Origin of the sequence: Candidatus Marimicrobium litorale, from assembly GCF_026262645.1 — a bacterium.
GTDB classification, from domain to species: Bacteria; Pseudomonadota; Gammaproteobacteria; order Pseudomonadales; family Halieaceae; genus Marimicrobium; species Marimicrobium litorale.
The window spans coordinates 1,266,071-1,381,413 of record NZ_SHNO01000001.1; the positions used below are offsets into that span (position 1 = coordinate 1,266,071).

The 115,343-nt window shown below is 54.4% G+C and carries 104 protein-coding genes and 1 tRNA gene (2 of these 105 running past the window's edge); 52 read left to right on the top strand and 53 right to left on the bottom strand.

What is annotated here, in order from left to right; genetic code table 11:
- The 14 genes from EYC82_RS05750 to gyrA all read right to left on the bottom strand — a co-directional run.
- A protein-coding gene (locus EYC82_RS05750; protein ID WP_279248590.1) for a polysaccharide biosynthesis protein crosses the window boundary here: on the bottom strand, positions 1 to 1,838 show its 5' portion. Its footprint begins 202 nt before the window's first position; only the first 1,838 of its 2,040 coding nucleotides appear in the window; its start codon is at positions 1,836 to 1,838; its stop codon lies beyond the left edge, outside the window.
- Between the two features lie 73 nt (positions 1,839 to 1,911).
- Entirely contained in the window at positions 1,912 to 2,892 is a 981-nt protein-coding gene (locus EYC82_RS05755) for an MraY family glycosyltransferase (protein ID WP_279248591.1), read from the bottom strand.
- Between the two features lie 2 nt (positions 2,893 to 2,894).
- Positions 2,895 to 3,830, bottom strand: a complete 936-nt coding sequence (locus EYC82_RS05760) for an NAD-dependent epimerase/dehydratase family protein (RefSeq protein WP_279248592.1) — start codon at positions 3,828 to 3,830, stop codon at positions 2,895 to 2,897.
- Between the two features lie 64 nt (positions 3,831 to 3,894).
- The gene (locus tag EYC82_RS05765) at positions 3,895 to 4,290 is read right to left on the bottom strand and encodes a ComEA family DNA-binding protein (RefSeq protein ID WP_279248593.1); all 396 of its coding nucleotides are present in this window, start codon (positions 4,288 to 4,290) and stop codon (positions 3,895 to 3,897) included.
- 102 nt (positions 4,291 to 4,392) lie between these two features.
- Entirely contained in the window at positions 4,393 to 5,091 is a 699-nt protein-coding gene (pyrF, locus tag EYC82_RS05770; protein WP_279248594.1) for an orotidine-5'-phosphate decarboxylase, read from the bottom strand.
- Positions 5,088 to 5,396: a lipopolysaccharide assembly protein LapA domain-containing protein gene (locus EYC82_RS05775; RefSeq protein ID WP_279248595.1), complete on the bottom strand. Its 309-nt coding sequence runs from the start codon at positions 5,394 to 5,396 to the stop codon at positions 5,088 to 5,090. The genes pyrF and EYC82_RS05775 overlap by 4 nt, the downstream gene beginning before the upstream one ends.
- Positions 5,397 to 5,451: 55 nt before the next feature.
- A complete protein-coding gene (ihfB, locus tag EYC82_RS05780) occupies positions 5,452 to 5,748 on the bottom strand; it encodes an integration host factor subunit beta (RefSeq protein WP_279248596.1) in 297 nt (98 codons plus the stop codon).
- A 195-nt stretch (positions 5,749 to 5,943) separates the two neighbouring features.
- On the bottom strand, positions 5,944 to 7,620 hold the full coding sequence (gene rpsA / locus EYC82_RS05785; protein ID WP_279248597.1) for a 30S ribosomal protein S1: 1,677 nt from the start codon (positions 7,618 to 7,620) through the stop codon (positions 5,944 to 5,946).
- Positions 7,621 to 7,797: 177 nt separating this feature from the next.
- Complete coding sequence (cmk, locus tag EYC82_RS05790) at positions 7,798 to 8,481, bottom strand: (d)CMP kinase (RefSeq protein WP_279248598.1); 684 nt, start codon at positions 8,479 to 8,481, stop codon at positions 7,798 to 7,800.
- Positions 8,478 to 9,785: a 3-phosphoshikimate 1-carboxyvinyltransferase gene (aroA, locus tag EYC82_RS05795; RefSeq protein ID WP_279248599.1), complete on the bottom strand. Its 1,308-nt coding sequence runs from the start codon at positions 9,783 to 9,785 to the stop codon at positions 8,478 to 8,480. The genes cmk and aroA overlap by 4 nt, the downstream gene beginning before the upstream one ends.
- A 12-nt stretch (positions 9,786 to 9,797) precedes the next feature.
- On the bottom strand, positions 9,798 to 10,694 hold the full coding sequence (locus EYC82_RS05800) for a prephenate dehydrogenase/arogenate dehydrogenase family protein (RefSeq protein WP_279248600.1): 897 nt from the start codon (positions 10,692 to 10,694) through the stop codon (positions 9,798 to 9,800).
- 7 nt (positions 10,695 to 10,701) lie between these two features.
- Positions 10,702 to 11,820, bottom strand: coding sequence for a prephenate dehydratase (gene pheA / locus EYC82_RS05805; RefSeq protein ID WP_279248601.1), 1,119 nt, complete (start codon positions 11,818 to 11,820; stop codon positions 10,702 to 10,704).
- 256 nt (positions 11,821 to 12,076) lie between these two features.
- The gene (serC, locus tag EYC82_RS05810; protein WP_279248602.1) at positions 12,077 to 13,156 is read right to left on the bottom strand and encodes a 3-phosphoserine/phosphohydroxythreonine transaminase; all 1,080 of its coding nucleotides are present in this window, start codon (positions 13,154 to 13,156) and stop codon (positions 12,077 to 12,079) included.
- Positions 13,157 to 13,197: 41 nt separating this feature from the next.
- On the bottom strand, positions 13,198 to 15,792 hold the full coding sequence (gene gyrA / locus EYC82_RS05815; protein ID WP_279248603.1) for a DNA gyrase subunit A: 2,595 nt from the start codon (positions 15,790 to 15,792) through the stop codon (positions 13,198 to 13,200).
- A gap of 297 nt (positions 15,793 to 16,089) precedes the next feature.
- On the opposite strand from gyrA, the gene EYC82_RS05820 reads away from it, so the two are divergent.
- The 4 genes from EYC82_RS05820 to EYC82_RS05835 are packed head-to-tail and all read left to right on the top strand — an operon-like array spanning position 16,090 to position 19,596.
- Positions 16,090 to 17,424: a TRZ/ATZ family hydrolase gene (locus EYC82_RS05820; protein ID WP_279248604.1), complete on the top strand. Its 1,335-nt coding sequence runs from the start codon at positions 16,090 to 16,092 to the stop codon at positions 17,422 to 17,424.
- Between the two features lie 2 nt (positions 17,425 to 17,426).
- Entirely contained in the window at positions 17,427 to 18,140 is a 714-nt protein-coding gene (ubiG, locus tag EYC82_RS05825; RefSeq protein WP_279248605.1) for a bifunctional 2-polyprenyl-6-hydroxyphenol methylase/3-demethylubiquinol 3-O-methyltransferase UbiG, read from the top strand.
- Positions 18,137 to 18,826 (top strand): HAD family hydrolase, encoded by a 690-nt coding sequence (locus EYC82_RS05830; RefSeq protein WP_279248606.1) that lies wholly within the window; start codon positions 18,137 to 18,139, stop codon positions 18,824 to 18,826. Before ubiG ends, EYC82_RS05830 begins: the two co-directional genes overlap by 4 nt.
- A gap of 11 nt (positions 18,827 to 18,837) precedes the next feature.
- Positions 18,838 to 19,596: a YciK family oxidoreductase gene (locus EYC82_RS05835; RefSeq protein WP_279248607.1), complete on the top strand. Its 759-nt coding sequence runs from the start codon at positions 18,838 to 18,840 to the stop codon at positions 19,594 to 19,596.
- Here EYC82_RS05835 and rluB read toward each other — a convergent pair.
- The 3 genes from rluB to EYC82_RS05850 are packed head-to-tail and all read right to left on the bottom strand — an operon-like array spanning position 19,593 to position 22,202.
- On the bottom strand, positions 19,593 to 20,498 hold the full coding sequence (gene rluB / locus EYC82_RS05840; protein WP_279248608.1) for a 23S rRNA pseudouridine(2605) synthase RluB: 906 nt from the start codon (positions 20,496 to 20,498) through the stop codon (positions 19,593 to 19,595). The two genes, EYC82_RS05835 and rluB, sit on opposite strands and share 4 nt — an antisense overlap.
- A gap of 5 nt (positions 20,499 to 20,503) precedes the next feature.
- Positions 20,504 to 21,295: an SMC-Scp complex subunit ScpB gene (gene scpB, locus EYC82_RS05845; RefSeq protein ID WP_279248609.1), complete on the bottom strand. Its 792-nt coding sequence runs from the start codon at positions 21,293 to 21,295 to the stop codon at positions 20,504 to 20,506.
- Position 21,296: 1 nt separating this feature from the next.
- Entirely contained in the window at positions 21,297 to 22,202 is a 906-nt protein-coding gene (locus EYC82_RS05850) for a segregation and condensation protein A (protein ID WP_423243915.1), read from the bottom strand.
- A gap of 213 nt (positions 22,203 to 22,415) precedes the next feature.
- On the opposite strand from EYC82_RS05850, the gene EYC82_RS05855 reads away from it, so the two are divergent.
- The 4 genes from EYC82_RS05855 (at position 22,416) to EYC82_RS05870 (ending at position 25,277) form a co-directional block, all read left to right on the top strand.
- Positions 22,416 to 22,492: transfer RNA gene (locus EYC82_RS05855), tRNA-Arg, on the top strand.
- Positions 22,493 to 22,862: 370 nt separating this feature from the next.
- On the top strand, positions 22,863 to 24,713 hold the full coding sequence (locus tag EYC82_RS05860; protein ID WP_279248611.1) for a carbamoyltransferase family protein: 1,851 nt from the start codon (positions 22,863 to 22,865) through the stop codon (positions 24,711 to 24,713).
- A gap of 16 nt (positions 24,714 to 24,729) precedes the next feature.
- Complete coding sequence (locus EYC82_RS05865) at positions 24,730 to 25,125, top strand: SxtJ family membrane protein (protein WP_279248612.1); 396 nt, start codon at positions 24,730 to 24,732, stop codon at positions 25,123 to 25,125.
- The gene (locus tag EYC82_RS05870; protein WP_279248613.1) at positions 25,125 to 25,277 is read left to right on the top strand and encodes a DUF5989 family protein; all 153 of its coding nucleotides are present in this window, start codon (positions 25,125 to 25,127) and stop codon (positions 25,275 to 25,277) included. The genes EYC82_RS05865 and EYC82_RS05870 overlap by 1 nt, the downstream gene beginning before the upstream one ends.
- A 152-nt stretch (positions 25,278 to 25,429) precedes the next feature.
- On the opposite strand, the gene EYC82_RS05875 is transcribed toward EYC82_RS05870, so the two are convergent.
- Positions 25,430 to 26,053 carry an L-threonylcarbamoyladenylate synthase gene (locus tag EYC82_RS05875; protein ID WP_279248614.1) on the bottom strand — a complete coding sequence of 208 codons (624 nt, stop codon included), beginning with the start codon at positions 26,051 to 26,053 and terminating at the stop codon, positions 25,430 to 25,432.
- 19 nt (positions 26,054 to 26,072) lie between these two features.
- A complete protein-coding gene (locus EYC82_RS05880) occupies positions 26,073 to 26,918 on the bottom strand; it encodes a PHP domain-containing protein (RefSeq protein WP_279248615.1) in 846 nt (281 codons plus the stop codon).
- 86 nt (positions 26,919 to 27,004) lie between these two features.
- Here EYC82_RS05880 and EYC82_RS05885 point away from each other — a divergent pair, with 86 nt between their 5' ends.
- The 7 genes from EYC82_RS05885 (at position 27,005) to EYC82_RS05915 (ending at position 32,268) form a co-directional block, all read left to right on the top strand.
- Positions 27,005 to 27,610, top strand: coding sequence for a septation protein A (locus EYC82_RS05885; protein WP_279248616.1), 606 nt, complete (start codon positions 27,005 to 27,007; stop codon positions 27,608 to 27,610).
- Between the two features lie 16 nt (positions 27,611 to 27,626).
- The gene (locus EYC82_RS05890) at positions 27,627 to 27,926 is read left to right on the top strand and encodes a YciI family protein (RefSeq protein WP_279248617.1); all 300 of its coding nucleotides are present in this window, start codon (positions 27,627 to 27,629) and stop codon (positions 27,924 to 27,926) included.
- 102 nt (positions 27,927 to 28,028) lie between these two features.
- The gene (locus EYC82_RS05895) at positions 28,029 to 28,700 is read left to right on the top strand and encodes a TIGR04211 family SH3 domain-containing protein (RefSeq protein WP_279248618.1); all 672 of its coding nucleotides are present in this window, start codon (positions 28,029 to 28,031) and stop codon (positions 28,698 to 28,700) included.
- 11 nt (positions 28,701 to 28,711) lie between these two features.
- Positions 28,712 to 29,296 carry a peptidylprolyl isomerase gene (locus EYC82_RS05900; RefSeq protein WP_341475051.1) on the top strand — a complete coding sequence of 195 codons (585 nt, stop codon included), beginning with the start codon at positions 28,712 to 28,714 and terminating at the stop codon, positions 29,294 to 29,296.
- Positions 29,296 to 30,060, top strand: a complete 765-nt coding sequence (locus tag EYC82_RS05905) for a pyridoxine 5'-phosphate synthase (protein WP_279248619.1) — start codon at positions 29,296 to 29,298, stop codon at positions 30,058 to 30,060. The genes EYC82_RS05900 and EYC82_RS05905 overlap by 1 nt, the downstream gene beginning before the upstream one ends.
- Positions 30,060 to 30,593 (top strand): nuclear transport factor 2 family protein, encoded by a 534-nt coding sequence (locus EYC82_RS05910; protein WP_279248620.1) that lies wholly within the window; start codon positions 30,060 to 30,062, stop codon positions 30,591 to 30,593. The genes EYC82_RS05905 and EYC82_RS05910 overlap by 1 nt, the downstream gene beginning before the upstream one ends.
- Positions 30,594 to 30,687: 94 nt before the next feature.
- On the top strand, positions 30,688 to 32,268 hold the full coding sequence (locus tag EYC82_RS05915) for an alpha-isopropylmalate synthase regulatory domain-containing protein (RefSeq protein ID WP_279248621.1): 1,581 nt from the start codon (positions 30,688 to 30,690) through the stop codon (positions 32,266 to 32,268).
- Between the two features lie 19 nt (positions 32,269 to 32,287).
- On the opposite strand, the gene leuB is transcribed toward EYC82_RS05915, so the two are convergent.
- The 5 genes from leuB to EYC82_RS05940 all read right to left on the bottom strand — a co-directional run bounded on the left by leuB (position 32,288) and on the right by EYC82_RS05940 (position 39,604).
- Entirely contained in the window at positions 32,288 to 33,397 is a 1,110-nt protein-coding gene (gene leuB, locus EYC82_RS05920) for a 3-isopropylmalate dehydrogenase (RefSeq protein ID WP_279248622.1), read from the bottom strand.
- A 140-nt stretch (positions 33,398 to 33,537) separates the two neighbouring features.
- On the bottom strand, positions 33,538 to 35,127 hold the full coding sequence (locus EYC82_RS05925; protein ID WP_279248623.1) for an ABC transporter ATP-binding protein: 1,590 nt from the start codon (positions 35,125 to 35,127) through the stop codon (positions 33,538 to 33,540).
- A complete protein-coding gene (locus EYC82_RS05930) occupies positions 35,124 to 36,491 on the bottom strand; it encodes an ABC transporter permease (protein WP_279248624.1) in 1,368 nt (455 codons plus the stop codon). Before EYC82_RS05930 ends, EYC82_RS05925 begins: the two co-directional genes overlap by 4 nt.
- A 3-nt stretch (positions 36,492 to 36,494) precedes the next feature.
- Complete coding sequence (locus tag EYC82_RS05935) at positions 36,495 to 37,472, bottom strand: ABC transporter permease (RefSeq protein ID WP_279248625.1); 978 nt, start codon at positions 37,470 to 37,472, stop codon at positions 36,495 to 36,497.
- 11 nt (positions 37,473 to 37,483) lie between these two features.
- The gene (locus EYC82_RS05940) at positions 37,484 to 39,604 is read right to left on the bottom strand and encodes an ABC transporter substrate-binding protein (protein ID WP_279248626.1); all 2,121 of its coding nucleotides are present in this window, start codon (positions 39,602 to 39,604) and stop codon (positions 37,484 to 37,486) included.
- A gap of 212 nt (positions 39,605 to 39,816) precedes the next feature.
- Here EYC82_RS05940 and EYC82_RS05945 point away from each other — a divergent pair, with 212 nt between their 5' ends.
- The 6 genes from EYC82_RS05945 to EYC82_RS05970 all read left to right on the top strand — a co-directional run bounded on the left by EYC82_RS05945 (position 39,817) and on the right by EYC82_RS05970 (position 48,760).
- Entirely contained in the window at positions 39,817 to 41,373 is a 1,557-nt protein-coding gene (locus EYC82_RS05945; RefSeq protein WP_279248627.1) for a peptide MFS transporter, read from the top strand.
- A gap of 9 nt (positions 41,374 to 41,382) precedes the next feature.
- A complete protein-coding gene (locus EYC82_RS05950) occupies positions 41,383 to 42,624 on the top strand; it encodes a saccharopine dehydrogenase family protein (protein ID WP_279248628.1) in 1,242 nt (413 codons plus the stop codon).
- A gap of 121 nt (positions 42,625 to 42,745) precedes the next feature.
- The gene (locus EYC82_RS05955; protein WP_279248629.1) at positions 42,746 to 45,745 is read left to right on the top strand and encodes an NHL repeat-containing protein; all 3,000 of its coding nucleotides are present in this window, start codon (positions 42,746 to 42,748) and stop codon (positions 45,743 to 45,745) included.
- Positions 45,746 to 45,849: 104 nt separating this feature from the next.
- A complete protein-coding gene (locus EYC82_RS05960) occupies positions 45,850 to 46,641 on the top strand; it encodes a (Fe-S)-binding protein (RefSeq protein ID WP_279248630.1) in 792 nt (263 codons plus the stop codon).
- 3 nt (positions 46,642 to 46,644) lie between these two features.
- Positions 46,645 to 48,069: a lactate utilization protein B gene (locus EYC82_RS05965; RefSeq protein WP_279248631.1), complete on the top strand. Its 1,425-nt coding sequence runs from the start codon at positions 46,645 to 46,647 to the stop codon at positions 48,067 to 48,069.
- Positions 48,059 to 48,760: a LutC/YkgG family protein gene (locus tag EYC82_RS05970; RefSeq protein ID WP_279248632.1), complete on the top strand. Its 702-nt coding sequence runs from the start codon at positions 48,059 to 48,061 to the stop codon at positions 48,758 to 48,760. Before EYC82_RS05965 ends, EYC82_RS05970 begins: the two co-directional genes overlap by 11 nt.
- Before the next feature lie 22 nt (positions 48,761 to 48,782).
- On the opposite strand, the gene EYC82_RS05975 is transcribed toward EYC82_RS05970, so the two are convergent.
- From EYC82_RS05975 to EYC82_RS05990, 4 genes are all read right to left on the bottom strand, one after another.
- On the bottom strand, positions 48,783 to 49,358 hold the full coding sequence (locus EYC82_RS05975) for a lipid-binding SYLF domain-containing protein (protein ID WP_279248633.1): 576 nt from the start codon (positions 49,356 to 49,358) through the stop codon (positions 48,783 to 48,785).
- An 81-nt stretch (positions 49,359 to 49,439) separates the two neighbouring features.
- Positions 49,440 to 50,441 carry a type I glyceraldehyde-3-phosphate dehydrogenase gene (gene gap / locus EYC82_RS05980; protein WP_279248634.1) on the bottom strand — a complete coding sequence of 334 codons (1,002 nt, stop codon included), beginning with the start codon at positions 50,439 to 50,441 and terminating at the stop codon, positions 49,440 to 49,442.
- Positions 50,438 to 51,460, bottom strand: coding sequence for a glyceraldehyde 3-phosphate dehydrogenase NAD-binding domain-containing protein (locus EYC82_RS05985; protein WP_279248635.1), 1,023 nt, complete (start codon positions 51,458 to 51,460; stop codon positions 50,438 to 50,440). Before EYC82_RS05985 ends, gap begins: the two co-directional genes overlap by 4 nt.
- A 181-nt stretch (positions 51,461 to 51,641) precedes the next feature.
- Entirely contained in the window at positions 51,642 to 52,253 is a 612-nt protein-coding gene (locus tag EYC82_RS05990) for a DUF3391 domain-containing protein (protein ID WP_279248636.1), read from the bottom strand.
- A gap of 331 nt (positions 52,254 to 52,584) precedes the next feature.
- Between EYC82_RS05990 and EYC82_RS05995 the strand changes: the two genes are divergently transcribed.
- The 4 genes from EYC82_RS05995 (at position 52,585) to EYC82_RS06010 (ending at position 57,419) form a co-directional block, all read left to right on the top strand.
- The gene (locus EYC82_RS05995; protein ID WP_279248637.1) at positions 52,585 to 54,093 is read left to right on the top strand and encodes a PQQ-dependent sugar dehydrogenase; all 1,509 of its coding nucleotides are present in this window, start codon (positions 52,585 to 52,587) and stop codon (positions 54,091 to 54,093) included.
- On the top strand, positions 54,069 to 54,656 hold the full coding sequence (locus EYC82_RS06000) for a CDP-alcohol phosphatidyltransferase family protein (protein WP_279248638.1): 588 nt from the start codon (positions 54,069 to 54,071) through the stop codon (positions 54,654 to 54,656). The genes EYC82_RS05995 and EYC82_RS06000 overlap by 25 nt, the downstream gene beginning before the upstream one ends.
- A 34-nt stretch (positions 54,657 to 54,690) precedes the next feature.
- Positions 54,691 to 55,452, top strand: coding sequence for an endonuclease/exonuclease/phosphatase family protein (locus EYC82_RS06005; protein WP_279248639.1), 762 nt, complete (start codon positions 54,691 to 54,693; stop codon positions 55,450 to 55,452).
- 164 nt (positions 55,453 to 55,616) lie between these two features.
- Positions 55,617 to 57,419, top strand: coding sequence for a long-chain-acyl-CoA synthetase (locus EYC82_RS06010; RefSeq protein WP_279248640.1), 1,803 nt, complete (start codon positions 55,617 to 55,619; stop codon positions 57,417 to 57,419).
- 30 nt (positions 57,420 to 57,449) lie between these two features.
- Here the strand turns inward: EYC82_RS06010 and EYC82_RS06015 are convergent, their stop codons facing one another.
- Both EYC82_RS06015 and EYC82_RS06020 read right to left on the bottom strand, forming a co-directional pair.
- Complete coding sequence (locus EYC82_RS06015) at positions 57,450 to 57,974, bottom strand: DUF4136 domain-containing protein (RefSeq protein ID WP_279248641.1); 525 nt, start codon at positions 57,972 to 57,974, stop codon at positions 57,450 to 57,452.
- A gap of 84 nt (positions 57,975 to 58,058) precedes the next feature.
- A complete protein-coding gene (locus tag EYC82_RS06020; protein WP_279248642.1) occupies positions 58,059 to 58,832 on the bottom strand; it encodes a ferredoxin--NADP reductase in 774 nt (257 codons plus the stop codon).
- Positions 58,833 to 58,940: 108 nt separating this feature from the next.
- On the opposite strand from EYC82_RS06020, the gene EYC82_RS06025 reads away from it, so the two are divergent.
- The 5 genes from EYC82_RS06025 to tauD all read left to right on the top strand — a co-directional run bounded on the left by EYC82_RS06025 (position 58,941) and on the right by tauD (position 63,119).
- Positions 58,941 to 59,846: a LysR family transcriptional regulator gene (locus EYC82_RS06025; protein ID WP_279248643.1), complete on the top strand. Its 906-nt coding sequence runs from the start codon at positions 58,941 to 58,943 to the stop codon at positions 59,844 to 59,846.
- A 61-nt stretch (positions 59,847 to 59,907) separates the two neighbouring features.
- Complete coding sequence (locus EYC82_RS06030) at positions 59,908 to 61,014, top strand: S-(hydroxymethyl)glutathione dehydrogenase/class III alcohol dehydrogenase (protein ID WP_279248644.1); 1,107 nt, start codon at positions 59,908 to 59,910, stop codon at positions 61,012 to 61,014.
- Between the two features lie 14 nt (positions 61,015 to 61,028).
- On the top strand, positions 61,029 to 61,862 hold the full coding sequence (gene fghA, locus EYC82_RS06035; protein ID WP_279248645.1) for an S-formylglutathione hydrolase: 834 nt from the start codon (positions 61,029 to 61,031) through the stop codon (positions 61,860 to 61,862).
- Between the two features lie 59 nt (positions 61,863 to 61,921).
- Positions 61,922 to 62,188, top strand: a complete 267-nt coding sequence (locus EYC82_RS06040) for a hypothetical protein (RefSeq protein WP_279248646.1) — start codon at positions 61,922 to 61,924, stop codon at positions 62,186 to 62,188.
- Between the two features lie 106 nt (positions 62,189 to 62,294).
- Complete coding sequence (gene tauD, locus EYC82_RS06045; RefSeq protein ID WP_279248647.1) at positions 62,295 to 63,119, top strand: taurine dioxygenase; 825 nt, start codon at positions 62,295 to 62,297, stop codon at positions 63,117 to 63,119.
- A 25-nt stretch (positions 63,120 to 63,144) separates the two neighbouring features.
- Here the strand turns inward: tauD and EYC82_RS06050 are convergent, their stop codons facing one another.
- Positions 63,145 to 64,671 carry an alanine/glycine:cation symporter family protein gene (locus tag EYC82_RS06050; protein WP_279248648.1) on the bottom strand — a complete coding sequence of 509 codons (1,527 nt, stop codon included), beginning with the start codon at positions 64,669 to 64,671 and terminating at the stop codon, positions 63,145 to 63,147.
- Between the two features lie 292 nt (positions 64,672 to 64,963).
- Here EYC82_RS06050 and EYC82_RS06055 point away from each other — a divergent pair, with 292 nt between their 5' ends.
- The 3 genes from EYC82_RS06055 to EYC82_RS06065 all read left to right on the top strand — a co-directional run bounded on the left by EYC82_RS06055 (position 64,964) and on the right by EYC82_RS06065 (position 66,587).
- The gene (locus EYC82_RS06055) at positions 64,964 to 65,755 is read left to right on the top strand and encodes a class II aldolase/adducin family protein (protein WP_279248649.1); all 792 of its coding nucleotides are present in this window, start codon (positions 64,964 to 64,966) and stop codon (positions 65,753 to 65,755) included.
- Between the two features lie 80 nt (positions 65,756 to 65,835).
- A complete protein-coding gene (locus EYC82_RS06060) occupies positions 65,836 to 66,312 on the top strand; it encodes an SDR family NAD(P)-dependent oxidoreductase (protein ID WP_279248650.1) in 477 nt (158 codons plus the stop codon).
- The gene (locus tag EYC82_RS06065) at positions 66,309 to 66,587 is read left to right on the top strand and encodes a Rossmann-fold NAD(P)-binding domain-containing protein (RefSeq protein WP_279248651.1); all 279 of its coding nucleotides are present in this window, start codon (positions 66,309 to 66,311) and stop codon (positions 66,585 to 66,587) included. The genes EYC82_RS06060 and EYC82_RS06065 overlap by 4 nt, the downstream gene beginning before the upstream one ends.
- A gap of 13 nt (positions 66,588 to 66,600) precedes the next feature.
- Here the strand turns inward: EYC82_RS06065 and EYC82_RS06070 are convergent, their stop codons facing one another.
- Together EYC82_RS06070 and EYC82_RS06075 are read right to left on the bottom strand one after the other, a co-directional pair.
- The gene (locus EYC82_RS06070) at positions 66,601 to 67,863 is read right to left on the bottom strand and encodes an alkyl sulfatase dimerization domain-containing protein (RefSeq protein ID WP_279248652.1); all 1,263 of its coding nucleotides are present in this window, start codon (positions 67,861 to 67,863) and stop codon (positions 66,601 to 66,603) included.
- 16 nt (positions 67,864 to 67,879) lie between these two features.
- Positions 67,880 to 69,148 carry a sulfotransferase family protein gene (locus tag EYC82_RS06075; protein WP_279248653.1) on the bottom strand — a complete coding sequence of 423 codons (1,269 nt, stop codon included), beginning with the start codon at positions 69,146 to 69,148 and terminating at the stop codon, positions 67,880 to 67,882.
- A 382-nt stretch (positions 69,149 to 69,530) separates the two neighbouring features.
- Between EYC82_RS06075 and EYC82_RS06080 the strand changes: the two genes are divergently transcribed.
- The 5 genes from EYC82_RS06080 (at position 69,531) to EYC82_RS06100 (ending at position 72,591) form a co-directional block, all read left to right on the top strand.
- Positions 69,531 to 69,926: a bactofilin family protein gene (locus EYC82_RS06080; RefSeq protein WP_279248654.1), complete on the top strand. Its 396-nt coding sequence runs from the start codon at positions 69,531 to 69,533 to the stop codon at positions 69,924 to 69,926.
- A gap of 49 nt (positions 69,927 to 69,975) precedes the next feature.
- Positions 69,976 to 70,566: a class I SAM-dependent methyltransferase gene (locus tag EYC82_RS06085; RefSeq protein WP_279248655.1), complete on the top strand. Its 591-nt coding sequence runs from the start codon at positions 69,976 to 69,978 to the stop codon at positions 70,564 to 70,566.
- Positions 70,567 to 70,628: 62 nt separating this feature from the next.
- Positions 70,629 to 71,153: a DUF4124 domain-containing protein gene (locus tag EYC82_RS06090; RefSeq protein ID WP_279248656.1), complete on the top strand. Its 525-nt coding sequence runs from the start codon at positions 70,629 to 70,631 to the stop codon at positions 71,151 to 71,153.
- A gap of 95 nt (positions 71,154 to 71,248) precedes the next feature.
- Positions 71,249 to 72,112 carry an alpha/beta fold hydrolase gene (locus EYC82_RS06095; RefSeq protein ID WP_279248657.1) on the top strand — a complete coding sequence of 288 codons (864 nt, stop codon included), beginning with the start codon at positions 71,249 to 71,251 and terminating at the stop codon, positions 72,110 to 72,112.
- Positions 72,113 to 72,195: 83 nt separating this feature from the next.
- Positions 72,196 to 72,591 carry an MAPEG family protein gene (locus tag EYC82_RS06100; RefSeq protein WP_279248658.1) on the top strand — a complete coding sequence of 132 codons (396 nt, stop codon included), beginning with the start codon at positions 72,196 to 72,198 and terminating at the stop codon, positions 72,589 to 72,591.
- A 17-nt stretch (positions 72,592 to 72,608) separates the two neighbouring features.
- Here the strand turns inward: EYC82_RS06100 and EYC82_RS06105 are convergent, their stop codons facing one another.
- Positions 72,609 to 74,204 carry an alpha/beta hydrolase domain-containing protein gene (locus EYC82_RS06105; protein WP_279248659.1) on the bottom strand — a complete coding sequence of 532 codons (1,596 nt, stop codon included), beginning with the start codon at positions 74,202 to 74,204 and terminating at the stop codon, positions 72,609 to 72,611.
- 181 nt (positions 74,205 to 74,385) lie between these two features.
- Between EYC82_RS06105 and EYC82_RS06110 the strand changes: the two genes are divergently transcribed.
- The 4 genes from EYC82_RS06110 (at position 74,386) to EYC82_RS06125 (ending at position 78,713) form a co-directional block, all read left to right on the top strand.
- Positions 74,386 to 74,820 carry a nuclear transport factor 2 family protein gene (locus EYC82_RS06110; RefSeq protein WP_279248660.1) on the top strand — a complete coding sequence of 145 codons (435 nt, stop codon included), beginning with the start codon at positions 74,386 to 74,388 and terminating at the stop codon, positions 74,818 to 74,820.
- A 178-nt stretch (positions 74,821 to 74,998) separates the two neighbouring features.
- Positions 74,999 to 76,378, top strand: coding sequence for an aromatic ring-hydroxylating oxygenase subunit alpha (locus EYC82_RS06115; protein ID WP_279248661.1), 1,380 nt, complete (start codon positions 74,999 to 75,001; stop codon positions 76,376 to 76,378).
- Positions 76,379 to 76,433: 55 nt separating this feature from the next.
- Positions 76,434 to 77,363 carry a TIGR03564 family F420-dependent LLM class oxidoreductase gene (locus EYC82_RS06120; protein WP_279248662.1) on the top strand — a complete coding sequence of 310 codons (930 nt, stop codon included), beginning with the start codon at positions 76,434 to 76,436 and terminating at the stop codon, positions 77,361 to 77,363.
- A gap of 18 nt (positions 77,364 to 77,381) precedes the next feature.
- Complete coding sequence (locus tag EYC82_RS06125; protein ID WP_279248663.1) at positions 77,382 to 78,713, top strand: aromatic ring-hydroxylating oxygenase subunit alpha; 1,332 nt, start codon at positions 77,382 to 77,384, stop codon at positions 78,711 to 78,713.
- Between the two features lie 124 nt (positions 78,714 to 78,837).
- Here the strand turns inward: EYC82_RS06125 and EYC82_RS06130 are convergent, their stop codons facing one another.
- From EYC82_RS06130 to EYC82_RS06180, 11 genes are all read right to left on the bottom strand, one after another.
- Positions 78,838 to 80,409 carry an acyl-CoA carboxylase subunit beta gene (locus tag EYC82_RS06130; protein ID WP_279248664.1) on the bottom strand — a complete coding sequence of 524 codons (1,572 nt, stop codon included), beginning with the start codon at positions 80,407 to 80,409 and terminating at the stop codon, positions 78,838 to 78,840.
- 13 nt (positions 80,410 to 80,422) lie between these two features.
- Positions 80,423 to 82,024 (bottom strand): AMP-binding protein, encoded by a 1,602-nt coding sequence (locus EYC82_RS06135; protein WP_279248665.1) that lies wholly within the window; start codon positions 82,022 to 82,024, stop codon positions 80,423 to 80,425.
- A gap of 21 nt (positions 82,025 to 82,045) precedes the next feature.
- Positions 82,046 to 82,828, bottom strand: a complete 783-nt coding sequence (locus tag EYC82_RS06140) for an SDR family NAD(P)-dependent oxidoreductase (RefSeq protein WP_279248666.1) — start codon at positions 82,826 to 82,828, stop codon at positions 82,046 to 82,048.
- Between the two features lie 18 nt (positions 82,829 to 82,846).
- The gene (locus EYC82_RS06145) at positions 82,847 to 84,469 is read right to left on the bottom strand and encodes an acyl-CoA carboxylase subunit beta (protein WP_279248667.1); all 1,623 of its coding nucleotides are present in this window, start codon (positions 84,467 to 84,469) and stop codon (positions 82,847 to 82,849) included.
- A gap of 1 nt (position 84,470) precedes the next feature.
- On the bottom strand, positions 84,471 to 84,698 hold the full coding sequence (locus EYC82_RS06150; RefSeq protein ID WP_279248668.1) for an acyl-CoA carboxylase biotin carboxyl carrier protein subunit: 228 nt from the start codon (positions 84,696 to 84,698) through the stop codon (positions 84,471 to 84,473).
- A complete protein-coding gene (locus EYC82_RS06155) occupies positions 84,698 to 85,525 on the bottom strand; it encodes an enoyl-CoA hydratase (protein ID WP_279248669.1) in 828 nt (275 codons plus the stop codon). Before EYC82_RS06155 ends, EYC82_RS06150 begins: the two co-directional genes overlap by 1 nt.
- A complete protein-coding gene (locus EYC82_RS06160) occupies positions 85,515 to 87,062 on the bottom strand; it encodes a class I adenylate-forming enzyme family protein (protein WP_279248670.1) in 1,548 nt (515 codons plus the stop codon). Before EYC82_RS06160 ends, EYC82_RS06155 begins: the two co-directional genes overlap by 11 nt.
- A gap of 4 nt (positions 87,063 to 87,066) precedes the next feature.
- The gene (locus EYC82_RS06165; RefSeq protein WP_279248671.1) at positions 87,067 to 87,804 is read right to left on the bottom strand and encodes an acetoacetate decarboxylase family protein; all 738 of its coding nucleotides are present in this window, start codon (positions 87,802 to 87,804) and stop codon (positions 87,067 to 87,069) included.
- A gap of 39 nt (positions 87,805 to 87,843) precedes the next feature.
- Positions 87,844 to 89,409: a fatty acid--CoA ligase gene (locus tag EYC82_RS06170; protein ID WP_279248672.1), complete on the bottom strand. Its 1,566-nt coding sequence runs from the start codon at positions 89,407 to 89,409 to the stop codon at positions 87,844 to 87,846.
- A 67-nt stretch (positions 89,410 to 89,476) separates the two neighbouring features.
- A complete protein-coding gene (locus EYC82_RS06175; protein ID WP_279248673.1) occupies positions 89,477 to 90,235 on the bottom strand; it encodes an SDR family NAD(P)-dependent oxidoreductase in 759 nt (252 codons plus the stop codon).
- Positions 90,235 to 90,852: a TetR/AcrR family transcriptional regulator gene (locus EYC82_RS06180; protein WP_279248674.1), complete on the bottom strand. Its 618-nt coding sequence runs from the start codon at positions 90,850 to 90,852 to the stop codon at positions 90,235 to 90,237. Before EYC82_RS06180 ends, EYC82_RS06175 begins: the two co-directional genes overlap by 1 nt.
- Before the next feature lie 185 nt (positions 90,853 to 91,037).
- Here EYC82_RS06180 and EYC82_RS06185 point away from each other — a divergent pair, with 185 nt between their 5' ends.
- A complete protein-coding gene (locus EYC82_RS06185) occupies positions 91,038 to 92,201 on the top strand; it encodes an acyl-CoA dehydrogenase family protein (protein ID WP_279248675.1) in 1,164 nt (387 codons plus the stop codon).
- A 168-nt stretch (positions 92,202 to 92,369) separates the two neighbouring features.
- Here EYC82_RS06185 and EYC82_RS06190 read toward each other — a convergent pair whose 3' ends face one another.
- Both EYC82_RS06190 and EYC82_RS06195 read right to left on the bottom strand, forming a co-directional pair.
- Complete coding sequence (locus EYC82_RS06190; protein WP_279248676.1) at positions 92,370 to 93,617, bottom strand: cytochrome P450; 1,248 nt, start codon at positions 93,615 to 93,617, stop codon at positions 92,370 to 92,372.
- Between the two features lie 77 nt (positions 93,618 to 93,694).
- Positions 93,695 to 93,835: a hypothetical protein gene (locus EYC82_RS06195; protein ID WP_279248677.1), complete on the bottom strand. Its 141-nt coding sequence runs from the start codon at positions 93,833 to 93,835 to the stop codon at positions 93,695 to 93,697.
- A 237-nt stretch (positions 93,836 to 94,072) separates the two neighbouring features.
- On the opposite strand from EYC82_RS06195, the gene EYC82_RS06200 reads away from it, so the two are divergent.
- Both EYC82_RS06200 and EYC82_RS06205 read left to right on the top strand, forming a co-directional pair.
- Positions 94,073 to 94,999, top strand: a complete 927-nt coding sequence (locus EYC82_RS06200; RefSeq protein ID WP_279248678.1) for a sterol desaturase family protein — start codon at positions 94,073 to 94,075, stop codon at positions 94,997 to 94,999.
- Positions 95,000 to 95,134: 135 nt separating this feature from the next.
- On the top strand, positions 95,135 to 96,064 hold the full coding sequence (locus EYC82_RS06205) for a sterol desaturase family protein (RefSeq protein ID WP_279248679.1): 930 nt from the start codon (positions 95,135 to 95,137) through the stop codon (positions 96,062 to 96,064).
- Positions 96,065 to 96,079: 15 nt separating this feature from the next.
- Here EYC82_RS06205 and EYC82_RS06210 read toward each other — a convergent pair whose 3' ends face one another.
- A complete protein-coding gene (locus EYC82_RS06210) occupies positions 96,080 to 96,787 on the bottom strand; it encodes a polysaccharide deacetylase family protein (RefSeq protein WP_279248680.1) in 708 nt (235 codons plus the stop codon).
- 146 nt (positions 96,788 to 96,933) lie between these two features.
- Here EYC82_RS06210 and EYC82_RS06215 point away from each other — a divergent pair, with 146 nt between their 5' ends.
- The 3 genes from EYC82_RS06215 to EYC82_RS06225 all read left to right on the top strand — a co-directional run bounded on the left by EYC82_RS06215 (position 96,934) and on the right by EYC82_RS06225 (position 103,150).
- Positions 96,934 to 97,962 (top strand): Coq4 family protein, encoded by a 1,029-nt coding sequence (locus EYC82_RS06215; RefSeq protein WP_279248681.1) that lies wholly within the window; start codon positions 96,934 to 96,936, stop codon positions 97,960 to 97,962.
- A 132-nt stretch (positions 97,963 to 98,094) separates the two neighbouring features.
- Entirely contained in the window at positions 98,095 to 100,338 is a 2,244-nt protein-coding gene (locus EYC82_RS06220; RefSeq protein ID WP_279248682.1) for a TonB-dependent receptor, read from the top strand.
- 241 nt (positions 100,339 to 100,579) lie between these two features.
- A complete protein-coding gene (locus tag EYC82_RS06225; protein WP_279248683.1) occupies positions 100,580 to 103,150 on the top strand; it encodes a TonB-dependent receptor in 2,571 nt (856 codons plus the stop codon).
- A 19-nt stretch (positions 103,151 to 103,169) separates the two neighbouring features.
- Here EYC82_RS06225 and EYC82_RS06230 read toward each other — a convergent pair whose 3' ends face one another.
- Positions 103,170 to 105,041 (bottom strand): hypothetical protein, encoded by a 1,872-nt coding sequence (locus EYC82_RS06230; protein ID WP_279248684.1) that lies wholly within the window; start codon positions 105,039 to 105,041, stop codon positions 103,170 to 103,172.
- 103 nt (positions 105,042 to 105,144) lie between these two features.
- Entirely contained in the window at positions 105,145 to 106,584 is a 1,440-nt protein-coding gene (gene cls, locus EYC82_RS06235) for a cardiolipin synthase (RefSeq protein WP_279248685.1), read from the bottom strand.
- Positions 106,585 to 106,731: 147 nt separating this feature from the next.
- On the opposite strand from cls, the gene EYC82_RS06240 reads away from it, so the two are divergent.
- The 4 genes from EYC82_RS06240 to EYC82_RS06255 all read left to right on the top strand — a co-directional run bounded on the left by EYC82_RS06240 (position 106,732) and on the right by EYC82_RS06255 (position 112,996).
- Entirely contained in the window at positions 106,732 to 107,550 is an 819-nt protein-coding gene (locus EYC82_RS06240; RefSeq protein WP_279248686.1) for a hypothetical protein, read from the top strand.
- A gap of 84 nt (positions 107,551 to 107,634) precedes the next feature.
- The gene (locus EYC82_RS06245; protein WP_279248687.1) at positions 107,635 to 109,893 is read left to right on the top strand and encodes a DUF3604 domain-containing protein; all 2,259 of its coding nucleotides are present in this window, start codon (positions 107,635 to 107,637) and stop codon (positions 109,891 to 109,893) included.
- Positions 109,890 to 111,347 carry an MBL fold metallo-hydrolase gene (locus tag EYC82_RS06250; protein WP_279248688.1) on the top strand — a complete coding sequence of 486 codons (1,458 nt, stop codon included), beginning with the start codon at positions 109,890 to 109,892 and terminating at the stop codon, positions 111,345 to 111,347. Before EYC82_RS06245 ends, EYC82_RS06250 begins: the two co-directional genes overlap by 4 nt.
- On the top strand, positions 111,344 to 112,996 hold the full coding sequence (locus tag EYC82_RS06255) for an arylsulfatase B (protein ID WP_279248689.1): 1,653 nt from the start codon (positions 111,344 to 111,346) through the stop codon (positions 112,994 to 112,996). Before EYC82_RS06250 ends, EYC82_RS06255 begins: the two co-directional genes overlap by 4 nt.
- 92 nt (positions 112,997 to 113,088) lie before the next feature.
- On the opposite strand, the gene EYC82_RS06260 is transcribed toward EYC82_RS06255, so the two are convergent.
- The 3 genes in view from EYC82_RS06260 to EYC82_RS06270 are tightly spaced (at most 1 nt apart) and all read right to left on the bottom strand, a layout consistent with a single transcriptional unit that may run on beyond the window.
- Positions 113,089 to 113,904, bottom strand: a complete 816-nt coding sequence (locus tag EYC82_RS06260) for a crotonase/enoyl-CoA hydratase family protein (protein WP_279248690.1) — start codon at positions 113,902 to 113,904, stop codon at positions 113,089 to 113,091.
- The gene (locus EYC82_RS06265; RefSeq protein ID WP_279248691.1) at positions 113,904 to 114,917 is read right to left on the bottom strand and encodes a TIGR03617 family F420-dependent LLM class oxidoreductase; all 1,014 of its coding nucleotides are present in this window, start codon (positions 114,915 to 114,917) and stop codon (positions 113,904 to 113,906) included. The genes EYC82_RS06260 and EYC82_RS06265 overlap by 1 nt, the downstream gene beginning before the upstream one ends.
- A 1-nt stretch (position 114,918) precedes the next feature.
- Positions 114,919 to 115,343, bottom strand: the 3' portion of a protein-coding gene (locus EYC82_RS06270) for an enoyl-CoA hydratase/isomerase family protein (protein ID WP_279248692.1). 391 nt of this gene lie beyond the right edge of the window; only the last 425 of its 816 coding nucleotides appear in the window; its start codon lies off the right edge, out of view — the gene reads right to left on this strand; its stop codon occupies positions 114,919 to 114,921.

Genomic DNA, 115,343 nt, shown 5'->3' on the forward strand with positions numbered 1-115,343 from the left:
ATCTGGCTGAAGGACAAGCACTCCTCCTCGGCACGCATAATCATTGGATGGCCCGTACCGGCAACCCTGGTGCCAAGCAAAAGCTCTTCATGCAACTTCTCACCCGGGCGCAAACCGATGTAATCAATGCCAATATGTGACCCCACGTGATTGTCATGCGTAGTTTCATAACCGCTGAGCTTGATCATTCGCTTGGCGAGATCGACGATCCGCACCGGCTCACCCATTTCCAGTACAAATACATCACCACCCGTACCCAATGCTCCAGCCTGCAACACTAACTGCGCGGCTTCCGGGATACTCATAAAGTAGCGCGATACATCGGGGTGAGTCACTGTGACTGGCCCGCCTTTCTCGATCTGCTCTCTGAACAGCGGCACAACCGACCCCGAAGAGCCCAGGACATTACCAAAGCGCACCATACAGAACCGGGTATCGGTGTTCTCTTGCGCCAGCCCTTGCAAAATCATTTCGGCGAATCGCTTGGATGCGCCCATCACATTCGTCGGACGGACAGCCTTATCAGTGGACACCAATACAAACGTTTCCACGCCCGCTTTTCTCGCGGCATCCGCTGCGTACCAGGTGCCAAAGACATTATTCGCCACGCCCTCGGCGATATTGTATTCCACCAGGGGTACGTGTTTGTAAGCCGCGGCGTGATACACCGTCTCCACGCTGAAGGTCCGGTAAATACTCTCCAACCGTTTTCGATCCTGAACAGAGCCCAGTAACGCCACCAGATCCACGTGCACACCCAGCTGACTCATGGTGTCGCGCAACTCGCACTCTATTCTGTACAAGGCGTATTCAGAACTATCCAGCAGAATCACTTCTCGGGGACCGGAGCGAACGATCTGCCTGCACAACTCGGAACCGATCGAACCACCCGCACCGGTCACCATAACAACCTTGTCGGTAATGCACCGCTCTATCAGCTCGGGATGCGGCGGAACAGGCTCCCTGCCCAATAATTCATCCAGATTGACATCGCGAATCTGGTTCACACTGGCCTCACCTGCCACCAACTCATTGATAGTGGGCACTGTGCGCACATAGACCGGAAACCCGACCAAGGAATTAATGATCTCCTTGCGCCTGTCAAGGGATGCCGACGGAATGGCTAGCAACACCTGGGTGATGTTGTGCTGTGCAATTAGCTGCTCGATCGCCTCTGGCTTCACTACCTGCAGTCCGTTAATAATTGATCGCTGCAAATGGCGGTCGTCATCCACAAAAACGACGGGATTGTAGTGCTCCCCGTGATCGAGGGCTTGGAGCAGCTGTCGCCCTGACTGACCTGCGCCGTATATGATGACGTTTTCAGACAGAGCCCGCGACTTGGCCTGATAGTACGCTCTGGCCAGAAGCCGCGTGCCTCCGACGCCCAGCAGGAGAAGCACCCAATAAATAAACGGTGTGGCCCGAGGCACCTCTGCGCGGGTAAAAAAGATGGCGGCGCCCAGAATTAACGTTGAGTAGCTCGCCGCAGTGATGATCGCCCAGATCGCCTGTTGGCCCATGAATCTCACCACAGCCCGGTAAAGTCCCAGCCGCAGGAATACCACCGCACTAAAGATAATCGTCACCGCTGCACAGGCGTACTCGATCGGGCCAAACTGGAAACCCGTGTGGCCATAGCGCAATGCCACGGCTGCCCACATGGCGCCGGTCACATAAAGCATATCCAGCGTTAGCAGGCACGCCTGTTTGATATTGCGCGGGAGTTCCAAAACCTTGTGCAATACTTCCTTTATCACACCAAAGAAGCCAATGAACCAGCGCAGAAGGAAACCAACCAGTGAGAGCGTCAGTAAGCTGGTACGTAAATTCAGCAATTGCACTCCCGGTAGAAGGCTGAGACAGGGCGGCGCGTGGTTCAGGTCAATTGCGCCGATAGAGCAGGAAATACTACGCCAACTTGCCCGCCTTCGCCATGCCAAGGAGCAACGGAAGATATGCCAAAATTACCATAAAAAGTGTCGTGTGCGGCCAACACTGCACTGCATAGGCAATTGGAAACAGCCAGAACGCGTTAACCGCCACTAAGAGCATGTCCACGCGCAGATGGGAATGCCAGCGACGACTCAAACGCTGATAGCCATGTAAACGATGGGCCTCGGTAAACGGTTGGCCTGTGACTATGCGCCACACAAGCGTCCAGGTCGCATCGGTGATAAAAACCGCCATAAGTATCAACCAACTCGCCGGGTGAATCACATCCTCAACGCTTGCAATAATGGCGAGCCCTCCCAAAAGGAAACCCGTGGGCACGCTCCCCGAATCGCCGAGAAACAGCCGTGCCGGCGGAAAATTCCACACCAAAAAACCCGCATAACAGCTTGCCAACAATAGGCAAAACAAGACATACCTGGCGCCATCAACGGAACTCGATGCCAGAACAGCGGCCATGGTGCACACCATGATTGTCTGCACGGCGGCAATGCCATCAATACCGTCCATGAAGTTGAACAGATTGAGCGCCCAGAGCAGGGTCAGCGCGGCGAGGACTGCCCCGAGGGTGCCGAGAACAAACCCTGAACTGAAAGGCAACAGCACAAAGGCCACGAGCGCGCACGTCACGCTGTAAGCGACGAACCGCAATCGCATCGGCAACCCGATCACATCATCCATAAAGCCAATCACACTCAACGACAGCGCCGCCAAAACCAAAGTGACATAAGCCGGGCTCCAGCTACCGTAAAAGTAACCTACCAACAGTAACCCAAGAGAAAATGACAGCATCAGGCCTATACCGCCGCCCCTGGGCGTCGCGAGGGAGTGGGAGCTGCGCTCGTTCGGGATATCGAAAATATTCTGTGCTCTGGCGATTTGCAGATACGCGCCACACACCAGGATGGATAGACAGACACTGGCGAAAAGGAGCAGCAAGGTCAGGTCTCCCCGTCTGACACAATGCGTCTGGCCAACTGTTCAAGACTACGGGAAGGCGCCCAGTCCATCGCTGCTTTGGCCGCTCCGTTAGTGTAACGCTCTGCGCAGAACAACTGCGCTCGAGTAGTGCCCAGGGGGCGCCTGGCAAAAATATCCGTAACCACCGTACCCACCTGCCAAGCCCAGCCCGGCAGCCAGCCGCGACCCTGCCCAAGCCCCTGCGCCTCTCGCATCAGGTCATAAACGGCTTGCGTGCTGTAATCCTTGTCCCCACAGGCAATCCAGGTATGCAAACCATCGGGTGCATGGGCAACAACCTGTTGCAGCAACTCGGCCAGATCATCAAGAGCGATCATAGAGCGCTCGCCCCCACCAGGAGGCCGCGGCAGACCTCTTCGGATAGACCTGAGCAACACCTGAAGATTGCCCTTTACACCGGGGCCGTAAACGAGAGTGGGGCGGATAATAATGACTGAAAGGCCTCGGTCCGCGAACACTTCATGCAGGCCCTGCTCAGCTCGCCACTTGGACAAACCGTAGGGCTCTGTTGGAGGCGTACCATTACTTTCAGAGCGTCTTGTGTCATCGATGGGCTCTCCCATTGCCTTGACGCTGCTAAGATAGACGAATCGTTTCACGCCCTCATCGGCAGCGAGTCTAGCCAGGCGAACCGCTGCTTCGTGGTTGAGGGCCTCGTAGGTTTCGGTGTCCGCTTTACGATGAGCAACTCCGGCCAGGTGGATAATCGTATCGACGCCATCCAGAAGCTTTCTATCGGGCAATTCTGTTTTCAAATCGACAGGCAAAGACGCAATATCACTGCTCACCGGCATACCACTCCGACTAAGCGCGGTCAGCGAGCTTCCCTCTGCAACTAGGCGCCTGCACAGAGCGCGACCTATAAAACCGGTAGCGCCGGTTACAAGGAGTTTCACAATACAGGCCCGCCGCAAAAAAAAATGGGGGTAGAAACCCCCATATCATACGGATGCGGTTAGCTTATTCCAGTGTAATTACGTCGCGGTTACGGTCGACGGTTGACTGACCAATACCTTTCACCTCCGCCAACTCATCTGCAGAGACGAATGATCCATAGGTTTCGCGGTAGCGCACGATGTCACCCGCACGAGCTTCACCTATGCCCACAAGCTTTTCCTCCAGTGTTTGTGCGCTGGCGGTGTTGATATTGACCTTGTCCAGTGTTGCCCCTGTCATAGCAGAGACAGGCTCAGCCGGCGCTTCGGCATAGGCTGGCGCAACAGCCAGCGCCACGCCAATCGCAAGCATCATGACCACGTATAAGGCGCGCATCATACATCTCATACTGGCAGCAGAGCAGAATTGGGCCAGTGCTGCGGCCCACTGTTTCATTGAAAAGAGGTATGTCTCGTTCATCGCTCGATCTCCCTATCGATTAACTGCATCCTTGCAGGCATCCGTGAGGAAAAAGTGTAGCAATGATCAAGTGCCACGCAAAAGAATCAACCGCAATTGATGTTATAGAGACAGATTTAGTTCCTGTCTTACTCGTTGCAGAGCATGTAAAGGATCCGCTGCGCCGGTAATAGAACGTCCAATCACGAGGTAATCCGAACCCGATGACACCGCCATCGCCGGCGTCACTACTCGCCGCTGATCACCCGCACTGTCACCCGCTAACCGAATTCCCGGTGTCACCAGGCGAAAGTCGTCGTCGAGATTAGCACGCAAGGTCGGGGCCTCCAGGGCTGAACAAACGACACCATCAAGACCACTTTCAGCGGCCATGCTAGCAAGGCGCATCACGCGCTGTTCGACCGACTCTTCGTAACCGAGGTCTATCAAATCCTGCTCTGACATACTGGTCAGTACCGTTACACCAATCAGGAGTGGGCGGTGGGAAAATGCTTCGAGAGCCTCGCGCGCGGCACTCATCATACGGCGGCCGCCACTCGCGTGGACATTGATCATCCAGACACCCAGGTTTGCTACCGCTCGAACGGCACCCGCGACAGTATTGGGAATATCGTGAAACTTGAGATCCAGAAATACGTCGAAGCCGAGCTTTTGTAATTCTTCTACCAGCTCAGGACCGCTGCTGGCGAAAAGCTCCTTACCCACTTTTAAGCGACAACTTTCAGGTGACAGGCGCTGTGCCAGTGACAGTGCCTCTGGCGCACGGGCATAATCCAATGCGACGATAACGGGGTTACTCATGACGCGTCTGCTGATGCGCCGTCATCCTGACTTTTGCCCAGTTCATCGCGGGCTTTCTCCAACTGGCGCCTGCTTGACACCAATGCCGCCCGCGTGCGCAGCAGAATTAAAGTGGAAACCGCCATCCCTACGACACCGCCGAGCGTGAACGCTAGCAATATCCAAACCGCCAAGCTCTGAGGTTCAAACCGATACACAAGCATATCCAGCGGGACAGCCAGTTTGTTTTGTAAAGCAAACAACACACTGGCCACCAGCGCGCCCAGCATCACAACCACGGTGAACACTTTGTGCACGAACTTCATAGGACCCCCGCACTCATTTAAATAACACCGCAGGCCGATTTATCGGGCAACCTGCTCAAGATTCCGGCTGCATGCCCAAATTGACGCGCTCTCGCAGTTCCTTGCCGGGCTTGAAATGGGGCACATACTTGCCAGCCAGCTCAACAGCGTCTCCCGTCTTTGGATTCCTGCCACGACGGGGGGCCCGAAAATGCAGGGAGAAACTGCCGAAGCCTCGAATCTCAATACGCTCTCCACTGGCCAGCGCTTGCGACATGTGCTCGATAACAGTCTTTACCGCCAACTCGACATCTTTCGCGGATAACTGGCTCTGCCGGGACAAAATCGTCTCGATCAGTTCACTCTTGGTCATATGACTCTCCAGCCAAGGTATTCTTATACGTCTCATTCAGGAGCATCGATATTGTGAACCCAGCGACATAATTTCACAAGTCCTTATTTTATAACGGAAAAGTTTCACAAAACAGGCGAACCGCAAAACCCGGACATAAAAAAGGCCCGACGATGCGGGCCTGTTGCGATCGGCGCCAAGGCGCCGGTTGTAGGGTCAGGAATCTCCCATCTGCGCCTTGATCAGATCGCCGATGGTACCGGGCGATGCGTTCTCCTGCTCCGCGTCCTTCAGCGATTCCACCGCTTCTTTTTCGTCGGCCATGTCTTTGGCCTTGACCGACAGTGACAGCCCGCGATTCTTGCGATCTACAGAGGTAATTTTGGCCTCAACCGTATCTCCCAGCTTGTAGGAGTTACGCGCGTCTTCAACCTTTTCCTGACTGATATCAGAAGCCTTGAGGACCCCCTCTACCTCTTCCGCCAGCTTGATCGTCACCGATTTGGCATCAATAGCAACCACTTCGCCCGAAACAATGGCGCCGCGATCGTGCTCCGCAACATAGTTACCAAACGGATCGTCTTCCAATTGTTTGACGCCGAGAGAAATACGTTCGCGTTCCGGATCGATAGAAAGAATAACGGTTTCGATCTCGTCACCTTTCTTGTAATTTCGAACCGCCTCTTCGCCCGTTTCGTTCCAGCTGATATCCGACAGGTGCACCAGTCCATCGATATTGCCTTCCAGGCCAATAAATATACCGAAGTCGGTGATCGACTTGATACTGCCAGCGATCTTGTCGCCCTTGCTGTACTGCGATGCAAAAGCATCCCATGGATTTTGCTGGCACTGCTTGATGCCCAAAGAAATACGACGGCGCTCTTCATCGATATCCAGTACCATTACCTCAACTTCATCACCCAAGTTGACGATTTTGGAGGGGTGGACATTCTTGTTAGTCCAGTCCATTTCAGACACATGAACCAGACCTTCTACGCCCTCCTCCAACTCAGCAAAACAGCCATAATCGGTGAGGTTGGTAATGCGCGCATTGACACGACTGCCCTCGGGGTAACGACCGGTAATCTCAAGCCATGGGTCTTCGCCGAGCTGTTTAAGGCCGAGCGAAACACGGTTGCGCTCTCGATCAAACTTAAGAATCTTGACGTCAATTTCCTGCCCTACCTCAACAATCTCCGAGGGGTGCTTGATGCGCTTCCAGGCCATGTCGGTAATGTGCAACAGACCATCAACACCGCCCAGGTCGACGAACGCGCCGTAGTCGGTAAGGTTCTTAACAATACCCTTGACAGACATGCCTTCCTGCAGCGACTCAAGCAGAGCATCACGCTCTACGCTGTTGGCCTCTTCCATCACGGCGCGGCGTGATACCACCACGTTGTTGCGCTTCTGATCCAGCTTGATGACCTTGAATTCGAGTTCCTTTCCTTCCAGATGCACGGTTTCGCGTACCGGACGCACATCGACCAGTGAGCCAGGAAGGAACGCGCGAATCGTATTAATATCGACAGTAAAGCCGCCCTTGACCTTACCATTGATAATGCCGGTCACTACCTCGCCAGCTTCGTAAGCGGCCTCAAGGTCTTTCCACGCTTCTGCACGTTTCGCTTTCTCGCGGGATAGCTTGGTTTCACCAAAGCCATCTTCAACCGCCTCTAACGCAACCTGTACCTCATCTCCGACCGTCAGGGTGCAGTCACCATTGGCATCGATAAATTGTTCGCGGGGAATAACGCCCTCGGATTTCAGTCCCGCATGGACCGTGACCCACTCGTTATCGATATCGATTACCACTCCGGTAACAATAGCACCGGGCTTCATATCGACTGTTTTTAGACTCTCTTCAAATAAATCGGCGAAGGATTCGCTCATTACAAGGTACCTGTTATGTGATCGAGACGGCTTACCATCTCTCCGTGTCACCAGCCGACACGGGTCGTGTTGTATTGACTGTTTTCCCGACCATGGCTGGAGTCAGTCCGGAAACAGCGTCGTTGATTAAAAGCCAGAGTAAAAGCGATAATCGAGCAGAAAATCATTGCCTTGCGCCTAGGCAAGGCCTCTTTTCTCTACCTCGAGCAGTACCTGCGCGAACACTTCGGTAACGGGCATGGCACTACTATCAATAACAATGGCATCTTCTGCCGGCACCAAGGGCGAAAATTCGCGATTGCTGTCGCGGGCATCGCGCTCCTCGATATCCTCCAGAAGGCGCGGCAGACTAACACTTTCCCCCTTTGCAATCAACTGCTTATAACGCCTCTCCGCTCGCTCGGAGGCACTGGCTGTGAGGAATATTTTGAGGGGTGCTGCGCAAAACACGACCGTGCCCATATCTCGCCCGTCAGCTACCAGCCCGGGCGGACGCAGGAACTCCCGCTGCCTTTGCAACAGGGCTTCCCTTACTGTCGGAATGGCCGCCACTGTCGAGGCTCCGCGCCCACCCTCTTCAGTACGGATTTGCGCACTTACATCTATCCCCTTGCAGCTAACCAACACCTCGCCTGCGTCAGACACCCGGAATGCCACATCCAGATGACGAGCGACCTCCGTAACGGCACTGGCGTTATTCCAGCTTATGCCCTCCATTAAACAGGCCTGGCCCACTACGCGATATAACGCACCACTGTCCAACAGATGCCAGCCAAGGTGCTCCGCGAGCATATGGCTAACGGTTCCCTTACCCGAGCCGGAGGGGCCATCCACAGCGATCACGGGCGAGGCAAACGTCACGCCTGGCCACCGGTTTCCAGACGGAGGCCCAACTGCCTGGCCAGCTTATCGAAACCGGGAAAGGAGGTCGCCACATGGTCGCAGTCAAGCACGGTAATCATGTCCTTCGCGCGCAGAGCAGCCACCGCAAATGACATAGCGATGCGGTGGTCATGATAGGTGTGAATAACGCCGCCACCTAATTCACCTCCCTCGATAATGATGCCGTCATCCAACACCTTGTTGAAAACGCCGAGGGTAGTGAGGCCCTCTGCCATTGCGGCGATACGATCGCTCTCTTTGACACGGAGCTCTTCTGCCCCACGCAAGACGGTACGCCCACGGGCACACGCTGCGGCGATAAACAAAGCAGGGAACTCGTCAATGGCCAGCGGCACCTGCTGCGGTGGGATCTCAATACCGTGCAGTTGCGCATAACGTACACGGACATCTGCCACCGGCTCCCCGCCCACTTCACGCTTATTCAGCAGGCTAATATCTGCCCCCATCAAGGTAAGAATATTAAGCACACCCACACGGGTCGGGTTAATACCGACATGAGTCAACAACAGATCTGATCCAGGTACCAGGCTGGCAGCTACCAGGAAGAAAGCCGCGGATGAAATATCCGCAGGGATGTCGATATCGCACGCGCGCAGCTGTCCACCCCCGCGCAACGCAATGGCGCCGTTTTCAGTGTCCACCGGGTATCCGAAACCACGCAGCATGCGTTCCGTATGATCGCGGGTGGCCGCGGGCTCAGTCACCTCGGTGCAGCCCTGCGCGTAAAGACCGGCCAGCAGCAGACAGGATTTCACCTGCGCACTCGCCATAGGCAAGTCGTAGTGAATGCCCTGCAAGCGGGCGCCACCTGACACCTTAAGCGGAGGCCTGCCCTCGTCAGCAGCGGCAATCACGGCGCCCATTTTGGTGAGAGGGTCAATCACTCGTCCCATCGGCCGGCTGCGCAAAGACGCATCACCGGTCAGTTCCGCATCGAATGCCTGACCCGCTAACAACCCACACATAAGGCGCATGCCAGTGCCGGCATTACCAAGATCCAACGGCACTGCAGGTGCTTTAAGACCGTGCAGGCCCACACCATGCACCACAACCTGACCGTCTTCAGGACCCTCCACACTGACACCCATGGCCCGAAAAGCGCCCAGTGTTGCCAGCGCATCCTCGCCCTCTAGAAACCCGCTTATGCGCGTTGTACCCTCAGCGAGGGCGCCCAGCATAATGGCCCTGTGTGAAATAGATTTATCCCCTGGGACACGGGCTTTGCCTTGAATGATGCCCCCGGGTTTTACCTTGAAATGCATGAGGCCTCCGACCTACTTGGTCCGCTCCGCCAACACCGCGGCGAAAGCATCTCGGGCCTTCTTGGCTCGACTGAAAGTGGCAAACAGCTCGTCCCCGTCTTTCCTCTCTACGGCGACACGCAATTGTTCCAGATGTTGACCGAACTGGTCTATGGCCTCCAGAAGAGCGGACCGGTTAGCCAGCGCAATATCGCGCCACATGGTGGGGTCGCTGGAGGCTATTCGGGTAAAATCCCTGAAACCACCGGCGGCGCAGCGAAAGACCTCGTCACTATCCGGCAGGGACGACAGGGCATCGACCAGCGTATAGGCGAGGGCATGAGGTAAGTGGCTAGTGGCCGCCAACACAGCATCATGGCGCTCCACGCTCATCTCCACCACCTCCGCTCCGGTACTCTCCCACAGCCTTCGGATCAGTGCCACCGCGGCAGGCGCGTTGCCATCCTCCGGGGTCAGAATCACCCGGTGGTCGACGAACAAACGGGCATCTGACGCTTCTACACCACTGTGCTCGGACCCCGCAATAGGATGCCCCAGAACAAATTGCTGAGGCATCTCTCCGCAAATTTTCACAGCCGCATCCCGCAAGCTGCCCTTCACGCTGGCGACGTCCGTTACAACAGGGCCACCACCGTCGCGCGGCAACCTAGGGAGAATATCCTTTAGCAGGTCTGCTGCGGTGAGGGTCGGTGTGCAGATGACAAGAATATCGGCCGCGTCGATCGCCTCTTCGATATCAAGGGTAAAGTCATCAATCACACCGAGTTCGATGCCACGCTGCAACGATGCAGCGCGGTAGCCATAACCGGTAATTCGCTGACAAAAGCCACTGGCTCGGGCAGCACGAGCGAGAGAGCCCCCGATCAAGCCAAGCCCCATAATAACTAGATTGGCGCTAGCGTAGCTCACGACACACCTACAACACTGCCTGAGGGTAAGACCCAAGCGGTTTCAGCATAATGGACTGCTCTTCCAGCTCCAGCATGATCGCAGCGATATTCTCATCATGCAGGTGCCCTTCAAACTCGATGAAAAATACGTAGGCCCACTTCTCCGTTCGCGAAGGCCGGGTATCGATTCGAGTCAGGCTGACATCTCCTCGGCGAAAAGGCTCCAAAAGATGGAACAAAGCACCGGGCTTGTTGCGGCTCGAAACAATAATAGACGTCTTGTCACGACCGCTGGGCGGCACGATATCACGTCCGATAATCAGGAAACGCGTGGTGTTGTCTGAATAGTCCTCTATGTGGGTTGCCAGTTTTTCCAAACCGTAAAGCTCTGCCGCCATTTCCCCTGCCACCGCCGCAATACCGGCATGCTCTGATGCGAGGCGCGCCGCCTCGCCATTGCTACTCACCGCCTCGCGCTCCACGGCAGGCCAGTGTTTATCCAACCAATTACGGCACTGGGCAAGAGCCTGCTGGTGGGCGCAGATGCGCTCCACACCCTGCTCTACCGTCGCGGCACTAGCGAGCAGGTGTAGATCAATAGACAACTCAACCTCTCCCGCAATTTTCAGCGAGGAATCTATAAAGTTGTCCAAGGTATGACTCACCATTCCCTCTGTAGAATTTTCAACCGGGACTACACCGTAGTTACACTCCCCGGATTCCACCTGTGCAAAGACCGCGTCGATGGTAGCCTGGGGGACACAGACGGCAGCATGTCCGAAATGTTTGATCGTAGCGGCCTGCGTGAAAGTACCCTCAGGGCCGAGGAAAGCGGTATGCAGGGGCCTTTCAAGGGCCAGGCAGGCGGACATAATCTCGCGAAAGATGTGCGCCACACTGCCGCCGTCTAATGGCCCGGTATTGCGGCTAATAATATTCGCCAGAACCTGAGCTTCCCGCTCTGGGCGGTAGAATACTGGCGTTGTATTCCTGTCGCCCGGGGCCAACGCAGCAGCGGACTCTGCCATCTTGATCTCCGCCACCTGCTGGGCACACTCGGCCCGGCGATTGATCAGCGCCTGAATTTCGCGGTCAATAGCATCAATGTCTGCCCTGACCTGTTCTAAAGCCTTATCTTTTTCCATCTTGCCTGATCATCGCGTCTCTATGTGCTGTCCTGGGCCCGGGACCTCCGTAAAAAAACGATTTACGGCGTGCAAGGGCACGGTAAGCCAGACCGGTATTCTCACTAATTTAGTCCCGAAACGGAAGTGCACAATTCCCTCCGTTGCAACGGATTCGCGCGCAATGCTTGGATACAGCGTACTCATATCCCCCACCGGCGGAGATCAGATCGCTTGCCTGACGGCGTCAGCACCCGGTCAAAACCCACGATTGGGCCTAACCGTGACGGGCTTCGAAACCCTGCATAAACGCAATAAGGGCATCAACGGCGGCTTCCGGTACCGCGTTATAAACGCTGGCACGCATCCCACCCACCGAGCGATGCCCCTTGAGATTTAAAAGTCCGGCGGCCTCGGATTCGCTAAGAAAAGCCTTATCGAGATTGGCATCCGCCAGAGTAAACGGGATGTTCATCAGGGAGCGACTGGCCAGTTCCACCGGATTGGCATAAAAGTCACTGCTATCAATCGCCGTATACAGCTTTTCTGCCTTGCGTCGGTTGAGCACTTCCATGGCCGTCAATCCACCCTGCTCTTCCAGCCAGTCGAAAACCAAGGCAGCAAGGTAGAGGGAGAAGGTAGGCGGTGTATTGTACATAGAGTCATTTTCGTCAGCCGTTTGCCAGTTGAGCATCGCCGGGCAAAGGGCATGCGCTTTGCCCAGTAGGTCGCGACGCACAATTACCAGCGTCAGACCGGCAGGGCCTATGTTTTTCTGCGCGCCCGCGTAGATAGCGCCGTATTCCTCCACCGCCACAGGACGAGACAGGATTGTTGAGGACATGTCGCCCACCAGTGGCACATTTACCTGGGGTACCCACGAGAATTCGACGCCACCGATCGTTTCATTTGGCGTGAAGTGCAAGTAAGCCGCGTCGCTGTCCAACTGCCACAATTGCGGATCCGGTATGGTAGAAAATTGAGTTTCCTCGGAGCTTGCGACAACGTTCACGGCGCCGAAGCGCTTGGCCTCGGCAATCGCTTTCTTGGACCACTGCCCGGTATTGACGTAATCGGCGCCAAGGCTGTCCCCCAACAAGTTTAAGGGTACCGCTGAAAACTGCGTGCTGGCACCGCCCTGCAGAAACAGCACGGCGTAATCATCGGTAATGGACAACAGCTTCCGCAGCGTGCGCTCCGCGTGCTCGGCGACACCCACTACCTCAGGACTGCGATGGCTCATCTCCATGAAAGAAAGCCCACAGCCGTGCCAATTCAGCATATCTTCCCGGGCAATTTCCAAAACGGGCTCCGGCAATGCAGCCGGACCCGCGCAAAAATTAAAACTACGCGACATCGTCTATTCCTCAGGGACTATTTTTTAGCGAAAAAGGTATCTCAATCGACAGGATTGTCAGGGGCCGGCTCGCCGGCACTATCATCTGATTCTGGCTCGAGTTCGGGTTCGGGCTCCTCGATACGCTGTATACCGACCAGTTGCTCGCCGCCCTTGGTACGCACAATGCGAACGCCCTGAGTATTGCGTCCCTGAATTGACACCTCATCGACACGGGTGCGAACCAGGGTGCCCTGGTTTGAAATCAGCATCAACTCGTCTCCGGCAAAGACCTGTACAGCTCCCACCATCATGCCATTTCGCTCACTGGTAGACATCGCTATCAAGCCCTTTCCACCGCGGCCCTTGGTGGGAAAATCGGACACCTCAGTACGCTTGCCGTATCCGGTTTCACTTACCGTGAGCACCAGGCCGCTCTCCCGGGGAATAATCAGGGAGATCATCTTGTGCTCTGATGCAAGCCGGATACCCCGAATGCCGCGAGCCGTGCGGCCCATAGACCGCACATCTGTTTCGCGGAAGCGCACGGCCTTGCCTTCTGTGCTAAACAACATCACGTCACTGTCTCCCTGCGTGATCGCGGTGCCAACCAGTACATCGCCCTCCTCCAACTGGAGGGCGCGAAGCCCCACGCTGCGCTGTCGGGCAAAGTCGGTGAGTGGTGTCTTCTTGACTGTGCCGTTGGCGGTCGCCATAAAAATAAAGTGGCCCTCGGTATACTCTTCTACGGGAAGAATAGATGTGACTCGCTCGCCCTCTTCCAGAGGCAGCAGATTTACCATTGGACGCCCACGAGAGTTACGTCCGGCAAGCGGAATATGAAAAACCTTCAACCAATAGACCTTGCCGAGATTGGAGAAGCAAAGAATGGTGGCATGAGTGCTGGCGATCAGGAGGTGCTCGACAAAATCCTCGTCCTTTACCTGCGTCGCCGATTTACCCATCCCACCGCGACGCTGAGCCTGGTAATCGCTCAGGGGTTGTGTCTTGGCATATCCCGCGTGGGAAATCGTCACGACACGATCCTCTTTCGTAATCAGGTCTTCCACGGTGAGGTCATGCTTAGAGGCGGTAATCTCAGTGCGGCGCTCATCCCCATACTCGGTGACGATTTCTTCTAACTCCTCTCTGATCACCAGCTTGAGACGCTCCGGATCAGACAGAATATCGAGATAATCAGCAATTTCCTGCAGTTTTTCCTGATACTCGTTGAGCAGTTTTTCATGCTCCAAACCCGTCAAGCGGTGCAGACGCAGATCCAGAATTGCCTGAGCCTGGGCCGGCGACAGGTGGTATTGGCCATCACGCAGTCCGTATTGGGCCTCCAGCTCATCAGGTCGACAGGCATCGTCGCCGGCGCGCTCCAACATGCCCAGCACGTCCCCGGGCGCCCAGGCCTGCGCGAGCAGCTTCTCCCGCGCTTCCTGAGAGGTTGGCGAAGCCTTGATCAACTCAATGATAGGGTCGATGTTACTCAAAGCGATTGCGAGACCTTCGAGGATGTGGCCGCGCTCACGCGCTTTGCGCAACAGGTAAATGGTGCGGCGAGTCACCACCTCACGGCGATGGCGGACAAAGGCTTCGAGCACCTCTTTGAGATTCAGGACCTTGGGCTGGCCATCAACCAACGCCACCATATTGATGCCAAATACCGACTGCATGGCGGTCTGGGCATACAGATTATTAAGCACCACGTCGCCGATTTCGCCACGGCGAAGCTCTATCACCACGCGCATGCCATCTTTATCCGATTCATCACGCAGCTCTGTAATGCCCTCGATAGATTTATCTTTAACGAGCTCGGCGATGCGCTCAATCAAACGCGCCTTGTTCAACTGATAGGGCAGCTCGTGGATAATAATGGTATCCCGGCTGCGCTTCTCATCAGGAATCACCTCGGCCTTGGCTCTCACATAGATACGACCGCGACCGGTTCGGTACGCCTGTATGATCCCGGCGCGGCCATTAATAATTCCCGCGGTGGGGAAATCAGGCCCCGGAATATGTTCCATCAGCTCGTCCACGGTGAGATCGGGATCCCTGATGAGCGCGAGACAACCACTGACCACCTCTGTCAGATTATGAGGCGGTATATTGGTCGCCATACCCACCGCAATGCCCGATGATCCGTTGATCAGCAGGTTGGGTACCCGGGTAGGCATGACCGCGGGTATAAGCTCAGTGCCATCATAGTTCTCAACGAAATCGACAGTCTCCTTGTCGAGGTCCGCAAGTATTGCGTGCGCGATCTTGCGCATACGGATCTCTGTGTACCGCATCGCGGCCGCAGAATCGCCGTCGACGGATCCAAAGTTGCCCTGTCCGTCTACCAGCATGTAGCGCAGGGAAAACGGCTGAGCCATACGCACAATCGTGTCATAAACCGCCGAATCACCATGGGGATGATATTTACCAATCACATCACCTACCACGCGAGCCGACTTTTTATAGGATTTGTTCCAGTCATTATTCAACTCGTTCATCGCAAACAGGACACGCCTGTGCACTGGCTTCAGGCCGTCGCGCACGTCAGGAAGTGCCCGACCGACGATAACGCTCATGGCGTAATCGAGGTAAGACTTCTTCATCTCGTCCTCGATGTTGACGGGCAGTATTTCTTTGGCTATTTCACCCATGTGCTAAGACTTCCTTGAGGGACTGCGAACGCATTTTATCTGGCGCGACCGGGTCTCTTAAACGGACCATTTCCGGCGCGTATTCACATGCTCTGCGAACCTTGAATCGAAGGCCGAATTATACGTGAATTTACGCCCTCCCCGCTACGCTTTATGACTAAAAAACGCGCCCCGGGAGGACCGTGCGGAGGCATTTGCGGTTATACTCTGCCGCAGGCCGCTCCCGCCGCCTGGGCTGCACTGCCCCGGAGCACTCAATCAAGGGAACACGCGCGCCAGACAACGGGAAAATTTCTCATGGCCCCATCAGTCACAACTGTGGACATTCTGCTCAGGCCACGCTGGATCGTGCCTGTTATACCCCGAGGTGTGGTGCTTGAAGACCACTGCCTGGCCATTACGGGCGACAGTATTTCCGCTCTGCTGCCAAGGCAGGAGGCTGACAGACTGGACGCTCGGGAGATTATTGATCTGCCCGGGCATGCGCTTACACCGGGGTTGATCAACTGCCACGGGCATGCCGGAATGAGTCTGTTGCGAGGTTTTGCTGACGATTTACCGTTGATGCCCTGGTTGCAGGACCACATCTGGCCCGCCGAAAAAGCACACGTCAGCGCACAATTCGCCGCCGATGGCATGGAACTGGCTGTTGCAGAGATGGCCCGCAGCGGCACCACCACCTTTTCTGACCAGTTCCTGTTTCCCGATACCGGGGCTTCGACAGCGCAAAGACTTGGCATGCGCAGCCAGATCGCGTTTCCCATCTGGAATTTCGCCACACAGTGGGCCAACAATACGGATGAATACATCAGTAAAGGTCTCGCTGTGCGCGACCAGTTCAAACATAGCCCGTTAGTGCACATCGCGTTTGGGCCTCACGCGCCTTACACGGTCGACGAAAAAGACCTCGCCCGGGTCGCCATCCTCGCGTCCGAACTGGATGCCGTGGTTCATATTCATCTGCATGAAACCCGCGAAGAGGTGTTACAGGCGGTGGAACAGAACGGCGAGCGTCCACTGGATACGCTGCACCGGATTGGACTACTGGGGCCCCGAGCACAGTGCGTGCATATGACAGACCTTGGAAGCCAGGATATCGAACTACTGGCGGCTACGGGCAGTCACGTGGTGCACTGCCCCCAATCCAATATGAAATTGGCCTCTGGAATCTGCCGGGTCACCGAACTGATGGCTCAGGGTATTAACGTCGCACTGGGCACGGACAGTGCAGCCAGCAATAACGACCTCAACATGTTTGGCGAAATGCAGGCAGCCGCCCTGCTGGCCAAAGTAGCCACACGGGATGCAACCACCCTGCCTGCGGCGGACACGCTGGCTATGGCAACCATTAACGGCGCCAGGGCAATGGGGCTTGAGGATCAAATCGGCAGTCTCGAACCGGGCAAGCAGGCCGATGTGATCGCCGTCGACCTCACGGGCCCCGAAACACAGCCCGTTTACAATCCCCTGTCACAGTTGGTCTACTCCTGTAATGGCAGCCAAGTGACGCAAAGCTGGGTGGCAGGACAGGCTATCATGCGCGATCGCGAGCTACTGCAGATTGATCTGGACGCATTAGCCACCCGTGTTGACGACTGGCAACAGCGCATTAACGCCACACCGAGAGGGTGACAATGAACAATCCGGCTAATGTCGACCTGCAGGAAATTGCTAAATTTGAGGCACTTGCCTCCCGCTGGTGGGATCACAATGGCGAATTTCGACCCCTGCACGAAATCAACCCCCTGCGGGCCAACTTTATCGATCAACACTCCCCGGTGGCGGGAAACCGCCTGGTGGACGTCGGATGCGGCGGCGGCATTCTAGCTGAGTCTATGGCCCAGCGGGGTGCCGCAGTGACAGGCATAGACATGGGAGAGGCGCCCCTGTCCGTCGCCAGAATGCACGGACTGGAATCAGGGGTCGAGGTGAACTATCGGCAAAGTACCGCAGAAAATCTGGCTGCGGAGGAAGCAGGCACCTACGATATCGCCTGCTGTCTCGAAATGCTGGAGCACGTGCCAGACCCCGGCGCAGTCATTGCCGCCTGCGCCGCACTCACGCGCCCCGGGGGCTCGTTGTATTTCTCCACGATCAATCGCAACCCAAAGGCCTTTGCCTTTGCGATTGTCGGCGCCGAGCATATCTTGAAACTATTACCCGCAGGCACTCACGAGTACGCTAAATTCATTAAGCCATCAGAACTTGCAGGCTGGTTGCGTGAGGCCGGGCTGGTACTGGAGGGCATGACCGGGCTGACCTACAACCCCCTGACCAGTCGCTACCGACTCAATGACAGGGATGTGAGTGTGAATTACATGGTCCGTGCGAGCAAACCCGATCAATGAATCATGACAACAAGCGTTTCACAGGCACACTGAAGGCAGTCCTGTTCGATCTCGATGGCACGCTGGTTGATACCGCCGATGAATTCGTACCCGTTGTACAAACCCTGCGCGCAGAACATGGCCAGGGGCCCATGGAGCCCGGTCGAATTCGCTCCTCGGTATCCAACGGTGCTCGGGCATTGGTCAGTCTCGGGCTAGGCATCACTGAAGACACGCCCGGTTTCGAGGAAAAGCGCCTGCGATTACTCGAGCTTTACAGCGAGGTAGTAGGCACTCTTGCCTCACCCTACCCCGGCATAGACGCCTTACTACACGCACTGCAAGCCCGCGGCATAGGCTGGGGAATATCCACTAACAAGCCGCGCCCCTACACCGAGCCTCTACTTGAGAAACTGAATATTCAACCTGCACCCGGGAGTGTTGTCTGCCCGGAGGACGTTACGCACCGTAAACCCCATCCGGAATCACTGTACAAAAATTGCAAAGACCTGCAATGCGCACCGCACGAGGCGATATATATCGGCGATCACCGTCGTGATATCGAGGCAGGCAAGCGTGCCGGCATGTTTACTATTGCCGCCGCTTACGGATACATAGAACCCGGCGATAATGCCGCAGACTGGGGCGCCGATGCGCAGGCAAACAGCAGCGCCGCGCTGGCTGAAATGATTCTTGGAAAACAATAACAGGACGTACCATGGACGTTTCGATAATACCCACCGATTACCAACCTCGCGCAGACCTGATGAAAGGAAAGAACATTCTAGTTACCGGCGCGGGTGATGGTATCGGCCGCGCAGCTGCCATGGCCTATGCCGCACATGGTGCCACCGTGCTACTACTGGGTCGCACCGCAAGCAAGCTTGAGGCCGTATACGATGCAATCGAAGCTTCCGGCGCTCCCAAGCCAGCCATGATCGAAATAGATTTCGCCACCGCTCCGGAACAGAGCTACATCGACCTCGCGACTGAACTCGGGGGTGAGTTCAAGCATCTCGACGGACTACTGCACAACGCGGCATTGCTCGGCGACCGCCGCTCTATACAAAGTGCGGGGTACGCCGACTGGCAGGACGTCATGCAGGTCAATGTGAATGCCCAGTTCATTCTTACGCGCACCTTGCTACCGCTGTTAAACCTTGCAGAAAGCGCATCGTTGATTTTCACTTCATCCTCAGTGGGGCGGGTTGGCAAGGCGTACTGGGGTTCCTATGCCGTCTCTAAATTTGCCACTGAGGGCTTAATGCAAGTACTGGCCGGGGAACTTGAAAATACGTCCAACATCAGGGTGAACAGCCTCAATCCTAGGGCGACCAACACGGCAATGCGCCGGGCCGCGTTCCCAGCGGAAACACCCACCGACAACCCGTCACCGGAAGATATCATGCAGGGTTACCTGTTTCTCATGGGCGACGACAGCGCTGGCATTACCGGCAGGACGTTTGACGTCCGTTAGCGTCCGCCTTTCCGCGCAGCGCCACGACCAGTGCGCTTACCAAACTGACGCTCCATAACGTCACGCTCTCTCGCCGTGGCCCGCTTGATTTTTTTCGTTGGTAAATCGACCAGGCGATACAGTGACTTGATATCGGCTTCGTCCATTTCCTGCCACTGTCCCTGCTTGACTCTTGAAGGTATAAATACATTCCCGTAGCGCACGCGCTTGAGGCGCGACACGGTCAGTCCCTGGGATTCCCATAGACGTCTGACCTCGCGATTACGGCCCTCCATCAACACCACGTAATACCAGCGGTTTATCCCGTCACCTTCACCTTCCTGGATATCGGTAAAACGCGCTACCCCATCGTCCAGCCTCACACCTTCGAGCATACTTTGCAGCATCTCGGGCTTCACATCGCCCATGACACGCACCATGTACTCTCTCTCAACCTGAGAAGAAGGATGCATCAGACCGTTAGCCAGCTCTCCATCGGTGGTAAAGATCAACAAGCCGGACGTATTAAAGTCGAGGCGGCCAACTGAAATCCAACGACCTGGTTTGAGCGGCGGCAGGCGCCGGAACACCGTGGGGCGTCCTTCCGGATCGTCCCGAGAACAGATTTCACCGGTGGGTTTATGGTAGAGAATGCAGCGCACTTCCTCAGCAGCGCCGGTTGCCAAAGGGCGGCCATCGACACTGATACGGTCACGATCTCCGACCCGGTCACCCAATGTGGCCGCCTTGCCGTTCACCGTTATCCTGCGCGCCTCGATCCACCGCTCCATCTCGCGCCGAGAGCCAAAGCCCGCGCGTGCCAGTACTTTCTGCAGTTTTTCACCCGCAACAGGCAACGCCGCTTCGGTCTTCGAAGATCGTGGCGGACTGCCGGACGCATGTCTGGTGGTCTTGTCGGGCATGCCAATCAGGTCTGCGGGCTGGGGTCTAGCGGAACCGCGTCACGGGGCTCTTCGGATTCAGGGCCGGCTGACTCACTGCGCTCGGCTTCGCCATCGCCGCCCTGAACCGCGCGCTGCTCGAGGTCCTCAGCAGCCTCGGCCAGCGTAAGCGATTCGGCCTCCTGGTCTGTTCCTGGATGCTCAGTGCCCCCCACGACGGTCAGACTGGGGCGATCTTCATCACCCTCAGGCGCCTGCAGTTCGCCAAAACCGAGCTCCGCATTCAGTGTGTCCAGATCACGGATTTCGGCGAGGGCGGGCAACTGGTCCAGGCTTTTCAGGTTGAAATAATCCAGGAACTGCTTGGTCGTAGCGTACATAGCGGGGCGACCGGGGACATCCCGGTGACCCACAACGCGTATCCACTCACGCTCATGGAGCGTTTTAATGATATTGGTACTGACCGCTACCCCTCGAATTTCCTCGATTTCACCCCGGGTAATCGGTTGTCGATAGGCCATAAGCGCCAGGGTTTCTAACAGGGCACGGGTATAACGCTGGGGTCGCTCGTGCCAGAGCCGCTGGACCCAGGGTGCAAGAGGCTGACGCACCTGAAAACGAAAACCGCTAGCCACCTCCAGTAATTCAAATCCACGGCCGTCACAACGCTCCGCCACTTCCTTGAGCGCCTCACGAATCTCCGCTTTCTCCGGCTGTTCATGTGTCTCGAACAGATCAGCGAGCTGCGACACCGTCAATGCTTTTCCCGCCGCCAGCAGAGCTCCCTCGAGAATCTGTACCAAGCCTGTTTCCGACATATTACTCCGCCCTTGCCTTGACGTGGATGGGACCGAAACTCTCCGTCTGCACAATTTCCACCAGAGCTTCTTTGATCAATTCCATTAACGCCAGAAACGTCACAACCACCCCGAGCCGACCTTCAGTTACGCTGAATAACGCGACAAAGGGTACAAATTGTTCCCCCGTCAAGCGCTCGAGCACCTCACTCATACGCTCCCGCGTGGACAGCACCTCGCGTGCCACATGATGACTGGCGAACATATCGGCGCGGCGCATAACCTCGCTGAGGGCAAGCAATAACTCACGCATCTCGACCTCGGGATCCGGTCGCGCCCGATTAATCTCTGGCGGCTCCGCACTCGCCACCCAGCTGTCGCGCTCCTGTCGCGGCAGCTCCTCAATCTCCTCGGCAGCTTTCTTGAAACGCTCATACTCCTGCAGACGACGAATCAACTGAGCTCGAGGGTCCTCCTCGTCTTCGTCCACATCGGTGGAGCGTGGCAACAACATCCGCGACTTGATCTCCGCCAGCATCGCAGCCATCAATAGATACTCTGCTGCCAACTCAAACTGCATGGCATCCATGAGATCGACATATTCCATGTACTGATCGGTAATACGAGAAACATCAATATCCAGAATATCGATATTCTGCCGCTTAATAAGGTAAAGAAGCAGGTCCAGCGGACCCTCGAAAGCCTCAAGGATGACGGCAAGGGCCTGCGGTGGTATGTAGAGATCCTTTGGAAGCTCAGTAAGCGCCTGCCCCATCACAATCGCAAAGGGCATTTCCGCCTGCTGGGGCTGAGTTTCGAGGGGTGCGGAAAGATTTTCAGGGGGTGGGGAGGCCCGGTCCGCCTGTTCCTGCGCATCCGCTGCCTGTGCCTCCAGCTCAGCGCCGGGGTTGGTTTCGTTTCCTGACACCGTGATTTCTGCCCCCAACGTTTCTTCAAGTATACCTGAGAATGGCTCGCAATAGTGAGGGGGATCAAAGCAATATTTGCGCTTGGATGCCCTACCGCGTCCTGCAGGGGGTGCTGCCAGCGTCGGGCTGGACACAAAGGCGGGGGTGATTAGGGCCGTTGTCAGCATTGGTTCTTCCGCAAACGCCAGAAATCTATATAATCAACCCCGTGGGCGCCCGTAGCTCAGCTGGATAGAGTAACTGGCTTCGAACCAGTTGGTCGGGAGTTCGAATCTCTCCGGGCGCGCCAATTTAATAAAAAACTCTGGAGATGTGCCGACCATTCGCTCACACCCTTCAGGGCAACGCCCGGTCACGGCACCCGGGTACAACAGGTAACAGTGTGCAGAGCAGCCCTCGAACCCAGGGCCCCGCGACAGGTCGGATTAACTCGAGTAGGCGCGCAAAAAGACGATTACTTTGGTAGCCGAGCGTCGCAAAGAAGGCCACGATCTCATGAAACATTTCACCACGCTTTCGAGATCTGCCGCGCGCGGGCATCTACTCTGTTGGGACCGTGGTCGAGTTCGCGCATTTCACACACGATTATCGCCAATTTGGGCAACATCCAGTAGCGTTATCGACGACATCAATACGGCTTACCCGGGGGTAGCCAAAACATGACCGCTGCGAAAACCATCCTTGGGCTCTCTGCTTACTACCACGACAGTGCCGCCGCCCTCGTGAAAGATGGAGAAATCGTTGCCGCTGCGCAGGAAGAAAGATTCAGCCGTAAAAAGCACGACGCCGGCTTCCCCGGCAGCGCCATCCGTTATTGCCTGGCAGAAGCGGGGCTGAGTCTCGCTGATGTAGACGAAGTGGTTTTCTACGACAAACCGCTGGTCAAGTTCGAGCGACTGCTGGAGACCTATCTGTCTTATGCACCCAACGGACTGCGTTCGTTCATCGCCGCGATGCCTATCTGGCTCAAGGAAAAGCTTTATCTCAAGAGTACGCTGAAAACTGAATTATCGAACCTTGGCGACTTGAAAAAGACTGAACTTCCGGATTTGTTGTTTTCGGAACATCACCAGTCCCATGCTGCGTCGGCATTTTTCCCCAGCCCTTTTGAGAAAGCCGTGGTGCTCTGTCTCGATGGCGTTGGCGAGTGGGCAACTACGACCGCTTGGCTGGGCGAAGGTAAAACACTGAAGCCGCTGTGGGAGCTGGATTTCCCCCATTCACTGGGCCTCTTGTACTCCGCATTCACCTATTACACGGGCTTTAAAGTGAATTCAGGTGAATACAAACTGATGGGACTTGCACCCTATGGCGAACCCACCTACGTCGAGCTGATTCTCGACAACCTGATGGACTTGAAAGAGGACGGCACCTTCAGGCTGGATATGCAGTACTTTAACTACTGTACCGGCCTTACCATGACCAATAAAAAGTTCGACAAGCTTTTTGGCGGACCGGCGCGACAAGCTGAGGGCGAACTGACTCAGCGCGAAATGGACATTGCCGCCTCCATACAGAAAGTCACCGAAGAGGTAGTGCTTCGTTTGGCAAAAACCGCACAGAGGGAAACAGGTTGCCGCAATCTCTGTCTTGCTGGCGGAGTAGCGCTCAACTGTGTATCCAACGGGGAACTGCTGCGAGCCGAAGTATTTGATGAAGTTTGGGTTCAGCCGGCCGCCGGTGATGCTGGGGGCGCACTGGGCGCCGCCCTTGTAGCGTGGCATGAGCGACACGATGGTAACAGGGAAATCAACGGCGCCGACAGCATGAAAGGCTCGTATCTAGGCCCGCGCTATGCGAGTGATGAAATTCGCAAGCAGCTGGACGCAAGTGGAGCGGTCTATCAGGAACTGGATGACTCCGCCTTGTTACCAAAACTGGCAGATATTCTTGCCAGCGAGCATGTCGTGGGATGGTTTCAGGGCCGCATGGAGTTTGGACCACGCGCGCTTGGCGGCCGATCTATTATCGGTGACCCACGCTCCAGCAAAATGCAATCTGTGATGAATCTCAAGATCAAGTACCGGGAATCGTTTCGTCCATTTGCGCCCTCTGTATTGGCTGAAGACGTCAGCGACTATTTTGTGCACGATTGCCCCAGCCCTTACATGCTAATGGTTGCCCCCATTACGGAAGCCATTCGTATACCTATGACGGCAGAACAAGAAAGTCTTTTCGGAATCGAAAAACTGAATGTACCCCGGTCGGCACTCCCGGCTATTACGCATGTCGACTATTCGGCACGGATACAAACCGTGCACGAAAACACCAATCCCCGTTATCACGGTCTTATCTCTTCGTTCAAGGAGAAAACCGGTTGCGGCGTATTGATCAATACCTCATTCAATGTCCGTGGTGAACCTATCGTTTGCACCCCCGAGGATGCCTATCGCTGCTTCATGCGCACAGAAATGGATTACCTCGTCGTCGAAAATTTTTTGATGGAAAAATCCCAGCAACCGGAAATCGAAAAAGACGACAGCTGGATGAACGAGTTTGAGTTGGATTAACAGGAACAGATTCACCATGACAGATCCAATGAGCAACAAAGAATTACGCAAGTTCGGTTTTGTTACCGGGGGCATGCTCATCCTTTTTTTCATGGGCTTGATTCCATGGATCTGGGATGTCAGCGTTCCACTGTGGCCCCTTTATGCCGCGGGAATACTGGCGTCGATGGCTTTGGTATGGCCTGCCTCCCTGGGCCCTGTTTACACGGTCTGGATGAAATTCGCTGAGGCACTGGGCTGGGTAAATACACGAATCATTCTCAGTGTCATCTTCTTCCTCATGTTTTTTCCGATCGGCATGGTTATGCGGCTCTTCAACGACCCCATGCGACGCAAACTGGATGAAACAGCCACTAGCTACCGCGTTGAGTCTCGTTTACCCAAGCCTGAAAATATGGAGAGGCCGTTCTGATGTTTGATCTGCTCAAAGACCTATGGGGTTTCATGAAGGAACGTAAAAAGTTCTGGCTCGCCCCTGTCATCCTCATTCTGCTGCTGTTGGGTGGCCTGCTGGTCCTTGCGCAGGGCTCTGCAGTCGCGCCGTTTATTTATACCTTGTTCTAGGCAGCATGCTCAGACACTGGAGCAAGGCAGGGCACGCTCGCTAGCGTCGCCTCACATAGGCAGACATGGCGCGGTTATCGAGAGCGAGGCAACGGAGTCTGTCCGCCGAACCGCGCGCTGGCGAGTGAATAAGGGCCCTGGGGAGCAATTATCTACAGTGTGAACTGTGCACTCTCGCCCTTTCCTTGCCTCAACACCGTGGGCACTTCATCTGCCAGATCAACCACCGTAGTGGGCTCCATCCCGCAGTAGCCTCCATCGATTACCAGATCTACCTCGTGCTCCAGGGATTGACGAATATCGTAAGGGTCTACAAGCGGATACTCATCACCGGGCATTATCAAAGTCACGCTCATCAGAGGTTCACCGAGGTCTGCCAGCAGTGCCGCCGCTATCGCATTTTCCGGCACACGAATTCCCACAGTCTTACGCTTGGGGTGCATGAGACGCTTGGGCACCTCCGACGTGGCTTTCAATATGAACGTATAGGGGCCAGGCGTGGTTTGACGCAATAGCCGGTACGCCGCATTGTCCACCTTCGCGTAGGTGGCAATTTCTGACAGGTCGCGGCACACCAGCGTAAAGTTGTGCTTATCGTCCAGTTTCCTGATCCGCCGAATCCGATCCAGAGCCATTTTGTCGCCAATATGGCAACCGAGGGCGTAAGCAGAGTCCGTAGGGTATACAACTACGCCTCCCCCGCGCACGATATCCGCCGCCTGACGCACCAGGCGAGTCTGCGGCGTTTCCGAATGAATCTGAAAGAACTGGCTCAAAACATCATTCTCCGGCCCGTCAGGGGTGAGCAGAATCCTTTGTCCTCCAGCGCTCCCAAACCACTGTCAAGTGCTCAAAGGGCGCGGATTCTAAACCCAGAGGCGCACCATAGGCAGCGTCCTGGTGGAAATCACTTCCCACCGATACCTCCAGGTCATAGTGCACTGCCAACGACTGCAGCTGTGCCGCCTGATCTGCGGCCTGACGACCACTGGCAACCTCAATGCCCCGGCCGCCAGCCGTCTTGAAGGCGGCAAGCAAACGACGCAGTTTCATGTGGGTAAAGCGATATTTCAAGGGATGAGCCACTACTGCAACACCGCCGGATTGCGTAATCCAGTCGACGACTTGCGGCAGTTCCGGCCAACACGCCTTCACATCGCCCACTTTGCCGCGCCCCAGGTACCGATCAAATGCTTCACTGAAGTCAGCAACGTGACCCTTTTCCATCATCCAGCGTGCAAAATGCGGTCTGCCCGGCTGACTGCTGCCCGCCAGGGCCAGTGCGCCCTCGAGGGCACCCTCGAAACCCTTGGACGCCAGGCGACGCGCTATTATCCCTGTTCTCTCCTGCCGCGCCTGCGCCATGTGCTTGAGCCCCTCAACCATAAGTGGATGGTCACAATCGATTCCCAGGCCAAGTATATGTATAGTCGCCCCACCCCACTGGCAGGATAACTCCACACCGGGCACGAGGTTCAACCCCGGTACGGGAAGCGAAGCTACCGCAAGAAAACCGGCGACTGTGTCGTGGTCAGTAATGGCAAGCATGGAAATGCCCTCGGCGGCAGCGCGCTCGACGAGAACCGCAGGGTCAAGAGCACCATCAGAAGCCGTAGTGTGGGTATGGAAGTCGATTCGCACAATCTTTACACTGGTCGGGTCAGCCGCAACCCGGCTCCAATCAACAGGTTAATTCGCATAGTAACAGCCGGAGCTGATAAGAATCCATGAAGCAAATAGCTGAGTTTATACCTATCATTTTGTTTTTTATCGTCTACCAGTTGGACGGTGAGAGTATTGCGGTAGCAGGCTGGCATTACCGCTTTGATGGTATATTTTCAGCAACAGCAGCACTAATGGTCGCGACACTCCTGCAAGTCGCGATTACTTACGCTGTGACTCGTAGCTTCGAGAAACGCTTATTGTGGTTGCTGATTGCTGTTTTGGTATTCGGCGGCGCAACACTGGTTTTCCGCAATCAAGCATTTATCCAGTGGAAACCCACCGTATTCAACTGGGTACTGGCGCTGGTGTTTGGTGCGTCACAGTTCATCGGCGACAAGAATCTTATGGAGCGCACGCTCGGGACACAAATCCGCTTGCCGAAAAAGGTATGGACCCAATTGAACGCGCTCTGGATCGGCAATTTTCTGCTGGTCGGTGGCCTCAATCTGTTTGTCGCATACCGCTACAGCGAGCAAGCCTGGGTCAACTATAAATTATATTCTTCATTCGGCTTCATCCTCACATTGACTGTGCTGACTGCGCTGTTAATCAGTCCGCACCTGAAAGAGGAAAACTCGAACGAGCCGGAGCAGGACGAATCGTTATAAGTGGAGATCACCCTAAATGTACTATGTAATAATTTGCGAGGATGTCGAAAACAGCCTGCCGCTGCGTCAGCAGACTCGGGACGCTCACCTCGCCTACCTCCGAGAACTCGTTGATCAGGGCAGACTGAAAGCCGCGGGGCCAAACCCAGCCCTGGACACGGAGGACCCTGGAGACGCGGGCTTCACTGGGAGTCTAATTATCGCCGATTTCGACAGCCTGCAAGCAGCTTCAGCATGGGCAGATGCTGACCCGTATGCCACCGCAGGGGTTTTCCGCAAGGTGACTGTGAAACCCTATAAACTGGTGCTACCGTAATTCAAGATGCCGGTTTACAGGCTTGCCTTGCGGCAGCTAAGATGCCTGACTCGGTGTTGACCATCGCTTTTTTAAACGTTTGAACAGAATAAGGATTTCGCCTTGGCACGCTTCGCCGCCCTACTACTGGCTCTCGTATTTTACTCTGGCGTGAGCCACGCACAGGAAATCCGTTATGTCAGTGACAAGCAGTATGTACCACTGCGCAGCGGCGCGGGCAACGAGTACAGGATTATTCACCGGGGCCTGATATCAGGTACCCGCCTCAGCGTCAGCCGCACCTCCGGCGACGGAGAATGGACAGAAGTCACCAGTGACGCGGGGCTAACCGGGTGGATCCGTTCACAATACCTGATGTCGGAAATGCCCGCCCAGCAGCGATTATCCGTTGCCACGCGCAAGATCGAAAAATCCGGAGAAGAAAGCGCGGACCTGAGTACCCAGCTGAGCATGCTTGAGACCGAGCGAGAGGATCTCGTTGTCAGGCTTGACGCCAGCGAAAATGGCCTGGAGCAGGTCCGCCAGGAATTGCACCAACTGAAGCAGATTTCGGGTAAAGCAGTTCAGCTCGACACCAGCAACCGACGATTGGTCGAAGAAGCCGAGAACCTGCGCTCTGAGGTGGAAATGCTACAGGCTGAAAAACAACGGCTCACCGACAAACTGGATAATGAAGACTTTATGAATGGCACCCTCGCCGTGTTGCTGGGTGTAATTATAGCGCTCGTCGCACCCAGATTAGCGCCAAAACGACGAAAAGCCTCAAGTTGGTAAAGGAGATTAACGTGTTACGCACATTTTTATTGTCATTTTCTATTCTGCTTTCTTCAAGCCTCGGCGCGCAGGAGACTGCACAAGAACAAGCTGTTGCCGAAAACCCGGTCGTCGTACTTCGGACCAGCGAAGGAGACATTACACTGGAACTCTTTGCGGACAAGGCGCCGATTACCGTGGAGAACTTTCTCGACTACGTCGACAGTGGATTCTACGAAGGCACTATTTTCCACCGTGTCATTCCCAATTTCATGATTCAGGGAGGCGGGTTTGACCAAACAATGCAGAAAAAATCCACCAATCCGCCAATTAAAAATGAATCTAAAAATCGGATGCACAACACCCGGGGCACCATCGCCATGGCCCGGACCAACGACCCGGACTCAGCAACCGCGCAGTTCTTCATCAATCACCGCTCCAATCTGCAGCTCGACTGGGCTCCGGGACGAGAGGGTTACGCTGTATTCGGCGAAGTAATCGATGGCATGGACGTAGTGGATTACATCGCAGCCATTGAGACGGCCAGAAAGGGCTCTATGGGCGACGTGCCTACCGAAACGATCATGATCGAAAGTGTCGAACGACAGAACCTCTGATGATCGCACTGAGCGTTAATCTCAATAAAATTGCCCTCATTCGCAACTCCCGGGACACAACCAACCCCGATATACCCCAGCACGCGCAGCTGTGTATCGATGCGGGAGCAAACGGTATAACAGTGCACCCAAGGCCCGATCAGCGTCATGTCCGCGCCAGTGACTGCCGCGATCTTGCCAACATCCTCAAGGTCGAATTCAATATCGAGGGTAATCCCTTCAGCGCTCCCCGCAAAAGCGAACGTCCGGGTGTCGGCGACTATCCGGGTTTTATGGCCCTGGTGCGGGAAATCCGTCCAACCCAGTGCACCCTGGTGCCCGATGGGGACGGACAACTGACGTCAGACCACGGCTTCGATCTGAAAAAGGAGGGGGATCGCATCGCCCCACTGGTCACCGAGCTAAAATCTTTGGGCATACGAACCAGCCTGTTCATGGACCCTGACCCAGAACAAATTCGACTGGCCGCGCAGGTTGGAACAGACCGCATCGAGTTATATACCGAAACCTACGCCCGCGCCGTCCGCGAGCAGCGCGATATCGACGCCGTCTTTGAACAATTCGTTACGGCTGCAAGAGTCGCAGTTGACGCAGGTCTTGGCCTGAATGCGGGTCATGATCTGGACCTCATCAACCTGCCGCAATTTGTCACCATTGCCGGCCTGCAAGAAGTCTCTATCGGTCACGCCCTGACGGTGGACGCATTGCGCATGGGTCTGCCGGATACCATTCAGGCTTACCAGCGGGTGCTTGGTAACACATAGTGGATAAGCGCCTGCAGCAACTTCTGGACAAACAGGACATCACCGATCTTATCCACGCTTATTGCAATGCGGCAGATCGACACGATCATAAAAAGTTACGAGCGCTTTATCACGAGGACGCGACCGACGATCACGGTTCTTTTTTTTCGGGAGCGGCGATGGCCTTCATAGACCAAATGCCCGACATTCAGGCCCCTATGAAGATCCTGCATCACAATGTCACAACGATTAACATTGCAGTGGATGGCGACTACGCTGAGGGCGAGGTCTATGTGCTGGCCTTCCATCAGGTTCAAGTCGACGCTGGAACAGCCGACCTACTGATCGGAGGGCGCTATTTGGACCGCTATGAGAAGCGGAAAGATCAATGGAAATTCAGTCATCGGACGATTGTCACAGACTGGGCACGCCATGTATCTCCATCAGAAGTCAGCCTGGACCACCCCATGGTAGCGGGCTCACACATAGGCCAACCTGGCCCAAACGACCCGTCATACGGCTTTTTTCGTCTATTGCAGCGAGGCATTCACTAGGTATCAAGCCGTGCCAATTGCGCAACCGCAAGCAATCAAGTGATAATACGAGGCATAACTCATACTATCCCTTCCAGCGGAGGGGGCGAGCAGCATGAACACGACATCGCGAAAAATTCAGCTCATGGACACCACACTGCGGGACGGAGAACAGACCCAGGGCGTGTCCTATGCGCCCGAAGAAAAGGTCAATCTCGCCAAGGCCTTGCTACAACAACTGCGGGTTGATCGTATCGAGGTCGCCTCCGCCAGGGTCTCCCAAGGGGAAATGGAGGCGGTAGCCAGCATGAACCAGTGGGCTCAGGCGCATGATCTCAGTGATCGTATCGAGGTCTTGGGGTTCGTCGATCACACCCTCAGCGTCGATTGGATTCTGCAGACTGGCGGGCAGGTTATCAACCTCTTAACCAAGGGCAGCGAAAAGCATTGTCGTGAACAACTCGGCAAAACGCTCGACCAACACCTGAGCGAGATACTGCGTACGGTAGATTATGCATTGATGAAAGGCCTCAAGGTTAACGCTTATCTGGAGGACTGGTCCAACGGATATCGCGACAGCCGGGATTACGTTTATGAGATGATGGACAGACTGAAGGACTGCGGTATAGACCACTTCATGCTTCCCGACACTCTGGGTGTAATGTCGCCGGAGGACGTTTTTGACAGCCTTACCGACATGACAAGTCGCTACCCCGAGCAACAATTCGATTTCCATCCTCACAACGACTACGGCCTGGCAACCGCCAACGTGATGGCTGCGGTGCGTGCTGGTGTCAGCGCCGTGCACTGCACCGTCAATTGTCTTGGAGAACGCGCGGGCAATGCATCACTGGCCGAAATCGCAGTCGTGCTCAATGACAAAATGGGCATGGAATTATCTATTGATGAAAGTTATATCGTACAGCTGAGCACGATGGTGGAGTCTTTCTCGGGTAAGCGCGTACCCGCCAATGCGCCTATTGTTGGCGCCGACGTATTTACCCAAACCGCCGGAATACATGCAGACGGAGATCACAAGGGAGGCCTCTACGAAACGCGACTAAGCCCTGAGCGCTTTTCTCGCACCAGGAGCTACGCACTCGGGAAAATGAGCGGCAAAGCATCACTTATGAAAAATCTCGAGGCGCTGGGCCTTAGCCTCTCAGAAGAAAATCAGAAGAAGGTACTTGCGAGAATCGTCAAACTGGGTGATTCGAAGGCGCAGATTACGACCGATGATCTGCCATTTATCATCGCTGAGGTACTGGAAAGTAAGAATTATCACCATATCAAACTGCTTGGCTGCTCGGTGACCAGCAGCTTCAACTTGACATCCACCGCAACTATCAGCGTGGATGTAGATGGTGAAGAGTTACAGGGAGTAGGTTCCGGTAACGGCGGATTCGATGCCTTCATCGCCGCAATCAACGACGTGATGGCGCCGAAAAACTACAAGCTACCAGAACTGCTTGACTACGAAATCAGAATTCCACGAGGCGGGCATACCAGTGCATTAACTGAATGCGTGATCACCTGGGATTGTGACGATCAGGAAATCAAAACACGGGGTGTGCACTCTAATCAGGTTTTTGCCGGTATTTTAGCCAGCCTGCGCATCATCAATTTGCAGCTGCACGAACGCTCCTCCCCAGACGCGGTATTGTCGGTGCATGGCGCATCAGAGAGCCAGATGTAGGGGGCTCCGACTCCCGCCGCTATTTCGGAACGGGCATCGCTTCCAGCGCCGCGACTACCTTGTCTCCGAACTCAGCGGTCTTGATCATTTTTACATCGCTGCCGGGCTTGGACAGATCCGGTGTGGAAAAGCCCTCCGCAAACACACTTTGCATGGCACGCCAGACATTCTGCGATTCCTCAACCATGCCGAAACTATTTTCCAGCATCATCGCGACGGAGCCGATCATGGAGTAAGGGTTAGCGATATTTTGTCCGGCGATGTCCGGCGCCGACCCATGAGACGGCTCGTAGTAACTTTTTTCGGGACCCTTGCAGGCAGAAGGCATCAATCCCAGCGAACCCAGAATGCCGCCTCCCTGATCGCTGAGAATATCGCCGAACATGTTTTCCATGACCATAACATCGAACTGCCCCGGATTTAGACACAGCAGCGTGGCGGCTGCATCTACGAGGATGTGCCGGATCTCAACCTCGGGGTATTCCTCTGCGACCTCCTCGAGCACCTCGTTCCACAACACACTGGATTTCAAGACGTTACTCTTGTGGATGTTATGCAGTACCTTTTTACGGCGCATGGCCAGCTGCAAAGCCTCGTGCATGATTCGGCGAATCTGCTCCTCATCGTACTCCAGCGTCTCTCTGACATAGCGCAGCCCCTGCTCATTCACTCCGACTTCCTTCTTACCAAAGTACAAACCACCCACAAGTTCGCGCACCATGATGAGATCTATACCCTCACCGATAACCTCGGGCTTTAGCGGGGAAAAATGCGCCAGTCCTTTAGGCAGGGAAACCGGCCGGAAATTTGCGAACGTATTGTAGCGGCGCCGCAGGGGCAACAGAGCTCCGCGTTCCGGCTGTAAATCTACCGGGATTTTTTTTGACTCTTCATGACTCAGGCCGATAGGGCCCTTGAGAATAGCGTCGGCGTCGTCACATATGGCCTTGGTGGCTTCAGGAAACGGGTGTCCCACCTTAAAATAAGCGCCAGCCCCGAATTCTGCTTCGACCAGGTTAAAACTGATGTCATTGCGCTGCTCAACGAGCTTAAATACCTTTACGGCCTCGGCCATGATTTCAGGACCAATGCCATCACCCGCCAACAGGGCTATCGTGTAGTTCGTCATAAAATCGTTCTCTGATTTAAGTGGGCAAATGTGTTCAAGCCACAACTGGCCAAGTCGAAAAGGGCGGTATTCTACTGTAATTGGGTTGATCTTTCATAGGTCTCACCCCCGCCCCACTTCTGGCGCACCGCGAGCATGATTTATATGCGAGGCACCGATGCGAGCAGCGTCCGCGTATACTTGTGCTCCGGGTGGGTGAGAATCTTTTCTGCCGCCCCCTCCTCCACCAGCTTCCCTCCTTGCATAACGCCTACACGGTGAGCCATGCCCGGAACAATAGAAAAGTCATGGGTGATGAACAAGTAGGACACACCTGAATCTTGCTGTAGCGCCTTCAACAACGCGAGCACCTCCGCACGGATCGAAACATCCAGTGCGCTGGTGGGCTCGTCACAGATAATCAGCTCCGGTTTGACAGCCAGTGCGCGCGCTATCGCTACGCGCTGCAACTGGCCGCCTGACAGCTCATGCGGATAGCGGCCGCTGAATTCTTCTTCCAGATGCACCTTTCGGAGTAGATTACTGACCGCTTCCTCGCTCGCACCGGGGTCAGTGCCGAGTGCATCCATTCCCTCACGGATAATACCCGCAACCGTCATGCGTGGATTCATAGAGGAATACGGGTTCTGGAATATGACCTGTATTTTGGCACGGTAGGGTTGCATTGCACCTCTCCCCAAATCTTGCAGGGGTTTTCCTTCGAACAGGATACGTCCACCAGCCAATGATTCGAGGTTTAAAATAGCGCGACCAAGCGTCGATTTTCCGCTGCCCGATTCACCCACCAATACATAGGTCTCACCGCGACCAATGCTCAGTGATACACCGTCTACGGCTCGCGTATGATCTACCACCCGCTGCAGGACGCCACGTCGTATTGGAAAATACACTTTGATGTTCTCCAGCTGCAGCAGCGGCGCTCTGCGCGAAATGGGTAAAAATGCATTCAGGTCGGGCAGCGCATCGATCAGGCGGCGGCTGTATTCCTCTCGGGGATTATGGAAAAACGTCTCTACGGGCGATCTTTCAATGATCTCACCTGCGTACATCACCGCCACCTCGTCGGCAATACTGCTTACCACAGCCATGTCATGGGTGATCAGCAACACCGCCAGTTGGCGTGTTCGGGTGAGTCCCTTGATGAGTGCAAGAACCTGCTCCTGAATGGTCACATCCAGAGCTGTCGTGGGCTCATCCGCAATCAGCACATCAGGCTCGCATGCCAAAGCCATGGCAATCATGACGCGCTGCTGCTGGCCGCCGGATAGCTGATGCGGAAAGAAGTGATAGCGCTCCTGCGGGTCCTGCACCCCTACCTCTGCAAATATTTGCATTACGCGCCGCTGCAGACCCTCTCCTCGCACCGGGGTGTGCAATTGCAATGTCTCTGCCACCTGCTCGCCGACCTTCTGCACCGGGTTGAGGGCTGTCATGGCATTCTGGAAAATCATTGCCACACGCTCACCCCGCACGGATTGCATCTCAGCTTCTGGCAGGTCAAAAAGGTCCTGTCCGCCTACCCTGACCGAACCGCTGGTAATCGTTAGCGCATCGGGCAGCAGACGCATGGCGGCAAGGGAAGTGACGGATTTACCGCTGCCTGACTCCCCGACCAACGCGAATACCCTACCGGGGTGCAGGTCGAAACTGACGCTCTTGATGATCTCAGCGGACGTCGCGGTCACCTGCACTCGTAAATCCTGTACCTGCATGGCCGAAGGTGGCGTCATGCTGAAGCTCCTCTTGCGCTGGTTCTGGGGTCGAACGCATCGCGAACCAGATCAGAAAACAAGTTGGCGGCCAGTACCAGAACAAACATGAAGAAGAACGCGCCACTCAGGGTCCACCAAATGGCTGGCTCCCGAGACAGTTCTGAGCGAGCGCTGTTGATCATATTGCCCCAGCTTCCCATCGACGGATCAACACCGACACCAATATAGGACAGGACTGCCTCCGCCAGGACCAGCGCACTAAAATCCAATACAAAAGTAATCAAAATAATGTGCGCGACATTAGGCATAACGTGACGAGACAGTATGCGCGTGTGGCTGACACCAAACGCATGAGCCGCTTGCACATACTCGAGCTGACTAATTTTCAACGTTTCTGCCCGGATCAGACGGCAAAGGGATGACCAGCTTGTCACGCCGAGAATAAAACATAGCGCCACAAATCGGGCATCGGCTTTTTCCAGCCCAATGGAAAAAGCATCGGGATTCAGATCAATATAGACTTGGAACAAGAGTACAGAAGCCGCAATAAGGAGAATACCCGGTATAGAGCTCAGCGTTGTATACAAATATTGAACAACATCATCTACCCAGCCTTTGAAGTAACCCGCCAGCACCCCCAGAGTGATGGCAATAGGCATCATTATCAATGTAGCCAGGGTGCCCAGTAAGATACCCGTGCGGATGCCCTTGATACTCTGGTAGGCCACGTCGACGCCACCGAGATCCGTACCGAGTAAGTGGTAATAGCGACTGAGACTTACCAGCCAGGTGCCAAGACAGATCACTACAGCCAGGGTCAACCACGCATACCTCCACGGGAGTTCACTGCTGCGAGTGAGCAGCCAGGGTACACTCAGCACAACAAGCGATATGATCAACCCAATGAACAGCGCTTGTAATGATTTCAGTAAAATATCCGCAGCGCGATCTCCACTGTGCTCTAGATGCGTGCCCGCGTGCTCAAGCACGGGGAAATCTCTAAAAGGGCGACCCTGACTATCCTTCATATTCTGTTTCTCGAAGGATTTCAGGGCGAAGGGCGCAGAGTATGTGCGCTCGTAACGATCACCCATCCCACCGAGAATCATATCGAGCACACTGGTTGCCTTGTTTTCGTAAAATACCTGCTGCGCTGCGCCCGGAACCGATGGCAGCGCCCGGCGAAAATGCAAAGAATCGAGTAGCGCAACGCCGACATAAACCAGAATCAAGGTAAACGTCACCATACCTAGCGGACTGCTGAATACCTGCGACCAATGCGCACGTGTCTGCGGATTTTTTCGAAGTTGCAGAAAAAAAAGGGCGAGCGCGACCACTAGCAGAAATATCAAAGCGTCGGACCAGAGTATGAGTACTTTCACAATCTACTCCAGGCGCACCCTGGGGTCGGCCCAGGTATAAGATATATCGGTGAGAATCAGCCCCACGATATAAAGGATGGAACCGAGAAACACCATGCTCCGAACAATAGCGAAATCCTGCGACTGGATCGCATCGAGCATATAACTGCCGAGACCGGGTATTCCGAAAAAGGATTCAATCAGTAGTCCTCCCATGAACAGCGACGGGATAATTACCACCACACCAGTCAGTATAGGTATCAGCGCATTGGGTAAAATATGTCGAAAAAGAATACGAATTTCACTGGCGCCTTTCGCCCTGGCAGTGCGCACGTAGTCCTGATTAGCCTCCTCTAGGAATAACGTGCGGTACCAGCGGGCTCCAGAACCTATCCCGGCGATTACACCCACGAGTACGGGCAATAGCATAAATTTCCACACTTGCGCATCCATGTGGAAACCGGAAATCGGCACCAGTTTCCAGACTCTGGCAACGAGATACTGCCCACCGATGATATAAAACAGGTATGAAATAGACATTAGCGCCACGAATATAAATACCGCCCAGCGATCGAGCCTGGTCCCATGAAACATAACCACCAGCAAGGCGACACAGATGTTGACCCAGATTCCCACCGCGAAGGTGGGCAAAGCAACCGCTAGGCTGGGCCACATCCTGGTAGAAACATCTGTCGTGATATCACGTCCACTTTCCGAACGACCGAAGTCAAAAGCAAACAACTTGACTGATTTGGTAAAAAATATTGTTTCGATGAGCATACCTTGACCAGCGGCTCCCTCGTTGTAGAACAGCGGGAGATCGTAGCCATTTTTCTGCTTCCAGGACTCGATCGCCTCAGGGGTGACATATTTCTCGCCCAGCTGGGAAGCAGCCATGTCGTCAGGAGAATTCACAACAAAGAAAAGCATGAAGGTCAAAAGGTTGACGCCAACCAGAATGGGAACCGCATAAATTAGCCGCCTGATAATATACGCCAGCATTCTTACCTCTCCTATCGACCTACCGTCTCGCGCTGTCGCCGTCTGTAAGCCAGAATGCCCGGCACGGCCAGCCCAGCCAGCAGCAACAAGCCGCCATAAATTGGCCAGGTTACGGGCTTGTTCCAAAGTTTTTGCATTTCTGGCCGCAAATCGGTGTCGATTCGGGTGTACTTTAGCGTTGCCTTGGAAATGCCGTGACGCTTGTTGTTATGTACCCAGCTATTATTGAGATAGATCTCCTTGGGGTAAAACGCATACAGCCAGACCGCATCGCGCCGAGCGAGATCGACCATATCAGCTATGAGTGCGTCTCGCTCAGGTCCGGGAGGCAATACGCGCATCCTGCGGAACATCGCATCGTATTCGTCATTGGCATAGTTGCTGTTATTGGCGCCGTCACATTCGCATAACAATGGACTTTCTGGCCCGTACAGCAAGAAAAGGAAATTTTCAGGATCCGGATAATCCGCTAGCCAGCCACTGGAATAGATTTGCGTATTACCCGTCAACAGCTTTTCTCGGGTGCGATTCCAGTCCGCGGGACGAAATTCTATCTGCACCCCCACTTCAGAAAATACGCGGTCGATCCAGCTCATCGACGTACTGTTTATCGCCTGCGACTGCACGTCAATAAATAACTTGAGTGGCTTACCGGTAAGCGCATCCCGTCCGTTGGGATAACCCGCCTCGACCAGCAACTGCCGGGCATAATCAAGCGACTTTCGCCGCGCCTCGCCGTCTACCCAGTCATACACATAGGGGTTTATTCCCTCTTTCCCCTCCAGATGTCCGGGAATGCCAGGCGGTATTGGGCTCTGGGCCGCAATACCATTGCCCTTATAAAAAACATTCAAATACTCCTCGGTCTGGAAGGCTATCTGCAGCGCCTGACGCAGTTTCCGCTTGTCTTCGGTATACCCGCCCACAACCGGATCTCGCATGTTAAAACCATAATAATAGATGCCGGGTTTTACATCTGGCGACATGGTGATGTCGTGGGTCATCATCTCTTCTGACATTTCGACACCATCCGGGCCTACAACAAATACCTGATCGAACACGCCGGTGGTATGGGCATGCGTTTCACCCGAGCGATCGTAGTAACCCTGCATGAATTTGGTCCAGAGCGAAAGACCGCTCTTCTCCATGCGGTAGGTCGCGCGATCAACGAAGGGAATGGGCTTTCCCGCATCATCGAGATAACCAGCCTCACGATCACCTGGGGCGCCCTCTGTCGGAAAAAATTCTTCGCGGTAGTTGGGATTACGCTCCAGCACGATTTCACTGTTAGGGTCATTCTTAACCATCATGAAAGGTCCCGAACCCACGGGCCACCAATCCAGTGTCAGATTCTTGTCAGCAAAACCGGGATTGCTGTAAAAACGATCAACTTCTGGGGGAACAGGCGAAAAAAACGGCATCGCAAGCCAAAATAAAAACTGCGGATAGCGCCCCTTGATCGTTATGGTGAAACTGTCATCATCCAACACCTTCAAGCCATCCATCTGAAAGTCATTGAGATCCAACCACTCCTGTTTTGGCTGCTCCCGAACCAGTTCCGAAAATGCCTCCATACCTAAAATATATTGCGACATAAAACCAAGCATCGGGGACGCATTTGCCGGGTCCGCCAGCCGTTTTATGGCATACACATAGTCGTTCGCTACTAACGGACGATCTCCGGTTTCCGGAAAGTCGGAAGGCTGGCGGTATGCTGTGCCCTCTTCTTCGGTATCAAAAAAATAGAGTGGTTTGGCATCCTTGTCCTGTGCAAAGGCAGGATGCGGCTGGAAGTGAAGATCGTCACGCAAGTGCAAAGTATACCGCGTGTAGGCAGGCTCATCGGCCTCATCACTGATCTCTTCGCCCGACGCGTTTAAATACGCTACATCCGGCGCCCGAGACAACGCACCCGGGATTAGCTCGTAGGGTCTCTTTAAATAGTGATAAGCCATCGGAGGCTCATAGATCTGCATAATAAAGAGCGCCTCGTCCGAAGCATAGGACTGGGCGGGATCCAGATGCTTGGGCGGGGTGGAAGCCATCATTGAATGATAGGTGGCCATACCATCCGGCGAGACTGGATGCGGATTATTCCAAGGCGGCTCTCCGCATGCCACTAAGAGTAGCAAAATTATCGCACCCACCAGATACAGGCACGAAAGAGCTATAGGCTTTAATCTGACTTGGAAAAATGTCATGCACGTTTGATGATGAGATTCCCGCAACGCTTCAGCATACCCTGTTGCAGCCGTTCCCGCACCCGAAGATTAAGGGTGCAACTGCATGGCGATTAGCCACTATAATGGAGTGTTTTCGAACACTGGCGCCCGGGGAAAATAAGATGGCAACCGCTGATGCATATGAGAATGGCCGCGGCCACGACCCCGAGTTTCTCGGTCATCCTCTGGGGCTATACGTCTGCTTTGCAACCGAACTTTGGGAGCGCTTTTCTTTTTACGGCATGAAGTTCCTGCTTCTGCTCTATCTCACAAAGTACCACCTATTTAGCGATACTAACGGCCTTGAAGTGCTTGGTGGTTATGCTGCGCTGGTTTATGCCATGCCCGTCATCGGCGGGTTGCTCGCTGATCGCTATCTCGGTATGCGCAAGGCCGTTATCTTCGGAGGTGTCCTGCTAACGCTCGGCCATCTGGGTATGGCGATGGAGGGCGAGCAGGCTCGCGTAGACGGGGGAGAAGTCGTCCGCGACGATGGTGCTCTGCAAGTATTCTATTTTTCTCTGGCACTGATCGTCATGGGTGTGGGCTTCCTCAAGCCCAATATTTCCACCATCGTTGGGCAGCTCTACAGCCGAGAAGACCCAAGAAGGGATGCAGGTTTCACAATTTTTTATATGGGTATTAATATCGGTGCTTTTGCGGCTACTCTGCTGTGCGGATATCTCGGTGAGACCTATGGCTGGCAGTACGGCTTTGGTGCGGCGGGCATCGGAATGGTAATCGGCCTCATCACATTCATCCGGGGACAAAAATATCTTCACGATCTGGCAGAACCGCGCGACCCCGTGCTGCTTGAGAAAAAAACATCATTGGGCTTGTCATACGAATGGACAATTTATCTAGGCGCACTGGCAAGCGTATTCCTCGTGTGGCAGATGCTGCAATTCCATGGGGCCGTGGGCCTTGTACTCAATCTCTTGTCCTTGGCAGTGCTCGCTGGCCTCGGTTGGTTTATCTTTTTTAAATGCAACTCCGTGGAACGTGATCGAATGTTGGTACTAGTGATACTCACCCTCTCGACTGTCGTCTTCTGGGCACTATTTGAACAGGCCTCCGGTTCAATGACTCTCTACGCCGATCGCGTTGTAGATCGAAATATTCTGGGCTACGAATTAACAGCATCCCAGTTTGGATCACTTAACGCTTTCTTCATTTTCCTCTTTGCGCCTATTTTCGCTTGGCTGTGGACATTCCTTGGCAGGCGAGGACTGGAACCCAGTACTCCTGTCAAATTCGCTTTAGGCATCGTTCAGGCCGGTCTTGGGTTCGGCGCGCTCGTGCTTGGCGCGGCATCCCCAGATACTGCCGGCATGGTCGTCGGATACTGGTTAGTCCTGGCGTATCTCCTGCATACGACCGGAGAGCTCTGTTTATCTCCTGTCGGACTCTCCGCCGTGACAAAGCTCGCGGTACCCAATGTTGTCGGGGTCATGATGGGATCTTGGTTTCTCGCCACCGCTTACTCGGAGTTTGTCGCAGCTCAACTGGCGAAACTTGCCGCTATTGATACTGTCAACGGCGCTGTAAAAGATATCGGAGCCGCTCTGGCTAGCTATACTGAGCTTTTTTCCAGCCTGCTCTATGTAGGACTTGGCGCGGGTGTCCTCCTGCTGCTTGTGTCCCCCCTGTTAAGAAAAATGATGCACGGAATACACTAGGAGTTTGTCATGTCCAAACCAGAGTTCGATGTCATTGTATGGGGAGCAACCGGCTTTACCGGTCAGCTTGTCGTGGAATATCTCGCACAAACCTATGGCGTAGATAGCGATCTGCGTTGGGCCATCGCAGGCCGTAACCGGGATAAACTTGAATCGGTACGCCACGCCTGCCTGCCGGAAGCACAGCATCAGAAACTCGGGATTGTTGTTGCAGATAGCAATGACGCCGCCAGTCTCGCAAGCATGGTGGGTCGGGCCAATGTCATTTGCTCGACCGTCGGTCCTTACGCTCGCTATGGTACCCCTCTGGTCGAAGCCTGCAGCGCAGCCGGCACTCACTACTGCGACCTGACCGGCGAAGTACCCTGGATGATGCGCGTCATAGACCAATACCAACAGGCCGCCGAGGCCAGTGGTGCCCGCATTGTGCATACTTGCGGCTTTGATTCAGTGCCTTTCGATCTCGGCACCTGGCGTGTACAACAAATCATGTATGAAAGGCACGGGGTATACGCACAACAAGTCAAGGGCCGCACCGGCCCCACGCGCGGTGCCTTCAGCGGAGGCACCGTAGCCAGCATCATTAATATGCTGGAGGAGGCCAGGGAAGACCCTTCAATAATGCAGGATTCCGCAGACCCCTATGCGCTTTACCCCGACGGCATTCCCCCAGGTGAAGACGGTCCAGACCAAACCAAGGCCGTTTACGATCCAGACTTCAAACGTTGGACATCGCCTTTCATGATGGCAGCAATCAATACCAAAGTTGTACGCCGGAGCAACGCTTTGCTTGGCTTCCCGTGGGGCAAGGGCTTCCTCTACGATGAGGCGACGCTTAATAACTCGCGTTGGAAAGCATCACTGGCGAGTGTTGCAGGCGGCATCGGCATGGTATCTCTGGCGATGGGGCCCACTCGGAATTTACTGCAACGGGTTTTGCCAAAGCCTGGCGAAGGGCCCACACGTGAACAACGTGAAGCGGGCTTTTACGAGGTTTACTTCCTCGGCATTGACCCCAGCGATAGAACACACGATACCGCGATTCAGGTTAGCGGCACTCTGGACCCGGGCTACGGGTCAACAGCAAGAATGATAGCCGAAGCGGCGGTTTGTCTTGCTCAGGACGAACTAGCAGCGGGCGGCGGCTTCTGGACGCCTGCTGCTGCTATGGGCGAGCCCTATCTCAACAGATTAACAGAAAAAGCCGGTATAGCCTTCGACGAAGTCGACCCGCGCAGCCTGCAGCCCTGATCGCGATTTATACTGTTGGACAATATAAATAATTACCAGCAGCGCTGCTGGTAAAGCAAACTCAAACCCCGTAACTTGCGTTCAAACAACGACAGTAAAAATGGGAGAATAAGCACGCGGGGTGAGTAGATTTAACCTCACGTTTAGCGGCGAAATTCTGACTGGCGCGAACCCGTCGGCGGTCAGACAGCGCTTTGGCGAACTGTTTGATATTGAGGATGCAGATCGCATAGAACGTTTTTTTTCAGGGCAGACAATTACGCTCAGACGCAATTTAAACCGCAAGGAGGCTGCCCACTATTATCACCAGCTGCACCTCCTCGGAGCCGTTGCTGCCCTCGTAAAAACCACTGCAGAGGAATCTGCGGACCCATCTCCGACTATACCTCGACCACCGGCTGGCAAAGATCCCTCGTCAGCTAAAACGAAAACTAACCAACCTGCTGAGACAGCGGCTACCGATGCGCTGGGCCAAGTTTGGGCTGTTGGCTCAAAGGGCGCGACTTCACTCACCCGGAAAGAGGTATCCGGGGCACCGGCCAGAACAACAAAAAATCCCATCAATCTATCGGCTCGAATCAAAGCGAGTAAGGAGGCGGCTCGTAACCAGGCAGAAGAACAACGGGAAAAAGAAAGCGCCCGCTTAAGCGCCAGAGAGGTGATGCGTGAGGCGGAAGAAAGTCAATTAGGGAGGGCCGAAACAAAGAATACGCGACTCGACCAGGAAAAAGCGTTGCAAAAAGAGCAGGAACGGCCCGCGACACAAGAAAAGACGGAGCGCACTGCAGAGGCCGCACGCATAAAAGCTGAGGCCGAAGAACAACAGCACCGCGAAGAGGCCGCACGCAAAAAAGCCGAGGCGGAAGAACAACAGCGCCGCGAAGATACCGCATGCAAAAAAGCCGAAGCGGAAGAACAACAGCGCCGCGAAGAGGCCGCACGCAAAAAAGCCGAAGCGGAAGAACAACAGCGCCGCGAAGGAACAGCACGCAAAAAAGCCGAGGCGGAAGAACAACAGCGCCGCGAAGAGGCCGCACGCAAAAAAGCCGAGGCGGAAGAACAACAGCGCCGCGAAGAGGCCGCACGCAAAAAAGCCGAAGCGGAAGAACAACAGCGCCGCGAAGAGACCGCACGCAAAAAAGCCGAAGCGGAAGAAAGACAGCGCCTGGCGTCAGAACTGACGGACATCGACCAGCAAACGCAGGAAAAAATACGCCTGATTCAATCAGATGCACTGCAAAAGCGCTCGACCGCAAAACAGCTGTCCGATAAACGCCTGCTGGCCATTGACCACGGAACGCACAGCAGCGCCGCTCAGAGGACTGGATTTCTCGTATTGTCCGAGGCTATCGGTGCCGTGCGCGCCGAAAACGGTAACGCGAACGGAGCGACGCCTCCAGTCAGGACTCATCAGGCTGGTGAGCCCAATTTTTATAGCCTACGCCCTTTTCGCAATACCGAGAAAGTGAAAAACCGCGCCAGTTCAGCCACAACAATGAAAAAGCGCAGCCTCCAGCTGGGCGCTGCAGCAGCACTTCTGTTTCTCGTGTCTGCGGCTCAGTTATTCACTCTGCAAGATAAAGGCCAATTGAACGGGCCTCGCGCCGTGGCCATCGACAGCAATTCAGGCGTAGTGCTGCTGGCAGAAGATACCTTGCTCATGCACGACCGTGCCGGAGTCTTTCAGTCCAGCATTACAGCCACAGACCTTGGCCTGCACTCCCTGCGATCACCATTGGCATTTGACGCCGCTGGCACAATGATCATCGCGGGCTCGATCCTGACAGACTCCGGGGAGACATCGCCTTTGTTCCTGGCACGGTGCAATATGCAGAAAAAAAGCTGCGCACCGCTGCTTCAGAGCAACCTCGGCCTACGTCAGTTCATCGTTAACCCAATGGACAACAGCATATTGCTGGCGGGCGCGGGACAGCTGATCAAAATCGATCCGCAGGGAAAAATCAGTGCAGAAGCCAAGCTGGCGCTGGCGGAGAGCGCGGTGATGCGCTTGCATGCGGGCTTACTTTTTATTAGCAGCGTCGAGGGGCCCGCTATTAGTGTCTACCGCTACGAGGATAGCGCGTTTGCAAAACAGCTGGATGAAATTCTGCTAATCCCGCCCCTTGCGCTCGAATCTGGCCGCAGTAAGGTCGCCAACTTCGCCTGGTCCGCCAACGCCTGGTGGGTTGTACTTCGCAACCCCGATTCAGGCGACCAGGGTGTGTATCGTTTCGATGAGAACTGGGGCTTTCTGAATGAAATCAAGCCTGTTACCAGTGACGTTGCACTGAAACTTGTAAGCTGGGGAGAAAAAACGCTGATTCACAATTTCCGTGACACTGACATCGCGCGCTTCAATGCAGCAGGGAAGCCCGAAATACCGTTTACATCGAGCCGACTGGCAGAGATATTTTCCACACGCGAGGAGCACTCAACGCTTGCCAGATGGTTATGGCAAGGCGGCGTCATCTTTGCCAGCCTACTATTATTCGTATGCGCGGGAGCAGTAGTTCTCAGTGGATTACGCCAGCAAGTCTACAAATCGCACCGCGCAAGTGGCGCGGAGCCCGTTGACGAATACGCACCTAAACTGCGCTGGATAGATCCCGCCGTCGATCGCGCAAAGATACTGCGCCAGCGTGCGATCAGCTACTATCTGATCGCCCTTGCCATCGTCATTATCGCGGCGGCGCAAAGTGTCGACACCTGGCATATGTGCGCGCTGTTGCTATTCCTCAGCGGGCCGGGCATCGCACTTTCTATACTGCGACGTTCGAGCGCAGGCCACATTGGTATCTTGTTCGACCGCCTGCTACTGGTTAACACCGCCGGCATGTACCACATCGCGGGCGGTTCAAATATACAGTTCAGGGGGGCATTCCTGGTCATCGATGACGTCATTGTATTCACGGGGAGCCGACTGCTACCCGCTTTCAATAAAAATCAGGTAACTGAATGGGCTTCGCCCCTGGTAACTGCAGGCATCAAGGTCGATAGCAAAACGATTGTGGTTAAACTGCTCGAGGCCCGTCACCCTGTCGCGCTTGCCATTTGCTCGCTAATGGGTGGCTCGCTGTCGGCGCTGCTGGCCCTGGGGCTGCGGACAATATTCCAGCCATAAGCTGACTGCGCGGGGCGACAGTCGACGGTGCTATTGGATATACTATCGATCACTAAACAGTAATCATCGCGGCATCGCGAAATACAGCAGGGATTGCGGTCTGTATGAGTAAGCAGCAACAAAAACAGGTTCCGCCAACCCCAAACAGGCGCGTGACCCTGTTCGTTACGTGTCTCGCCGACCTCTTTCGGCCATCCGTCGCCTTTGCCTGTCTCAATCTGCTTGAGGAGGCGGGCTGCGAGGTCGTTGTCCCGGCCGATCAGACCTGCTGCGGACAACCCGCATATAACAGCGGCGACCGTGGGGCAGCAATCCCGCTGGCACAGCAGGTAGTGTCACTGCTGGAGCCAGCCGACTATGTTGTTATCCCCTCCGGCTCCTGTGCCGGCATGATCACCCACCACTACCCCAGCCTGCTAACTGGCAAATGGCGCGAACGCGCGCTCGAAGTGAGCGCCAAAACCTACGAGCTAACCGTTTTCCTGCAGGATATTGCCGGGATACCCCCCCGGAGCCATACCACGACAGCGCAAGCGTCTGTTACCTACCATGATGGTTGTGCCGGTCTGCGAGAGCTTGGGATACAGAATCAACCGCGTCAGCTGTTGAAAAATTTGTGCGGAGTGGACGTCGATGAGCTGCAACAAAGTGAAGTCTGTTGCGGCTTCGGTGGCACGTTCTGCGCGAAAATGCCGGAGATCTCCGCCAGAATGGTGGATGACAAGCTTGAAAACGCCTTGGCCACAGGCGCCACTGTACTGACTGGCGGTGACCTTGGCTGCCTGATGAATATTGCTGGAAGAGCACGCCGACAAGGCAAAGAATTGGAAGTCAGGCATATCGCAGAGCTGCTGGCCGATCAGCGAGACACTCCGGCCATTGGCGAGGGTCAGTAAGCAATGGAGATTAGCAGCGATACGTTTCTCGATAATGCCTCTGCTGCGCTCAGGGACACCGACAAGGCGAAGCGCAGAGATCTTATCGCGATCGCCACGACTCAAATACGCCAGGCGGCCATCGATGAGTTCGAAGGATTTGATGCACTGCGCAAGCATATCAAGCGCATACGGCAACATTCACTAAACAACCTCGCGCACTACCTTGAAAAGTTTGAACAGGAAGCGGTTCAAAATGGTAATCATGTGCATTTTGCCAGCGATGGCGCGCAACTCAACGACATTGTGCTCGATATTTGCCAGCGGCACGGGGCAAAAAAGGTAATCAAGGGGAAATCCATGATTACCGAGGAAACAGGACTAAATGGCTTTCTTGAACGGGGTAATCTCGACGTCGTAGAAACGGACTTGGGCGAATACATTATTCAACTGGCCGGAGAAGCTCCAAGCCACATCGTCGGACCCGCACTGCACAAATCTGCGGCTGAAATTGGCGAACTGTTTCTGGCGAATCACAACCTCGGAGACAGGGAATTCGAAGAAACCGAGAATCTGGTCGATGAAGCCAGGAGCGTTTTAAGAGAGCATTTTCTGAAGGCCGATGTCGGAATCATCGGCTCAAATGCGCTGATAGCCGAGAACGGCTATTCCATGCTGGTCACCAACGAGGGCAATGGTGATCTTTGCGCCAACCTGCCCGGCGTACTGGTTATCTGTACGTCTATCGACCGAGTGCTGCCACTTGCTGAAGATGCTACCGCTATGCTGCGCCTGCTGGTTCGCTCCGCAACAGGACAACCACAAACCTGTTATACCAGCTTCTACTCTGGCCCACGACGAGACACCGATATTGATGGACCTGTCGAAACGCATTTCGTCCTGCTGGACAATCGGCGCAGCGACATTCTTGCCAGCGACTACCGTGAGATGCTCGAATGTATCCGCTGCGGCGCCTGTCTCAATCATTGTCCAATTTACGCCAGTGTTGGGGGTCACGCCTATGGATCCGTCTACCAGGGCCCCATGGGCTCAGTGCTCACGCCTCTTTTAACCTCGCTGGAGGAGAGCAGCGCCTTGCCCAATGCCTGTACCACCTGCGGTCGGTGCGCCGAGGTCTGCCCCGCAGACATACCCCTCCCCGACCTGTTGCGGGATCTGCGACAGGAAGAAAACGATAAAAAATTAACATCAAGCCGCTGGCGCTCTGGGTTAAAGCTGCACAGTTGGATTGCACGTCATCCAAGACTCTACCAATGGATTACCGGAATAGTAATACCCGCAATGCATATTATCGGTGGCTCTCGCGGCCGTTTATCGCGACTACCTATGGCGTCAGGCTGGACCAGCCAGCGAGACTTTCCAGCACCCGAATCACGGACATTCATGCAGCAGTACAAAGCGAGACTGAGAAAAAATCATGAGCAATAGTTCTCGAGCAGAACTGTTTGATAAATTGCGCGAAACGGCATCGGGGCAGAGCGCAGGAAGAATCGAGTTAGAACGCAATGCTATGGGCAGCGGCAACGCACCCTTTGTTTCAGCTGAGAAACCCAGCCTGACCTATCTGCAAAATGTTCTTGCCAACCGGGGCAGCATCACTTGTGTTGCGAACCGTAATGAAGCCGTTCAGGCCGTTGGAAACTACCTGTACGGACACTTCCGCAGCCATCGACTGGTGGCGGGAAACGATCCGCGGCTTGCGGCCATGCCATGGCGCGATGCCGGAGTATTACCCCGCTTCGGCAGCCTCGAGGGAGGTGAGCCGGCAGCACTGAGCTACGCCAAGCTGGGCATTGTTGAAACGGGCGCAGTTGTCACTTACACGGGCAAAGGTAATCCCTGCGCAAATCACTTGTTGCCAGAGCACCACCTCGTTTTGGTGGACGTCAATGATCTCGTCCTTAACCTCGAACAAGCCTGGGAAATGATTAACGGCGACCTTGCAAAGGATGGGCGCCCACGGGGAATCAACATGATCGCAGGCCCATCCAGCACGGCAGATATTGAAGGCCAACTGGTATATGGCGCCCACGGCCCGCGTCGGTGGCACGTAATCCTTTTGGGCGAGGTGCCCGAAGAAACCAGAGAGTTAGCCGAAAGCAACGTCCCGACGGACTGAGAATAAACGCGTCGGGCTGCTCCTACGGCAGCGATGTATAGCTGAATTTTTGTCCGCCCAGAGCAGCCTCGAACATCAACCCCCCTGTTGCAACAGTGAAGATTGCCATGCCTTTGCGATACCCTGCTGACGTTGTGGCCGCATCATTGCGACCACCGCTGATACCTGCCGTAGCGCCACCGCCGGTATTTGCCTCGGCGGAAACTCCAGCAGTGATTGCGACGGCTGTCGCCTGGGCGCTGAATTCAAAATTCCCGGAAGTGAACGACTTGAACGCATCTTCATTCTTGAAAAAAATAATCTGGCTGTATGCCTGGCCTCCCAGCTGCGCGCCCAACGTGAGCTGCGTCACCGTGGAGTTTCCAACATGTTTGTCCGCGACAAACACCTTACCCTCGCCGTAGGCACCCCCTACAACAAAACCGGCCTTACCCACTGTGGGATATATCGCAAAGCCATATGCGGTCTTAAAATACTCTCCACTCTGCCCTGCGTTCTTGAACACATTGATAGCATCAGCATAGCTGTTGCCCCAGGCAGCAGACGTAAAGACGAATAGCACAAAGCTGGCGAACAGAACTTTTACTTGCGTATACATTGGTTCACACCTCTCATCGGGTGGCGGAATCAACCGCGCTATGCGGCAGGCCTTATTACCCATTTTGTGCAGGACAGCAGATTAGGTCAAGTGTGACATATGAGCAAGCAGATCACACACTCGGCAGGAGTAACCCCATTCGTTGTCGTACCAGTTCAATACTCTCAAATAACGCCCGCCAGTAATACCCGTGAATCCAGAGTCATAAATTGAGGAATGAGCATTACCAATGATGTCTGTAGAGACGATCGGCACGTCGCTATACTGCAAAATACCCTGCAGGCGGCTTGACTCAGAGGCCTGTAAAACGACCTCGTTAACATCAGAAACGCTTACGCGACGAGAAAGTCTCACGAATAGATCAACAACAGAGCCGTCTGGCACCGGCACTCGTGCAGCAATGCCATGCAGCTTGCCCGCTAGGCCGGGCAATACCTCACCCACCGCTTTGGCGGCTCCGGTAGACGTGGGAATAATATTTTCCGCCGCTGCACGGCTGCGGCGCCAATCTGAATGCGGTACATCCGCCAGACGCTGATCGTTCGTGTAAGCGTGCACAGTGTTAATTACGCCCTCTTCAATACCAAAGGCATCATCGAGTACCCGCGCCATCGGAGCCAGGCAATTGGTGGTACAACTCGCATTGGATACCAATTGATGAGTAGCGTTCAGCCCTTCCTCATTTACTCCCAGCACTACCGTATAGTCGACAGGATCCTTGGCGGGAACCGTGAGAACTACGCGCTGCGCTCCTGCGTTCAAATGTCCCTCGAGCTGTTTGCGCTTACGGAATACACCAGTAGCCTCCACGACCGCGTCAATTCCAAGCTCGGACCATGGCAAGTCTGCTGGACTGGGCTCGTTAAGCAGTTTTACGCGGCCCTTGTCGGTAACAAAATGATCTTCTTCCAGCACAAGCCGTTTCCCGAATGGTCCCATGACCGTATCGTACGCCAGCAGATAACGCAGCGCGTCGTTATCGAAAAGATCGTTAATTGCCACGACCTCCATGTCGTCTCTGTCTTCGATAATGCGGAATACGGACCGCCCGATCCGCCCAAAGCCGTTGATAGCAATTCTCATGCCTTGGCCTCCTGCTGATCCAACTGCCCGTAGAGACGCACCAGATCCAGCAATCGAGCTGCATGCCCCAACGTTTCGTACCAACTCAGCGTTTTAATCGTATGACCACCCGCCTTGATAGTACCTCTGAGATCGAACACGACGGAGGCCGGATTGCCAATCACATCCGACGAAACAATGGGGTCTTCCACGGTATCCAAGACTCCAGGGCTCTGCGACGCGGCTGCACACATTGCGCTATTTATTTCCTCGACGCCCACCGTGCCATCTTCCAGCACAAGATTCACATCCAGTAGACACCCTTCCTGCACGGGCACATTCAGCGCCCACGTCATAATCTTGTCTTCAAACGCAGGCAATACACTACCTATCCAGAGTGAGGCCTCATGTGTATTGGGAATAATATTTTTAGCCGCCGACCGACTGCGCCGAAAGTCGCTACCGGCATAATCCTGCAAAGCCTGATCAGAGGTAAACGCATGGATTGTCGTCATGCTTGCGCATTGTATTGCAACCTGTTGAGAAAGACCGTGCAGTAAGAGACACAACGCCGTCGTCGTCGGTGAGCCTGCAGATATCATTCTATCGCTCGCTTGGGCCGCCGCCCCATTTATCGTCGGGACCACTATTCTGTCTATAACGTCCAGAGGCAATGTGCGCAGCAACACGCGCCCGGCACCGTTGGATAGATGCTCTTCCATACTGCGCTGGTCACGAAACCGGCCAGTCGCATCAATTACCGCATCGACCGAAAAAATATCCCAAGGCATTTCAGCGGGCCGGTCAATCTGCATCAATCGGGCACGAAAACGCGGATTGACCAAAAAATTTCCCTCCAGCTTATACCGCGTCGGATCTGCTACCTCGGAGCAAAGCAGATAATGCAGGATTTCCCGCTCCCCAATATCCGCAATCGCGACCACTTCTACATCGTCGGCCGCGGAGGCCAAATCATAGATTTGACGGCCCATCTGGCCAAAGCCCATGATGCCAACCCTGAAGGGCCGCTTGTCAGCCATACTGCAATACCTCCCGTTGCGGATGCCGTGCCCGGCGAAGCCTCATTCTCTCTTGCCCGGACGAAATCTTCCAGACCAACGTCGGATCGACTACATCGCCAGAAGCAGTGTAATGTTCGGAGCATCGTCGAATGGATGGAGGCCGGCACCAGAAAGAAACCAGGCGTACTTAAAAAGCACCCTAAGCGACCTCGGCAACCTGCGTCAGATCGATGCCGTAGGCCGGCGGCTCCAGACTTTGCGTGATATGGAGCGCGTTGTTGCTATCGCCCGTGCCGTCATCATGCAAATCAATCACATGAGGCTGAGGAATGCGGTTTTTCTTGTTGTCCAGAAGGAGCAGGACTTTGGGGCGTAGCCGCCGTGTGCGATATTCTGCGACGACAACACCTGCTTCACCCGAAGACAGCTCTACCAGCGTCCCAGCGGGATAAATACCTACCGCCTGAATAAAGGTCTCAACCAGTTCCGCCTGAAAGTCCTGATCGCGAGAGTGGTAAAAAAATTTAATCTCATCAAGCGGCACACGCGGCCGATCGGGATTCAGCTTTTTGGAGCCCTGTTTACCAGTTTGCTTCCGCAACACACGACGATTCTGGAGTCCTACCTTTTGACTGCGCCGAAAATCGACCTGCACGTACTCACAGTCCGTTTGCAGACGCGAGATATCGTCCGCGCTTTCAATCACAAAACCTTGAGTGATGAACGGTGTTTCCAACCAAGGGCGATCCAAACCGCTGAAAAACATGCCAACGCTGAACTCACTGGTTGCCACTTTTTGGGTCTCCAGCATTTTTAAATGCCCTTTCCTTTTACTACCAGAGCAGTCGATATCTGACGTAAATAACTGATAAATATGGACTTTGTTTACTCTCTCTAGCCCGAATTTATGCGTTTGCCCGGCAACTGTCCACCGATAAGTGGCGTTTCCTTCAGATAATTACCGGAAATGCGACCAGGGCCAACTTCTGGCCCCTTGCGCGGCCATGACGTGCAACCGAACGGGCCTGTAGCAGCTGCAAAAGGGCCCGCTGATAGGGAGAAACCGACCGCCTCTGTGATATATTCTTACGCTGGCGGTCACCATCCGCTGCGTAACGTTGAACAACAGAGAATTATTTACTATGCGTAGCCTCTACATCGTCCTGGGCGTGCTCGCTCTCGCGCCCGTCTGCGTGGTTGCCGCTCTGATCGCTACCGGAACAGTAGATGACAAAAGCCTGGGCATGATGCTTAACCTCATGACGGGCGCCGATGGCCCCACTGCGGACGAGTCCACGCTGGCGAAACGCTATCAGGTACCCGATGGCTTTCAGATTTCACTTTACACGTCAGATTTGCCGCGCGCTCGCTTCCTGCGTTTTACACCCGGCGGGGATCTTCTGGTCAGCCGCCCCCACGAGGGCGACATTGTGCTGCTGGAAAAAGACATCAACGGAGATGGTCGCCCCGACGGCACAAGAGTATTGCTTACGGACTTGCAGCGCCCTCTGGGTATTGATATTCACGATAACTGGCTTTACATCGCAGAGTCCGATCGCATCAGTAAAATCCGCTTCGATAGTGAACGAGGCCAAACCAGTGGTGAACTGCTCACTGTTGTGCCTAACCTGACTGATGACGGCAATCACTGGTCCAAGACACTGCGTATCGGCCCCGATGAAAAGATTTATCTGAGCCAGGGTTCGACCTGCAATATATGCGAAGAGGAGGACGCTCGACGCGCCACCATGATGCGTTTTGAACTGGACGGCAGCAAGGGTGAGATCATTGCCACGGGTCTGCGCAACAGCGTTGGTTTCGACTGGGCACATTGGGATCAAGCTTTGTATGCCACCGACAATGGCCGGGATTTACTGGGGGACGATACGCCGCCCTGCGAGCTAAACCTCATACAGCCAGGCAAATTCTATGGCTGGCCCTATTTTTACGGTGACAACATTGCAGACCCTGACATGGCAGCAGATCCGCAGGCGGCTGAACGTTCGCCGACACAACCAGTGCATCCCTTTCGCGCTCATAACGCCCCGCTGGGTATCACGTTCCTCGATGGCTCCGAACTACCCGAGGACTATAACCGGAGTGCCCTCGTAGCGCTGCACGGTTCCTGGAACCGAAGCTCACTGGACGGTTACAAAGTAGTCTCTCTGCACTGGACACCGACAGGCATAGAAGAACGGGACTTTCTCACGGGATTCCTGCAAGAAGAAGGGGTCAGCGGGCGCCCGGTTGACGTGGCGCAAGCGCAGGATGGCTCTATTTACATATCGGACGACTACGCCGGGGCGATTTATCGTGTCACCCATCAGCCAGACGGTGAAAGCTCTGCAGTTCCCGTGCTACAAACAACCAGTCGGCTGGACGAGAAGCCGCCCCAGTGGCTGGCAAATGCAGACCTGCCCGCGATGGCAAGCAGTGGCAAAATGCTGTACCGGAGATTAGGCTGTCGTGGCTGTCATGAAGAAGGGCAAAACCCCAGCCGGCTCGACGCACTGTCTACCCGACTGGGCTACAGCGCAACGATCGATGCCCTTGCCTACCCACAAGCACCCATGCCGGCGTTTCCGCTCAGCAATAATGAACGGCGCGAACTAGCGGTGTACCTGCTATGGAATCCAGAGAGCGCAGATTAAAGCAAATGCTGCGTCATCTACCCAACAGTCTTACTGCTCTGCGACTCCTGTTGGCCGCTCCCCTCGGGCTAATGATATTACGCGGTGATTATGCTTCGGCACTGACCATTGGCTGTCTCGCTGGCATGACCGATGCCCTCGATGGCTTTCTCGCCAGGAGACTGAATGCCCAATCGAGATTAGGGGCAGCACTGGACCCTGTCGCCGACAAAATACTTATCACAGTGACTTTCGTGTGCTTCGCACAGATAGGGCTCGCCCCTTGGTACCTGGCGATTGTCGTCTTTTGCAGAGACATAATTATCGTTATTGGCGCTATCTCTTATCACAAAATGATCGGTCCGTTCGAGTTCAGTGCCACCCGGCTAAGCAAAGGAAATATGTTTGTACAAATCAGTTTCTGCGTTCTTGTATTACTGGCGCAAGTTATCGAAGGGGTGCCGCCAATAATTTTGTTCAGCTGTATGGTGGCCGTACTCTTCTTTGCCGTCGCCAGTGGTCTGGATTATGCGCTGTCCTGGACCATCAAGGCCCTGCAAGTTCGTAAGGTCCGCAAACCATGACTATGAATTCTCTCATCTTACGGGTCACAGCATCGTGAATTCAGAGCAGAAAATTCATGTATTGACGTACAATATCCACAAGGGTTATTGCAGCGGCAATCGCAGGTTTATGCTCGATTCGATGCGCGAGCGTATTGCAGAAACTGGCGCGGATATTGTATTCCTGCAAGAAATTCATGGGATAGCAATTAAGAGTCAGGCAAAACGCCGGCGGTTCTCGTATCCGGACCAGCCACATTTTGAGTATCTGGCCAATGAAGCCTGGCCGCACTTCGCTTACGGTCGAAACGCCATCTATCGAAAGGGTGACCATGGTAATGCCATTCTCAGCATGTACCCTTTTGCCAGCTGGGAAAATATAGATATTTCAATTTTTCCGCGGTCAAGTCGCAGCATTCTGCACGGTGTGATTGAGCTTCCGCACAAGAGCACACGACTACACACGTTGTGCGTTCATCTTGGTTTGCTTGAACAAGAAAGGAAAGAGCAACTCCAGGTGCTGACCGACCGAATCAACAACCATGTCCCCAAAGATGAGCCGATGATAATAGCCGGCGATTTTAATGACTGGCGGCGTCGGGCGGAACAGCACTTGCATGCAGACCTCGGCCTGCGTGAACTATTCGTGCAGCTGCGCGGCAGACATGCCCTCTCCTACCCCGTCTGGCGCCCTTTGCTGCCGGTGGATCGAATCTACTATCGCGGCCTTGAACCCGCCGCATGCCAGCGCCTCAACACGGGCCCCTGGCGCGAACTGTCTGATCATGCCGCGCTGTTCGGAATATTCCGTGTTTGATACCTATCGAAAGGGGCGCCATTCTTGTTAGCGTAAAGGGTTGCCGAGACAACACACAATCAGTATCTTTCGGCTACATTCATTCTTCTCCTGACATCTACAGATTTCAAAACGAAGAACCCCATACAACTTTAATCGCGCGGACAAAGCACGGAGATATAAAAATGAGTATACGGGACGTTGTAGCCACGCTGACGGAAGCACCCACCCTCCTCCGCATCTCAAAGGAAATTAAGCCAAGATCCCCGGACTCACGGGACTGTTTTGCAGCGAGACTAGAATCAACAGTCTCTCGCTTACCTGACAATACCGCGGTGATATTCGAGGGTCGCAAACTTACATGGCGAGAGCTAAACGCATCGTCCAATCGTATCGCGTCCTCACTGGTAGACCGAGGTATTAAGCATGGCGACACCGTAAGCCTCGTTATGGAAAACAGGATTGAATTCCTAACTGTTTTAATCGCACTCAACAAGCTCGGAGCCATAGCGGCACTAATCAACACCAATCTCTCTGGTCAGGGGCTCGCGCACTGCATCACCATTACCGATTCACGTATGTGTATTTTTGGAGAGGAGCGTCTACAACCGATCGAAGGCGTACATGATTTACCGGAACTTGCCGAAATAGAGTGCTGGTTGTTTGTCAGCGACAGGGGTGAAATGCAACCACCGGCGTGGTCAGAGCGTCTCGATGATACCAGCGGCTCCGACAGTAATCCCGCACAAACCAGTCGCAATACTATCAACGATACCGCTCTGTATATTTTTACCTCCGGCACAACGGGTTTGCCTAAAGCATCAATTATCTCCAACCGTCGTTTTTTAACGGCGTCTGCCCTTTCATATCTGGGTGGCATCCAGTGCACAGAGGAAGACTGCATCTATCTCTGCCTGCCCCTTTACCACGGTACCGGGTTATTCCTCGGGGTCGGCGCAGCTTTTGCTACTGGTGCCAGCATGTTCATACGTCGCAAATTTTCCGCCAGCCGATTCATAGAGGAAACACGGACACACAACACCACCTGTTTTGTTTACATTGGTGAACTATGCAGATACCTGATGAATATAGAGTCCCGAGTAGACGACCATACATGCGCGGTTTCCAAGATGATGGGGAATGGTCTCCGACCGGATGTCTGGCACCAGTTCAAGAGCCGCTTTGGCATCAAGCGTGTGGCAGAATTTTACGGCTCTAGCGAAGGCAACGTGGCTTTTGTAAATATGCTTAACAAGGACTGCACGGTCGGCACTACAACTATTCCTCTCGCGCTTGTGGGCTACGACGTCGAAGAAGATGAGCTGCAGCGCAACGACGCGGGAAATTTGATTAGAGTAAAAGACGGTGATCCAGGACTGTTACTGGGGAAAATTACTCCTTCAACTGTCTTCGAGGGATACACCAGCAAGGATGCCACCGAGAAAAAAATCTTGCGCGATGTCTTCGAAAAAGGAGATACCTGGTTCAATACCGGCGACCTGATGCGAACAGTGGATGTGGGCTTTGCGTTCGGATTGAAACACTATCAGTTTGTAGACCGTGTTGGTGACACATTTCGCTGGAAGTCAGAGAATGTTTCTACCAACGAAGTCGGCGAGATAATCAACGCTCACGCACAAATTGACTTCTGCAACGTCTACGGCGTCGAAATACCTAAAGCTGATGGCAAAGCCGGCATGGCTGCCCTGGTGCTAGCAGAGGGAGAGAGCTCACTGGACATCGATGCCTTCTCTGCCCACGTTAAGGAGCATCTGCCCGCCTATGCCCGCCCAGTGTTTTTGCGTATTCAGCGGGAGCTAGACACCACAGGAACATTCAAAATGGTGAAGGGTGAGTTGCGCAAAGAGGGCTACGACTTTAGCAAGGTATCTGACCCCATCTTTGTATTAAAGCCGCGCGGCGACGGCTATGAAACCCTGGATGCTGACTATGCCGCTATTATTCGAGCAGGAGAAGCGGGTTTCTAGAACTGACTGTGTGACCGCGCTTGCGCTATTTCAGGGAGCCACGTCGGGAGGAAAATCAGCAAGTATTGCTCGAGCGGCTTTCTCACGAAATACAACCCCCTCGGCAGACTCCGGTTGAATATGCATATGCGCCTTGAAGATTGCGCGCCACTTGGGCTGCAAAACAATCGGATCTATCATATTCACGTACAGTGTGCCGATTATGTACTCCGGAGCCGCAGGGTCGAACGGGCTGAGCCTACTGCTTTCACTAGTAATATACCTCCAGGACAAAAACATGTCCGCCTCGGCATTGTCTGAAACGACTTCGAAGCCTCGTAGCAATAACGCCTCAGTGAGCGCTGTATCGATGCGGCTGATCTGGCGGTCGGTTATCAGCATGGTTGCAATCGTATCTCGGGCGATTGGCTGAATCGCAATTTTCTTCACGTTACTGAAATCGTAATTCCGGTCATACTCGATTGTCGGCGTTATCGCGGTGTTGACGTTGGCGCAAGCCTGTAACAGCAGGGCTGCGCCAAGCGTAAGCCATCGTGAGTACTTGATCACCTGCATGCTACGCTCTCCCTGTTAACTTCAACGGTTATGCCGATGCACAGTTAATCACGATGAAAGCTAAACTGCACCCCGCAGGCCTGATTACGATTCTACAAACGCTCGCTCCACCACGTAGTGCCCCGCATCGCCATGACGCGCCTCGATAAACCCCTGAGCATCAAGCAATGCGCCTGTTTCTTTTAACATAGCGGGGCTGCCACAAATCATGAATCGATCATCCTCAGTGTTTACCGGCGGCAGCTCCACATCCGCTGCCAGCCTCCCGCTGCGCAACAAATCGGTCAGACGACCATTATTTGCAAACTGTTCCCGGGTCACAGTGGGGTAATAGATCAGCTTCTCACTGATCGCCTCCCCAAGGTACTCGTGCCGCGGCAAGTGTTCCGTAATCAATTCCCGGTAAGCCAGTTCTTCTGTATAGCGACAACCATGAGTGAGTATTACCCTATCGAAGCCGTCGTAAATTTCGGGATCCCGAATAATGCTAAGGAAAGGGGCCAACCCCGTGCCAGTGGCGATCAGATACAGGTGTCTGCCCGGCAACAAGTTATCCTGCACCAACGTACCCGTGGCCTTGCTGTTAACCAGCAACTCGTCACCCACATCGATGTGTTGCAACCTGGATGTGAGCGGACCGTCAGGCACCTTGATGCTAAAAAATTCCAACTCGTCCTCATAGTTTGCGCTCGCCATGCTGTAGGCCCGCATCAGCGGTCGACCTGCGTGAGGCAAACCGATCATAGTGAAATGCCCATTCCTGAATCGGAACCCTGAACTGCGCGTGGTTTTGAAACTGAACAGCCGATCTGTCCAGTGATGAACCGCCGTTACCTGTTCGGTGAGTAACTGAGCCATTAGGGACTACCTCCTTCACACATTGCGTTATCGGTAGATTAGGGTCTGGCAATATATAGGTAAAACAGATATATTAGATATTGTATATCGGATTAATAGATATAAGAGATGCGTTACACACTGAGACAGCTGCAAGTTTTCCTCGCCACGGCCCGGCATGAGAACGTAACACGCGCCGCGCAGGCACTGGCTATGTCCCAGTCTGCAGCCAGCGGGGCCCTTTCTGAGCTGGAAAACCAGTTCGACATCAAGCTATTTGACCGCCTCGGTAAACGCCTGCAGCTCAGTGAACTGGGCAAGCAACTGCGACCTGAGGCAGAGCGCTTGCTGGAGCAGGCAACGAGCTTCGAACAAAACCTGTCTGGCGATAACGTTATCGGCGGCCTGCGCATCGGTGCCACCCTGACTATTGGCAATTACGTAGCGGTCAATATGATCGCTGATTACAAACGCCTGCATCCCATGGCAGATATCGCACTGCAGGTAGCCAATACCCAAAGTATTGCCGAACAGGTAGCAAGCTTCGAGCTCGACATGGGCTTGATAGAGGGCGAACTCGCACACGCCGACCTGAATATTGCTCACTGGCGTCAGGATGAACTGGTTGTGTTTGCGGCCCCCGACCACTACCTCGCAACGTCCGAACAGATCACTAACAAAGATCTCCTCAAACAGCGCTGGATCGTTAGGGAACAGGGTTCGGGCACTCGTCAGGCCTTTGATCGGGCCATGCAGGGCATTCTGCCGGATCTTTATATTGCAATGGAGTTACAACACACAGAAGCGATTAAACGCGCCGTAGAAGCGGGCCTGGGCGTTGGCTGTCTGTCAAAAATCTGTCTGTCTGACGCATTCCGGCGCGGCTCACTCGTTCCGCTGTCTGTCCCCGACCGCGATTTTCAGCGGGAGTGGTATCTCATTACGCACCGACACAAGTTTCAAAGCGCCGCGCTCAAGGAGTGGCTGGACCTGTGCCAAGGGCGCTGGTCCGGCGGAAGCCCGCGACCGGTTTAACTCCTCCAAGCTTACCGTTAGACTATGTGACAATTATTTTCGTGTAGACAGGGTTATCAAAATGAAAACACGCGCAGCTGTCGCATTTGGGGCGGGGAAGCCACTTGAAATTGTAGACGTTGACCTTGAAGGACCGAAGCCCGGCGAGGTTATGGTTGAGATTAAGGCCACCGGCATCTGTCACACTGACGCTTTTACACTGTCCGGCGACGATCCTGAAGGCGCTTTCCCTGCTATTCTCGGACATGAGGGCGCAGGAATCGTGGTCGACATCGGTGCTGGCGTCACATCTGTCAAACCAGGTGACCACGTGATCCCTCTCTACACCCCTGAATGCCGCGAGTGTAATTTCTGCCTTCATCCCAAAACCAACCTGTGCCAAGCCATTCGTACTACACAGGGTCAGGGTGTTATGCCGGACGGAAGCAGTCGTTTTTCTCTTGATGGCACTCCTATACTGCACTACATGGGCTGCTCCACTTTCTCCAATTATACGGTCTTGCCAGAAATAGCCGTGGCCAAGGTGCGTGAAGATGCACCCTTCGACAAGATATGCTACATCGGCTGCGGTGTAACCACCGGGATAGGCGCGGTGGCCTTCACCATGAACGTAGAGCCCGGGGCTACAGTGGCAGTTTTCGGCCTTGGTGGTATCGGGCTAAATGTCATTCAGGGCGCGCGCATGGTGGGTGCGACACGCATCATTGGCATCGATACCAACCCGGCGAAGGACGCACTTGGCCGCAGCTTTGGCATGACCGATTTCGTTAATCCCCGGGAAGTAGACAACGTCGTGGATCACCTGATCGATATGACAGGTGGTGGCGTAGACTACAGTTTTGAATGCATCGGCAATGTGGACGTCATGCGTCAGGCACTCGAATGCTGCCATAAAGGATGGGGACAAAGCTGTATTATCGGCGTCGCCGGCGCTGGTAAGGAAATTTCAACACGGCCTTTCCAACTGGTCACCGGCCGATCATGGCGCGGCACCGCTTTCGGCGGCGCCCGCGGGCGCACCGATGTTCCCAAGATCGTCGACTGGTACATGGAAGGAAGGATCAATATTGACGACTTGATTACTCATACCATGCCGTTAAATGACATCAACAAAGCCTTTGACCTGATGCACAGCGGCGAAAGTATTCGCTCCGTAGTGCTCTATTAGCGCCGGCGGTAGTTATGAATATAGTTGGAGAAAATAAATCTTTTGGCGGTCGACAACTGCGCTTTACCCACGCGGCTGACACCTTGGGATGCGAGATGAACTTCTCTGTCTACCTGCCTCCTGCAGCGGAACACGAACGAGTGCCCGTCTTGTATTGGCTCTCCGGGCTGACCTGCACTGACGAAAATTTTGTGCATAAAGCGGGCGCCCAGCAATACGCCGCCGAGCACGGTCTGGCAATTGTCGCCCCGGATACCAGTCCGCGCGGAGAAACAATACCCGATGATCCGGACGCAGCCTATGACTTCGGCCTGGGCGCTGGATTTTACGTGAACGCGACACAGGCGCCCTGGTCAAAACACTATCAAATGTACGATTACGTGGTGGAAGAGTTGCCGCAGGTTGTCTCTTCTGCATGCCCGATTGACGGCGAAAGAGCAGGGATTTTTGGCCATTCCATGGGCGGCCACGGCGCGCTGACCATCGCCCTGAAAAACCCCCACCGCTACCGTTCGGTATCCGCATTCTCTCCCATTTGCTCGCCTTCGAATTGTCCCTGGGGCATCAAAGCACTGAGCAACTACATTGGAGGCGACAAGAGCGCCTGGAAAGCCCATGACAGCGCGGAACTTGTCCGCATCGCAGAACGGCATCTCCCCGTTCTGGTGGATCAGGGCGAAGCGGACGACTTCCTCGCAGAGCAATTAAAAACTGAGCGGCTCGAGCAGGCCAGCGCCGAAGCAGGCTACCCCATGAGCATTCGCCGGCAGCCCGGCTATAATCATAGCTACTTCTTTATTGCGACCTTTATCGCGGACCATATAAAGTTTCATTCACGTTACGTGTAGCGCCAGCCAGAATAATCCCGGCCGGGTACTATTACTGAAAAAACCCGAGGAGAAAGACGATGCATGATGATCTGCAAGCACTGTGGAAGAAGATTAAGACTCAGCGAGATGAACTAGTGGTTCAATCACATCTGGCGAAATCAGAGTTCAAAGACGAGTGGGACAGGCTGGAAGCGAAGTGGCAATCCGCTGAGAAAAGTCTGAACAAACTTGAGACAGAAGCCAAGGAAGCAACTGACGATATCGGACAGGCGACAAAGGTGGTCATGGATGAGTTGTCTTCAGCCTACAACCGGATCAAAGACAGATTATCCGACCAGGACTAACAGAAACAATAAAGCGAAAAAGGACCCGTCGTTATACATTGCGAGGGTCCATCCGCTTACCCCACGGCATAGCAGAGCGCAGATTACGGGAGGTCAGGACAGTATCATGCTGGATATCAAACCTCTGACCGGAGCTCTGGGCGCAGAAGTCGGAGGCATCGACCTGCGTCGAACACTGAATGACAGCGAAGTACGAACTGTTCGTAAGCTTCTAAATACTTACGAGGTGATTTTTTTTCGAGACCAGGACATCAGTCCGCAGCAGCAGAGAGAGCTCGCACTGAGTCTCGGGCCCCTGCAAACACACCCAGCCTATGACACGGTTGAGGGCTTCCCGGAAATTACTATTCTTGAGAGCACAGCGGAAAAGCCGACAAAAATTGAGGTCTGGCACTCCGATATGACATTTCGGCAACACCCTCCGATGGCAACCGTATTACGTTCAATAACGGTTCCTCCACGGGGCGGGGATACGCTGTGGTCCAGCATGAGCGCGGCATACGATGGACTGTCCGAATCAATGCAGAGATTTCTGCAGTCACTTAATGCGGTGCACGATTTTAGCCATGGTTTTCGTGAAAGTCTGGCGGAACCGGCGGGGCGTGAGCGATTGAAGGATACCCTAACCCAATATCCGCCTGTTCGGCACCCGGTCATACGTACCCACCCGGAATCAGGTAAAAAAGTGATATTCGTGAACCGGCTTTTCACTACTCATATCGAGGATCTGAACAAAGAGGAAAGCGACACCGTGTTAAATTTCCTGTTTCAACACGTCACCACACCCGAGTACTCGTGTCGTTTCCGCTGGGAACCTCACTCCGTTGTAATCTGGGACAATCGCAGTACACAGCACAAGCCGGTAAATGACTACTTTCCGGCGCATCGAAAATTACTGCGTATTACGGTCGATGGGGATAAGCCTTTCTAGGCTGCCTCACCTGCTACCGCTGAGATCAGACAGGCGATTTTTTCACCTCACCCGCTTTTAGTCGGCGAAGATATGAGTTGACCTCACGTTTGACCTCGGGGGCAAACAAGTACAACCCAAGTATGTTGGGGATAGCAATCAGAAATACCATAGCATCGGAAAAATCGAGTACAGCGCTCAGTTGAATCATGCAACCAAGCGCTATGAATGCACAGAAGACAGTTTTGAAAATTAATTGCGTTAGCGCGGCCTCACCGAACAGGTAAGTCCACCCTTTGAGGCCGTAGTAAGACCAGGCGATGCTGGTTGAGAAAGCAAACAGCAGCGCGGCGATCGCCAATGGGTAAGGCGACCAACTGACATGGTGCTGAAACGCCGCGGACGTTAGGGCGATGCCTTCAGCACCACTGTCCAGCAACCCATTTGGATATACCGTTGTTACTATAACCAGCGATGTCAGCGTACAGATCACCACCGTGTCGATAAAAGGTTCCAGCAGGGACACCAGGCCTTCCGACGCCGGCTCATCCGTTTTCACAGCCGAGTGCGCGATGGACGCAGAACCAATACCCGCTTCATTGGAAAACAACGCCCGCTGAAATCCAACAATAATGGCGCCGACCATACCACCGGTAGCACTTTGCACACTGAATGCATCACCCACTATCAGCACAATAGAGGCCGGTATATGCTCCGCACTCATGCCGATGATAACCAGTGCGCACAGTACGTAGAGCACCCCCATGAAAGGCACAATATGTGACGCAACCCTGGCGATGGAGCGTATGCCTCCAATAATCACCAGTGCAACAACCGAGGCTAACACCACGCCGAATAACCAGCCCTTGTCCGCAAAAAAACTGGCCTCCCCGCCCGAAATCGTCACGAACTGCACATAAGCCTGATTGGACTGGAACATGTTGCCGATGCCGAGGCAGCCGATCACCAATGACAGCGCGTAAAAACCACCCAAACATTTGCCAAGGCGGGGCATCCCCCGGACCGACAGATAATGCTCGAGGTAGTACATCGGGCCGCCAGACACCGATCCGTCGGAGTTATGCCTTCGGTACTTCACCCCCAGTGTGCACTCGACCAGTTTCGTAGACATTGATAGAAAACCGGCAATGAACAGCCAGAAGGCGGCACCCGGTCCACCGATTACGATAGCAACCGCCACACCTCCGATATTGCCGATGCCTACGGTACCGGAAACCGCTGTGGCCACAGCCTGAAAGTGGGAGATTTCTCCTTTGGCGGCCGGGTTGTTGTATTGCCCTCTGACATGGCGCAAGGCGAAAACAAATCCGCGAATATTCACGAATCCCAGATAAAAGGTAAAAAACAGAGCGGCAACTGCCAGCCACAGAACGATTAAGGGAAAGGGCTGGCCAAAAAGATCGATCTTGTAAAATACCAGTTCCGCCAGCGTGTTCGCGATCGGCCTTATAGCCGCCTCTACCCGTTGGTCAATACTCTCGGCCGCAGCGCGACCGGGCAAAAACAGACATGTGGCAACAAGCCACGGCAGTATCCGCCACTCAGCCTTCATTAAAACTCCGGAAACCAGCGCATTTTTCACCATGTTCGCACAGCCACGTTAAAGGAGCTAGTCCTGCACCGCCACCACGAGTCGCATCTCCTCCGCGGCAATGCATATACAGAGCGTCTCATTTGCGGCCGACGCAAGATCGGGCGATAGCAGCACAAGTAATTTATTGTCTGAGTCGTAAGGCTTAAGTCGAACTTCTGTCGCACTTGTAATACCTGAACAACTGGACAAAGGGGGTCCCGGAAAGTGTAAACTGTTGGTAGAACATCGACAGCCTTATCGAGGAAATTTCATGGCGGATCAGGCCAGCAGTGTAATTATGAACAAGGGTGACGGCGCAAATCTTGAAGCCATCGTGCAGTCGCCGGAGGAAATACGTCAGGAGCGCAAGACCAAACTCGCCGCCACCCTGCGCTTGTTTGGCAAGTTCGGCTTCGACGAGGGCGTAGCGGGACATGTCACCGTGCGTGATCCAGAGTTGGCAGACCATTTCTGGGTGAATCCCATGGGGCGCTCTTTTAAACAGGTAAAAGTATCAGAGCTAATGCTCGTGAACCACAAAGGCGACGTTGTCGAAGGCAATGGTCTGCTCAACGGAGCAGCATTTACCATTCACTCCAGAATTCATATGTCGAACCCGAGCATCACGGCAGCAGCACACTCCCATTCATTATTTGGCAAAGCCTTCTCGGCGCTGGGTAAACTGCTGGACCCGATCACCCAGGACAGCTGCGCTTTCTTTGAAGATCACGTGTTGTTTGATGATTTTACCGGAGTGGTCCTGACGCTCTCGGAAGGCGATCGTATCGCTGAGGCCCTGGGCGACCACAAAGCTGCGATCCTGCGCAATCACGGCTTGCTGACAGTCGGTGAAACCATAGATGCTGCCGCCTGGTGGTATATCACCATGGAGCGCAGTTGTCAGGCACAACTCATGGCCGAGGCGGCAGGGAAGCCAACATTAATCAACCGTGATATCGCGCTGGTCACGCGCGAAACCGTGGGTAGCCCGGAGGCCGGCTGGTTCAGTTTCCAGCCTCTTTTCGACGTCATTATCGACGAGCAACCTGACCTACTCGACTGACTTGCACTGTTTGCTGCCGAATCCAAAGGCAGTCGTCAGCAGTAGGCAGGACCAAACCTCCAACTCAAGGACTCTGCAGAGTGCCGAGAACAACCTCTAGCCGCCGCCACTTTCTGCAACATGCAGCCACACTGGGTATTCTCTCAGCCCTGCCCTCCCCAATCCTTGCGCAAATCATCACGCGACAGCCGCCGATGAGTCCCTTTGGCAGCAGCTCTACCGCCGAGGAGGTGACCGAGGGTCTTGATTTGAGCGGGATGAATATCGCGATTACAGGTTGTAATTCAGGCCTCGGATACGAAACCATGCGTGTTCTCGCCTTACGAGGTGCTCACGTGATTGGCATTGCTCGCACCCAAGCCAAGGCTGAAAAGGCCTGTGCAGGCGTAGAGGGGCAGACAAAGGTATCGAGTTCGACAATCTGGATGGCAGCCGCTTCTACGACCCCTGGAATGCCTGCGGCGTCTCCAAACTGGCTAACGCCCTCTGCGCGCGGGAGCTGGCCGCGCAAATCTCTGACACCAACGCAACCGCCAACAGCGTACTTCCGGGTGTGATACGCACAAATCTGGGCAAGAGCCTCCCCGCATGGCAGCAGTGGGGTGCGAAGTACTTTGGCTGGATATTTTTTAAAACTGTGGAGGAAGGGTCTGCGACCAGTTGCTACGTGGCCACCAATCCCGATCTGGTTGATGTCCGCGGCTTCTACTTTGCCGACTGCGCTGTCGCAGAGGGCACGCCCTATATGACGGATGATGCGATGGCAGCCGAACTGTGGAGAATTTCAACGGAGCTTACCCGGGACTACCTCCCCGCCGTAACGCCCTCTTAATTTACCACCGGGCCTATGTCGTCTCGATTTCCGATAAAAGCCGCACCTGATTCCGCAACCAGGAAGACAACCAAAAATTATCGCTGGCTTGCAGCAGCAATTGATGCGCTGTCGAAGCAACCTCCACCGCATCGGACTCTCGCCTCTGCGCAGGCGACAGCACGTCCAGCAGGTGCAGCGCTTCTACATACTGGCGATCTGCCAGTTTCTCTCTGGCACGCTCAACAAGCGCTTGCGTACCGCCCGCCAGCTCCACCAGATCGGGATGTATACTCCGCTGCGGCTGGGAATATAGTTCTGTCGATGACTCATGTTTGAACCAACCAGCGTAATTCTCCCAAATCGCCCTCACCCCCCACGATACCTTGCCATAACCTTCTCCCACCTCGAGCTCTGGCGGTAACTGTATCTGCGACATAAGCTCCGACAACTGCGCTCCTGCATTCATGCCTTCAACCGTCTTGTCGTGCACGTAAAGAATTGCGTTGCGCAGCACCTCGAGCTCTGTAGCGATAAGATCGCTGCCCGTGACGGGGCCGTGATGTCCATATAATAAAGTCTCTGCACCCAGCGCCTGCACAACGTCGACCGCTGCGGCAACTGACAGCGCATCGCGGTATCTGTCACCCCGTATCGTCACCAGATTCGGGAAATGCCCAAAGGAACATCCAAACAAATTCCCTGTGAAGCATATTTTGTGCTGAGGCAGCCAGACGATGACGGAATCGTTGGTTTCCGCGCCTGGCACGGCAATAATTTCGAGTTCCAGCTCGCCGAGACTAAAGGAGTGTTTTCGTTCGACCAGAACATCCGGCGTCGGCCTGTCCTGCTTTGGAAACTGAGTCTGGCCATGCTGCGCGTAGTGGTCGAACGCATTGGAAAACTTCTCCGTAAAGGCGAAAGCAGAGCGCCTCGCACGAAAATCCGCGAGGCGTCCATCGTAGGACTGGTGCTCCTCGTTACCGGCTCCAGCAATGACTAACAGGCCCGGATTGTGCTCACGGAAAAACGCGACTCCACCCAGATGATCAACGTGCCCCTGAGTAAGTAGTAAGTAGCGCAGAGGTGCATGCGAATGGCTATCAAAATTCTGCTTTATAACAGGCGCCTCTATGCCCATACCCGCATTTATCTGGATATTGCCCTCACGGGTCTCCAGCAGATACGTATTCGAAAAGGCCTCACACTGTAGGATGAAATCATTTATACGCCGCGCACCGTCAAAACGCGCTGGATTCGGCTCTACGGGTCGAGATTTGTATATCGGGTCTCTCATCAGCTTCTCCGGCGACCTAGTCGACTTCCACTCGAACAGGAAAACGTTGGAAATAAAACGAAAAGCGCTCCCGCAGCTCAGCCGGGTCAACGCCAAAATCACCACGCAGGTCGTAGACCACGCGGCCATCCTTACCCCTGGGATGCGCATCCATGTACGCTGTAAGCTCACGTCTGGTACTCTCACCCAGTGAGAGACCCGACCGAGCATAAATTTTCTCAACTATGCTGATATCGTCGGCCATAAACTCGTGGAACAGCACGTCGAAACTTCGCTCAGCCGGCAATACATCACGATCCCGCACGCAAGCCTGCAGCAAGCGCAGCACTCGATCTGACCAATACTGAATTAACCCGAAGGTGTCCACTGGATCGCGACTCATGCGCTGGCCGTATGCCAACATCGTGACGGCAGACTGTATAACCGACACCGGATCGCGGTGTGTAATAGCCACCGTCGCGTCGGGAAAAACGCTACTCAAAACAGGCAGCTGTTCGAGATGTTGGGGACATTTCAATAACCAACGGGTGGCGGTGCCGCTTGTGTCGCCGTCCTGCCAGGTCAGTATTTTCAATACTGTCTTCATATACTCATAATGCGGAGTCTGGTCCGTAGCGTAATAGTGATCGCGCCAGTGCGGCGAAACGCTGAGCCATTCATAATTATAGGACGCGAAATCCGGTCCCATAAGTTCCAACTCTTCGTGTATATGCTCCGGGTTCATGGGATGCATGGCCGCCAGCAAAGGCGACATGGTTTTCATCATCTGCCAAGTATCATTGCAGCGCTGGAAGCGCGGGTCGACGCCGTTAATCCGGGCGGGCTCCCCCACCAGGGGGACCGGTTCATAGGACTCCCACAAAGGCAGTGCGCGCAGACGTGAATCAGCTGCCATCAGATTAACCAAATGGGTGGTACCCGACCGAGGCAGGCCGGCGACGATAATGGGCTCGTTGATCTCCACCTCGTGAATTTCAGGGTGACGACGCAGGACATCCGTTATGAGCAAACGGCTTGACGCATGTTGCAGCAACTTGTTTCGCAGTGACAAATGGCCCAACTTGAGCAGTGCCAGATCATTGCGCCACTCGTCGCAGAGCAGGTCGAGTCGAAAACGAAAATCCTCGGGGCCAAAATCGCTCAGGCCTGTTCTCTCTGAGGCCTCTGCCAATATGCTGTCACTGTTCAAACCAATATCGAGTGTCTCGGCATAGGCCCGGGCGGCCAGCTGGTCGTCGGTCAGTGACGGGTTGGCCAGATCCGGGATGCGGATTTCATCGGGCAAGGCAAATTACATCCATTTAATACAGTCGTATTAAATAGCGTAGAGTAATTTGATGGCCATGGCAAGCCCGCGCCTGACAGACAATAGCGCGGTAACGCGCGTGCGATTGAGGCGCTCACGGCACCAAGCCGGCCGCCTTTGGCGATATCAGCCCGAACATCGCTGTCCGCGGCAACTTCACTATCAGAATTCAATTTACCGCAGCGGCCACTGGAGAATCAGTGGGCAGGCTGTTAGCATGATTTGTCCACATTTCGGAACGGTGGCGAACCCAATGTTTGGTAAATCCAAGAATACGTCGGCTGAAGCGCCGCCCAGCGTGCAGGCTACTCCAGAAAAAACGCCTGTTTCAGCTACCCCTTTAACTGCGAGGAGTGCCGCAATGATTGGACCGAGTATCACGATAAAAGGCGAAGTAAGTGGCGAAGAGGATCTGTTGATTCAAGGCCGCGTCGAGGGTTCAGTCAATCTTGACAACAACGAGGTCACTATTGGCGATGCCGGCAGGGTGGAGGCAGATATTCAGGCGAGAGTAGCGAGAGTCGACGGTGAAGTCGCCGGAGACATCACCGCCAATGAAAAAGTCATCATCTCCAAGTCGGGTAATGTTCGCGGCAACATCGTAGCCCCCAGGGTAACGCTGGAAGATGGCGCTATCTTCAAGGGCAGTATCGATATGGACCCTGCAGGTGCCAGTCAGTCGAGGGCACCGCAGCCACCCGCCAACGACGGAAACACACCACTCAAAGCCTCCGGACTGGATCTGAAAACCGTCTAGACTTACTTTTTTCGGATCACTCTCTTGCAACGGGGAGTGAGTTATCGCCATGCAGACCATTCCCTTGCAAAATAACGCTGTGCAAACATCCAAGCTGCTACCGCTATTGTTTGCGAGCATCAAGGAGGATGAGCCACTCACCGTGCTGCACATCGGCCCGGCACTGCCTGATACCGTTGATTTTTTCTGCGACTACCGTTGCAAATTACATTTTGTTGATTTGTTCGATGACCTGCCTTTAACAGAGACAGAGGACAGTCCTCGGCTGCAAGAACAGGTCGACACACTTCTCGATATCCAACCTGACACAAAGTTTGACCTTTGCCTGTTCTGGGATATTTTCAATTATCTTGAACGCGACGCCATCCTCGCCCTGATGGCTACCCTGCGAGAGCACCTGAAGCCGAGCACGCTGGCCCATATGTTCTCCATGCATAACACCCGTATCCGCCCGGAGGGGCAATTTTACGGTGTACTGCAGCCAGACACTCTCAGCTGCCGTATTCGAAGCCACGAACCCGAATGCTATGCACCGCATAGTCAACGAAAACTGCAGGATATGTTGTATTGCTTCACTCTGGATCGCAGCGTGTTACTGCCAGACAGCCGACTCGAGCTTTTGCTAAGAGTGAAGCGGTAGTCCTCGAAGAGACCGATGGCGTATCCCCCATCGCTGCGTCAGTCTGTCCTATAATTACGATTATGCCTCATTTGTTACGCCTGTTTTTGTTGGCTTTTTTTCTTCACTGCCCTGCGGGGTTAGCGACGACCGTCTATAAATCGATGGATGAAAACGGCGTGGTCTCGTTCTCCGATACACTCCCAGACGATTCACCAGCGGTCGAGACTTTTGAAATTACAATTCACGAAACCGCCTCGTCCGATTCAACCGAGTTGCTGGAGGAAATGCGTCAAACTACCGACAGAATGGCTGCTGATCGTCGCGAACGGGAAAAGCACCGCGCTGAGATACGACAATTGCAGTCGGATACCGCGCGCCAAAAGAACAACCCGGTCTACCCGGCGTACTATGACACTATCACTTCCGAATACAGTGCAGCGGGTAGTTACTACCGCTATCCCTTGAAGCGCCCTGCTTGGCCGAGACACCCTATCGCGCGACCGCCGCTGCGGCCGCCCAATCTCACGAACCCGATCGAGCAGTTCCCCGCGCCCCATATACGCCCCTTATTTACCCCCCGGACACGGGGAGCAAACCGACAATAGCGCTCATTGAGATACTGCAAACATTCAAGCGCGCACAAGCATGCTGCCGTACAATGTGTGTCCAGCCAGCTACGATAAAAGGCATTTTTATTCATATGACGCGCTGCAGAGAAATCGCCCTGGACGTCGCCGATACGACGCTATCGCTCACCGAATGGGCCGGTGCTGGAGATCCCATCCTGCTAATCCATGCCACCGGGTTTCACCGTCATTGCTGGAACGAAATTGTCACACGCTTACCGCAACGTCACATCTATACGGTAGACTTGCGCTTTCACGGCGCTAGCGGACAAAATGGCGAGGTGCGATGGAAATTAATGGCCAATGACATCGAGCAGATGCTCGAAAAGCTGGACCTGAACCAGGTTATCGGCGCCGGTCATTCACTGGGTGGTCATATACTCACCCGAGTTGCAGCCGAAGCACCTGAGCGCTTCAAACACATCCTTCTTATCGACCCGGTCATCATGTCACCGCAGCGAGCCGCCGCGGCCCTGAAGGCAAGCCACGGTCTCAAAGCCACTGACCACCCGGTCAGTCGCAGAAAAAACTTGTGGCAGGACGCCGAGGAAATGTATCAGCGTTTTAAAGATCGAGCGCCCTTCGATACCTGGCAGCCACAAGTCCTGCGGGATTATTGCAATCACGCTTTGCGTCCTGAGCAGGAAGGTACTCAGAGACAACTGGCATGCGACCCAATCAACGAAGCCGCTATCTACCTGAATCAATCGGGCATGAAGGATATTTTCGAGCAACTGGATAAGGTTCGCGTGCCAGCGACTCTTCTGAGAGCCCCGCCCGGAGACGGAAAACAACATAAGCCCCTGGACTCGCCCACCTGGTCAAAGCTGGCCTCAGCCCTGCCTGATTGTCGGGATATTTACCTTCCCGACCACAACCATTTCATCCCCATGCAGGATCCCGAACTGGTCGCTGGTCATATTAAAAAGATACGGTAGTCGAGCATCAGTAAGGAATGCTGTTACTATAGGGAACGACCGTGATAACTTGCGAAAATAAAAAATAACAGGGGAAAACCGCTATGAACGTTGTCATTACCAGTCTGCTGATATTAGTCATTCTGCCCGTAAGCTGTGCGTGGATTGCGGGCTACTATCGCCAGAAGCAACTCGGCAGCGTAGATAACAAGGAGCCCCGCACCCAGTCGCAGCAGTTGACTGGCCCCGGAGCGCGAGCGGTAGCCGCTCAGGGCAACTCATGGGAAGCACTTGCGGTATTCAGCGCAACAACCTTAGCGGTGTTCATCGGAGGCATCGACCTGGACAGCATTCGCATGCCAGTAATGGTTTTTACAGCCCTGCGTATCGCCTACATTCCGGCGTACATCGCCGGCGTGGATAAACTACGATCCCTGATCTTCATCGGCGGTTACGGTATCTGCCTCTATCTGATCTACCTCGCATTGTCGGCAGGCTAAACGCCAGCTAGCCCGCACTATTGTGTGTCGGGGTGGTTTTCAGGCAATGGCGACGATATCGCCCGCGCCTTTATCAATACTGCGTCTGCTGGCAGGATAAATCCGGCCTCCACGGCGGTGTCTGTGGTGCGGTTTATGGCATCGACATAGTCCTGCTTGCTGGGGTAAAGTTCGGCCAATAAGGTGTTATCGAAAAGTCTCGTCGTCCCCAATAATCCGCAAAAAGCATCTGCCGGCGGCTGGCCTGTACCGCGTAAGGTGGCGACGGGCGCATCCACCCAGGGAGTGCGCACACCGCCGATGGCATTCCCGAATGCATCCAGTTCGAATTCATCCTGGCTTTCGTTCCATTGCATAAACGGAGCAGAAGGAGCCGCCTCGCCGCCTCGTATCCAACGATCCAGCGATGCGATGGCCGCATTAGCCACCCATTGTCCTGGCCCGTCATTGACGGGAATTTCGCAAAAAATGAACGGCGGTCTTGCGTCATTCTGCTCTCTTACATCGGCATACGTGTCATCGTCTCCCTCATCCGCATTACCGATCAGGGTAGTGTACAAGTCAGTATGTGCAGAAGCAGTCACCTCCCACATACGATAAACATCGGAATCGGCCTGGCGGGCGTCAATAGAACGCGGGACATCGGTCTCGTTTTGCAGAGCAATAACCGGTTCAGACAAGTCCGTGCGGATCAACGCCGGGCGCGGTGTTTCAATTACCGCCTGCGGTTCCTGTGAAAGCGAAGAGGCGCTTCCCGACAGCCGGCCATGAATGATGAACCCGTCAAACAGATCAATAGTCGGGTGAATCGCATTGTAGTAGGTGGCGAGGCGACCCGCAGACTGAGACTGACCAACCCCTATCATGCGCTCGGTTTGCAAACCATTTAGCGGATCAAGTCCGGATGGATTGCGCACCGCCTGGGCACCCTGTGAAAAAATGTCATAAGAAAAACTGTCCCCCGGGTGAAACAGGCTCTCGTAACGTGTCGGATCCACCTGTTTCAAGGGTAAACTGAAAGCGCCGCCGCCCTCTATACCCACGGATTGGGCGGAGATACCCACCCACGCATAACCTTCACGAATTAACTCCGTATGCATCTGCAGCATGTCTGGTGCAGCGTCTATCCCACCCGTAACATTGAACCACTCAACGACCACAGTGCCGTTGAAGTCTTCTGCGTCTATCGGCCTGAGAACCACCATTCGGGACCTATAACTCTCCAGATCTGCTTTCTGTACGTTCCAGAAACCGTCCGACCGGAGTTCCTCAGTAGAGACATAGGATGTGGCGGTACCAGAGAAAAAATACTCGGTTTCTTCATAGCCCACATCGGCAAGATCAAAATTCAGAAAAGTGTAGAAGGGTGTCCCGGGCTTGTAGTCCAACCCGTCCTGCCTCAGATCAACCTCAATACCGAAATCAATAATGCAACAGTCATCGCCCCCACCACCCGTCACAGGCCCTTCCACCACAGGGTTATCTGCCTGGGGCAGCTCTTTACCCGCGGACGGAGTGTTGTCACTACTGTCACTGCAGCCGGACAGTGCAACCGCCAACAGCAACGTTGCACAGCCAACAGCTAAGCTATCCGGGATTCCAGGGTGATTCATGGTATCTCTCCTGCGTGAACAGATGCCTTTATCCGTCCCGGTAACATTATGCACGCGATACGCCGGAACCAGGCAAGTCGTCCGACTATAGCGCGACCGCGTACCCATGCCAAACTCGTGTCTATCAGGCGTCTGCTATGCCACAATATCCGTTATCCTGGCGATGGAGCGGAAATACAGAATGTCTAACAGCAATAACAAGGCAATTGTCGAAAAGATGTGGCGTGCACTGGGAGAAATGGATTGGGAGGGCATGAAAGCCTGTATGCACCCGGATATTCATTACATTGATGTTCCCAGCGATGACCCGGGCGCTCACGGGCCGGAAAACTGCGTCAAGCGCCTGCAAATCGCATTCAACCATCTGCAGAAACAAGAGCAGGTGACCCACCACATTGTCTCAGAGGGAGACACTGTTTTCCTTGATCACACTGAGACATGGACCTTTACGTCGGGCGAGAAGGCCGCGCATACCTTTACTTCTATGCATGAAATCAAGGACGGGCTGGTCTATCGCTGGAGCGACTACTGGGATATGCAGAAGTTTGTCGGGCAATTTCCAGACTGGTTCCTCGAGGAGATGATGAAAGCCACCGCGGGCGACTTCACTGATTAGCCCTCCCCTACGAGCCCGCCTCAATCTCGACGCAAGGGACTTGATCGGGCTCTAAAAAAGACCGCTGCGGCGCTTGCCGAGGCCCTTCTGGACACGCCTTTTGTGTCCCTTGCATAGCGAGGAAAACGGGGTATTATGAAAAACCAAGCAAGCGCTTGGTTGTCAACGTGGAGATCCGGTGAAACAAGATGGCCCTACTCTGGAATCAGCTGACTCAACACGATCAATGACCCGTAAGCCTCCCTACCGCACGCCCAGCATCGACTCCGAAGCCTCTCTTCCGGATATCGGCGACACACGTTTCAGCGGCGACCGCTTTCACTCTGATGAATTCATGCAACAAGAGTGGACACATCTATGGCGCCGCACCTGGAACATGGGTCCACGACTGGAGGAGTTCAGCGGCCCCGGCGATTACGTGATCCATGAATTAGGCCGGGAGTCCTTCATTTTCGTGCTGGAGAAAGAAGGCAGCATCCGCGCCTTTTACAACGTGTGCCAGCACCGGGGTAAGCGTATTATCTGTGATCAGCGCGCGGGCACCGCGCGCTTCTTCCGGTGCGCCTTTCACGGGTGGTCGTGGAATATCGACGGCAGCATCAAGGGCATTCCAGACCGAGAGACCTTTCCCCAGTTCAGCGAGGGTTTACCCTGTGAAGAACTGGACCTGTCTGAAATTCGAGTCGACACATGGGGCGGGTGGGCCTGGTTCAATATCGATGGTAAAGCGGAGCCGCTGCTTGAATACCTCGATGTGCTGCCAGAACATATTGCGCCCTACCGCATGGAGGACATGCGCACCTTCGTCAACGCGACCTTTCTATGGAACTGCAACTGGAAAGTGGCGGTGGACGCCTTCAACGAGAGCTATCACTTTCGTGGGATTCATCCGGAAATGATGATGTGGTCCAACGCAGAAGCCAAGCTCGAGCTGCTCGGTAAACACAGCCGCATGATCAACGAGTATGGTGCCCCCAGTAAGCCATACCGGGAGACCAAAGAAATTTCTGAGCGTATGCAAGCCTACATGCGCTACTTTGGACTAGACCCTAAGGATTACAGCGGTCCCGCTCGTGAAGTGCGCATCGAAAAGCAAAAAATCAATCGGCGGCAGGCTGCCGAGGGCACCGCTCCCCACCTCCCCTACGAGGTAATGACAGACGAACAACTCTCAGACGTATACCACTACTTTTATTTTCCGGGCGCGGCCCAGAATATTTTCCCGGAAGGGGTTAACACCTTTCGCTACCGCCCCCATGAGACCGACCCCAATAAGTGCTACTACGACCTGATCATGATGGGTCACTTTCCGCAAGGTGAGGAGCCACCGAAGGCGGAGCATGTCTACTTCGATAAAAAAGTACAGTATGTGGAACTACTGGATCCGTCACTGGAAGTTGCCTCCTTTATATTGCAGCAGGATGCAGACAATGTCCCCGAAGTACAGCAGGGCGTGCAGTCAGAAGGTTACAAGGGTATGACTCTGGGAGAACAGGAAATTCGCGTGCGGCATTTCCATAACCTGGTGGACCACTATCTCAAGAGCGGCGAGCCGTGATGAAATACGCAGCAGCCCGCCAAATCCACCCAAGCAAAATAGACAGCCACCCGCTGTGAAATTTGGCATCATGACAGGCAGCGGCTTTGACCCGGCCCCCGGACTCAGCGCCATGATGGAAAATGCGCAACGCATCGAAAAACTTGGATTTCATAGTCTGTGGATGGCCACCATCTATAACTACGACGCACTCACCGCTCTGGCCGCAATCGGCACGGCGACCCGAGAAATGGAACTGGGTACAGCGGTCGTGGCCACCCACCCCCGGCACCCGATGGCAATGGCGCAACAGGCACTCACCGCCGCCGCTGCCTGCAACAACCGTTTTACCCTTGGAATTGGCTTGTCCCACCGTTACGTGATTGAACAGGAAATGGGCCTGTCCTACGACAGGCCCGCACATCATATGCGCGAGTATCTCAATGTCCTGCTGCCTTTGCTGCAGACTGGCACCGTGGATTATGAGGGAGAGCTGTACCAGACCAACGCCTCTCTCGATATCCCCGAGGCGAATACACCGCCGGTGGTGATTGCTGCACTGGGGCCCGCCATGCTGAAACTGGCTGGCAACCGCACCGCAGGCACCACGTTGTGGCTGACGGGCGTAAAAACAATCGCCGAGCATACTGTGCCCACTATCATTCAGGCCGCTGCAGACGCCGGGCGCAAACCGCCGAGAGTGATCGCCGGCGTGCCTGTGGTGTTGGCCAGTGATCCCGACAGTGCGAGAGCGATGGTCGACAGGCAGCTCGGGCCCTACAAGAACATACCCAGCTATCGGGCTATGTTGGACCGGGAGGGCGCGAGCGGTCCAGGCGACGTGGCCCTGGTTGGCAACGAATCCGAATTGCGCCAGCAGTTACAAACGCTCCGGAAGATTGGTGTCACCGACCTCAATGCGGTACTGGTTAACGAGAGTCGGGATACCTATGAAAACACACTGGCCTTTCTGGCCGATGAGATAAAAGCATTCACAGGCGACTGACTTGCAGGGTGACAATTGATGACTTCCACGCGCAACGAAAAAAAATACTTCACGCCACCAATTGACCCCGATGTCGCACTCCCCTCTCTCGGTAATGAACGCATTAGCGCCGGCCGTTTCAGCTCCAGCGAATTTATGGCTCGTGAGTGGACCCATCTGTGGCGCAAAGTTTGGAATCTGGGGCCAAGGATAGAAGAATTGCGGCAAGCCGGCGACTTCGTCACTCACACCCTGGGCAAGGAGTCTTTTATTTTTATCCGCGGAACCGACGAAAAGATACGCGGCTTCTACAACGTCTGTCAGCACCGTGGCAATCAACTGGTTCCCGATCGTCACTGCGGGTCAGAAAAATTCTTGCAGTGCCCTTTCCACGCCTGGACTTACAACCTCGATGGCAGCGTCAAAGGAATTCCCGGAGCCGAGGGCTTTCCCCTGCTTCGAGACGGCATTCCCAAAAGTGAAATGGGACTGGAACCGATCGAGGTCGATTTCTGGGGCGGCTTCGTATGGTTCCGTCTGGACGAGGGCGGCGAGTCGCTTGCCGACTTTCTGGGCGAACTAACGCAGCAACTCGCCCCATACCGCTTGCAAGATATGCGCCTGCTGGAATACAAGACGTTTCTTTGGGACTCTAACTGGAAAGTCGCCTGTGACGCTTTCAACGAGAGCTATCACTTCCGTGGACTGCACCCCCAAATGCTGAAATGGGCAGACGAGAATGCCCGTATAGAACTAATGGGTGATCACAGCCGCATGATTAACAGATATGGAACCACTAGCTCACCCTATACCGGCACCACTGAAATATACCCCGAGCTGAAGGAGTGGATGGTTTACAACGGCATGGACCCGGAAGCCTATCAAGGAGCACCAGAGGACGTTTGGAAAACCAAAGCTGACTTCGTACGTAGTATACAAGACACGGAAAGCATCACTGCCCCTTATGCCAATATGACCGATGACCAACTCACCGACGTCTACCACTACTTTATTTTTCCTGGCTTTGCGATGAACGTGTTCCCGGAGGGTATCAACGGATTCCGGTACCGGCCCCATGAGTCAGACCCGCAGAAGATGTACTACGATTTGATCATGCTGGTGCACTACCCCGCAGGAGAAGAATTGGCCTGCGAGCATGCATTTTTTGAGGAGAAGGTACAGTACGATAAGATCGCCGACACGCCAATGTCCTATATCGTCACCGACGTATTGCAGCAGGACGCTGACAACGTATCTATTAATCAGAGAGGCCTGAATTCAGATGGCTTCCGTGGCCTGTATCTGGGTGAGCAGGAGCTGCGTTTGCGACACTTCCATAAATGCGTGGATCGATATCTCGCCACGGACTGACTATCTTCCTTCAATCATTGCCGGCTATTTTACGCCATCGCAATAACGTTAGAACGGTTTGTGAATGTCTCGATTTATCGATTCAGTTCTCTCTCGGCGTTCACTCGCCCAAAGAAGTCTCCTGCTAAATCGGTGAAATAGATCGGCGCCGGGGGGGGCTGCGATCGGGCCTGCGCGTTGCACAATCTCTTAGCGTTTCGATAAGCACGCGCCGCGTAGTACGAGGATCGATCACGTCGTCGAGCCCGAAATCCGACGCCGCCTGCAGTGCCTCGGTCTCACTTCGAATACCGTCAATTATTTTCTGACGTGTCGCTCTGGAGTCGTCAGCGCCCTCGTACTGCTTGCGAAACGCCACATCCACCGCTCCCTCAATCGACATCGCGCAGATTTCCGCCGTAGGCCAAGCCAGTGCCGCAGTGGCATTGAAAGCCCGACCGCCGCCCATCGCGTAATAACCGCCTCCGTAACCCTTGCGTAATACCACTGATATCAACGGTACGGTTGCCAACGCCATTTCGTAGAACAAGCGAGCGCTGCGACGCCCGATCCCCGTGTTCTCTGCCAACGTGCCAATCGCGAAGCCAGGAATATCGATGAGGGATATCAGCGGCAACCCAAAGGCGTCGCACAGCCCGACAAAATGCGCTGCCTTTTCACAAGCCGGTGTATCAAGCACCCCGCCCTTACGCAGCGGTTGGTTAGCCATAAATCCCACCGGGCGACCATCAAGACGTGCGAAAGCTGTAATCATATTGCGCGCATAATCTGGCTTGAGTTCGAACACGCTGTCCTGATCCGCAATCACATCGATTACCTTACGCATGTCGTAGACGCGCCGACTGCTGGCCGACACCAGGTCGAGCAATTCGTCCCCGGAGCGGTCAACCGGATCCGTGCAGGTATGCACCGGCAACGGACCCCCTGCATGCTCTGGAAGGTATGAAAGGAACCGTCGAATCGCTACAAAGCAGGCAGACTCATCCTCGACAGCAAGGTCCGCCAGTCCGTTTTCATCCGCTTGCCGTGGGCTACCGCCCAACGACTGGGCATCAATATCCTCTCCCGTTCCCGCCTTCACCAGTGCCGGACCCGCCATACCCATGGTGGACCGGTCGCGAATCATGACTACAAAATCAGCCAGTGCCGCATAAGCGGTGGGGCCAGCGAACCCCTGGCCCATAATCGCAACGACATTAGGCACCCAACCTGATGTGCGGGCAAGATTATTGAAGACCGGTGAGGCAGCGGCAAAATGCGCGGCGTTCATACCATCCTGTATACGATGGCCGCCTCCCTCAAGCAACATCAGCAACGGCTGCCCCGCGTCTACCGCCCTGTCGATCAGGCGGCCCATTTTGCGATCCGCTACTGTGCCAATACTGCCACCCAACACGGTGTAATCCTGCGCCAGCAGTTGCACAGTGCGGCCATCGACCTGTCCACAGCCCATGACGGCACCGTCCGCCGGCGCCTGCAGGCCGCGACTCAGGGAGTGACTGCGATCGGGCTCTACCAGCCCCCCTGTTTCGCGGAAACTGCCATCGTCGAGGAGGCCATGTATACGCTCTCTCGCGGTCCACGCATTATCTGCTCGACGTTTAGCCACCGCTTCGGGACGTTGCTTGTCCTCAAGGCCTGCCCGAGCAGCATCTAGTCGTTCCAGTAATTCCCGCGATGTGGTTTCATCACTCATAGCACGCGCTCCTTCAATTTCCGATCTTCTCTCGCTTGACTGTAATACCGGCCGCTTCCCGATCCCACGTATTCGCGGTTAATCCCTCCTCCTTTAGAAGGTGTTTCATTACCTTGGAGGTGGGCGTCTTGGGTAGCTCGGGCACAATGCGGATATAGCGCGGCAACATAAAGTGCGCCATGCGTGGCTCGAGAAACCGGAACAGATTTATCGGATCGATTAACTGGCCGTCGACCGCCGACACCAGCACCATCACGTCGTCCTCCCCAAACTCGCTAGGTATACCAACGGCAGCCGCTTCACGCACAGCGGGGTAGGCAGTAATTTCATTTTCCACTTCGAAGGAGGATATGTTTTCTCCCCGGCGCCGAATAGAGTCCTTGATGCGATCGACAAAATAAAAGTTGCCGTCAGAGTCATAACGGAAACCATCACCGGTATGAAACCAGCCATTACGCCAAGCCACAGCCGTTGCCTCAGGGTTCCTGTAGTAACCGTGATTAAGTGACCATGGGCGGTCGGTGCGCAGAATCAATTCCCCCGTTACACCCGGACCCACCTCACAATCGTTCTCGTCGACCACCCTCACCTCGACACCGGGGCGAGCACGCCCACAAGTACCACTTTTTTCAGGAAAAGGTTCTGACACAAGCGGACCGGAAATTTCTGTCATATTGAAGCAGGTTCGCACTTCGATACCGTGACGCTTGCCTATAGCCCGACCGTCTTCGTTCCACGGCACACACAGGGCTTTCTTGAGGGGGTGATTGCGGTCGTCGTCAGAGGCTGGCAGCTTGAGCAGGAACGGTATCATTGCTGCCACCAGACAAGTGGAGGTAATGCCATTGAGACGCACCGTAGGCCAGAAATCTTCCGTCTTGAAGTGGCTATCAATGTAGCAGGCACCGCCGCGAGCCAGAGTCATTATGACGTAGATAGTGCCGCCCGCATGAAACAGGGGCATATTGACCAGGCAACGGTCTTCACCAGTAACATAGGGGTGCGCTTCCGGCCCCATAGAGTAACCCTGCATATAGGAAGACAGCACCGCTTTGGAGGGGCCAGTGGTACCGGACGTAAAGATAATATACTGGGTATCCCAGGGCGCCACGACCTCGGGCATATCTGACAGGGGCTCGTCGGCTACAAGAGCATCAGCTCCATGACAACGAATACCGTCGATGCTGCCGGCACCATGGGTAACGACCATGTCTTTCAGTGTGCCGAGATCAATATCGCTCAGGCGCGATACCAGGTCTGCATGGCAAATCAGCAAGCGCGCATTGGCTAATTCCACAACATGTTGCAACAACTGCCCCTTGTAGGCGACGTTGATGGGGACATATACCGCACCGAGATAATTCAGTCCGAACCAGGTCAACAACGCCTCTCGATTGTTCGGCTGCCAGGACAACACATGGTCGCCCTTGCCAACACCAAGTTTTCGCAAACCCGCCGCCGCACGACGCGTCATTTCAAAGGTTTGATTCCAACTCCAGGTTTCCCCGCCGTGGAAAAGAATCGCTGTCTGGTTCGGTCGCTCTCGCGCCCAGCGCTGCAGCTGGTAACCCAGCACGCACTGCTCGACCTCTGGAAAACGTGAATCGAAAACCATACCCTCTCCCCAGCCGCAGTCTTAGGCAGTCGCGCCCCCATCAACCGGATAGGCGCCTCCGTTCAAAAAACTCGCCTCGTCACTGCACAGGTGCGTGACCATACTGGCAACATCTCCTGGCCTTGCGTATCGGCCCATCGGAATGGTTCCAAGTACGGCGTCACGGACGGTATCTGCGTCACCGGGGCTCATCTTATTCTCGATGGAGGTCATCATGCGGCCGGTCATGGCGGCCGGACACACAGCATTCACCCGAATATTGTTCGGCCCCTGCTGCATGGCCACCGAACGGGTCAACCCGATGACCGCGTGCTTGCTGGCGCAGTAACTGCTGATCAGGGACGCGCCGGATAGACCGGCAACCGAAGCAGTGTTGACGATAGCGCCGCCGCCCCGCGCACGCATGACAGGCACGACGTATTTCATGCCAAGCAATACACCGCGAACATTAACACCCATTACCCGGTCGAAATCCGCCAGATCGCACTCGCTTATATCACCGGCCTCACCCTCGACACCGGCATTGTTGAACAGAATATCCACGCCGCCGAACTCGGTGCAGGTCATCTCAACATAGCGCTCAACATCCTCTTCCCGGGAGACATCCGCTCTTAATGCAATTACTTGCAAGCCGTCCTTCCGAAGGCCTGCAGCCAACGCTCTGACCCGGTCTGCGTCGGAGTCCACCGCGGCAACGGTGGCGCCCTCTGCGGCAAATCGGCGCGTTGTCTCGCGCCCAATATCCCCGGCTGCACCGGTCACGATCACCACCTTGTTTTCAAATCGACCACCCGTTACCTGCATCGGTTGTCTCTCCCGCTACTACATCCTGGCAATGCCATAACTGTTGCCTCGCAGTGTTCTATGCCGCGACTCCCAGCAGGTCGCCAATGCAAAACCCAGGACCCGTCGGGTATCCCTGGGATCAATCATGCCCTGATCGAGCATGCGTCCGGAGGTATAAAAAGCATCGGACTGATTATCGAAGTAGCTGATCAATTTCTGATTCTGCGCTTGCAGTGCGTCTTCGTCTACGTCCTGGCCACGCCGCCGGGCGCCACTGCGGGCCACCTGTTCCATTGTCAGCGCCGCCTGCTCCCCCCCCATTACACCGGTTGTGGCGTTAGGCCAGGTAAACAGGAAATCAGGGTCGTATCCGATGCCGCACATGCCGTAATTACCGGCTCCGAAACTGGCGCCGATATAGAGTGTGATTCTCGGTACGTCAATATTGGACACCGCCTGAATCATCTTGGCTCCATGCTTGATCATGCCTGCCTGTTCATATTTCTTACCGACCATGTAGCCGGTGGTGTTGCTGAGAAAAATCACTGGCATATCGGCCTGGTCACACAGCTGCATAAACTGAGCGGCTTTAGTCGCGCCGTCGGGGTCAATCGGCCCATTATTCGCAATAATGCCACAGGCATTTCCATAGATTGCAGCATGGGCACAAACGGTAGACGCGCCGTAGCGAGATTTGAACTCTTCGAAGTTGGAGGCATCTGTGATGCGGGCAATTATCTCGCGCACGTCGTAGGGCTTGCGGTAATCCACTGGCACCAATCCCGCAATTTCCTCCGGAGCAAAGCAAGGCTCCTCAAACGATACAGGAGTGACTTGTTCACAACGCGCGTTCCAGTCGAGTCGTTCTACTAATTGGCGTGCTAAAAATAATGATTCTGCGTCATCCTCGGCGGTGTATTCCACCAGCCCCGATACAGAGGCATGCATATCAGTGCCGGCAAGTTCTTCCTCGTCGGAAATCTCGCCGGTAGCCGCCCGCACCAGAGCCACCCCGCCCAGCGACGCCCTGCCCCTGCCCTTGACGGCAATTACGTAGTCACTCATACCCGGCATATAAGCTCCCCCAGCGGTGGCCGGCCCGTGTAATACTGTAATAGTAGGGATTCCTGCGGCACTGAGCAGAGCGTGCCGATAAAACATTCCACCGGCGCGGGCCCAGGACTCGACCCTGTAGGCGAACAGATCGGCGCCCGCACTTTCGACCAGGTGGATAAAGGGCAACTTGTGGCGCAGCGCGACGTCGAGACAGGCCTCAATCTTCTCGCCTGTTGTGGGCGTCGCAGCACCCGCACTGATGCCGCTGTCATCTACCAATATCATCACGCGGATGCCGCTGACAAACCCGATACCCGCAAGCAGGCTTGCACCGGGAATCGAAGCTTCCCGATCTGGTGTATCCACCAAAAAATTCGCAAGCCCATACATATCAAGGAACGGCATACCCGGGTCCAATAGGCGCTGCAGGCGCTCCCGCGGAGTCAACTGGCCGCGCTCGGAAAAGCGGGGACGACGCTTTTCGGACACGGCTTCTGCCCGGCTACGCGCCCGGTTCAATGTATCTATTAAAGCCAGCATATCCGCGCGGTTGTCCGCGTAGGCCGGCGACGCCGTGCTCAAGCTAGATTGGAACGAAGGCATACTAAGCGCCCCCGACCTCGAGACGGGCAATCACTGCCCCCTCCTGAACCACATCTCCCTTCACAACCAGCAACTCCTGCAACGTACCGCTCTCCCCGGTGCAGATCGGGATTTCCATCTTCATACTCTCTATCACCAAGACCTCTTCGTCTGACGCCAGTGTCTGCCCCACGACTGCAGACACCGTCCAAACCGTTCCCGTAACTTCAGCGATAATATCGACCAACATTAGCTTTTCCCGCCGTCCTTGGTCACTTTTTTCATCTCTTCGAGGTTGACAAAAATGGGCTTTCCGGTCGCGGCAATGCAGTTGCCGTGACCTAGCTGATGCATATCGAAAGCTGCCTCCAATGAATTTTGATAACCCTGAATATCCTGTGTGCGGTTGACCGCCCGCTTGGCCATCGCTAGACCGAACGCGGGCTGTTTCGCGATCGTCTCCGCCATGCTCATTACCTCTGCATTCAGGTCATCAAGGGCAACGACTTTGTTGACCATGCCAAGTTTCTCTGCGGTTGCGGCGTCGATAAAACTGCTGGTAAAGAGCATTTCCTTTGCCTTTCTCGCTCCGAACTCCCACGTATGAGCGTGGTATTCCACCCCACCAATACCCATAGCAACCACCGGGTCGCTAAAACGTGCATTGTCTGCAGCGATGATAATATCGCAGGGCCAGATCAACATCAGACCCGCTGCGATGCAGGCCCCGTGCACTGCTGCGATAGTCGGCTTAGGTATATTGCGCCATTTACTGCAATAACCAAGAAATACCTCTGCCTCGTATTCGTAAAGATCAGCCACTGGCTCACCGTCCCAGTCGATACTGGTCACCTGATCCATCGCCGGCTTGGTAATATCGTGCCCCGCAGAAAAATGCGGACCGTTGCCGTTGAGCACAATCACCTTCACCTGTTTGTCGGCAGCCGCCTGCATCCAGATCGCGTCAAGCTCGTTGAGCAAATCCAGGTCTTGCGCATTGCGCTGCTTGGGACGGTTGAGAGTAATCACCGCGATGTTGTCCTGTACGTCGTAGAGGACCTTAGCTTCATTCGTCATAGTGGATTCCGATATCGTCTCTTAGTTGTTGTTTAAGGATTTTTCCGCTTGGGTTGCGTGGTATCTGGTCGATAAAATGACAGTAAGTCGGCACCTTGAAGGTCGCTAGCTGCTTCCTGCAAAACGCTTGCAGCAGTTTCTCGTCGGGGGGGGTTGCGCCCTTAACAACAAGTATGGCAAGGGGCACCTCTCCCCACTTGCGATGGCTGACGCCGATTACAGCGGCATCAATGATGCCGGGATGCGTCGTGAGTACATTCTCGATCTCCACCGGGTAAACATTTTCACCCCCGGAAATAATCAGGTCTTTGACGCGGGCCACGATAGTGAGATAGCCCTCAGCGTCTAGCCTGCCCACGTCCCCCGTATGCAGCCATCCGTTCTGCACGGCCTGATCTGTTGCCTCCGCATTGTTCCAATAACCCTGCATAACCTGAGGGCCCCGGACGACAATTTCACCAGTACGCTGCACTGGCAATGCTTGACCCTGTCCATCGACAATCACCAGCTCCGTATCAAAAGCGGCTCGGCCGCAGCTCTCCAGTAAGTCAGGCCGATCCGTCAGCGCCCGGCGATGATCTGACGCTGACAACATGGCCACGATCGAATTGGCTTCGGTTTGGCCATAACCCTGGGTGAAATCGCACTCGAAGATATCAATGACCCGGCGCAGCAACGGCACCGCAATGGGAGACGCCCCGTAATAGATCAGGCGCAGGTCGGGAAATTGCATCGAATCAAGGCGAGGTATTGTCTCAACGATCATCTGTAACATGGCTGGCACCAGCGTCACCGCTGAGATAGGTCTGCTGTGCAGAGTTTCCACAACTCGCGCAGAGTCGTATTCTCGATGGATGACCAGAGTGAGGCCCTGTAAGACGCCTGTGTAACCGATCATAATTCCGGCAGCGTGGTACATGGGCGCTACCAGCAGGAACTCATCACCCGGCGCCCACGTGTACTCGCTGCCAAGGGCAGTCTGATAAACATTGCTAATGATATTGCCATGGCTGAGGAGCACACCCTTTGGCTGACCAGTGGTGCCACTTGTGTACATCTGCGACATGACATCCTGCGACTGCAACAAAGTGCGCTCCATTGGCGGAGCCACCTCGCCAAGCCAGCTCTGAAAAGAGGGAAATCCGGTCTGATTACCGTAGAGGCAAATAGCAGAAATTCGAGGACAGACCTTCGCTACCGGCGCGATTAATTCCTCGTCCGCAAACACCACTTTGGCGGTAGAGTCCTCGATAATGAAGGCACACTCACGGGGGGTCAGGCGATAGTTGATACCCACCGGCACCACCCCGAGACGTGCGCAGGCCAGGTACATAAAAAAGAACTCGATGGAATTCCTGCCCAGTAGAGCAAGGCGGTCACCTTTTGCCAGACCACTGGCCGCAAGCCGTCCCGCTATATGATCGATACGCTCACGCGCACGCGAAAACGTAAAACTCTGCTGTTCATGGGTAACAAAAACCACCTCAGCGTGAACACGAGCATGGTAATCAAGGTAGTCATCGATTCGACTGAACATCGCGTCAGCTCGACTCCGCCAAGTAATCGTAAATGACCTCACCCCGATCTAGCAAAATATCCCCCACCGTGTAGACGGAGCTGACCACCTTTCTGATGGGAATCTCACCCAGAGGGTTCCGGGTTGTCGAGGACAAAGCGAGACTGGCTTGCCCCTCCAGTATTTCCTTACGCTTGTCGTCGCGCACCTTGCACGTGTTGATCTGACGAATGTCATAGCCACACCCGTCTACAGAGGGGATGGACTTCAACAGGAAGTGCTCCCGATCGTATACAGGTATCGGCTCCCCCTCTCGCTCAAAGTTCATTTTCATAGTAATTATATCTGTGCCTCCCTCGGAAACTCGGGCAACGACACCGTGCTCATCGCGCTGAATAAAAATATCGCCACGAACCTTGGGAAAGCCCCAGACCTCGCGCCCGGCAGTGAGCAACTCCACCTCGTCGAGGTACAGTATCGGCATGAATGTCCCCACTCGATCATCCAGCGTCACGGGCACCATAATGCCCGCCTCGCCATAACTGATCTGTGAAGGTTCAGTCACGTGCAGCATCCCCACGTAAATAGCCATTATATTGTCCGCATTGACTTTCAGGGGCTCGGGCACGATCGCTTCCAGGCAATCCCGGTCGGTCTCTACCTTCAGAGTAAACATCTCGTTGTTGCGATACTGATACGGCGGCAAGACATAGGGTTGAGCATCCACACCGAACTGTGCGCCACTGAAGTTAACGTTAGTCATTCCGATCCCTTCCTCTTCTTCAACTGCTACCAGTGATCTTCAATTAATCTGCCTGTTCATACCTTTCCAGTAGGGCGCACGAATATCCTTCTTGAGTAATTTTCCAGACGCATTACGCGGCAGGAGATCAGTAAAATCAACGGACTTGGGCACCTTGTAGCCAGCAATTTTTTGCCTCGCAAAACTAATCAACTCCGCCTCAGAGACAGACGCGCCCTCTTTTTTCACGATCACCGCCTTAACGGCCTCACCCCATTTATCACTAGGCACACCGACAACTGCCACATCCTGCACGGCTGCATGCTCATACAGTGCACTTTCAACCTCCGCGGGGTATACATTCTCACCGCCGGAAACGATCATGTCCTTTACTCGATCGTAGATATAAAGAAACCCTTCTTGATCGAGATAACCCGCATCACCAGAGTGCAGCCAGCCGTCGCGAAGAGTTTCGGCAGTCGCCTCAGGTCGCCTCCAATAACCATTCATCAAGGACGAGCCCTTGATTAGAATCTCACCAACGGTATCCGGCGGCAGCACGTTGTCGTATTCATCTGCAATAGCTATTTCGACGCCGGGATAAGGCCTACCACAGGACGCCATTTTGCGCGCGTCTGGATCGCTGTGATCACGAGGCTCCAGCACGGTCATGGACCCGGCTGTCTCCGTCATGCCATAGATCTGGGCAAAACCGCAGCCCATAACTTTTAGCGCACGCTGCAACAGGGCTGAAGGGATCGGTGATGCACCGTAGAGCAGTATATTGAGGCTGGCGAAAACCTCCGGGCGACAGGCCGGATTATCCAACAACAATTGAATGGCCGCCGGGACAAGAAAAGTACGAGTCACCTTCTCCGACTCGAGAAGCACGATGATCTCCGCGGGATCGACCTCCTCGACCAGTACTGCTTTGGCACCGTTGTACAGAGAAATCAGTCCGGTCGCGGTGCCACCAATATGAAATAACGGCATGGCAACCAAAATGACGTCTTCAGGCCCTGACAATTGCCAGCCCCCCAGTCGACACTCTGCCTCACGCTGGGCGAGCAGTGCTGCACTCGAAATCTGAACGCCCTTGGGCCGACCGGTTGTGCCACTTGTGTAGAGTTGTATGACTGTATCTTCGCCGCTGGGAGACCTGGAGATTTCATACTCAGATTGGATATCACGCCACCGGTGATAGCTCTCTGCGCCGTCGCCTTCGATCACCACCACCTTTTCCAGCAGGGGCAATTGTGGCCGAATACTTTCCAGCAGAGGCAGAAACCCGGAGGCGATGAACAGCACCCGGGTTTCACTGTCATTAACAATATACTCGACTTCCGGCGCGGCAAGTCGCCAATTAACACCGACCAGCACTACGCCGCACTTGCTGGCACCAAGCAATAACTCGAAAAAAACATCGCAGTTCTTTGCCAGCACCGCGACTCGCTGCCCGGCTTCGACCAGCTCACTCAATCCGTTAGCAACTTGCTTCGCGTAGCGGTCCAGTTCGCCATAAGTGGTAACGCGGTTGCCGAAGAGAAAGGCTGAATGCTCCGGGCGCTCGGCTGCGTGATAGCTGCTGATATCGTCGAGAGTTTTGAATTGTCGGTAGAGGGGCATAGGCCAGCTTTCTCTATTTGCTTATTTTGACGCTACGTGTGGATTACCCGCTAGCGTGGTCTGGTTGTTAACATGATGCTCCGCCATCGAGCACTAACGCGTGCCCTGTCATGAAGGATGACTGGTCACAGGCCATCCAAACAACCGCATCGGCGACCTCTTGCGGTGTTCCCAACCGACCCAGCGGGTGCATTTTTAATACCTTTCGCGATACCTTCTGATCTTGTAACAAACTGCGTCGGGCAATATCGGTGTCGATGACTCCAGGACATATCGCATTGATCCTGAGGCCACGGTCCGCATACTCTCGGGCCGCTGTTTTTGTCATTCCTATAACGGCATGCTTGCTGGCAGTATAAGCGCAGCCCATCATCTCATTCGCACCGAGACCAGCGATGGACGACATATTAATGATCGTCCCGCCGTCGACCATGCAGGGAATCTCATACTTCATACAGCGCCAGACGCCCTTGAGATTGGTGTCGATCACCGCATCAAATACCTCTTCCTTATAGTCGGCAGTAGGCACAAAGGGAGTACCCTCAATGCCGGCATTATTTACCGCAACATGCAGGGCGCCGTATTCGGTTACGACATCTTCCAGCAACTTGCTCACCGCTGCGGTGGAACCAACATCCACGTGTCGGAAGCCGGCATTGCCGCCTGCTGCGATAATCGCATCGACCACCGCGCTGCCTTCGTTTTCGCGCCGTGATGCAACCACGACCCGTGCACCCTCTTCGCCAAGACGCAGCGCGATCGCGCTGCCGATGCCACTGCTGGCGCCCACCACCAATGCGCTTCTACCCTCCAGCAAGCCGGCCATCAGCGGATGTCCTTACCGCAACAAATCATTTGCAGAGTTTCCATCGCCAGATCTTCCAGCGACAATTCGCCGTCGAGCTGAAACCAGTAAGGCGTCCAGTGAATGGCCCCGGCGATCAACCTGCGTGTGACGAACATGTCACCCGCCAGTAGCCCGGCTTCCTCGGTGTCTTGCAAAGCGTCCAGCCAGAGCTGTTCGTAGACGTCGCGGTATTGAAGAATGTCCTGCTGTACCTCACTCGACAGCGAGCGCCACTCGGATATCAATACTGACATGATCGCCGTCGTATCAGGACCGATGGTGAACTGCAGTTCACTGCGGATACAGGCCAGCAGCTTATCTCGTGGACCTTCGGCTCTGCTAATCGCGTCTCTGAGAATCTCGGTAAAGTAAATAAGAGCCTCGGACATAACCGAACGAAGAATATCTTCCTTGGAGGAAAAGTGATGAAAAATACTGCCCGACTGAATCCCTACCGCACCGGCAATATCACGGACCGTTGTGCGTTCGTATCCCTTCTGGCGAAACAGCTGCGCAGCCTGATCGAGCAGACGCCCGCGGGGGCTGTCGGGGTCCGTGATCTGCCCCTGCTGAATCAGCGCATTGAGTTGTCCCATAAATTTCTGTCCTGCACAGGCTCTGGAAACTCGCGTGGCGATTAGGCTAACTCTTGAATCCCGAAAAGCCGCTTAACCAAGCGCTTGCTTGGTCAGCCATATTACGCCAAAATCCCCGAACTTCAACCACTCTTCTGCATCCGAATGGGCGAGCTGGCACGCGCCATGGCAAGAGGAACGTCACCATGCTGTTTACACCTGAACACAACGAACTTCGACGCAGTTTGCGCAATTTCATCGGCACGGAACTGAATCCCCATGTCGATGAATGGGAACGCGCTGGCTTCACTCCACTGCATGAAATAATGCCCAAAATGGCATGCCTCGGGCTGCTGGGTATCGATAAGCCCACCGCCTACGGTGGCTTGGGACTGGACTACAGTTTCGCCATGGTCGCCCACGAGACGTTTGGCGAAGTCGACAGCGCTGGAGTGAAGCTGGGTATCGATGTGCAGACGTCGATGGCGACACCGGCCCTCGCAAAATTCGGCAGTGACGTATTACGCGAAGAATTTCTGCGACCCGCTATTGCTGGTGAGCAGGTCTGCTCAATTGCCGTAAGCGAGGTGGGAGGCGGCTCTGATGTTGCCTCTATACAAACCCGTGCGCGCGCGAGCGGCGAAGACTATGTAATCAGCGGTAGCAAAATGTGGATTACCAACGCGACTCAGGCCGACTGGATTTGCCTGCTGGTGAATACCTCAGACAAGGCCCCACACAGGAACAAGTCCCTGGTCATCGTGCCTACCGACTTACCAGGCTTCAGCGTGAGTCCACCGCTCGAAAAACTGGGCATGCGTTCTTCAGATACCGCGCAGATTTTTCTCGACGAGGTCCGTATTCCACAGCGTTACCGTATCGGTGAGGAAGGGCAGGGATTTGCCTATCAAATGCAACAGTTTCAGGAGGAACGGCTGTCCTGCATCAGCAACTTACGTCCACTCGAAATCGCCATTGAGCGCACCATTGAATACTGCGCGCAGCGTACCGTATTCGGCAAACCCGTACTGGATAATCAGGTGGTGCATTTCCGACTGGCCGAATTGCAGACTGATATAGAGGCCGTACGGGCACTTTTTTATCGAGCAGCCGAACATTACATAGATGATAAAGATGTTACTCAACTGGCTTCAATGGCGAAATTGAAAATCGGGCGCCTCAGCAGAGAAGTAGCCGACGCCTGTCTGCAGTATTGGGGTGGACAAGGTTATATGTGGGAAAACCCCGTCTCGCGTTTATTCCGGGATGGCAGACTGGTTTCCATAGGGGGGGGTACAGACGAGGTTATGCTCTCGATCATCGCCAAAGGGATGGGAACGCTGCCAACCAGAGATCCGGCAGACTCCTGAATAATCCGCTGACGAACAGCAGTCCCCGTCAGACTCTGATACCTTGTCCGAAGCCGATTGTGTGCCGATCCCATCGGGTCGGCTGCCTGGTATATGTGAAACGTCACAACCGAGCACACATTGACAGGCTGCATACGCACTACAGGACAAAAGCACTGCTTACGCCCTTCAGCAACTCGCCTCGGCGTGATCAAAAATCACAGGCAGACTGTCTGGACCGCGAAAGGAAAAGCCGATCATACGAGAAGACCCACCTGGCGCGACCCTTAGATTGTGCAGGCGATCTAGAATAGCGTTGAGCGCCACTTCGGCCTCCAGTTTCGCAAGATGCGAACCCGCACAGTAATGAGGTCCGTATCCGAAGCTTATGTGCTCGTTGTCAGCACGATCGATATCAAACAAATCCGGATGCGTGAACTGCCGCTCATCTCTATTGGCAGCTCCGATATGACAGAGGACAGACGCGCCCGCCGGAATACTTACACCTGCAATTTTAGTATCTACAGCGGCCTCGCGCATGACCGTGCTAATCGGCGACTCCCAGCGCATGGCTTCATTAATCAGGGGGGTCACCAGCGTGCGATCTATCCGAACACGCTCCATCAACTGCGGATCATTCAACATCGCGAAGCAGGCAGTGCCTAACAGGTGATTGGTCGTTTCTGCACCGGCCAATACCAGCAAACGCAGAAAAGAGACCACCTCAAAATCAGATAGCTGCTCACCATCAATTTCCGCCGTGACCAGCGTACCGATCATATCGGATTCAGGCTTCTCGCGTTTTGCCTGCACGATCGGTGTCAAATAATTGAGTAATTTCTCAGAAGCCAGCAGGCCCGTTGCGGGATCGTGCGCCACAAGACATAAATCCCTGCCCCATTGATGCACCTGGCCCAGTTCGTCGGCAGGCAAGCCCAGCAGGGAAACAAACACCGCCAACGGAAATTGAAAACAAAAATCACAGTGTAAATCCGCCTCGCCCTCGCTGATAAATACATCGATAGCCCGATCCGCGGTTCTCCGCACCGTCTCCTGGAAGCCACCATCCCTTAACACACGGGGCGCCATAGAAGGCGTAATCAGGGTGCGATGCTTCAGATGCTCCTTTCCATCCATCCCGACTACGGTTGGACCCATGACAATCCCCATCGTACGCTGCACAATATCACTGGAGAAAACTTTATCGTTCTTTAAAGTTGACCTCACATCCGCATAGCGCGTAATCAGAAAAGAGCGCGGCGCATCGGCGGGCATCATGTCCGTTGTTTCAATGACCGGGTCATCCCGACGCAAGGCTGCATAGATCCTGTAAGGATTCGAAACCGGCGCCATTGGCCCCAGTTGCAGCAGTGCCTCAAGATCGATCGCGTGCTCGTCGATATCAGCCTGGTCTACCAACAGTTTTTCCTCATTCACTCTTATTATTTTTCAGGCGCAAGCCAACAGGACACTGGCAGGTCGCTGATAATGCGCCCTTTAGTATAGCAGGGGGACTAAAAATGGTGCGGAAAGCCACGCACGGGGTCGCCTGCCAGACTGACCTCACTGACAGACTCCTTTGCCTGAACCAATGGTCCAGCGTTGCCGATGACGCAGACCATCGCCCCGGGGTAACGCCCTGAGGATACACGCAATGGGCCTCCCGTGTGTGAGCCAATGAGCCTCACCCCCCAGTGCCCCCGGGAAACAGGGCTGTTAGCGCCCGGCAAAGCCAGAATACAGTGAGGGGCGCGACACTCCCACGGTTATGTCAAACAGATGCAAAAGCGTTATTTCAATACAGTTTGCGCAACAGGGCTTATAATACCCACAGTCGCACTGTTAGCGCCATCGAGCACGAATAGCGTAACCATCGATTATAGGTCGCCATAATGGAAAGCATGACACCTCAAAGCCTGCCTCTGGCTGATGTACTGCCCTTCTTCCTTCTGGCATTACTCGTTTATGGCATTGCAGAACTGATCTACATGCAACGAGTGCAAAAAAGCGCGAGACTCGGAGAGTACGGCATGTCCGTCAAGGGCATGGGGTTTACGCTGACAATCGGGGTTCTTGTAGAGCTGCTGGTCGGCCCATTCAATAAATTGTTGTTGGCCCTGTGGGGAGCCAATTTCAGTCTGATAGATGCGGGGATGTCACCACTCGGCTGGGTGTATGGCTTTGTAATCTATGAACTGTGTTATTGGTTTCAGCACTGGGCCGCACACAAGGTCAGACTGCTATGGTGCCTGCATTCGCCGCACCACGCCCCGGGAGCTATCAATATGTTTGTCGGATTCAACCACTCTTTTCTTGAGACTCTGTTTTACATGCCATTCTTACTGGGCTTTTTGCCCGCTGTGCTGGGCGTGCACCCCGCGGTTATCGCCGTTCTCGCATTCATTGATGTGGTCTGGGGAAATATTTTGCACATCAGTGACAAAGTGGTCAGCAGGCGCTGGGGGCCGCTGGAAAAGTTCATGCAAACGCCCTCCTATCATCGGGTGCATCATGCACAGAATATTCGCTATATGGATACCAACTACAACTCCATTACCCTTTTTGGCGACTGGCTCATGAACACCCTGCAACCGCTTGATAAAAACGAGCCAGTGAAATTCGGCATTACACGCGAGGTCGACACCAGTAGCTTCACTGATGTTCATTTTGGTGAGTTTGGGCTACTTTGGCGAGACCTTCGCTGTGCACGCAATCTGCGCGACATTGCAGGGTATCTGTTCCGGGCGCCGGGTTGGCGTCCAAATGGGCGACAGGATACCGTAGCGGCTCAAAAAGGAAGGTCGCAGATAAGCACCTAGTGAGACGCAGACAGCCAGCTGTATATTCAAGACGTGGCAGAGCAACGCCAATTACTTTATGCTAATTCCCGGGTTGGCGATGTCATTCGCGGGAAGTCAGATCCAGGTAGGATAAATCGGAGCGAGTAAATCGCCATGCAGGAGCTGTGGACAGAGTACTACGAACTATTGGCTGGCACGTCTTTCGTGCTTTTTCTTGCCTATTTTTCACTACTACTTAGCTGGCCTTTTTTTCTATTACTGGAAAAGCTTACACCGGTTAACCGACACACGCCTCGCAGTAACTTTTTTTTCAATTGGAAAATTACCGGCAGCAACCTGCTGCTGGCCCCTGTATTCAACGCACTGGTCATCCTGCTGACTCTTGCGCTTGTCGACACCCTGGGTCTACCGAAACTTGGCGTCACTACTGCCAGCATGTCGATCGGCCTTCCTGTCGTCGACACACTACTGCAAGGTATGCTTATCTTCGTCACGGCGTGCTTTCTCGGTGACTTCTCTTATTATTGGTGGCACAGAGCCCAGCACCAGATTCCCGTATTGTGGGAAATACACAAGCTGCATCACAGCGACGAACATCTGAATACCACCACCATCTATCGATCGCATTTTCTGGAACCTGCGGGGCAGGCTCTCGTACGAGGACTCACAATAGGCCTTATTTTCGATATCAGCGAGACGCCACAAACCGCTATCGCTATCGTAGCCGGAGGCCTTCTACCTGTACTATGGGATTACTTTATCCATGCCAACGTGCGCATTGACGCACTGAACCGTGTATTGCCTTTTTTTTCCGTGCCGCAATTTCATTGGATACACCACTCCCGGGAACCAGAACATCAGGACAAGAATTTCTCCATCTGGCTTCCCTTGTTCGATATCGCGTTTGGCAGTTACTATCGGCCCCGGCGTGACGAATATCCCGCAACAGGCCTGAGTAGCGGTGAAAAAATACAAACTCTTTGGGAAGCTCAGGCCGGACCACTGCTAGCGTGGAAAAGCATGCTTAAAAACCGCAGGACGCGGCCCGCAAAAGAACGGCAAGCTGACGGGCGAAACGCATGAGCGAGCTTTAGCGTCTCAACGTGCTAACAGCTCACTTACGGTGACAAAATCATATCCCCTGGACTTCAATGATTGAATGATTATTCCTGTCGCCTCTACCGTTGGAGCACGACTATCCTGGCGGTAGGGATCATCGACGTCACCATGGCCATCATGCAATAAAATAATGGCGCCGGGTTCCACGCTCTTCAGTACAGCCTCGGCAATCAGAGCGGGGTCTGTGACCTCCCAATCACTCCCGTGGTCGGACATCAGAATAGAAATCATGCCCAGCTCGTCAATCGCACGCTTTACGCCGGGACCTTGGATCCCATAAGGCGGACGAAATAACCGTGGTGAATAGTCCAACTCCAGATGCGTATCAATGAGTTCACCCGTGCGCACAATCTCCTCCTGCATCGATTCGCGTTGCAGTGAAATCATCGGCTTATGGGAATAGCTGTGATTCGCAACCTCATGATCCGCCCGCGCCACCATCCGTGCGGTGTCAGGAAATGCTTCAACGTGACTACCCTTGAGGAAAAAAGTCGCCTTGACATCGTGCTCGGCGAGTAACTTCAGCAGAGCCTCCGTGTGCGGCGGATTAGGGCCATCGTCAAACGTAAGGGCGACAACTTTGGCATCCACCGGCAGACGCACAATTGCCCCGCTGTAGGACCAGTAAATAACCGCCACCAAGCCAATAACCACAATAGTGAGCAGAATAAGCCCTTTTCGCCACATAATGTTTACCCTCACCTCGCGTCAACGACGCTTTCACATTGCTGCGCTTTCTATCTAGCCCATAATTCGTATACTGAAGCCTGATCAGTAGATACCAGCAGCTTCTCATAATTGTCCATAGGGACGAAAGAGCCGGAGGTTAATCCATGACACGTCGTCAACGCCTGCAGGAGCAAGCTCGCTGGATGGACTCGGAAACGATCGCCGAGGCCGTCGCCGCAGCCAAGCGTGGCGAATCCGGGGGGCGTTTGACGCTGACCGCCGCGCTTGCCTGGATAGCCTTTTCATGCGTGGAAGCAACAGAGCCAGTCTGTGACAATATTTTTTCAGCCTGGCTGGGGAGCGGCCCCACACCCAACATTCCCCGCGATTTGCCATCAGCTCCGCTGGAAGACAGCTTCTGGGACGCATTCTGGGCTGTGGTTGATGGTCATGATGAGGGTTACGATGCGATTTCCATTACCGTGGCGGTCGCCTCCCTCGGTGCGGCTCTGCACCCCGATATGCAAGCACTGGCAGACCAGCATGCTCAGAATCACCGCGGCGCCGCCAACGCCATCTGCAACCCCGTGCCCGATTTCACCGATATCGATGCGCTGGCCCAGTGCCCCGCTGGCAGTCTAGGCCTCTCCTTACATCGAATGATCGTTGAAAACGGATACGATCCCGAAGTGCTCGACCGTGACGCTATCGCACTGAGCGATCTGCCCCACTCGCTGCATTACCTCAACGCCAGGATTCTGCAGATGCACGATGTTTGGCATCTGGTTGCCGGCTACAAAACAACCTCCTCCAACGAAATCGCAATATCGTCCTTTCAGCTTGCCCAGTTCGGGCACAACTATTCCTCCATGTTTCTCGCGGCTGTCATGGCCATCAGCAACTTCAAGGAGCCACGAGGATTCACAATCCTCATGCAAATTCTCGCTGAAGCGTGGCAGCATGGACGTGAAACACCCGTCATGATGGATATTGAGTGGGAACAGGAATGGGATCGCTCACTCGAAGACATACGAGCGCGACACAGTATTGCCACCTACGAGAGTATATTCCCCGCAGACCTGCTCGAGTCTATCGATACGGCCTCCCTCTGGAGGAAGCTGACGCTGGGATACCAATTGATCCGCTACAACCTCCGACTAAGGAAAAACGCCCCGCTACCAACAGCGCCTTGAGATTGCAGCCAGAGGGCCTGATAATGCCGCTGTGCACCACGTTCACGCCACAGGTAACATTAGCAGTGAATGCGTCTGTTCCGTGGATGCGAAGCGATATCCTGATCACACAAATAACAGAAAGGTCAGCACATGGAGAAAAGCTTACTTGTTCCCGTGCTTCTGGCTAGCGGCCTATCCGCGGCCGCAGCACCCATCTCCGCCCAGCAAGACCCACACACGGGAGACCGAGCCATACTGGAGGAATTGGTCGTTACCGCGCGAAAGCGCGAACAGAACTTGCAGGACGTAGCGGTCAGTGTCTCTCTGCTCTCGGGCAAAACACTGGCAGAAGCGCAATTGAAAAACGCGGCAGAACTCGCCACGCTGCTGCCTACCCTCAACTTACAGGCGAGCTCAGGGCCTTCGACCGCGTCATTCAATATACGCGGTATAGGGACACAGACGTTCAGCCCAGGCGTGGACCCCAGTGTTTCAACCATGGTCGATGGCGTTGTACTGGGGCGTTCCGGCATGGCTTTCCTGGACCTTGCAGATATCGAACGCGTAGAGGTGCTCAGAGGTCCACAGGGTACGCTGTACGGTAAAAATGCCTCCGGGGGTGTCGTGCATATTATCACGCGCGACCCCACCCCCGAATTTAGCGGCACCATTGCCGGCACCGCGATCGAAGACAACGAATATCGTATCGATGGCACAGTGTCCGGGCCTGTCAGCGATACGCTGGGTTATCGACTGACCGGCAGCAAGGTGGATGACGATGGCTGGGCCAAGAACGTCTACAACGGCAACAAGATCAATGATCAGGACAGTTACACGATTCGCGGAAAGCTGTTGTGGCAGCCAGACGAGGACCTGGAGTTCCTGCTCGCTGGGGACTATCACGAAAACGACTGCAACTGTCTCGCCCTGAGCGTGAGAGAAATTCTCGCAGGGCCAAGCCAGAACAGATTATTGCAGGAACAATTACCCCTGGTGCCCTCCGACGATCAGCAGGATGTCAATAATGATGAGTCCACCAAAAACCACACCAAGAGTGGCGGTCTGTCGCTCAGTGCCAACTGGAATATTGAAGACTACCTGCTGACCTCTATCAGCGCTTACCGGGACTGGGACAACAAGAGCATCGTGGACTTCGACCGTGGACCGACCAACCCACTTGCCCTGAGTTTTCCTTCCATACCCAGGACTGAACAAGACCAGGTCTCCCAGGAGATAAGAGTGCAGTCACCGGTATCTGACTGGGGTTCTTACATACTGGGGGCCTACTACTTCGAACAGGACATCGATACCAGTAGCAGTACAGCAACGTCTCTGATAATTCCCGCCACCCGCATCGCCAGTACCCATGTCGAGGCCAGAAACGCGTCCATCTTCGGCGAGGTCAATGTCAATATCTCCCAGCAATGGCAACTTATACTGGGCGGGCGTTACTCCTATGACGAACTGAAATATCGCACTCAAGCGGTTGGCAGCGATGGAATACTTTTTCCTCCCCCCGGACGGTCCAGAAATTCACTCGACGAAACTGATTTCTCGCCGAAGGTCGTCGTGCAGTGGGATTTTAATGAACAAGCAATGGCCTATGCCAGTTACGTGAGCGGCTACAAAGGCCCTGCGTTCGACACGTCACTGGTCGCCGACGGATCTGTTGTCAAACCCGAGACCAGCGATGCGTGGGAGCTTGGCCTGAAATCGCGCTGGCTGGACGATCGCCTTCTGCTGAATATCGCTGCGTTTTACGCCGAGTATGACGACTTTCAGGCGGAGACCTCCCTCGATAACAACCCCGACGACCTGCTTCCGGGTAGTCCGGTGCTAGTCAATGCAGGCGAAGTCTCCACCAAAGGCGTAGAAATTGAATTCATTGCGCAGCCCGCGGACAGCTGGACAATCAGTGGTGGACTCGCCTACACCGACGGAACGATAGAAGACTACGAGGAGGGAAACTGCAGTGGTGGGCAGATTGCCCGTAATGAATGTCCCGACGGATACCAGGACCTGTCCGGCGGCCGCCTGCCACAGACACCTAAATGGAAATTCAACCTGAACACCAACTACCGCATTGGTCTGCAGAAAGTGCCTCTGGACCTGACGCTAGGCGCTAACCTGAGGATGCAGGACGATGTACTGTACGGGCTGTCACAAGACCCGTATACAGAGCAGGATGGGTATACCATTTTGGATATCAGTGCGGCATTGTCCGGCAGAGACAAGGGTTATCGCTTTACGGCTTTCGTCAAGAATGTGTTCGATACACATTACGCGGCGCTTATTTTTGCCAACAGCGCCGACCTGCAGCCGAATGCCTATATCCAGCTGGTGCCCAAATACGCGTCTCGAACCGCCGGAGTTGAGCTGCGCTACGACTTTTAAAGCGGCTTAACAGTACATTTGGCCTAAGCCAAAAAATTCACTCGACACGTTTCGAGCAGTTCGTGGTTATTATGGCGTCGTTGTAATATTGCACGTAGCGAAAGGCAGACGGTAAAGCACAGACAAAACGAGACATAGCCGACCTCGACGCAGCGCCCCTGAGCCCGCGGGTCGTTGTCTCAATGATGAATGATCGATTGGGTGTATTTTCGATACCCAGTAAGAACAAAGTTGACTGCTTATGCACTGGACAGACAAGGCTCTCATCACGACAAACGCACATTCCCTGCTGTCAGTCCTCCTCGTCTCAGCCTATGCAATGACCGTTCAAGCGCAAGAGTTGCCAGATGGCACCGACACAGGCCCGCTAGTATTGGAAGAAGTCATTGTTACCGCGCGAAAGCGGGAGGAGTTGCTACAGGACACACCCGTGTCTATTACCGCTTTTTCGCAGGAGCAATTGATTGTCAGGGGCATCGCCAATACGCGGGATCTGGAGCAGTCAGTACCGGGCCTGAGCTTTAGCGAGCAGGGCAACAAAGCACCCGCTATCTTTATTCGCGGTGTCGGCCAGAAGGAAGCCAATGCCGCACTGGACCCCGGAGTAGGTGTCTATATCAACTCTATCTATATACCGCGCACTGACAGCCAACTACTGGACGTAATGGACACCGAATCTATACAGGTACTGCGAGGACCTCAGGGTACTCTGTTCGGTAAAAACAATACCGGCGGCGCACTGCTGGTCTCCACTGTTAGCCCGCATACCGAGGGATACGAGGGTCAAGCCTCTACCCGCCTTGGCAATCACGGCCGCGCTGACTTCAAGGGCGCTGTCAATATTCCGCTGGTAGAAGACACACTGGCCGCCAGAATAGGCCTCAATAAAACCAGGCGCGATGGCTATATGAAAAGTCTGTTCAACGGACAGAATTACGGTGACGAGGATCGTTACGGCGCAACTGCGCGCGTGTTGTGGACGCCCACCGATACTTTCAGCACCGACCTGTTCTACTACTACTCCAAGATAAAAGAAAATGGCGGCGGATTGACCTGCGTCCTGCAAAATCCGGAGGCGACTTTCAATACATTCACCTGGCCGGGGTTCACTGAAGCCGGCTCATTCGCCTCGCGCTGTGAGGTTGCAGAATCGGAATCTGAAAATGACAACCTGACCCTCAACGCACCAACGCGGTTTGAAATCGAAAGTCAGATCTTCGGTATAACCCTTAACTGGCAAGTCGGAAAGTTCAACCTGAAGAGCATCACCGCCTGGAGCCATCAGCAGGATATTTCTATCGGTGACGACAGCGATGGCACAGATATTCCCGGAGTCTCAACTAATGGGCTGCCCGTTACACAAGCGCTGGAGCGATCACTTAATGCGGGTTACGGCAACTTTACCTTGCCGGACGACGAAGAGCGTAACCAGTACAGCCAGGAGCTGCAATTGACAAGCACAGCCTTCAACGATCGTCTCACGTATACCACCGGTCTGTTTTACGCAAGTGAACGCATAGACAATACGATTAACGGTAATCTTGTTGGATTTAACGGCTACTCATACAAGGCCGATACGGAAACGTTGATACCCAAAATTATCGGAACAAACAGCGATCTCACCAATATTAGTTACGCGGCCTATATTCAGGGCACTTACGACGTGACCGACTGGTATTCCTTCACGCTTGGCACACGTTACACCAACGAAAAACGTGAGCGCAAAGCAACACTGTACGAATCTGATTGTGAAGCAAACATTCGGGACGACCTGATTAAAGGGGCGAGAAACCTGTGCGCCTTTGACGTTCTCTCGCTCGCTGACCCAACTGATTTTTACGAGAACCCGCCTGCATTTATGCCGATCAGATTGGTAGAGGAATACCTCACTATTGAAGGCAACACCATCGTGGCCGATAACGGTAGGGTCAAGAAAGATGAGGACTGGTCCAAGTGGACGCCGACCATCACCAATGCTTTCACTGTGCCGGATACTGTTCTAGCTGATACACCTTTCGATAGCTCACTGATTTATTTTACCTACAGCAAGGGTTTTAAATCCGGAGGCTTCGAAATGAAGGGTTTGGAAATCGCGCAGTTCGAACCCGAGGAGGTAGAAAATTATGAACTGGGCATCAAAGTAGATGCTCTCAACCGTCGCCTGCGCTTTAATACCGCTTTTTACTACATGAACTACGATGACATCCAGATTCGTATTACTGAACAGGGTCGTTCTTTTGCTGACATTCTCCTGTTCATTGACAACGCCGGCGCTGCAACGATAAAAGGCTTCGAAATGGAGCTGACAGCACTGCCGCTGCCCAATATCATTCTCAACGGCAATATCAGTTATACGGATGCCCGCTACGACAGCTTTATTGCGTCAGATGTAGATACAGGTGTCATTCCGCCGGTGCAATCGACCGTCGACAGATCCGATGAAAATTTCGCGGCGATTCCGAAACTAACCTATTCTCTTTCAGCGATGGCTATTCTGCCGACGCGCCTGGGGGCTTTTGCGCCGCGTCTGTCTATGTACTACCGCGACGAACTTTATACCGGCCTTGATGCAACCGCCTGGCACCCTGAATTCAGGGATCGTGCGACCATTAGCGATGTCACCTTGTGGAATTTTCGGCTGGGGTACACCCCACCAGACCGAGAAAATATTCAGATCTTCCTGTATGTCGACAACCTGACCAATGAAAACTATTTTCAGGGCGGGTTTTCCAATACGGAATCTTTAGGCGCAGGATCTTTTGCGCTGGGTGAACCCCGTTCCTATGGAATAGAGGCCACGGTAAGCTTCTAGCACACCCCAAGTAATCAGACTACAGGGGAATCATCTCCCGAGAGTTAACGAGGTCCTGGCTAACCTCGGTCGCAACGTCCCTCACCGCAGGCCAACTTGCCAGTGCAGCGGCGAAGCCATGCGCCATCTCCCTGAACTGACTGAAAAATTGGGCCTCCGTCATAGCCTCCGGTATCCCATCGATTTCCAGAGGGCTCGAAGGCGATGCTAACGTTTGGTTATACTCCTTTAAACCGCGGTCCAGTAGTTCCTGCAATTCGGGTGATTTTAGTTCTTCCGCCGTAAAACAGCGGTCCGCGTACAACCCCAGCAAGGCCGCGTGACTGCGCGCCAGGCTCGCTCGAAAATCAAGGCGCAGACGCTCATCGCTGCGCACTGACACTCTCTCCAGCTCCAAAGACAGGCGAGACAGGTTCTGTTCAGGAGTAGCCCCACTCTGCGGATCTACTGAACTTCCGATCCACTCAGACACTTGCCCCAGATGACCTCCGCTTGCAAAGGCATCATCCACGCTAAAGCTGCGCTGATCCACTGGCAGGTGCGGCACGCCCCAGGGATACTCCAGCACTGCCCCATTTGGGTACACCGATAACAGCATAGCGCCAAACAGCATATCCTCACCACGAAAAACGGGGAAATAAGGCGGTAAAAGATAGCTGTTATCCAGCCCCGTGATTTGTGAGATCACGGACAACTTAAAAAAATTCGCCCGCGTGCAACCGAGCCAAACCAAACGATTTTCCAATGCCGCTCGCACTCCCTGGGGCTCCTGCGCCAGACGACGCAAACTGGCATAATCGAGTGTGACGCCCCAGTGAACAGAGCCCGTTCCCGGGTCACCTAGAGTGCCATTCTGGGTGACCAGTATCGGCGATTCCGGCCCGAAAGCATTGGCGATCGATGCACTGCAATCTTGTAACTGTTCTGCCGCGAAGCCACCCTCGTTTAATTCCTTGAGTGCGCTGCTCAAGTGACTCCCCAGAAAACGTGCGTGCCCTGATAGTGGATCAAAATCAGCACGCTTGACCGCAGAAAACATCTCGTCTTTGCTTTCGAAAAAACCCGCTTGCCGTACCCCACTGGCACCAACACTTACGCCTTTTTCTGCGATAGGCGACAGGATGCTTTCGAGTAATACATCATCGTCTATCATAAGCGTTCGGTAACCGACGGAGAACATCAGGCACACGTTCCGAGCGCGGCCGAAGGTGGCGAAGTCCTGCCACACTCCTGCATCCAAAAGGAAGCGGATGTCCCGTTCGCGCTCGGGAAGCCGAACTATCAGACCCTCTATCAGGGCCTGCTGTTCGCTCGCCCCGATATAATGTATTTCACGAGCGCTGGTGCGATTGAATCCACCCACCAGTTCGCGGTTTGCATCTCGATTTTCACTGTCGCGAGAGTCATCCACCACAAACAGATTATCGTGCTGAGCTAGCTCTTTAACCTGCCGCATGGATTGCAGCAGGCGCTCCAACGCCGCCGGCCGATCACAGGTGGTTATAAATACCCGAGTCGGCGGCAATTCCCTGACTGATTCCTGTGCCAGTCGTGCAGAGATATCGCTGGCGTGAAGCAAAATGCCCGCCGTGTCTAGCTGCTCAAGAGCACTCACCGCCATAGACTCCTGCCCCTTCAGTTCGGAACGCGTGTTGGTAAGGTGCTGTGCATGAGCGGCAATGGTTTTGAACGATGTGCAGGTTTTCAACCCCTCAGCAACCTGGGGAGATATGATCAGCTGATTTCCGTTCTGGCGGTTGATCACCATGACCATTTCCAAGTTAATCTCGATAATTTCACAGTCTGAAAAAGCCACCAGAGCCCCTGATGCATCTTTATCGTCAGCATCGGGCGTGTAAAAGGAAATCGAGCTCCCCGTATCTTCTGTCATTGCTGTTCCAGTCTGTCAAAAAATTGGTGTGTAGTGTAGGGGAATGCGTCGCGAGAAACAAAGTTCACGTGCCTGACCACAGGGGCCTGGACCCCCTGCCGCGTTACAAAATGGGGCCCAGCATGGCGACAGCATTATTCCAGAGACGGCGTCCAAGGGACCAGTTAGCCACCTCTTCGAGAGTAACCACCCTGGCGCTATCCAGGTAGGCCTGCTGCCGCTCCCGCACCGACGCGGTAACAGAAGGACTGTAAATCAGAATATTATTTTCAAAATTCAAATCAAAGCTGCGCTGGTCCATGTTGGCAGAACCTACCAGCGTAATATCGCCGTCGAGAGTCAGTGATTTACTGTGTAGCAGACCGCCCTGGTATTCGTGAATGTGCACCCCAGCCTCCAGCAGTTGTGCGTAGTAGCTTCTACTGGCTGCCGCCACCTCCCTCGAATCATTCTTGGCGGGGAGGATCAGAGTAGTCTGAACTCCCCGGTAGGCCGAGGCACACAACGCCTCTTGCATGGCCTGGGTAGGCACATAATAAGGGGTCGATATCACAAGCTCCCTGCGTGACCGGTAGATCAGGGAGAGGAACAGCTCAGGCATTGCGGAGTAGCGCAAAATGGGGCCAGACGCCACTACCTGTGCCACTATGTCGCCGCAAACCGGCTGCTGGGCAGGCAACTGAACCTCAACCTCCTCGCCTGCATATACCGCCCAGTCCATATCGAACAGGGCCTGGTTCTGCTGCGCAACGGGGCCAGTGAAGCGAACCATAAGATCAACCCAAGGCGCAAACTTCGCCTTGATGCGGAACGCGTCATCAGCACAGTTTTGTGAGCCGCAATAGGTGATGGCTCCGTCAACAACAACAATCTTGCGATGATTACGCAAGTCCATCCGCCCCTGCAGAGGACTAAGAATAGGGTTACCGAGAGGTAAAGCCACCGCTGCACTCACGCCGGCCTTAGACATTTTTTTCCATATTTTGGAGCGCAACAGTTTACGTGAGCCCAGGCCATCGACCATGGCCCGGCACGCAACACCACGCGTCGCAGCCCGCGTCAACGCCTCTACCACTTTGACGCCACTGCCGTCTGTCAGCCAGATATAGAACAGTACGTCGACTGAGGAACGGGCCGCATCAATATCACTGACTATCCTCTCTATAGCCACGAGAGAGTCCGCCATCAGCTCGGCCTGGTTGCCCGCCACGGCGGGGAACCCACTGATAGAGTAACCTACGCTGAACAGATGGGCGTATTCGCTGGGAACGAAATCGGGGTTATCTGCGCTGTACTCCTGACCAGCGCTGAAGTTTTTACGTACATCCTCGAGCGCCAGCATGGCCTCACGGTTGCGCCGACCAATGTTGGTCTCACCGAGCATGAGGTAGGCAATGATACCGACCAGCGGCAGCGCCAACACTACCACCAGCCACGCGATTCGTGAGGTAGGCTGACGACGCGGATGCTCCAGAACACGCATCACGATAGCGATCTGCACCATAATATGCAGTATAAAAAATAGTTCACCGGCACTAGGCATGTCAGCAGCTTGCCCTATCACGCAAACCTCATCAAGCACCCTGTCCAATAAAACTAGGCTGGTTATTCTAAAGGTTTGAAGCAGGGCGAGGTTACGTGGCAGGGTGGTATGATCGACGTATCAATCCGAAGCGAGACACCCTCAGGAATGACACAGACCCACAGGCAAACACATCACCAGAGCCTTGTTGAGCGCAGTGGCCCCTGGCCCTTCATCAGCCGAAAAAGAATCTTACGGGCGGACGGCAACACGGATGAGCTGCAATCTCGGCACGTGCGCAAAGGCCTGCACGACCGGCGGCATCACGTCCGGGCAGACCTGAATCAATGGATAGGCGCTATTTTTGCGCTGGGGGCTGCACTCTTTGGCGCCGCTAGCGGCTTATCTCTAATGCCACAGATCGCACAGCAACTGGCACTGAACAACGCAGACATTAATGCTCTTTTTTTTGCAGGCTCGATCCCGTTTACCACTGCAGCGTATCTGCAACTATTTCAGGCGGCTAATGCGCCGGTATGGGAGCACCCTGCCTCGGGTAAGAGTCAATACCAGTGGTTTGGCTGGCGCCCCAGAGATATCGGCTGGCTAAGCTGTGTTCTGCAGTTTGCCGGCACGCTTCTGTTCAACATTAATACCTTCGATGGCATGCGCACAGACCTGGGCTGGCTAGCAATCGACCTCCTTGTCTGGGTGCCTGACCTAACCGGTTCTCTGCTCTTCCTCAGCTCCGGCTACCTCGCTTTCGTGGAGGTCTGTCATCGCCACCTGGCGTGGTTACCGGCGTCTATCAACTGGTGGATTACATTATTGAACCTCGCCGGCTGCGTGGCGTTTATGATCGCCGCTATTTATAGCTTCATTCCCCCTGGCGGCGAAGTAGCCACAAATTCAAACATTGCCATTGCTTTTACCCTCGCAGGCGCTTTGGGATTCCTGAGCGGCTCCCTCTTAATGCTGGCAGAATGACAACAAATTATGGCCTGCACAGGCATAGTGAACCTAAAGACAGTGCACTACTCTTGTTATCTTTGGCAGCAGGGAGCTGCGCTTGTGCTCACGGTTTTGCACTACCCGCTTCGCTTGCTGCTGACATTGGCCTTGATGGTGCTTTGTGCATGCGGAGACTCGCAAGACAGGGGCGTCATTCAAGGTGAAGCCCTACCGCAACCGGCACTGATCAAAAGACAGGCGCAGCAGCTGACCGCCATGACGAGCCAGCATGTCGTCGGTCTCAGTGAACACCCGGAATCACGTATTCTTTTCGGTGACCTTCACGTTCACACCACATTTTCACCCGACGCTTTCATTATGTCCGCACCTATCATGGGCGGCGGCGGATTACGTTCTCCCGCTGACGCCTGTGACTACGCACGGTATTGCTCGGCTTTGGATTTCTGGTCAATTAATGACCACGCCGAGGGTATTACCCCGCGCCTCTGGGAGGAGACCCGCAAAAGCATTCGCGAGTGCAATGACCGTGCCAGCGATCCAGACAACCCTGATCTGGTTGCCTTCCTTGGCTGGGAGTGGAGCCAGGTGAGCGAGAACCGGGCGCAACACTATGGGCACAAGAACGTAATTTTTCGGGAAACCGCAGATAATCGTGTGCCCTCGCGGCCCATTGCCTCGCCCAGAGAGCAACTGGGGCGCGCGCCAATGGGCAAGACGGCACAATTGCTGCTGGCACTCGCAGATTTTGAAAATCGGGAGTTTTATTACGGCATACAACGCTACTACGACGAAATAGCGGCCGCACCTCTCTGCCCTCCCGATATCAACACCCGCGATCTGCCTGCAGAATGCCTGGAGCTTGCAGCCGACCCGCGCACGCTATTCACCAAACTCGACCAGTGGGGTTTCGACAGTATCGTTATTCCCCATGGCACTAGCTGGGGCATGAATACACCGCCCCTTACCAGCCTGGACAAACAGCTGAACAGGCAACAACATGATCCCGCCCGTCAGATACTGTTTGAAATTTTCTCCGGCCATGGCAACTCAGAACAGTATCGGGACTGGCGAGCAATCGAACAGCGCGTAGACGGATCGCTTGCATGCCCTGCCCCATCTGACAATTATCTGCCCTGCTGCTGGCGCGCTGGCGAGATCATTCAAGAACGATGCGTCGGCGCCGGGTTTGATAAGAACACATGCGAAACCCGGGCTGCCAACGCTAGACAGAATTTTGTCGACGCAGGCATATCCGGACATCTCACTATTCCCGGTCAACAGGTAACTGACTGGCTTAACTGCGGCAATTGTACCGATTGTTTTCTTGCACCCATGGATCATCGTCCTGCTGCCTCCGGACAGTACGCGCTAACACGCACAAAGATAGATGCGAAAGGCGACCCTCTGAACTTTCGCTTCGGTTTCATCGGTTCCACAGACAATCATCGCGCCATGCCGGGCAGTGGTTTCAAACAGGTGCAGCGACGCATGATCACTGAAACTTTTGGTACTTCTAGTGAGAGAATAGGTCGCTTACAGCGTCGAGACACCTTGGAGCCTGTACCCTATTCAATTCCCCTTGACCAAAACGGAGTCGGGCTGCTCAACCTACGAAACATGGAGCGGCAAAACTCGTTCTGGCTGTCCGGAGGCCTTGCAGCAGTTCACAGCGCCGCTCGAAACCGCGATGCTATCTGGCAGGGAATGAAGGAACGGGAGGTCTATGGAACAACTGGCGATAGAATCCTGCTCTGGTTCGATTTGCTGCTTGATGATACTCGCGTACCAATGGGCGGCGCAGCCACCGCGAGCGCCTCTCCCCGCTTTCGTGTCAGCGCAGTTGGCGACTTCAAGCAGCTTCCCGGCTGCCCCCTCTTCGCAAAAAATGCGCTCGGTACGGAGAGACTGCAGCGACTCTGCGGTGGCGAATGTTATAACCCGTCAGACCAGCGGCAACGCATCCAGCGCATAGAGGTCATCCGAATAAAACCCCAGATCGAATCAGACGAACCTGTTGCTAATCTTATTCAGGATCCGTGGATGATACTGCCATGCCCTGACGATCCACTCGGCTGTACCGTAGAATTTGAGGACAAAGAGTTTCCCGACAGTCAGCGTAATACGGTTTACTATGTACGAGCTATTCAGGAGAAAGCCGAGATGATTAACGCGGGAAATTTACGCTGCGAATATTCAGAGCAAGGCGAGTGTATAACGGCAAACCCCTGCTACGGAGATTATCGTACGAATAAAGAGGATGATTGCCTTTATCCGGCGGAGCAGCGCGCCTGGTCATCTCCTATCTTCGTAAGCTACCAGCCCTCGACAGAACAGCGGGATGAGGTAGCCGAGCCATGAAAACTTTGCAGCTAAAAGGTGCTATAAAAAAACTTCTCCTGCTGTGCCTGGCGTTATTTATCGCCGCTGCAGCCTGGCTTTATCTTAATGAGGAATCCACGCGCCGTCTGAAGCAGGAAGCAGAGATTCGGACTATGGATGTCATCGGCAAGGCGGCAGCAAAACGACTTGGTGGAGAAAATGCAGGAGTAACTCACGGCAGTGCGGTGGAATTGATCAAGCGACCGATCGAAATTCGCGGGGTCACTGATAATATTCATTATGCGACTGGCGTCGGCAATACCGTCATGATCACTACCGGAGATGGCGTTGTGGTGTTTGATACAGGCTTGGTAATTCAATCAGCAAGCCAGTTGCGGCTACTTAAAGAAACGGTATCTTCCGGTCCTGTTCGCTACATTATTCTCAGCCATTCACATGCCGATCATATCGGAGGCACTCGCTTCTGGGCAGAGGAAAATACTCAGATAGTCGCACATACCCAATTCGAGGAGGAGCAACGTTACCTGTCGGAACTTGAGCCGTACCAGTACGGCCGCAACCGCATCTTGTTTCCATGGATGCCAAGCTGGGAAGAGCGGCCGGCGCTGAAGATCATGCGCTATGGCGGTATTCAGCCCACCCGAACGGTTGACAGCTGGGAGGTATACAGCTTTGACCTTGGCGATACCGAATTTCAAGTCATCGGCGCTCCCGGTGCCGAGGGTGCCGACAATGTTGTCATGTGGCTACCACAGCAAAAAGTACTGATCGTCGGTGATTTTTTTGGACCGCAGTTCCCACAGTTTCCCAATATTTTTACCATGCGAGGAGAGAAGGTTAGAAAGCCTGTCGAGTATATAAAATCGCTGAATATGCTCATCGAGCTAGAGCCCGAGGTCATTATACCGGGCCATCTCGACCCCACTGTAGGCGCGGCGCAGATTCGCGCTGGCATGGAGCGCATTCGTGACGCAGTACAGTTTGTACATGATGAGACAATCGCAGGCATGAATGCTGGCAAAAGCGTCGAAGAGCTAATGCTCGAGATTCAACTCCCACCTCATCTTGAGCTCGCACAGAATCATGGCAGAGTGGATTGGGCGGTGCGCAGCATCTGGGATTACTATATGGGCTGGTTCCGTTTTGAAAGCACAACAGAGCTCTATCCGGTGCCTGCCCGCGAGGTCTATGCGGACTTGGCCGCAACGGCCGGAAGTGAATCTCTGCTCGCTCTGTCACGTAATTATCTAAGCAGAGGCGAACCCGTAAAAGCACTTCATATCGTCGAGGTTGTCACCGCGTCCGAACCCCGCAATAAAACCGCGCTTTCACAGCGAAAAGAAGCATTGCAAATATTGCTACAAAGAGCGAACGAGGGAACGCGCAATGATTATGAAATTTACTGGCTGAAAAATCAGCTGGATAGAACGAACCACATGAAACTCGAGGTGTTCCCCGGAGGTAACGAGTGATTAACAGACAGAAAAACGTGCCGTTCAGAATCTATGCGAGCGTGGCACTGCTCACTTGCATACTTGCGCACTGGACAAACGAGGTTCTTGCTGCCGCCGAAAGGCCCAACGTAGTCATAATCGTAGCAGACGATCTTGGCTGGAACGACGTGGGTTTTCACGGCGGCGATATCGATACGCCCTCACTGGATCGACTAGCGGCAGAGGGCAGCGAATTAAATCGTTTTTATACCACGCCCATTTGCTCCCCGACACGCGCTGCCTTGATGACCGGGCGCGACCCTATCAGGCTAGGCGTTGCCTATGGCGTAATATTTCCATGGGACAATAACGGCATACACCCCGATGAGCATTTCCTGCCGGAATCATTTTTGCGGGATGGCTATCAGACCGCCATGGTGGGCAAATGGCATCTCGGCCATGCACAAATGACATACCATCCCAATAATCGCGGATTCGAGCATTTCTATGGTCACCTGCACACCGAGGTAGGTTTTTTTCCTCCCTTCGCTAATCAGGGCGGCAAAGACTTCCAGCGCAACGGCGTATCGATCAATGACGAAGGCTACGAGACGTTCCTCCTGGCCGACGAAGTATCGCGCTACATCCGCGAGCGCGATCGTGCTCGGCCTTTCTTTGTCTACATGCCCTTCATCGCTCCACACACACCGCTGGACGCGCCGCAGGAGCTGCAGGATAAATACAAAGACATCGATATTGACCTGGCACCCGCCCGCGCCAAGCAAACGGACGACACAAGGCGAATTTCAAAGCTGATCGGCATGGACAGCGCTCGACCTATGTACGCGGCCGTAGTGGACGCCATGGATCAGGCTATTGGGCAGGTACTGGATACCCTTGATGAGGAGGGAATCACCGAAAACACTATTGTTCTTTTCTTTAGTGATAACGGTGGTGCCGCTTACTCTGTGGGAGGCGCTGACAACGCGCCCCTGCGTGGCGGCAAGGGCGAGACATTCGAAGGCGGTATTCGCGTAGTATCCATTATGCGCTGGCCCGGTCATATCCCCGCAGGCGAACAGTTCACAGAGATCATGACGGCGATGGATGTCTTTCCGACACTGGCGAGTGCCACAGGAGTAAAGCCCCTCAATCAAAGACCATTTGATGGCCGAAATATGTGGCCTGCCATCGCTGAAGGCAAGCCAATGCCTCGCTCCGAGCTGATCTATTTTGGTTCTGAAACACCGATCTATGGCCACTTCAACCTCACCGCGTTCAACGACGAATGGAAGCTGGTTCAGGAAATAAAGCAGGATCAGCTGGAAACATCTATTACAAACTACCTGTTTAGAATTGAGGAAGACCCCAACGAGTACAACAATCTAGCGCAGGCACATCCGAAAATCGTACAACGCCTGTCTGAAAAAATTCACGAATGGCGGGCACTGTATCCGATCAACGGGACACGTAGCCAACTGGTGCCGCCACCTGGATGGCGAGCGCCGAAAGACTGGGCAAGTTATCCGAGGAGTATCGACGAACTGCAGCCAAGCGCAGCACCTGGCATGGCTCCAAGCGCGACAACTGAGGCAATTCTTGACTGGCAACACGGTGACCGTGGCCGATTGATTTACGACTGCAAACCCAGGTGGTGGTTGGGAGGCTTCTGTCAGGCCAGCGACTAAGCCGGCTAGCTCGCGCGACTAAAACCGTCACACGGTGAGTTTTAGCGACGCGATTTATAGCTTCAAATAGCATCGCTGAAGTCGTCTTTTGACTATACGAATTTTGCTTTTCGAGCCTCAAAGTGGGCCGCAATCGCTTCCAATTGATTAGGCGTTCCGAGCAGACCACGCATTGCCTGCGTCTCCAGTGCAAGCCCATCGGCGACACTCACCAACGCAGACTCATTGAGCAGTGACTTGGCCGCGCGCACCGCCTCCGGGTTATGCGATACAATCTGACCGGCGATTTTCAGGGCATCCTCAACAGGCGATGCGCTTAGCTGGGTGGCAAGGCCGTAAGCCATTGCTTCTTCCCCGCTAAATTTCTGGCCTGTCATAACGAGGTATTTGATGCGGTCAAGCGGAACCAACCGGCGCAGCGACTGTGTCGCAGACATATCCGGCAGTAAACCAAAATCTATTTCAACAAAGCCGAGTTTCGCAGCCGGATGTATAACGCGCATATCAGCGCCAAGGGCTAGATTCAAACCCCCGCCCAGTGCAGCGCCATGAATCGCAGCAATGACGGGAACCGGAATCTCCTGCCATAACCACGCTACCTGCTGCGCTCGGTTGGCTCCTGCGTTGCTCACATCCTCCAGTGCGTCTACCACATCTTCCCGTCCATCATCCAGATCGCCTTCCATCATCTCGGCAAGGAAACCCATATCGAGTCCGGCGCAGAAACTTTTACCGTTTCCTGACAGTACAATGGCACGCACATCACCGGGTGCCTCAATTATTGTTCGCGCATAGTCTCTTAGCCCTTCGAAGATTGCGCCGTTGATGGCATTGTGTGCCTCCGGACGATTGAGCCTGACATGCGCGATATGGTGCTCCACCTCAATATGCAGCGCTGGGCTGGTCATTATTGCAAAGCCTTCTTCAGAGCGCTCACCATAAGCCCCAGTTGTTCGGTATCAGGCTGATAGATGACCGGACTGATACGATCCATGCGTCCGGCACAGCGAGCCACAAGCTGCTCTGCGACCTGCTCAACCGAACCAGTCACCGCGAAGGCATGTAGCATCTCATCGTTGATCAATCCCGCCATTTTCAGCCACTGGTTGTCTCGAGACATAGCCTGTAGCTCGGGCTGCAAGTCTTCCCAGCCATGCACTTCCAGTACAGGCCTGTAGGCGGGCGTAGAGGCATAAAACGCGATCTGGCTACGCGCCGAAAAAAGAGCCTGCTGGAGCGCCTCCTCAGTCTCTCCGACGGCGGTTACAACCTGCGCAGACACGGTAAAATCGCCAGACGCCCGCCCCGATATTTCCAGGCCACGCGCAAGGGCTGGCCTTGACAGGCGCTCGAATGACTCCTCCGTATGAAATGGATGCACAAAGTAGCCGTCACCGACTTCAGCTGCCACTTGTGTCATTAGGGGGCCGACACCGGCAACATAGATCGGCGGCGCACCGTGAGGGTTCTCGCCGGGACTAAATGTCGGCGGCATCAGGTTATGGATATAGAATTCGCCCTCAAAAGCAAGACGCTCACCACTATTCCAGCTGCCCCATATGGCACGTACCGCCTGAACGGTTTCGCGCATGCGGGCTGCAGGTTTCGACCAGGGCATGCTGAAGCGCCGCTCAACATGCGCCCTCACCTGTGTCCCCAACCCGAGTATGAAACGTCCATTAGACATCAATTGTAAATCGTTAGCGAGATAGGCGAGACTCATGGGGTTACGAACGAAAGCGATGGCGACTGAAGTCATCAAGTCCATTTCGTTCGTTGTGGCGGCGGTACTGGCAAGGGACATAAAAGGATCGTGGCGTCCCTCGAAGCTGTATACACCATCAAAACCCAGGGCTTCCAACTCAGCAGCCATAGCGCCATTGCGCACTGGATCGAACATCAACGATGCATCAATCTTCAAATCAGTCTCCATCCATTAGATCGGCTGGCCAGTCCCGCGGCACATTGGTAGTCCAGCGCGGACTCCGCCTCTCAAAGAAGGCCATACCCCCTTCCATGGCATCCGCTCGAGACAAGGTATCGTGCAAGGCCCTGGTCTCCCACTCGACCAGCGCCTCCCGCCCCATATCGAGTCCTTGCCAGAGCAGGCGCTTGTGCATGCCCATAACCAGTGGAGAACAATTGATCACCATATCCCTGGCAATCTCCAGCGCGGTTTCAAGCACACGATCTGCCGAGACAACGCGAGACGCCAGACCCCACTCCCCGGCCTCAGCACCCGTGAGTTTTTGAGCCCTGACGATTAACTCGAATGCGCGCTCGAATCCGACGATCCGCGGCAACAGGTATTCCATACCGAAATCCACGAGTGCGCCGCGACGGTTCT

Coding starts and splice junctions, on each gene's coding strand:
- EYC82_RS06025 (WP_279248643.1), top strand. CDS start 58,941: ATGCGTTACACACTGAGACAGCTGCAAGTTTTCCTCGCCACGGCCCGG.
- EYC82_RS06215 (WP_279248681.1), top strand. CDS start 96,934: ATGACACGTCGTCAACGCCTGCAGGAGCAAGCTCGCTGGATGGACTCG.
- EYC82_RS06230 (WP_279248684.1), bottom strand. CDS start 105,041: ATGACAGAAGATACGGGGAGCTCGATTTCCTTTTACACGCCCGATGCT.
- fghA (WP_279248645.1), top strand. CDS start 61,029: ATGAATATAGTTGGAGAAAATAAATCTTTTGGCGGTCGACAACTGCGC.
- EYC82_RS05860 (WP_279248611.1), top strand. CDS start 22,863: ATGACCGCTGCGAAAACCATCCTTGGGCTCTCTGCTTACTACCACGAC.
- EYC82_RS06145 (WP_279248667.1), bottom strand. CDS start 84,469: ATGCCTTCGTTCCAATCTAGCTTGAGCACGGCGTCGCCGGCCTACGCG.
- EYC82_RS06260 (WP_279248690.1), bottom strand. CDS start 113,904: ATGACCAGCCCAGCGCTGCATATTGAGGTGGAGCACCATATCGCGCAT.
- ubiG (WP_279248605.1), top strand. CDS start 17,427: ATGAACAATCCGGCTAATGTCGACCTGCAGGAAATTGCTAAATTTGAG.
- EYC82_RS05865 (WP_279248612.1), top strand. CDS start 24,730: ATGACAGATCCAATGAGCAACAAAGAATTACGCAAGTTCGGTTTTGTT.
- EYC82_RS06155 (WP_279248669.1), bottom strand. CDS start 85,525: ATGACGAATGAAGCTAAGGTCCTCTACGACGTACAGGACAACATCGCG.
- EYC82_RS05990 (WP_279248636.1), bottom strand. CDS start 52,253: ATGCTGGAGACCCAAAAAGTGGCAACCAGTGAGTTCAGCGTTGGCATG.
- gyrA (WP_279248603.1), bottom strand. CDS start 15,792: ATGGGTGAAATAGCCAAAGAAATACTGCCCGTCAACATCGAGGACGAG.
- EYC82_RS05965 (WP_279248631.1), top strand. CDS start 46,645: ATGGAGATTAGCAGCGATACGTTTCTCGATAATGCCTCTGCTGCGCTC.
- EYC82_RS05830 (WP_279248606.1), top strand. CDS start 18,137: ATGAATCATGACAACAAGCGTTTCACAGGCACACTGAAGGCAGTCCTG.
- EYC82_RS06185 (WP_279248675.1), top strand. CDS start 91,038: ATGCTGTTTACACCTGAACACAACGAACTTCGACGCAGTTTGCGCAAT.
- EYC82_RS05905 (WP_279248619.1), top strand. CDS start 29,296: ATGATCGCACTGAGCGTTAATCTCAATAAAATTGCCCTCATTCGCAAC.
- EYC82_RS06105 (WP_279248659.1), bottom strand. CDS start 74,204: ATGAATCACCCTGGAATCCCGGATAGCTTAGCTGTTGGCTGTGCAACG.
- EYC82_RS06180 (WP_279248674.1), bottom strand. CDS start 90,852: ATGGGACAACTCAATGCGCTGATTCAGCAGGGGCAGATCACGGACCCC.
- EYC82_RS06175 (WP_279248673.1), bottom strand. CDS start 90,235: ATGGCCGGCTTGCTGGAGGGTAGAAGCGCATTGGTGGTGGGCGCCAGC.
- EYC82_RS05890 (WP_279248617.1), top strand. CDS start 27,627: ATGTACTATGTAATAATTTGCGAGGATGTCGAAAACAGCCTGCCGCTG.
- EYC82_RS06090 (WP_279248656.1), top strand. CDS start 70,629: ATGCCTCATTTGTTACGCCTGTTTTTGTTGGCTTTTTTTCTTCACTGC.
- EYC82_RS05885 (WP_279248616.1), top strand. CDS start 27,005: ATGAAGCAAATAGCTGAGTTTATACCTATCATTTTGTTTTTTATCGTC.
- EYC82_RS06135 (WP_279248665.1), bottom strand. CDS start 82,024: ATGGTTTTCGATTCACGTTTTCCAGAGGTCGAGCAGTGCGTGCTGGGT.
- EYC82_RS06030 (WP_279248644.1), top strand. CDS start 59,908: ATGAAAACACGCGCAGCTGTCGCATTTGGGGCGGGGAAGCCACTTGAA.
- scpB (WP_279248609.1), bottom strand. CDS start 21,295: ATGTCGGAAACAGGCTTGGTACAGATTCTCGAGGGAGCTCTGCTGGCG.
- EYC82_RS06050 (WP_279248648.1), bottom strand. CDS start 64,671: ATGAAGGCTGAGTGGCGGATACTGCCGTGGCTTGTTGCCACATGTCTG.
- EYC82_RS05820 (WP_279248604.1), top strand. CDS start 16,090: ATGGCCCCATCAGTCACAACTGTGGACATTCTGCTCAGGCCACGCTGG.
- EYC82_RS05995 (WP_279248637.1), top strand. CDS start 52,585: ATGCGTAGCCTCTACATCGTCCTGGGCGTGCTCGCTCTCGCGCCCGTC.
- pyrF (WP_279248594.1), bottom strand. CDS start 5,091: ATGAGTAACCCCGTTATCGTCGCATTGGATTATGCCCGTGCGCCAGAG.
- EYC82_RS05970 (WP_279248632.1), top strand. CDS start 48,059: ATGAGCAATAGTTCTCGAGCAGAACTGTTTGATAAATTGCGCGAAACG.
- EYC82_RS05985 (WP_279248635.1), bottom strand. CDS start 51,460: ATGGCTGACAAGCGGCCCTTCAGGGTTGGCATCATGGGCTTTGGCCAG.
- EYC82_RS06200 (WP_279248678.1), top strand. CDS start 94,073: ATGGAAAGCATGACACCTCAAAGCCTGCCTCTGGCTGATGTACTGCCC.
- EYC82_RS06040 (WP_279248646.1), top strand. CDS start 61,922: ATGCATGATGATCTGCAAGCACTGTGGAAGAAGATTAAGACTCAGCGA.
- cls (WP_279248685.1), bottom strand. CDS start 106,584: ATGCCTAGTGCCGGTGAACTATTTTTTATACTGCATATTATGGTGCAG.
- EYC82_RS06170 (WP_279248672.1), bottom strand. CDS start 89,409: ATGCCCCTCTACCGACAATTCAAAACTCTCGACGATATCAGCAGCTAT.
- EYC82_RS05765 (WP_279248593.1), bottom strand. CDS start 4,290: ATGAACGAGACATACCTCTTTTCAATGAAACAGTGGGCCGCAGCACTG.
- EYC82_RS05935 (WP_279248625.1), bottom strand. CDS start 37,472: ATGCTGGCGTATATTATCAGGCGGCTAATTTATGCGGTTCCCATTCTG.
- ihfB (WP_279248596.1), bottom strand. CDS start 5,748: ATGACCAAGAGTGAACTGATCGAGACGATTTTGTCCCGGCAGAGCCAG.
- EYC82_RS06020 (WP_279248642.1), bottom strand. CDS start 58,832: ATGGCTCAGTTACTCACCGAACAGGTAACGGCGGTTCATCACTGGACA.
- EYC82_RS06205 (WP_279248679.1), top strand. CDS start 95,135: ATGCAGGAGCTGTGGACAGAGTACTACGAACTATTGGCTGGCACGTCT.
- EYC82_RS06210 (WP_279248680.1), bottom strand. CDS start 96,787: ATGTGGCGAAAAGGGCTTATTCTGCTCACTATTGTGGTTATTGGCTTG.
- EYC82_RS05915 (WP_279248621.1), top strand. CDS start 30,688: ATGAACACGACATCGCGAAAAATTCAGCTCATGGACACCACACTGCGG.
- EYC82_RS05925 (WP_279248623.1), bottom strand. CDS start 35,127: ATGACGCCACCTTCGGCCATGCAGGTACAGGATTTACGAGTGCAGGTG.
- rluB (WP_279248608.1), bottom strand. CDS start 20,498: ATGCCCGACAAGACCACCAGACATGCGTCCGGCAGTCCGCCACGATCT.
- EYC82_RS06055 (WP_279248649.1), top strand. CDS start 64,964: ATGGCGGATCAGGCCAGCAGTGTAATTATGAACAAGGGTGACGGCGCA.
- EYC82_RS05960 (WP_279248630.1), top strand. CDS start 45,850: ATGAGTAAGCAGCAACAAAAACAGGTTCCGCCAACCCCAAACAGGCGC.
- EYC82_RS06130 (WP_279248664.1), bottom strand. CDS start 80,409: ATGAGTGATGAAACCACATCGCGGGAATTACTGGAACGACTAGATGCT.
- rpsA (WP_279248597.1), bottom strand. CDS start 7,620: ATGAGCGAATCCTTCGCCGATTTATTTGAAGAGAGTCTAAAAACAGTC.
- EYC82_RS06000 (WP_279248638.1), top strand. CDS start 54,069: ATGGAATCCAGAGAGCGCAGATTAAAGCAAATGCTGCGTCATCTACCC.
- EYC82_RS06150 (WP_279248668.1), bottom strand. CDS start 84,698: ATGTTGGTCGATATTATCGCTGAAGTTACGGGAACGGTTTGGACGGTG.
- EYC82_RS06095 (WP_279248657.1), top strand. CDS start 71,249: ATGACGCGCTGCAGAGAAATCGCCCTGGACGTCGCCGATACGACGCTA.
- aroA (WP_279248599.1), bottom strand. CDS start 9,785: ATGCATTTCAAGGTAAAACCCGGGGGCATCATTCAAGGCAAAGCCCGT.
- EYC82_RS05870 (WP_279248613.1), top strand. CDS start 25,125: ATGTTTGATCTGCTCAAAGACCTATGGGGTTTCATGAAGGAACGTAAA.
- gap (WP_279248634.1), bottom strand. CDS start 50,441: ATGAGAATTGCTATCAACGGCTTTGGGCGGATCGGGCGGTCCGTATTC.
- EYC82_RS06250 (WP_279248688.1), top strand. CDS start 109,890: ATGAAAACTTTGCAGCTAAAAGGTGCTATAAAAAAACTTCTCCTGCTG.
- EYC82_RS06110 (WP_279248660.1), top strand. CDS start 74,386: ATGTCTAACAGCAATAACAAGGCAATTGTCGAAAAGATGTGGCGTGCA.
- EYC82_RS05950 (WP_279248628.1), top strand. CDS start 41,383: ATGTCCAAACCAGAGTTCGATGTCATTGTATGGGGAGCAACCGGCTTT.
- EYC82_RS05945 (WP_279248627.1), top strand. CDS start 39,817: ATGGCAACCGCTGATGCATATGAGAATGGCCGCGGCCACGACCCCGAG.
- EYC82_RS06100 (WP_279248658.1), top strand. CDS start 72,196: ATGAACGTTGTCATTACCAGTCTGCTGATATTAGTCATTCTGCCCGTA.
- EYC82_RS06240 (WP_279248686.1), top strand. CDS start 106,732: ATGACACAGACCCACAGGCAAACACATCACCAGAGCCTTGTTGAGCGC.
- EYC82_RS06220 (WP_279248682.1), top strand. CDS start 98,095: ATGGAGAAAAGCTTACTTGTTCCCGTGCTTCTGGCTAGCGGCCTATCC.
- EYC82_RS06080 (WP_279248654.1), top strand. CDS start 69,531: ATGATTGGACCGAGTATCACGATAAAAGGCGAAGTAAGTGGCGAAGAG.
- serC (WP_279248602.1), bottom strand. CDS start 13,156: ATGTCGCGTAGTTTTAATTTTTGCGCGGGTCCGGCTGCATTGCCGGAG.
- EYC82_RS06225 (WP_279248683.1), top strand. CDS start 100,580: ATGCACTGGACAGACAAGGCTCTCATCACGACAAACGCACATTCCCTG.
- EYC82_RS06010 (WP_279248640.1), top strand. CDS start 55,617: ATGAGTATACGGGACGTTGTAGCCACGCTGACGGAAGCACCCACCCTC.
- EYC82_RS06015 (WP_279248641.1), bottom strand. CDS start 57,974: ATGCAGGTGATCAAGTACTCACGATGGCTTACGCTTGGCGCAGCCCTG.
- EYC82_RS05975 (WP_279248633.1), bottom strand. CDS start 49,358: ATGTATACGCAAGTAAAAGTTCTGTTCGCCAGCTTTGTGCTATTCGTC.
- EYC82_RS06160 (WP_279248670.1), bottom strand. CDS start 87,062: ATGTTCAGTCGAATCGATGACTACCTTGATTACCATGCTCGTGTTCAC.
- EYC82_RS05835 (WP_279248607.1), top strand. CDS start 18,838: ATGGACGTTTCGATAATACCCACCGATTACCAACCTCGCGCAGACCTG.
- tauD (WP_279248647.1), top strand. CDS start 62,295: ATGCTGGATATCAAACCTCTGACCGGAGCTCTGGGCGCAGAAGTCGGA.
- EYC82_RS05775 (WP_279248595.1), bottom strand. CDS start 5,396: ATGAAGTTCGTGCACAAAGTGTTCACCGTGGTTGTGATGCTGGGCGCG.
- EYC82_RS06140 (WP_279248666.1), bottom strand. CDS start 82,828: ATGCAGGTAACGGGTGGTCGATTTGAAAACAAGGTGGTGATCGTGACC.
- EYC82_RS06085 (WP_279248655.1), top strand. CDS start 69,976: ATGCAGACCATTCCCTTGCAAAATAACGCTGTGCAAACATCCAAGCTG.
- pheA (WP_279248601.1), bottom strand. CDS start 11,820: ATGGAAAAAGATAAGGCTTTAGAACAGGTCAGGGCAGACATTGATGCT.
- EYC82_RS06070 (WP_279248652.1), bottom strand. CDS start 67,863: ATGAGAGACCCGATATACAAATCTCGACCCGTAGAGCCGAATCCAGCG.
- leuB (WP_279248622.1), bottom strand. CDS start 33,397: ATGACGAACTACACGATAGCCCTGTTGGCGGGTGATGGCATTGGTCCT.
- EYC82_RS06165 (WP_279248671.1), bottom strand. CDS start 87,804: ATGACTAACGTTAACTTCAGTGGCGCACAGTTCGGTGTGGATGCTCAA.
- EYC82_RS06125 (WP_279248663.1), top strand. CDS start 77,382: ATGACTTCCACGCGCAACGAAAAAAAATACTTCACGCCACCAATTGAC.